The organism is Acrocarpospora sp. B8E8 (assembly GCF_039871605.1).
GTDB lineage: Bacteria > Actinomycetota > Actinomycetes > Streptosporangiales > Streptosporangiaceae > Acrocarpospora > Acrocarpospora macrocephala.
In genome coordinates, this window is the sequence record NZ_JBDPLV010000001.1 from 340,552 (window position 1) to 452,272 (window position 111,721).

114 protein-coding genes and 1 tRNA gene (2 of these 115 running past the window's edge) are annotated in these 111,721 nt (G+C 67.3%); 53 read left to right on the forward strand and 62 right to left on the reverse strand.

The genetic code is table 11. From position 1 onward, the window contains the following. Window positions 1-258, reverse strand: partial view of a helix-turn-helix domain-containing protein gene (locus tag ABGB08_RS01585; protein WP_347585348.1) — the beginning only. 321 nt of this gene lie to the left of the window's left edge; 258 of the gene's 579 nt are visible here — the first part of the coding sequence; its start codon is at window positions 256-258; the stop codon falls past the left edge of the window. Window positions 259-301: 43 nt separating this feature from the next. Between ABGB08_RS01585 and ABGB08_RS01590 the strand changes: the two genes are divergently transcribed. Continuing rightward, a complete protein-coding gene (locus ABGB08_RS01590; protein WP_347585351.1) occupies window positions 302-1,258 on the forward strand; it encodes a DUF1152 domain-containing protein in 957 nt (318 codons plus the stop codon). Between the two features lie 2 nt (window positions 1,259-1,260). Here ABGB08_RS01590 and ABGB08_RS01595 read toward each other — a convergent pair whose 3' ends face one another. Continuing rightward, window positions 1,261-2,205: a YafY family protein gene (locus ABGB08_RS01595; protein WP_347585354.1), complete on the reverse strand. Its 945-nt coding sequence runs from the start codon at window positions 2,203-2,205 to the stop codon at window positions 1,261-1,263. A gap of 87 nt (window positions 2,206-2,292) precedes the next feature. Here ABGB08_RS01595 and ABGB08_RS01600 point away from each other — a divergent pair, with 87 nt between their 5' ends. Continuing rightward, a complete protein-coding gene (locus ABGB08_RS01600) occupies window positions 2,293-3,396 on the forward strand; it encodes an epoxide hydrolase family protein (RefSeq protein ID WP_347585356.1) in 1,104 nt (367 codons plus the stop codon). A 62-nt stretch (window positions 3,397-3,458) separates the two neighbouring features. Beyond that, complete coding sequence (locus ABGB08_RS01605) at window positions 3,459-4,568, forward strand: XRE family transcriptional regulator (protein ID WP_347585358.1); 1,110 nt, start codon at window positions 3,459-3,461, stop codon at window positions 4,566-4,568. A gap of 258 nt (window positions 4,569-4,826) precedes the next feature. Here ABGB08_RS01605 and ABGB08_RS01610 read toward each other — a convergent pair whose 3' ends face one another. Then, complete coding sequence (locus ABGB08_RS01610; protein WP_347585360.1) at window positions 4,827-5,033, reverse strand: hypothetical protein; 207 nt, start codon at window positions 5,031-5,033, stop codon at window positions 4,827-4,829. A gap of 346 nt (window positions 5,034-5,379) precedes the next feature. On the opposite strand from ABGB08_RS01610, the gene ABGB08_RS01615 reads away from it, so the two are divergent. Next, on the forward strand, window positions 5,380-6,171 hold the full coding sequence (locus ABGB08_RS01615) for a maleylpyruvate isomerase family mycothiol-dependent enzyme (protein ID WP_347585362.1): 792 nt from the start codon (window positions 5,380-5,382) through the stop codon (window positions 6,169-6,171). A gap of 26 nt (window positions 6,172-6,197) precedes the next feature. Here ABGB08_RS01615 and ABGB08_RS01620 read toward each other — a convergent pair whose 3' ends face one another. Then, entirely contained in the window at window positions 6,198-6,968 is a 771-nt protein-coding gene (locus ABGB08_RS01620) for a hypothetical protein (RefSeq protein ID WP_347585364.1), read from the reverse strand. A 784-nt stretch (window positions 6,969-7,752) separates the two neighbouring features. Here ABGB08_RS01620 and ABGB08_RS01625 point away from each other — a divergent pair. Further along, window positions 7,753-8,661 (forward strand): right-handed parallel beta-helix repeat-containing protein, encoded by a 909-nt coding sequence (locus tag ABGB08_RS01625; RefSeq protein WP_347585366.1) that lies wholly within the window; start codon window positions 7,753-7,755, stop codon window positions 8,659-8,661. A gap of 100 nt (window positions 8,662-8,761) precedes the next feature. On the opposite strand, the gene ABGB08_RS01630 is transcribed toward ABGB08_RS01625, so the two are convergent. Then, window positions 8,762-9,748: an NAD(P)-dependent alcohol dehydrogenase gene (locus tag ABGB08_RS01630; RefSeq protein ID WP_347585368.1), complete on the reverse strand. Its 987-nt coding sequence runs from the start codon at window positions 9,746-9,748 to the stop codon at window positions 8,762-8,764. A 155-nt stretch (window positions 9,749-9,903) separates the two neighbouring features. Here ABGB08_RS01630 and ABGB08_RS01635 point away from each other — a divergent pair, with 155 nt between their 5' ends. Next, window positions 9,904-10,527: a DUF2306 domain-containing protein gene (locus ABGB08_RS01635; RefSeq protein WP_347585370.1), complete on the forward strand. Its 624-nt coding sequence runs from the start codon at window positions 9,904-9,906 to the stop codon at window positions 10,525-10,527. Here the strand turns inward: ABGB08_RS01635 and ABGB08_RS01640 are convergent. From ABGB08_RS01640 to ABGB08_RS01655, 4 genes are all read right to left on the reverse strand, one after another. Continuing rightward, entirely contained in the window at window positions 10,514-11,173 is a 660-nt protein-coding gene (locus ABGB08_RS01640) for a response regulator transcription factor (protein ID WP_347585372.1), read from the reverse strand. The genes ABGB08_RS01635 and ABGB08_RS01640 overlap by 14 nt on opposite strands. After that, window positions 11,170-12,306, reverse strand: a complete 1,137-nt coding sequence (locus tag ABGB08_RS01645; RefSeq protein WP_347585374.1) for a histidine kinase — start codon at window positions 12,304-12,306, stop codon at window positions 11,170-11,172. Before ABGB08_RS01645 ends, ABGB08_RS01640 begins: the two co-directional genes overlap by 4 nt. An 83-nt stretch (window positions 12,307-12,389) precedes the next feature. After that, a complete protein-coding gene (locus ABGB08_RS01650; protein WP_155353777.1) occupies window positions 12,390-12,716 on the reverse strand; it encodes a hypothetical protein in 327 nt (108 codons plus the stop codon). Between the two features lie 28 nt (window positions 12,717-12,744). Further along, on the reverse strand, window positions 12,745-12,921 hold the full coding sequence (locus tag ABGB08_RS01655; RefSeq protein WP_155353776.1) for a hypothetical protein: 177 nt from the start codon (window positions 12,919-12,921) through the stop codon (window positions 12,745-12,747). A gap of 552 nt (window positions 12,922-13,473) precedes the next feature. Between ABGB08_RS01655 and ABGB08_RS01660 the strand changes: the two genes are divergently transcribed. Next, on the forward strand, window positions 13,474-14,235 hold the full coding sequence (locus ABGB08_RS01660) for a hypothetical protein (RefSeq protein WP_347585377.1): 762 nt from the start codon (window positions 13,474-13,476) through the stop codon (window positions 14,233-14,235). A 129-nt stretch (window positions 14,236-14,364) separates the two neighbouring features. Here the strand turns inward: ABGB08_RS01660 and ABGB08_RS01665 are convergent, their stop codons facing one another. Next, the gene (locus ABGB08_RS01665) at window positions 14,365-15,627 is read right to left on the reverse strand and encodes an ATP-binding protein (RefSeq protein WP_347585380.1); all 1,263 of its coding nucleotides are present in this window, start codon (window positions 15,625-15,627) and stop codon (window positions 14,365-14,367) included. A gap of 216 nt (window positions 15,628-15,843) precedes the next feature. Here ABGB08_RS01665 and ABGB08_RS01670 point away from each other — a divergent pair, with 216 nt between their 5' ends. Continuing rightward, window positions 15,844-16,236 carry a VOC family protein gene (locus ABGB08_RS01670; RefSeq protein WP_347585383.1) on the forward strand — a complete coding sequence of 131 codons (393 nt, stop codon included), beginning with the start codon at window positions 15,844-15,846 and terminating at the stop codon, window positions 16,234-16,236. 379 nt (window positions 16,237-16,615) lie between these two features. On the opposite strand, the gene ABGB08_RS01675 is transcribed toward ABGB08_RS01670, so the two are convergent. Next, window positions 16,616-19,180 carry a discoidin domain-containing protein gene (locus tag ABGB08_RS01675; protein ID WP_347585385.1) on the reverse strand — a complete coding sequence of 855 codons (2,565 nt, stop codon included), beginning with the start codon at window positions 19,178-19,180 and terminating at the stop codon, window positions 16,616-16,618. Window positions 19,181-19,622: 442 nt separating this feature from the next. Here ABGB08_RS01675 and ABGB08_RS01680 point away from each other — a divergent pair, with 442 nt between their 5' ends. Then, complete coding sequence (locus ABGB08_RS01680) at window positions 19,623-19,997, forward strand: hypothetical protein (RefSeq protein ID WP_347585387.1); 375 nt, start codon at window positions 19,623-19,625, stop codon at window positions 19,995-19,997. On the opposite strand, the gene ABGB08_RS01685 is transcribed toward ABGB08_RS01680, so the two are convergent. Then, window positions 19,976-20,317 carry a DUF742 domain-containing protein gene (locus tag ABGB08_RS01685; protein ID WP_347585389.1) on the reverse strand — a complete coding sequence of 114 codons (342 nt, stop codon included), beginning with the start codon at window positions 20,315-20,317 and terminating at the stop codon, window positions 19,976-19,978. The two genes, ABGB08_RS01680 and ABGB08_RS01685, sit on opposite strands and share 22 nt — an antisense overlap. Continuing rightward, window positions 20,314-22,338 (reverse strand): ATP-binding protein, encoded by a 2,025-nt coding sequence (locus ABGB08_RS01690; protein WP_347585392.1) that lies wholly within the window; start codon window positions 22,336-22,338, stop codon window positions 20,314-20,316. The genes ABGB08_RS01685 and ABGB08_RS01690 overlap by 4 nt, the downstream gene beginning before the upstream one ends. A gap of 140 nt (window positions 22,339-22,478) precedes the next feature. Between ABGB08_RS01690 and ABGB08_RS01695 the strand changes: the two genes are divergently transcribed. From ABGB08_RS01695 to ABGB08_RS01705, 3 genes are all read left to right on the forward strand, one after another. Continuing rightward, entirely contained in the window at window positions 22,479-23,321 is an 843-nt protein-coding gene (locus tag ABGB08_RS01695) for an EamA family transporter (RefSeq protein WP_347585394.1), read from the forward strand. Then, complete coding sequence (locus ABGB08_RS01700; protein ID WP_347585396.1) at window positions 23,318-23,926, forward strand: GntR family transcriptional regulator; 609 nt, start codon at window positions 23,318-23,320, stop codon at window positions 23,924-23,926. The genes ABGB08_RS01695 and ABGB08_RS01700 overlap by 4 nt, the downstream gene beginning before the upstream one ends. A gap of 124 nt (window positions 23,927-24,050) precedes the next feature. After that, window positions 24,051-24,365: a hypothetical protein gene (locus tag ABGB08_RS01705; RefSeq protein WP_347585398.1), complete on the forward strand. Its 315-nt coding sequence runs from the start codon at window positions 24,051-24,053 to the stop codon at window positions 24,363-24,365. On the opposite strand, the gene ABGB08_RS01710 is transcribed toward ABGB08_RS01705, so the two are convergent. Continuing rightward, window positions 24,362-25,135, reverse strand: a complete 774-nt coding sequence (locus ABGB08_RS01710; protein ID WP_347585400.1) for a crotonase/enoyl-CoA hydratase family protein — start codon at window positions 25,133-25,135, stop codon at window positions 24,362-24,364. The genes ABGB08_RS01705 and ABGB08_RS01710 overlap by 4 nt on opposite strands. Before the next feature lie 201 nt (window positions 25,136-25,336). Between ABGB08_RS01710 and ABGB08_RS01715 the strand changes: the two genes are divergently transcribed. From ABGB08_RS01715 to ABGB08_RS01735, 5 genes are all read left to right on the forward strand, one after another. After that, complete coding sequence (locus tag ABGB08_RS01715) at window positions 25,337-26,788, forward strand: sugar transferase (RefSeq protein WP_347585402.1); 1,452 nt, start codon at window positions 25,337-25,339, stop codon at window positions 26,786-26,788. A 2-nt stretch (window positions 26,789-26,790) separates the two neighbouring features. Then, window positions 26,791-27,858: a glucose-1-phosphate thymidylyltransferase gene (locus ABGB08_RS01720; RefSeq protein WP_347585405.1), complete on the forward strand. Its 1,068-nt coding sequence runs from the start codon at window positions 26,791-26,793 to the stop codon at window positions 27,856-27,858. 76 nt (window positions 27,859-27,934) lie between these two features. Continuing rightward, window positions 27,935-28,894: a dTDP-glucose 4,6-dehydratase gene (gene rfbB, locus ABGB08_RS01725; RefSeq protein WP_347585407.1), complete on the forward strand. Its 960-nt coding sequence runs from the start codon at window positions 27,935-27,937 to the stop codon at window positions 28,892-28,894. After that, the gene (rfbD, locus tag ABGB08_RS01730; RefSeq protein WP_347585411.1) at window positions 28,891-29,739 is read left to right on the forward strand and encodes a dTDP-4-dehydrorhamnose reductase; all 849 of its coding nucleotides are present in this window, start codon (window positions 28,891-28,893) and stop codon (window positions 29,737-29,739) included. Before rfbB ends, rfbD begins: the two co-directional genes overlap by 4 nt. Window positions 29,740-29,769: 30 nt before the next feature. Next, complete coding sequence (locus ABGB08_RS01735) at window positions 29,770-31,731, forward strand: WecB/TagA/CpsF family glycosyltransferase (RefSeq protein WP_347585413.1); 1,962 nt, start codon at window positions 29,770-29,772, stop codon at window positions 31,729-31,731. Here ABGB08_RS01735 and ABGB08_RS01740 read toward each other — a convergent pair. Further along, entirely contained in the window at window positions 31,698-32,546 is an 849-nt protein-coding gene (locus ABGB08_RS01740) for a glycosyltransferase family 2 protein (protein WP_347585415.1), read from the reverse strand. The genes ABGB08_RS01735 and ABGB08_RS01740 overlap by 34 nt on opposite strands. Window positions 32,547-32,548: 2 nt before the next feature. After that, window positions 32,549-33,136, reverse strand: a complete 588-nt coding sequence (gene rfbC / locus ABGB08_RS01745; RefSeq protein ID WP_347585417.1) for a dTDP-4-dehydrorhamnose 3,5-epimerase — start codon at window positions 33,134-33,136, stop codon at window positions 32,549-32,551. A 206-nt stretch (window positions 33,137-33,342) separates the two neighbouring features. On the opposite strand from rfbC (ABGB08_RS01745), the gene ABGB08_RS01750 reads away from it, so the two are divergent. From ABGB08_RS01750 to ABGB08_RS01800, 11 genes are all read left to right on the forward strand, one after another. Continuing rightward, window positions 33,343-34,548 carry a class I SAM-dependent methyltransferase gene (locus ABGB08_RS01750; protein WP_347585419.1) on the forward strand — a complete coding sequence of 402 codons (1,206 nt, stop codon included), beginning with the start codon at window positions 33,343-33,345 and terminating at the stop codon, window positions 34,546-34,548. Further along, complete coding sequence (locus ABGB08_RS01755) at window positions 34,545-35,324, forward strand: sugar phosphate nucleotidyltransferase (RefSeq protein ID WP_347585422.1); 780 nt, start codon at window positions 34,545-34,547, stop codon at window positions 35,322-35,324. Before ABGB08_RS01750 ends, ABGB08_RS01755 begins: the two co-directional genes overlap by 4 nt. Further along, window positions 35,321-35,968 (forward strand): PIG-L deacetylase family protein, encoded by a 648-nt coding sequence (locus ABGB08_RS01760; RefSeq protein ID WP_347585424.1) that lies wholly within the window; start codon window positions 35,321-35,323, stop codon window positions 35,966-35,968. The genes ABGB08_RS01755 and ABGB08_RS01760 overlap by 4 nt, the downstream gene beginning before the upstream one ends. Before the next feature lie 2 nt (window positions 35,969-35,970). Continuing rightward, complete coding sequence (locus ABGB08_RS01765) at window positions 35,971-36,996, forward strand: SDR family oxidoreductase (protein WP_347585426.1); 1,026 nt, start codon at window positions 35,971-35,973, stop codon at window positions 36,994-36,996. Between the two features lie 5 nt (window positions 36,997-37,001). After that, window positions 37,002-38,240 carry a DUF4910 domain-containing protein gene (locus tag ABGB08_RS01770; protein ID WP_347585428.1) on the forward strand — a complete coding sequence of 413 codons (1,239 nt, stop codon included), beginning with the start codon at window positions 37,002-37,004 and terminating at the stop codon, window positions 38,238-38,240. Further along, complete coding sequence (locus tag ABGB08_RS01775; protein WP_347585430.1) at window positions 38,237-39,253, forward strand: hypothetical protein; 1,017 nt, start codon at window positions 38,237-38,239, stop codon at window positions 39,251-39,253. The genes ABGB08_RS01770 and ABGB08_RS01775 overlap by 4 nt, the downstream gene beginning before the upstream one ends. Before the next feature lie 9 nt (window positions 39,254-39,262). Next, window positions 39,263-40,768: an oligosaccharide flippase family protein gene (locus ABGB08_RS01780; RefSeq protein ID WP_347585433.1), complete on the forward strand. Its 1,506-nt coding sequence runs from the start codon at window positions 39,263-39,265 to the stop codon at window positions 40,766-40,768. A gap of 21 nt (window positions 40,769-40,789) precedes the next feature. Continuing rightward, window positions 40,790-41,659 (forward strand): glycosyltransferase family 2 protein, encoded by an 870-nt coding sequence (locus tag ABGB08_RS01785; RefSeq protein WP_347585435.1) that lies wholly within the window; start codon window positions 40,790-40,792, stop codon window positions 41,657-41,659. Between the two features lie 235 nt (window positions 41,660-41,894). Continuing rightward, entirely contained in the window at window positions 41,895-42,758 is an 864-nt protein-coding gene (locus tag ABGB08_RS01790; protein WP_347585437.1) for a hypothetical protein, read from the forward strand. 58 nt (window positions 42,759-42,816) lie between these two features. Further along, the gene (locus tag ABGB08_RS01795) at window positions 42,817-43,551 is read left to right on the forward strand and encodes a hypothetical protein (RefSeq protein WP_347585439.1); all 735 of its coding nucleotides are present in this window, start codon (window positions 42,817-42,819) and stop codon (window positions 43,549-43,551) included. 7 nt (window positions 43,552-43,558) lie between these two features. Further along, window positions 43,559-44,896 (forward strand): O-antigen ligase family protein, encoded by a 1,338-nt coding sequence (locus ABGB08_RS01800; RefSeq protein ID WP_347585441.1) that lies wholly within the window; start codon window positions 43,559-43,561, stop codon window positions 44,894-44,896. Here the strand turns inward: ABGB08_RS01800 and ABGB08_RS01805 are convergent. The 14 genes from ABGB08_RS01805 to ABGB08_RS01870 all read right to left on the reverse strand — a co-directional run bounded on the left by ABGB08_RS01805 (window position 44,859) and on the right by ABGB08_RS01870 (window position 61,352). Then, window positions 44,859-46,499 carry a DUF4082 domain-containing protein gene (locus ABGB08_RS01805; protein ID WP_347585443.1) on the reverse strand — a complete coding sequence of 547 codons (1,641 nt, stop codon included), beginning with the start codon at window positions 46,497-46,499 and terminating at the stop codon, window positions 44,859-44,861. The two genes, ABGB08_RS01800 and ABGB08_RS01805, sit on opposite strands and share 38 nt — an antisense overlap. Window positions 46,500-46,763: 264 nt before the next feature. After that, window positions 46,764-47,666: a hypothetical protein gene (locus ABGB08_RS01810; protein WP_347585445.1), complete on the reverse strand. Its 903-nt coding sequence runs from the start codon at window positions 47,664-47,666 to the stop codon at window positions 46,764-46,766. A 15-nt stretch (window positions 47,667-47,681) separates the two neighbouring features. Then, a complete protein-coding gene (gene rfbC, locus ABGB08_RS01815) occupies window positions 47,682-48,230 on the reverse strand; it encodes a dTDP-4-dehydrorhamnose 3,5-epimerase (RefSeq protein ID WP_347585447.1) in 549 nt (182 codons plus the stop codon). 16 nt (window positions 48,231-48,246) lie between these two features. Further along, entirely contained in the window at window positions 48,247-49,395 is a 1,149-nt protein-coding gene (locus ABGB08_RS01820) for a glycosyltransferase family 4 protein (RefSeq protein WP_347585449.1), read from the reverse strand. Window positions 49,396-49,423: 28 nt separating this feature from the next. After that, window positions 49,424-50,740 (reverse strand): nucleotide sugar dehydrogenase, encoded by a 1,317-nt coding sequence (locus tag ABGB08_RS01825; protein WP_347585452.1) that lies wholly within the window; start codon window positions 50,738-50,740, stop codon window positions 49,424-49,426. A gap of 12 nt (window positions 50,741-50,752) precedes the next feature. Continuing rightward, entirely contained in the window at window positions 50,753-51,847 is a 1,095-nt protein-coding gene (locus ABGB08_RS01830; RefSeq protein ID WP_347585454.1) for a GNAT family N-acetyltransferase, read from the reverse strand. 466 nt (window positions 51,848-52,313) lie between these two features. Continuing rightward, a complete protein-coding gene (locus ABGB08_RS01835) occupies window positions 52,314-53,195 on the reverse strand; it encodes a phytanoyl-CoA dioxygenase family protein (RefSeq protein WP_347585456.1) in 882 nt (293 codons plus the stop codon). Then, window positions 53,192-54,118, reverse strand: coding sequence for an NAD-dependent epimerase/dehydratase family protein (locus ABGB08_RS01840; protein ID WP_347585458.1), 927 nt, complete (start codon window positions 54,116-54,118; stop codon window positions 53,192-53,194). Before ABGB08_RS01840 ends, ABGB08_RS01835 begins: the two co-directional genes overlap by 4 nt. Before the next feature lie 26 nt (window positions 54,119-54,144). Beyond that, window positions 54,145-55,062, reverse strand: coding sequence for a glycosyltransferase family 2 protein (locus tag ABGB08_RS01845; protein ID WP_347585822.1), 918 nt, complete (start codon window positions 55,060-55,062; stop codon window positions 54,145-54,147). 1 nt (window position 55,063) lies between these two features. Next, complete coding sequence (locus ABGB08_RS01850) at window positions 55,064-55,738, reverse strand: polysaccharide deacetylase family protein (RefSeq protein WP_347585460.1); 675 nt, start codon at window positions 55,736-55,738, stop codon at window positions 55,064-55,066. A gap of 30 nt (window positions 55,739-55,768) precedes the next feature. After that, window positions 55,769-56,485: a methyltransferase domain-containing protein gene (locus ABGB08_RS01855; protein ID WP_347585462.1), complete on the reverse strand. Its 717-nt coding sequence runs from the start codon at window positions 56,483-56,485 to the stop codon at window positions 55,769-55,771. 181 nt (window positions 56,486-56,666) lie between these two features. Then, a complete protein-coding gene (locus ABGB08_RS01860) occupies window positions 56,667-57,719 on the reverse strand; it encodes a 2-oxoacid:ferredoxin oxidoreductase subunit beta (protein ID WP_347585464.1) in 1,053 nt (350 codons plus the stop codon). 1 nt (window position 57,720) lies between these two features. Next, window positions 57,721-59,565 (reverse strand): 2-oxoacid:acceptor oxidoreductase subunit alpha, encoded by a 1,845-nt coding sequence (locus tag ABGB08_RS01865; RefSeq protein WP_347585466.1) that lies wholly within the window; start codon window positions 59,563-59,565, stop codon window positions 57,721-57,723. Between the two features lie 284 nt (window positions 59,566-59,849). Next, complete coding sequence (locus ABGB08_RS01870) at window positions 59,850-61,352, reverse strand: polysaccharide deacetylase family protein (protein ID WP_347585468.1); 1,503 nt, start codon at window positions 61,350-61,352, stop codon at window positions 59,850-59,852. A 484-nt stretch (window positions 61,353-61,836) separates the two neighbouring features. On the opposite strand from ABGB08_RS01870, the gene ABGB08_RS01875 reads away from it, so the two are divergent. From ABGB08_RS01875 to nuoH, 5 genes are all read left to right on the forward strand, one after another. Beyond that, window positions 61,837-62,208: an NADH-quinone oxidoreductase subunit A gene (locus tag ABGB08_RS01875; RefSeq protein ID WP_347585470.1), complete on the forward strand. Its 372-nt coding sequence runs from the start codon at window positions 61,837-61,839 to the stop codon at window positions 62,206-62,208. A 79-nt stretch (window positions 62,209-62,287) separates the two neighbouring features. Beyond that, window positions 62,288-62,764 (forward strand): NADH-quinone oxidoreductase subunit B, encoded by a 477-nt coding sequence (locus ABGB08_RS01880; RefSeq protein ID WP_239161385.1) that lies wholly within the window; start codon window positions 62,288-62,290, stop codon window positions 62,762-62,764. Then, complete coding sequence (locus tag ABGB08_RS01885) at window positions 62,761-62,946, forward strand: hypothetical protein (RefSeq protein WP_347585472.1); 186 nt, start codon at window positions 62,761-62,763, stop codon at window positions 62,944-62,946. The genes ABGB08_RS01880 and ABGB08_RS01885 overlap by 4 nt, the downstream gene beginning before the upstream one ends. Beyond that, window positions 62,943-63,461 (forward strand): NADH-quinone oxidoreductase subunit C, encoded by a 519-nt coding sequence (locus ABGB08_RS01890; RefSeq protein ID WP_347585474.1) that lies wholly within the window; start codon window positions 62,943-62,945, stop codon window positions 63,459-63,461. Before ABGB08_RS01885 ends, ABGB08_RS01890 begins: the two co-directional genes overlap by 4 nt. Beyond that, a complete protein-coding gene (gene nuoH / locus ABGB08_RS01895) occupies window positions 63,454-64,392 on the forward strand; it encodes an NADH-quinone oxidoreductase subunit NuoH (RefSeq protein ID WP_347585476.1) in 939 nt (312 codons plus the stop codon). The genes ABGB08_RS01890 and nuoH overlap by 8 nt, the downstream gene beginning before the upstream one ends. On the opposite strand, the gene ABGB08_RS01900 is transcribed toward nuoH, so the two are convergent. The 3 genes from ABGB08_RS01900 to ABGB08_RS01910 all read right to left on the reverse strand — a co-directional run bounded on the left by ABGB08_RS01900 (window position 64,389) and on the right by ABGB08_RS01910 (window position 67,236). Further along, the gene (locus ABGB08_RS01900) at window positions 64,389-65,750 is read right to left on the reverse strand and encodes a serine/threonine-protein kinase (RefSeq protein WP_347585477.1); all 1,362 of its coding nucleotides are present in this window, start codon (window positions 65,748-65,750) and stop codon (window positions 64,389-64,391) included. The genes nuoH and ABGB08_RS01900 overlap by 4 nt on opposite strands. Before the next feature lie 72 nt (window positions 65,751-65,822). After that, entirely contained in the window at window positions 65,823-66,503 is a 681-nt protein-coding gene (locus ABGB08_RS01905; RefSeq protein WP_347585478.1) for a helix-hairpin-helix domain-containing protein, read from the reverse strand. A 76-nt stretch (window positions 66,504-66,579) separates the two neighbouring features. After that, a complete protein-coding gene (locus tag ABGB08_RS01910; RefSeq protein WP_347585479.1) occupies window positions 66,580-67,236 on the reverse strand; it encodes a helix-hairpin-helix domain-containing protein in 657 nt (218 codons plus the stop codon). Window positions 67,237-67,393: 157 nt separating this feature from the next. On the opposite strand from ABGB08_RS01910, the gene ABGB08_RS01915 reads away from it, so the two are divergent. From ABGB08_RS01915 to ABGB08_RS01945, 7 genes are all read left to right on the forward strand, one after another. After that, window positions 67,394-67,906: an NADH-quinone oxidoreductase subunit I gene (locus ABGB08_RS01915; protein ID WP_155353731.1), complete on the forward strand. Its 513-nt coding sequence runs from the start codon at window positions 67,394-67,396 to the stop codon at window positions 67,904-67,906. Continuing rightward, on the forward strand, window positions 67,903-68,433 hold the full coding sequence (locus ABGB08_RS01920) for an NADH-quinone oxidoreductase subunit J (RefSeq protein WP_347585480.1): 531 nt from the start codon (window positions 67,903-67,905) through the stop codon (window positions 68,431-68,433). Before ABGB08_RS01915 ends, ABGB08_RS01920 begins: the two co-directional genes overlap by 4 nt. A gap of 34 nt (window positions 68,434-68,467) precedes the next feature. Further along, entirely contained in the window at window positions 68,468-68,854 is a 387-nt protein-coding gene (nuoK, locus tag ABGB08_RS01925) for an NADH-quinone oxidoreductase subunit NuoK (protein WP_347585481.1), read from the forward strand. A gap of 508 nt (window positions 68,855-69,362) precedes the next feature. Further along, window positions 69,363-71,249, forward strand: a complete 1,887-nt coding sequence (locus ABGB08_RS01930; RefSeq protein ID WP_347585482.1) for an NADH-quinone oxidoreductase subunit L — start codon at window positions 69,363-69,365, stop codon at window positions 71,247-71,249. Between the two features lie 454 nt (window positions 71,250-71,703). Further along, the gene (locus tag ABGB08_RS01935) at window positions 71,704-73,308 is read left to right on the forward strand and encodes an NADH-quinone oxidoreductase subunit M (protein WP_347585483.1); all 1,605 of its coding nucleotides are present in this window, start codon (window positions 71,704-71,706) and stop codon (window positions 73,306-73,308) included. A gap of 148 nt (window positions 73,309-73,456) precedes the next feature. Beyond that, entirely contained in the window at window positions 73,457-75,139 is a 1,683-nt protein-coding gene (locus ABGB08_RS01940; RefSeq protein ID WP_347585484.1) for an NADH-quinone oxidoreductase subunit N, read from the forward strand. A 97-nt stretch (window positions 75,140-75,236) separates the two neighbouring features. After that, window positions 75,237-76,082: a M48 family metalloprotease gene (locus tag ABGB08_RS01945; protein ID WP_347585485.1), complete on the forward strand. Its 846-nt coding sequence runs from the start codon at window positions 75,237-75,239 to the stop codon at window positions 76,080-76,082. 11 nt (window positions 76,083-76,093) lie between these two features. On the opposite strand, the gene ABGB08_RS01950 is transcribed toward ABGB08_RS01945, so the two are convergent. Both ABGB08_RS01950 and ABGB08_RS01955 read right to left on the reverse strand, forming a co-directional pair. Beyond that, on the reverse strand, window positions 76,094-76,669 hold the full coding sequence (locus ABGB08_RS01950; RefSeq protein WP_155353725.1) for a pyridoxamine 5'-phosphate oxidase family protein: 576 nt from the start codon (window positions 76,667-76,669) through the stop codon (window positions 76,094-76,096). Between the two features lie 19 nt (window positions 76,670-76,688). Continuing rightward, window positions 76,689-77,366, reverse strand: a complete 678-nt coding sequence (locus ABGB08_RS01955) for a hypothetical protein (RefSeq protein ID WP_347585486.1) — start codon at window positions 77,364-77,366, stop codon at window positions 76,689-76,691. Window positions 77,367-77,402: 36 nt separating this feature from the next. Between ABGB08_RS01955 and ABGB08_RS01960 the strand changes: the two genes are divergently transcribed. Beyond that, window positions 77,403-78,368 (forward strand): RNA polymerase sigma factor, encoded by a 966-nt coding sequence (locus ABGB08_RS01960; protein WP_347585488.1) that lies wholly within the window; start codon window positions 77,403-77,405, stop codon window positions 78,366-78,368. A 343-nt stretch (window positions 78,369-78,711) separates the two neighbouring features. Here the strand turns inward: ABGB08_RS01960 and ABGB08_RS01965 are convergent, their stop codons facing one another. Beyond that, window positions 78,712-79,203: a YajQ family cyclic di-GMP-binding protein gene (locus ABGB08_RS01965; RefSeq protein WP_347585490.1), complete on the reverse strand. Its 492-nt coding sequence runs from the start codon at window positions 79,201-79,203 to the stop codon at window positions 78,712-78,714. A 50-nt stretch (window positions 79,204-79,253) separates the two neighbouring features. Continuing rightward, entirely contained in the window at window positions 79,254-79,739 is a 486-nt protein-coding gene (locus tag ABGB08_RS01970; protein ID WP_347585492.1) for a GNAT family N-acetyltransferase, read from the reverse strand. Between the two features lie 112 nt (window positions 79,740-79,851). Here ABGB08_RS01970 and ABGB08_RS01975 point away from each other — a divergent pair. Continuing rightward, window positions 79,852-79,936, forward strand: a tRNA-Tyr gene (locus ABGB08_RS01975). A gap of 118 nt (window positions 79,937-80,054) precedes the next feature. On the opposite strand, the gene ABGB08_RS01980 is transcribed toward ABGB08_RS01975, so the two are convergent. The 14 genes from ABGB08_RS01980 to ABGB08_RS02045 all read right to left on the reverse strand — a co-directional run bounded on the left by ABGB08_RS01980 (window position 80,055) and on the right by ABGB08_RS02045 (window position 91,704). Beyond that, window positions 80,055-81,437, reverse strand: a complete 1,383-nt coding sequence (locus ABGB08_RS01980; protein ID WP_347585494.1) for a tyrosine-type recombinase/integrase — start codon at window positions 81,435-81,437, stop codon at window positions 80,055-80,057. Beyond that, window positions 81,437-81,649 (reverse strand): helix-turn-helix domain-containing protein, encoded by a 213-nt coding sequence (locus ABGB08_RS01985; RefSeq protein WP_347585496.1) that lies wholly within the window; start codon window positions 81,647-81,649, stop codon window positions 81,437-81,439. Before ABGB08_RS01985 ends, ABGB08_RS01980 begins: the two co-directional genes overlap by 1 nt. Before the next feature lie 145 nt (window positions 81,650-81,794). Continuing rightward, complete coding sequence (locus ABGB08_RS01990; protein ID WP_347585498.1) at window positions 81,795-82,973, reverse strand: DUF3631 domain-containing protein; 1,179 nt, start codon at window positions 82,971-82,973, stop codon at window positions 81,795-81,797. Window positions 82,974-82,997: 24 nt separating this feature from the next. Beyond that, on the reverse strand, window positions 82,998-83,915 hold the full coding sequence (locus tag ABGB08_RS01995; protein WP_347585500.1) for a bifunctional DNA primase/polymerase: 918 nt from the start codon (window positions 83,913-83,915) through the stop codon (window positions 82,998-83,000). A gap of 241 nt (window positions 83,916-84,156) precedes the next feature. Then, window positions 84,157-84,528 (reverse strand): hypothetical protein, encoded by a 372-nt coding sequence (locus ABGB08_RS02000; protein ID WP_347585502.1) that lies wholly within the window; start codon window positions 84,526-84,528, stop codon window positions 84,157-84,159. Window positions 84,529-84,634: 106 nt separating this feature from the next. Then, the gene (locus ABGB08_RS02005; protein WP_347585504.1) at window positions 84,635-85,081 is read right to left on the reverse strand and encodes a single-stranded DNA-binding protein; all 447 of its coding nucleotides are present in this window, start codon (window positions 85,079-85,081) and stop codon (window positions 84,635-84,637) included. Between the two features lie 151 nt (window positions 85,082-85,232). Continuing rightward, window positions 85,233-85,451, reverse strand: a complete 219-nt coding sequence (locus ABGB08_RS02010) for a hypothetical protein (RefSeq protein ID WP_347585506.1) — start codon at window positions 85,449-85,451, stop codon at window positions 85,233-85,235. 139 nt (window positions 85,452-85,590) lie between these two features. Beyond that, complete coding sequence (locus ABGB08_RS02015) at window positions 85,591-87,897, reverse strand: cell division protein FtsK (protein WP_347585508.1); 2,307 nt, start codon at window positions 87,895-87,897, stop codon at window positions 85,591-85,593. Window positions 87,898-88,003: 106 nt separating this feature from the next. Beyond that, window positions 88,004-88,195 (reverse strand): hypothetical protein, encoded by a 192-nt coding sequence (locus ABGB08_RS02020; RefSeq protein WP_347585510.1) that lies wholly within the window; start codon window positions 88,193-88,195, stop codon window positions 88,004-88,006. A 77-nt stretch (window positions 88,196-88,272) separates the two neighbouring features. Beyond that, window positions 88,273-89,301 (reverse strand): DUF2637 domain-containing protein, encoded by a 1,029-nt coding sequence (locus tag ABGB08_RS02025; protein WP_347585512.1) that lies wholly within the window; start codon window positions 89,299-89,301, stop codon window positions 88,273-88,275. Further along, window positions 89,298-89,696, reverse strand: coding sequence for an RRQRL motif-containing zinc-binding protein (locus ABGB08_RS02030; protein WP_347585514.1), 399 nt, complete (start codon window positions 89,694-89,696; stop codon window positions 89,298-89,300). Before ABGB08_RS02030 ends, ABGB08_RS02025 begins: the two co-directional genes overlap by 4 nt. Then, window positions 89,693-90,268 (reverse strand): hypothetical protein, encoded by a 576-nt coding sequence (locus ABGB08_RS02035; protein ID WP_347585516.1) that lies wholly within the window; start codon window positions 90,266-90,268, stop codon window positions 89,693-89,695. Before ABGB08_RS02035 ends, ABGB08_RS02030 begins: the two co-directional genes overlap by 4 nt. Next, complete coding sequence (locus ABGB08_RS02040) at window positions 90,268-90,588, reverse strand: WhiB family transcriptional regulator (protein WP_347585518.1); 321 nt, start codon at window positions 90,586-90,588, stop codon at window positions 90,268-90,270. Before ABGB08_RS02040 ends, ABGB08_RS02035 begins: the two co-directional genes overlap by 1 nt. Window positions 90,589-90,918: 330 nt before the next feature. After that, entirely contained in the window at window positions 90,919-91,704 is a 786-nt protein-coding gene (locus tag ABGB08_RS02045; protein WP_347585520.1) for a GntR family transcriptional regulator, read from the reverse strand. Window positions 91,705-91,777: 73 nt separating this feature from the next. Between ABGB08_RS02045 and ABGB08_RS02050 the strand changes: the two genes are divergently transcribed. Further along, window positions 91,778-92,224, forward strand: a complete 447-nt coding sequence (locus ABGB08_RS02050) for an NUDIX domain-containing protein (protein WP_347585522.1) — start codon at window positions 91,778-91,780, stop codon at window positions 92,222-92,224. Window positions 92,225-93,796: 1,572 nt separating this feature from the next. Here ABGB08_RS02050 and ABGB08_RS02055 read toward each other — a convergent pair. The 5 genes from ABGB08_RS02055 to ABGB08_RS02075 all read right to left on the reverse strand — a co-directional run bounded on the left by ABGB08_RS02055 (window position 93,797) and on the right by ABGB08_RS02075 (window position 96,369). Next, entirely contained in the window at window positions 93,797-94,018 is a 222-nt protein-coding gene (locus ABGB08_RS02055) for a hypothetical protein (RefSeq protein WP_347585524.1), read from the reverse strand. 63 nt (window positions 94,019-94,081) lie between these two features. Beyond that, complete coding sequence (locus ABGB08_RS02060; protein ID WP_347585526.1) at window positions 94,082-95,029, reverse strand: hypothetical protein; 948 nt, start codon at window positions 95,027-95,029, stop codon at window positions 94,082-94,084. Then, complete coding sequence (locus tag ABGB08_RS02065; RefSeq protein WP_347585528.1) at window positions 95,022-95,576, reverse strand: RNA polymerase sigma factor; 555 nt, start codon at window positions 95,574-95,576, stop codon at window positions 95,022-95,024. Before ABGB08_RS02065 ends, ABGB08_RS02060 begins: the two co-directional genes overlap by 8 nt. A 158-nt stretch (window positions 95,577-95,734) precedes the next feature. Further along, a complete protein-coding gene (locus ABGB08_RS02070) occupies window positions 95,735-95,983 on the reverse strand; it encodes a hypothetical protein (RefSeq protein WP_347585530.1) in 249 nt (82 codons plus the stop codon). 17 nt (window positions 95,984-96,000) lie between these two features. Further along, entirely contained in the window at window positions 96,001-96,369 is a 369-nt protein-coding gene (locus tag ABGB08_RS02075; protein WP_347585532.1) for a DUF6247 family protein, read from the reverse strand. Window positions 96,370-96,641: 272 nt separating this feature from the next. On the opposite strand from ABGB08_RS02075, the gene ABGB08_RS02080 reads away from it, so the two are divergent. Then, complete coding sequence (locus ABGB08_RS02080; protein WP_347585534.1) at window positions 96,642-96,764, forward strand: hypothetical protein; 123 nt, start codon at window positions 96,642-96,644, stop codon at window positions 96,762-96,764. Between the two features lie 60 nt (window positions 96,765-96,824). Further along, on the forward strand, window positions 96,825-97,211 hold the full coding sequence (locus tag ABGB08_RS02085; protein ID WP_347585536.1) for a hypothetical protein: 387 nt from the start codon (window positions 96,825-96,827) through the stop codon (window positions 97,209-97,211). Between the two features lie 154 nt (window positions 97,212-97,365). On the opposite strand, the gene ABGB08_RS02090 is transcribed toward ABGB08_RS02085, so the two are convergent. Further along, window positions 97,366-98,214, reverse strand: a complete 849-nt coding sequence (locus ABGB08_RS02090) for an alpha/beta hydrolase (RefSeq protein ID WP_347585539.1) — start codon at window positions 98,212-98,214, stop codon at window positions 97,366-97,368. Between the two features lie 403 nt (window positions 98,215-98,617). On the opposite strand from ABGB08_RS02090, the gene ABGB08_RS02095 reads away from it, so the two are divergent. The 4 genes from ABGB08_RS02095 to ABGB08_RS02110 all read left to right on the forward strand — a co-directional run bounded on the left by ABGB08_RS02095 (window position 98,618) and on the right by ABGB08_RS02110 (window position 103,841). Continuing rightward, entirely contained in the window at window positions 98,618-101,368 is a 2,751-nt protein-coding gene (locus tag ABGB08_RS02095; RefSeq protein WP_347585541.1) for an AAA family ATPase, read from the forward strand. A gap of 62 nt (window positions 101,369-101,430) precedes the next feature. Beyond that, window positions 101,431-102,186, forward strand: a complete 756-nt coding sequence (locus ABGB08_RS02100; RefSeq protein ID WP_347585543.1) for an alpha/beta hydrolase — start codon at window positions 101,431-101,433, stop codon at window positions 102,184-102,186. A 40-nt stretch (window positions 102,187-102,226) separates the two neighbouring features. Next, complete coding sequence (locus ABGB08_RS02105; RefSeq protein WP_347585546.1) at window positions 102,227-103,027, forward strand: alpha/beta hydrolase; 801 nt, start codon at window positions 102,227-102,229, stop codon at window positions 103,025-103,027. A gap of 28 nt (window positions 103,028-103,055) precedes the next feature. Continuing rightward, a complete protein-coding gene (locus tag ABGB08_RS02110; protein ID WP_347585548.1) occupies window positions 103,056-103,841 on the forward strand; it encodes an SDR family NAD(P)-dependent oxidoreductase in 786 nt (261 codons plus the stop codon). A gap of 36 nt (window positions 103,842-103,877) precedes the next feature. Here ABGB08_RS02110 and ABGB08_RS02115 read toward each other — a convergent pair whose 3' ends face one another. Further along, window positions 103,878-104,309: a hypothetical protein gene (locus ABGB08_RS02115; protein ID WP_347585550.1), complete on the reverse strand. Its 432-nt coding sequence runs from the start codon at window positions 104,307-104,309 to the stop codon at window positions 103,878-103,880. A 73-nt stretch (window positions 104,310-104,382) separates the two neighbouring features. Here ABGB08_RS02115 and ABGB08_RS02120 point away from each other — a divergent pair, with 73 nt between their 5' ends. After that, window positions 104,383-104,826, forward strand: coding sequence for a MarR family transcriptional regulator (locus ABGB08_RS02120; protein WP_347585552.1), 444 nt, complete (start codon window positions 104,383-104,385; stop codon window positions 104,824-104,826). A gap of 26 nt (window positions 104,827-104,852) precedes the next feature. On the opposite strand, the gene ABGB08_RS02125 is transcribed toward ABGB08_RS02120, so the two are convergent. Genes ABGB08_RS02125 through ABGB08_RS02135 form a run of 3 tightly spaced genes read right to left on the reverse strand, consistent with a single transcriptional unit; the run spans window position 104,853 to window position 106,442 of the window. Further along, entirely contained in the window at window positions 104,853-105,635 is a 783-nt protein-coding gene (locus ABGB08_RS02125) for an alpha/beta hydrolase (protein WP_347585555.1), read from the reverse strand. A gap of 13 nt (window positions 105,636-105,648) precedes the next feature. Further along, window positions 105,649-106,092, reverse strand: coding sequence for an SRPBCC domain-containing protein (locus ABGB08_RS02130; RefSeq protein ID WP_347585558.1), 444 nt, complete (start codon window positions 106,090-106,092; stop codon window positions 105,649-105,651). Then, window positions 106,089-106,442, reverse strand: coding sequence for a metalloregulator ArsR/SmtB family transcription factor (locus tag ABGB08_RS02135; RefSeq protein ID WP_347585825.1), 354 nt, complete (start codon window positions 106,440-106,442; stop codon window positions 106,089-106,091). The genes ABGB08_RS02130 and ABGB08_RS02135 overlap by 4 nt, the downstream gene beginning before the upstream one ends. A gap of 322 nt (window positions 106,443-106,764) precedes the next feature. Here ABGB08_RS02135 and ABGB08_RS02140 point away from each other — a divergent pair, with 322 nt between their 5' ends. The 3 genes from ABGB08_RS02140 (at window position 106,765) to ABGB08_RS02150 (ending at window position 111,394) form a co-directional block, all read left to right on the forward strand. Continuing rightward, window positions 106,765-108,039, forward strand: coding sequence for an RNA-guided endonuclease TnpB family protein (locus ABGB08_RS02140; protein ID WP_347585560.1), 1,275 nt, complete (start codon window positions 106,765-106,767; stop codon window positions 108,037-108,039). A 92-nt stretch (window positions 108,040-108,131) separates the two neighbouring features. After that, on the forward strand, window positions 108,132-109,700 hold the full coding sequence (locus ABGB08_RS02145) for a BTAD domain-containing putative transcriptional regulator (protein ID WP_347585562.1): 1,569 nt from the start codon (window positions 108,132-108,134) through the stop codon (window positions 109,698-109,700). Next, window positions 109,631-111,394 carry a hypothetical protein gene (locus ABGB08_RS02150; protein ID WP_347585565.1) on the forward strand — a complete coding sequence of 588 codons (1,764 nt, stop codon included), beginning with the start codon at window positions 109,631-109,633 and terminating at the stop codon, window positions 111,392-111,394. The genes ABGB08_RS02145 and ABGB08_RS02150 overlap by 70 nt, the downstream gene beginning before the upstream one ends. A 254-nt stretch (window positions 111,395-111,648) precedes the next feature. Here ABGB08_RS02150 and ABGB08_RS02155 read toward each other — a convergent pair whose 3' ends face one another. Then, on the reverse strand, window positions 111,649-111,721 hold the 3' end of the coding sequence (locus tag ABGB08_RS02155; protein ID WP_347585567.1) for a hemerythrin domain-containing protein. It continues 569 nt past the right edge of the window; only the last 73 of its 642 coding nucleotides appear in the window; its start codon lies off the right edge, out of view — the gene reads right to left on this strand; it ends in the stop codon at window positions 111,649-111,651.

Consider the following 111,721-nt stretch of genomic DNA (forward strand, 5'->3'; position numbering starts at 1 on the left):
TTCGTCGGCCGCCGCGACTTGTGCCTCGCTGACGAGTTGCTGGAAGCGCTCTGCCGACAGCGCTTCCAGCAGCGCGTGCCGGTTGGGGAAATGCCGGTAGACCGTCCCGACGCCCACTCCCGCGAGCCGGGCGATGGTGTTCAGCTGGAGCGAGTCGTCGCCCGCGGCCAGCTGCTCGCGAGCGACCTGCAACACCCGGGCGCGATTGCGCGCGGCATCCGCGCGCAGCGCTGTCACCCGTACGGCTTTCGGTGTCACAGGCTCAGCCTAACGACGCCCATGTCCCTGGTAGGTTCCCGGGATGTTCTCGTTGCACGAGCCTCCGCTGTTCACTCGGCTCAAGCAGGCTCAGCGCGTCCTGGTGGCCGGAGCTGGGGGAGGCTTCGATGTGTACGCCGGGCTTCCGCTCGCTGTGGCGCTGTGGGAGCTGGGCAAGGACGTGCATCTGGCCAATTTGTCGTTCAGCCGGCTGCACGGGCTGGATCTCGAGGTCTGGGTGGATCAGGATGTGGCCGCGATCGGTCCGGAAACGGCCACCCGGGACTGGTATTTCCCAGAACGATCGCTTGCTCGCTGGCTCGAAGCCCACGACCTGCCTTCCACCGTGTACGCATTCCCCAAGGTCGGCGTAAGTCCGCTTCGCGCCGCTTACGAGGTGTTAGTGGAGAGGCTGGACATCGACGCCGTCGTCCTGGTCGATGGGGGAACCGACATCTTGCTGCGCGGTGACGAGGCGGGGTTGGGCACTCCGGAGGAGGATATGGCCAGCCTGGCCGCCGTACAGGGCCTTGAGGTGAGGGAGAAGATCGTCGCCTGCATTGGGTTCGGCGTGGATGCCTACCATGGGGTTAATCATGTCCAGGTGCTGGAGAATCTGGCGGCTTTAGACCGCGATGGAGCGTATCTGGGTGCGTTTTCCATCCCGCGCGCGAGCCGGGCATCCGAGTTCTATCTTGACGCCGTCGCGTACGCCCAGGCCGAGACACCGGCTCGTCCGAGCATCGTCAACGGGTCGATCGCGGCTGCATTAAACGGCCAGGTCGGCGATGCGCACTTCACTGCTCGTACCAGTGGCAGCGAGCTGTTCATCAATCCCTTGATGACTATTTACTTCGCCGTAGACGCTGACGGGCTGGCTCGCCGCTCGCTCTACCTGGACCGCCTCGAAGGCACCACCCTGATGCGCCAGATCAGGTCGACCATCCAGAGCTTCCGCGCGGAGATCACCCCCCGTTCACCCAGGGCATTTCCCCACTGAACTCATATCGCTCGCAAGAGCCTTTCCGCGAGGGTACGCAGGGCCGCGACCAGTTCGGGCGAACCCTCGACCGTGAAATCCTCGCCGAGCATTGCCAGGTAGCCGGCGAGCATCAGGGGATTGTCCGACCCTGGCTCGAACACGCACCGGTCCTCACCCAGCGGCTGGATCTCGGCCGGTACGGGCAGCTTCTGGGCCACCCGCTCGGCCGGCGCGTGGACGATCACCCGTGCCCGGTAGCGCCAGGGCGCCGTGGCGACGCCGCGGGAGACGCGCGACGCGACATCGCCAGGCAACGCCCGCGGGGTGAACCGCGGCCCCGTTGGCGTTCGGGGCTGGATGCGGTCCACGCGGAAGGTACGCCAGTCGTCACGCTCCACGTCCCAAGCGAACAGATACCAGCGGCGCCTGGTGTGGACCAGACGGTAAGGCTCGGTAGTACGCACCGCGTGATCGCCGTCGTGGCTGCGGTAGTCGAAGCGAAGCCGTTCATGGTCCCGGCACGCGGTCGCGATCGCCGTCAGCACACCCGCGTCGACAGTCGGCCCTGCCCAGGGCGTCGACACCGTGTACGCCTGGAGCGCGTCGACCCGCCGGCGCAGCCGTGACGGCAACACCTGCTGCAGCTTGACCAAGGCCCGGGCGGAGATCTCCTCGATCCCCGCGACGGTGCCGCCGACGGCCGTACGCAGGCTGACCACGACGGCGACGGCCTCCTCGTCGTCGAGCAGGAGCGGCGGCAGGTTGGCGCCCGCGCCGAGCCGGTAGCCGCCGGTCACACCAGATGCGGCCTGCACGGGGTAGCCGAGTTCGCGCAGCCGCTCCACGTCGTTGCGGATGGTGCGCGTGGTGACCTCCAGGCGGTCGGCCAGCTCGGGGCCGGTCCAGTTCTGCCTTGCCTGCAGGAGCGACAGCAGCTTCAGCAATCTGGCCGAGGTATCCAACATGCTCCGAGTCTGCCATCCAATCGCGGAAAGAACCTTTCCGCATTCCCTCGTAACGTGGCGGCATCCCCAAAGAGAAGGAGCGTCCTGATGGACATTCGGCCGTTCACCATCGCCATCCCGCAGGCCGACGTCGACGATCTGGCCGACCGGCTGGTAAGGACCCGCTGGCCCGATGAGCTGCCCGGCGCCGGGTGGAGCCGCGGCGTGCCACTGGAGTTCCTGAAAGAGCTGGCCACCCACTGGGCGGTGCACTACGACTGGCGCGCCGCGGAAGCGCAGCTGAACGAATTTCCGCAGTTCACCACCGAAATAGACGGGCAGCGGATTCACTTCCTGCATGTCCGCTCCGACAATCCCGACGCGCTCCCGCTGCTGATCACGCACGGATATCCCAGCTCGTTCGCCGAATTCACCACGCTGATCGGGCACCTGCGGCAGGACTTCCACGTGGTGGCGCCGTCGCTGCCCGGCTTCGGCTTCTCCACGCCGGTACGCGAGAGTGGCTGGGCGATGAGCCGTACCGCCCGCGCCTGGGTCGAGCTGATGCGCCGCCTTGGCTATCACCGGTACGGCGTGCACGGCGGCGACGTCGGCGCCGGTGTCTCGGGCGCCGTGGCGGGCCTGGACGGCGAGCATGTCGTGGGAGTCCACGTAGTGACCGACCCGCTCACGGCAGCGGCCACGGCCACCTTCCTGCCTGGCATGGCCGACAGGCTGGCCCCGGCGGACCCGGTGGACAAACTGATCCTGGACCGGATGGCAGAGTTCCAACGCCAAGGCAGCGGCTACCTGGCGATCCAGAACAGCCGCCCCCAGACCATCGGATATCTGCTCAACGACTCACCCGCCGGTCAACTCGGCTGGATCGCGGAAAAGTTCGAGGAGTGGACCGACCTGCCCTACGACCGCGACCAACTGCTCACCATCGTGAGCCTCTACTGGCTCACCGGTTCCGGCATCTCCGCCGCCCGCTTCCTGTACGAGCAGGCCCACTCCTCCGACTGGGGGGCGCCACCGGCCGTACCGCAGGGGTTCGCGGTGTTCGGCGCCGACGCCACGGTCCGCAAGCTGGTCAACCCGCCCGCAGGCGCGTACTGGGCGGAGTACGAGCGGGGCAAGCACTTCCCAGCCATGGAAGCACCGGAGGTCCTGGCCGCGGACCTGCGCACCTTCTTCGGCGAGCTGAAGTAACGGCGACCGACCCTGGCGCTCCGTCAAGTGCTGGTGGCCAGGGTATGTGCGATAATGGCACTATGGCGAAGGATCAAGGATGGCTTGAAGTCGGTAGGCGCGTGTCTGAGGCTCGTAGGGCGCGTGGCCTGAGTCAAGACCATCTTGCTGATGCCATGGGATTGGATCGGACTGCGATCACCAAGATCGAAGCGGGCCGAAGGCAGATCAAATCCCTGGAGCTTGTACGTCTTGCGGAGATCCTCGATCGGCCTTTGCAGTGGTTTGTATCAGCGCCGCCCAGTGCCAGCGTGAGTCGGCGCGCGGCTATAGCTGGTCCGCTTGGCGATCAGAAGAGTGACCAGGCCATTGAGGATCTCGCGCGTGACGTAAGGCTTCTGGTCGATATACGTGCGCTTGTTCCTGGCGGCCATGTGGGCGCGATCAAGCCAGGTGACCAGGGCTGGGCTTCCGAGACGGCTGCGGCTCAGGCTCGCGAGGCCATGTGCCTCGATGCCGGTGAACCGATTCATGACTTGGCTGAACATGCGGAGAAGGTTGGTCTGTTCTCCTTCTCATTGAGCTTGGGCGAAGCGGATGCGGACGGCGCTTATGTCGAAGTCGAGAGCGCGGGGGTCGCACTTATAAATGGGGACCTCGACCCAGGTAGAAGGCGTTCAACGCTCGCTCATGAACTTGGGCACCATCTGTTCGGCGACGCCTACTCGCTGGATTGGGGAGCGAACACCAGTGAAACTGAGAGGGCAATCGATAGCTTTGCCATTAGTTTGCTGTTCCCTCGGGTTGGGGTAGTTAAACGGTGGTCGGAGCTACGACAGGACCACAGTCTGCGTCAAGCCGCGATTATTGTCAGCGCTGAGTATAGGATCAGCTGGACTGCCGCCTTGAAGCAACTGAAGAGCTTCGGGTTGCTCTCGAAGGACGACTACAAACTACTTGATTCGAGATCCTCCACCCGGGCTGACTATCTTGAATGCAACCTTCGCATCACGGAGGAGCTGCAGTCACCCTATATCGCTACTGGGTTCTCTGCCGCTGCGATACGCGCATATCGGAGCCATCGACTCTCGGCAGAGAGGGTGACTGAGCTGCTGCGGGGCCAGATCGAAATCGATGAATTGCCGCTGCGTGACGAGATCCCGCTGGAGGCCATGCGGGGTGAATTGCGTTGAATGGTGAGCGATATGTTATCGACAGCTCACCGCTAAACTATTTCGCACGCTCCAATCAATTGCCGGTCCTGGGTAAGTTGCTGGGCGATCGTGCGTGCTCTATTACGGGAGCTGTTGAGCAGGAGATCCTCAAGGGGCGGAACCAAGTACGCGCAGCTGTATCAAGTTTCCATTCAGTCCTGGATCGCGGTCGTGGAAGAGTCGGCGCTAGACTATCTCGTCTTGTTCTCTGCGTATCATGAGCGGCTTGGCAGAGGTTCAAAGAATATCGGTGAGGCCACTACCCTGGCATATGCCGAATTCCACGGCATTACCGCGGTCGTGGATGACCGCGCCGGTCGCCGCCACGGCCTGGAGCGTGGCGTTAAGATTACGGGGAGTCTTGAAATCCTTTGCGAAGGAATTCGGGGCGGAATAATCGACGTGGCGGAAGCGGCGACCGTAGTCGATCTTTTGAGTGATCATGAAGCCTTCTTGCCGTGCGATGGGACTACCTTCTTCGCCTGGGCCCAAGCGGAAGGGCTCCTTGACTGATGGGATAGCCCCCCTCGTGCTGTCCAGCTGCCTGGTGGGGTTGGGTGCCGGTCCCAGGTGATCTATCTGAGCAAGGGTCTTCTCGGATACTGGCGGGACGCTGAGCCGTCACGACCAGAGGGACATCGTGGCCAGCGGTGAAGCGTGACCTGCTGGTCCATCGCCGAATGCTCGGGATCGCGGATCTTGCCCTCATCAGCCCGGTGCAGTTGGGATGATCCACGGCGTTGTTGGTGTTCGGCGTTGATGAGTTGAAATCGCTGGACAGGAGAGCAGGATGACCGACCTGACGGATCAGACGATTAAGGCGCTGCGTTCGGAGTTCGATGAGCTCGCGGCGTTGGTGCGTGGGTTTGACGAGGAGGATCTCGCTCGGCAGTCGGGGGCGGCGGAGTGGGATGTGTCGCAGGTGCTGAGTCATCTGGGGAGTGGGGCGGAGATCAATCTCGCTGCGCTTGAGGGGGCGGTGCGGGGGGCCGGTGCTCCCGGAATGGAGTTCATTCAGGGGGTGTGGGGGCGGTGGGACGCGATGTCGCGTGTGCAGCGGGCCGAGGGTTTCGTCGGGGCGAATGAGGCGCTGGTGCGGCGCTTCGAGGAGCTGGATCCGCAGACGAGGGGGGACGTTCGCGTTCATCTCTGGTTTCCGACTGAGCCGGTGGACGTGGCCTCGTTTGGCGCGATGCGGCTTAGTGAGGTCGCTCACCACACCTGGGATGTCAAGGTCGCGGTGGACCCGGGGGCGACGCTGAATCCGGAGACCGTCGGGCTGCTGGTGGATCGTGTGGGGTCCGTCGTCGGCTTTGCCGGCAAGCCTGCGGGGCTGGGCGGGGGCCAGGCGACCGTAGCGGTGCACATCACCTCGCCAGAACGGTCCTTTGGGCTCGATATTCGTGAGGCGGTGGCCATCGTCGATGTTCCGGATGCGCCGGACGCGGTTCTCACTGCCCCGGCGGAGTGGTGGCTGCGTCTGGTCGTTGGGCGTCACGCTCCGGAGCGCACTCCGGCTGCGGTGGAGGTCACTGGCGCGGTAACCCTGGACGACTTGCGCCGGGTCTTCCCCGGGTACTGAGCGTGTCAGAACGATAATGCCCCCCGTCACTCGAAAGGCGCTTGCGATGCATTGGTCTTTGTGCTCGTGGGCGCCGGGGTTGGCTGTCCTGTGGGAACCACCGCCACAGGAGGCTGACTGGTCTTCGTGACCGCCTTCTGGGGAGGTTCTGTGGCCTGGTCTTCCCCTGAGGGTCGTTCGTCAGCGGTGGGCTGTTCTGTTTCCTTGCTGGTGGGCTCGGGTTTCTTGGAGAACGGGTGTTTGGTCTCCCAGTAGCGCCAGCCTTCCATTCTGGCGGGGACGTTGGCTATTCCGCTGGCGATCTTGACGTGGCGGCATGTGCCGAGTACCGACCAGGCCGACCAGCCGATGCGGTAGCCGAAGACGCGGTACCAGGTGTTGCCGTACATGCCTTTGCTGATCTTTCGCGTGTATTCGTGGCCGGTGAAGATCTTGTGTCGGACTTCGACGCGGGGACGGTCCAGCCTCCGAAAGTGGCGGATCACGTCTTTGGCGGTGATGGACTCTTGGCCTTCATCCTCGAACTCGAGGTAACCGAGCACTTCGTGTTCCCGTAGGACCGACACCTTCATCGAGCCGCCAGGGCCGTCGACGTAGCGGGTGCGGGGTATGAAGAAGTTTCTCGGTGTGAGCCGGCCGAACTTGTAGAAGTGGCGCGGTCCGCACCGTTTGCGCTTGTCATTGAGGCAGAAGTCGGCTGACTTGCAGTGCTCGTGTTGGTCGTTCTCGGCACTGGCTGTCGCCGGGGCCGAGGTGACGACCAGAGTCATCGAAAGAAAGCCACGCATGGTCGCCATCGCCGTTCTCCTCGCCGCGTGACGTGCCTTCGGCCGGGCGGTAGCGGCTGGGGCTTTTGTCCGGGGAATAGGCGTGGGCATATACCGTTCCTTTCGGAATGTGATTCTTGGTCGCGGCTGACGCGTAGGCCCGAATGTGACCTACTTGTCCAGTGAGCAAGCCGACGAGACCGGTATGATGCTTACAGTTGCCGCGAGCCACCTCACAACGCAACGCCGACGTTGAATTCCTGTACCGGAAAAGAGTCGGTGAAAAAGTGTCAATGTGTCAGCGATGCTCGAATCCTGGGCTCAGTCCGGCTTTGGTGATCACATCTGGTGTTGATCGGGACCCCCGCAGGCGACGCCCAGTGTGATGGGGTACAATGCCCAGCCTGCCTCACTACGGACAAATCCTGATGTGCGTTTCCCTCCGGCGGGTGCCGACACTAGGCGATCTTGGGAATTTTGTGGCATTTTCGCAACGGAGTCGCAACAGTCCCGATTCGGGCAACGGGCGGCTGTGAAGATTGAGTCTTGTGAAGGAAGGCGTTGCTCTCGTTGACCGGATGATCGCCCGAAGTCACGACTTCGAATGTTATTCAAGAATTTTCTTGCGCCCTGGTGCAATTTCTTGGTCGAACACCCATAGGGGAGATCAATGATGAAGGTTGATATCAAGATTGGCTCGCTGGCCATGGCCACGGGAGTCTGTTTGGTGGCCGGTGCGGTGACGAGCATTGGGGACGGCGACAGCGAGCTTCGGGGTTTAAGGTTGGCGTCCGCTCCCGCACCGCTCACGCGCGTGCCTACGGGACCTGGCAAGGTGCGCTGCCCGCAGCCCACCAAGATCGTCGGCAACGCCTCCGCGCTCCAGCAGGCGATCAAGTCGGCCCGGCCGGGCGAGGTCATCCAACTGCGTCCGGGCATCTACAAGGGCAAGTTCGTCGCCCAGAAGTCGGGCACGAAGGCGAAGCCGATCTTCCTGTGCGGCACCGCCAAGGCGGTTCTGGACGGCGGCGGCATCAAGAACGGGTACGCCTTCCACCTCAACAAGGTGAGCTTCTGGCGACTGGTGGGCTTCTCCGTCCAGAACAGCCAGAAGGGCATCATGGCCGACCGGACCAGAAGCTCGATCATCCAGGGCCTTACCGTGCATGACATCGGCGACGAGGCGATCCATCTCCGCAATTTCAGCACCGGCAACATCGTGCAGTACAGCAAGATCTACAACACCGGCCTGCGCCGCCCGAAGTTCGGTGAGGGCGTCTATCTCGGGTCGGCGGAATCCAACTGGGGCAAGTACACCGGCGGGCGGATGGACCAGAGCGACAGAAACCTGGTGCGCGGAAATGTCATCCGGGCCACGGCCGAAGCCATCGACATCAAGGAAGGCACCAGCGGGGGCCGCATCGTCGGCAACATCTTCGACGGGTCCGCGCTCGTCGGGGACGACGTCAACGACTCCTGGGTCGACGTCAAGGGCAACAACTACGTGATCGAGGGCAACTCCGGAAAGAAGACGCCGCAGGACGGCTTCCAGACGCACGAGATCATCGATGGCTGGGGCACCGGCAACATCTTCCGCAAGAACAGGATCGATCTTGCCGGTGGCAAGGGCGTCGGCATCAACGACACCGTGGGCGGCAACACCATCGCGTGCGACAACAAGGTCATCGGCGGCCGGCTCACGAAGAAGGGCACCTGTTCCTGACGTTGCACCTAACCCAATGCTCACCGTTACCCGGCGCCGTTAGCGCTGGTGGTGGTTCTCGTCGCGCCGGCGCCACGAACAGCAGCGGTGTTCTGGCCCCTCAGACCGTGATGACGACCTTTCCTGGGGCATGCCCCCTTTCCAGATAGCTGATGGCCGCCGGGATCTCCTCGAACGGGTAACGTCGGTCGATGACCGGGGTGATCTTCCCGCTTTCGATGAACTCGGTCAGCGCTATCAGGTTCTGCTTGTTCTCCGTACATCGGACCACGTCCGCCAGGGCCGCGCGCTGGGAGGTGAACCCCGATAGCGCGACCGCCGAGATCATGCTTCCCATCGGTCGTATCCATCGGCCGGACTGTCCGCCGACGATGACGCGGGCGCCCTTGCGTGTCAGCGCCCGTCGGCACGCCGACATCGACCGGCCTCCCGCGACGTCCAGCAGGATGTCGTACCGGCGCCCATTTCGCGTGAAATCCGCGCGGGTGTAGTCGATGACGTCACTCGCGCCAAGGGAGCGGACCAGGTCCACGTTCCTCGTGCTGCAGACGCCCGTGACCTCCCCGCCCAAGGCTCGGGCGATCTGCACCGCGAACGTTCCCACGCCCCCCGAAGCTCCGTTGATCAGGACCTGCTGACCCGGCTGGAGCCGTCCCACGTCGCGCAGGCCGATCAGGGCGGTGTTGGCCGCCATCGGCACGGCCGCAGCCTGCTCGTACGACAGGTTCTTCGGCTTCGGCGCCAGCTCACTTTCCCGTACGCACACATAATCGGCGAAGCCGCCCTGTAAGAGCATCGCGAACACCTCGTCGCCCGGGTGGAATTCCGTCACGTCCTTGCCGACCGCCTCGACGTTTCCGGCGATGTCCACACCCAGGATGCCGAGCTTCGGGGTTCGCAGCCCGAGCCCGCCAGGCATCAGACGCGCGAGGTACGGCTCGCCGCGCATGTTATGCCAGTCGTACGGATTGACAGAGGTGGCGATCACCCGAACCAGCACCTCGTCGTCGCCGGGCACGGGCTTGTCGATGTCGGTGAGATCCAGAACGCTGGTTGGGCCGTACGAGCGCAGAACGAACGCCTTCATCACATTCTCCTTGTCCGCTGATTTCCCCCGAGCGTAGGAAAATCGCGCGAAAGGCTCATCGGCCGAAAGTACGCCCGATTGGTGGATGATCGGCCAGCTCAGCTCCGGCCGTTCTGTCGATGAACCAGCGTCGCCTCAGCCGTCACGATCGGGTCATGACCCACCAAAGCGGCCAGCGAACGGTGACACTCGTGCCGATTTTGCTGATCATGCTCAGTTTCGTCCCGGTGGTCGCGGGCGCGGTGCGCCTCACCGAGCTGACGGGGGGCGCGGCGATCACGCCGGAGAACGCGCGGTTCTTCGCGGCTCCGCTGCCCGTGATGCTGCACATCGTCGGCGCCAGTACGTACTGCGTTCTGGGGGCTTTCCAGTTCGTCCCCGGGTTCCGCCGTCGCAGGCCAGGCTGGCACCGCGCCGCCGGACGCCTGCTGATCGTGTGCGGACTCCTCGCCGCGCTCACCGGCCTGTGGATGACCTTGTTCTCGCCCCTCCCCGCCGGTGACGATGGTCTCCTCTCCGGTTTCCGGATCTTGTTCGGTACGGCCATGGCGGCGTGCATCCTCCTCGGCCTGGCCGCGATCCGGCGGCGGGACATCACCCGGCACCGCGCCTGGATGATCCGCGGTTACGCGATCGGCCAGGGCGCGGGCACCCAGGCGCTGATCCACCTTCCCGCGGCGCTGGTCATTGGCACGCCTGACGGGCTCACCCGAACGCTGCTCCTGGGCGCCGCCTGGGTGATCAACCTCGCCGTGGCCGAATGGATCATCCGTTCCTGACCCGGTTGGTCTCGTACGCCCAGATGGCGATCTCGACGCGATTGCGGACGCCGAGCTTGGCCATGAGGCTGGTGATGTGGGACTTGACCGTGCTGAGCGAGATGTAGAGCTCGTCGGCGATCTCGCTGTTGGTCCGCCCGCGTGCCACCGTGGCGAGAATCTGTTCCTCCCGCTCCGTGAGCTCCTCGATCGGCCGCATCGCCGGTTCGGCGGGCCCGGAGCGGGCGAAAGCCCCTAACAGGCGAGCGGTGATGCTCGGGGCGATGAGCGCGTCGCCGTTGGCCGCGGCGTGTACGGCCTGGGAGAGCAGCGCGGTTCCGGCGTCCTTGAGCAGGAAACCCCGGGCTCCGGCCCGAAGCGCGGCGTAGACGTACTCATCGAGGTCGAACGTGGTGATGACGACGACCGCGAGCGGATCCTCCACGCCCGGCCCGGCGAGCGCCCGGGTGGCCTGGATACCGTCGATGGCGGGCATGCGAATGTCGAACAGGCACACGTCGGGGCGCAGGCGGCGGGCGAGTTCGACGGCTCGCCGCCCGTCGGCCGCTTCGCCGATGACCTCGATGTCCGGCTGGGCGTTGAGTATCATCACGAGCCCCGTCCTGACGATCTCCTGGTCGTCGGCGACGATCACCCGGACGCTCATGTGGCCGCCCCGGCGCGAGGCAGGACGGCGGTCACGGTCCACCCTCGATCCGGGTTCGGGCCCGCCACGCAGGTGCCGCCGAGCAGGTCAGCGCGTTCCACCATGCCGATGATCCCGTATCCCGGCTGGCGAGTCTGGCTGGTCTCGCCGTCGTCGCTCACCCGCAGGCGTACGGACGTCTCGTCGGCGGCGACGCGGACCTGCACGCGCGTGGCGTGGCGCGCGTGCCGCCGGGCGTTGGTGATCGACTCCTGGGCGAGGCGGTAGATCGCGGCCCCGACCGATGGCGGGACGTCGTCGACGTCGCCGAGGATTTCCACCTCGACGGACGGCCCCGAGCGGCCAGTGCTCGCGAGCTGCTCGACGTCGGCGATCCGCCGCCCCGGCGTCAGGTCAGCCGGTTGGTCGCGGCGGAGCACCCGGACCATGCTGCGCATCTCGGCGAGGGCACGTGACGCCTCCGCCTCGATCACCTGCAGCGCCTCGGTCGCCGCGTTCGGCTGCGCCGCCGCCGTCGCGAGGCCCGCCTGAGCCCGGATCGCCATGGCTGAGACGTGATGCGCGACGGTGTCATGCAGCTCACGCGCCAGCTGCTCCCGTTCGAGCAACTTGACCTGATCGAGCTCGCGCATCCGCGCCCCGGCCCGATACCGGAACGCCGCTCCCAGGGCGATGCCCAGGAACAGGACGGTGCTTCCGCCGATCACGTCGGCGATGCCGGTGGTGGTGTAGGTGGTGGCCAGCGAGAAGGAGGCCTTGGTGAGAATGACTGCCAGCCCGATCACCGCCTCGCGCCCGGACCCCCACCGGACCAACGCGTACACCAGGAGCAGCAGATACACCAGCGTGTTCGTCTCTAAGGAGCCGCTGCCCGCCAACAGGTCGGCTACGCCGGTGATGCCGAAGGCGATCACGACCATCAGCAGCGGTCTGGTCCGGCGCCACAGCAGGGTGGGCACCAGCCCGGCGGAGAGGATCACCGAAATGACCGGCCACGGAAGATCTTTCCGCAGAACCCCTTCGAGCACGGCGATCGGCACCAGCACACCCACGAGCGCCCAATCCCGCCACACCCGCCGCGGCGGATTGGGCGGACGGGGCTCATCCCACACAGAACGAAGAAGGGGAAGCACCCCATCATGGTACGAAAACTCGCCTCACTCCGGACCGGCCCAAAGTATGAAAACGCCATCCGGGCAGGGCTTGCGGTTGGGATTTATGAGACAACCGTCGACTGCGCTACCGGGCGGGTGGTCGTCAATTCGCGGGGGTCGAGCACTTCGATGTCGACAATCGCGGTTCTTGACGGGTTGAGGTTGAGCCAGATGACGGGTTCGTCGCCGCGTTCCAGTTCGATCAGGTCGTATCCGGCCGAGCCTGGGGGTGCGGTGAGAAGGTTGACGCACGTGGGTGTGCAGGTGCATCTGCCCAGGTACGGCAAAGCGTCGACGGTGGCCGCCAGCGGGTCGGGCGCGAGCAGGGCGACGATGTTGGCGGTGAGGTGCGGATATACATCCCTCAGCCGTAGTTCTGTGCTGGTCATGGCAGGCCCTCCCGGAGATGGTCGTGGTTTAGCGGAGGTATTCGAGAATCAGGACGGTGAGGGTGGCCACGGCCAGGAACGCGCCGCCCGCGGTGAGGACCGCCGCGGAGGGGGCCATGCCGGACGCGACGCTCACGATGTAGCAGCACAGCGCGAGGATAATGGAGATCAGGCCCGCAATGGTCAAGGACGTCAGTCGTGACACTTTCGCACGCTCACTTCGCTGGATCAGGTTATAGCGATGCCCGGAACCGCGCGAATGTGATGTGACGATGGTCGTCGCATTGTATTCGATGCGAAAGAGAATTATTCTCAGATCGTCGCGGTGAGCAACTGGGCGATCTTTCTACCATCGTGTGACGGTTGAGTCCACGGATCGGCCGAACTTCGGACAACAATCGCTACCGGCGGACGAGTGCGAACGTCGCCGGACATATCCGGATGGATCCGGACGGCTCCGGATGCATGCGGATTTTTGACACTGATTGCCCCTATGGCGGTGGTAAACCCAGAATCGGGAATTATCGGTGCAGGGCGTGCCAAGCCCCACTAGCCTGACATATGCACCGGAGTTACCGGTGTGACTCCTGGTGGGCAAGGGCTGAACGCGCCTGATGTCCCTTTTGCTTGCCGCCTGACCGTAGTCCTGAAACGGATCTTGCTCATGAGTGAAGCGAGCGCAAGTCGGTGTCATGTAGATCACTTACTTGAGAGGTCCAGGAGCCTCCATCTCGACGCGGGCCACCCGACCCTGCAGATGGTCGAGCAGGTCGCCAACGATCTCATCGAGGAGCAGCAGGGGGCCAGAATCCACATCGCCTGGAAACGCCTTCCCACCTCAACCGTGTCCGAGGTCCTGAGCGGCAAGTTTCGTAAGCTTCCGGACTGGCAGTTCTTTCACACCTTCGTGGCTGTGTGCCATCGTCTCGCGGTCGCGAACGAGCTCGAGGTTCCGCCGGCGAGGGAGTTGATGGCGGAGTTCGGCAGCCTCTGGAAAGCGGCCAAACTCGAAACAGGCGGCTCCTTGGCGTACGTCAGTTCGCCACGCTGGACACCCGGCGACATCCTCGAGCCCACCATCCAGGAAGTACGGGTGGAGCGATTTCCGTCCGTCCAGTTTCGGATGCCCCGAGCCTGGGGCAGGAGCGGCGCCGCGATTCTCCGCCGGGCCGCCATGGGCGACGCGAACGCGGCTTACCAGGCAGCCATTCTCCTCGCCTGCGAAGCGTCCATCATGACCGACCACACCGACAGAAAGAACTGTCTTCTGGACATGGCCGCTTTCTGGCGCGGAAAGGCCACCGGCAAGGTCGAGAAGGCCGCCGCGCTCCGCCTGAAGGGCACCCCACTCCGGCGCGCCGCCGAAGACCTCGCACTCGGCTACAAACGATCAGGAAAGCCGTGCGTCATATTCTTCCGAGCATTTCTCCAGGTTGAAGCAGCATTGCGCGGCAACAAGGTCGAGCCCCGGCCCACCCCCAGCACAACGAACCCCACCCCCGCCGACTCCAGCAAGTAGCCGTCCCCCCTTGACCTGGGAACTTGCGTAGCCTGCAAGCTACGTTGCAGGCTACGCAATGACCGTGCTGATCTTGCTTCCGACGTTGTTGCCTCCCTTCCAAGGAGAGGAGATCAACGACTCACCGGTTCAGGGAGCGACCTCCCACAGGGCAGACATCGGGAGCGCGCGCATCCGGTCGCCGAATGGAAGTTTTTCCTGGCCTGAGTAGAGGACGAAACCAGCGATGAGGCGGTCGCCCACCCTGTCCGCCAGGTGACGGAGGCCCCTGAAGTCGTCTGCTCGGACAGTTTCGGCTGCCTTGACTTCGATGCCGATGATTTCGCCGGATGCCCGTTCGAGGATGGCGTCGACTTCGATATTGTCGCGGGTTCGGTAGTGGTAGAGGTGGACGGGCTCTTCTGCCCAGGTCAGTTGGCGGGCCAGCTCACTTAGAGCGAAGTTCTCCAGGAGCGGGCCGACCGGGGCGGTGATTCCTGCCGCGCGGGCTGGTGTGAGACCGGAGAGGTGAGCACCTAGGCCCGTATCGACCGCGAGAAGTTTCGGGGTTGCCACAGCGCGGGTGGTGGCGTTGGCGGACCAGGCCGGAATCCGTCTCACCACGTAGATCAGGTCGAGTAGATCGATGTAGCGCTTCACTGTCGTGCGGGGGAGCCCGAGGTCATTGCTGAGGTGGTCGATGACCAACAGACCTCCCATGCGGCCGCATAGGACGTTCAGCAAACGCCGCATATCTGATGGCCGCTCGATGTCGGCCACCTGCTTCACATCCCTATTGATCAGATCGGTGATATACGACTCGAAGAATCGGGCTCGCCTCCGGTGTGTCGAGCGGTGGACGGCCTCTGGGTAGCCGCCTGTGAGCGCCCGATTGACGTAGTCGGCCCGACGAAGCCGGGATTTTGGGACTCGGAGCTCCGGACCCTCGTGGAATGCGGCGTCAATGAATCCATCGGGACAACGCTCGATCTCCCCTTGGGAGAGCGGCCAGAGTTCGATGGTCTCCGTGCGACCTGGGAGGGCGTCGGGGAGGTCGCGAAGGCCCAGGAGACGCGCCGAACCTGTCAGCAGGAAACGACCCGGTCGGGGATCGGCGTCGACTTCTCGCTTGATGGAGAGCAGGAGATCGGGCACGCGCTGGATCTCATCGATGAGGGTGAGCCCGTCGTGGTAGACGATCCCGTCCGGATCCCGGCGGGCGGCCGCACGAACCGCCGCTTGGTCCAAGTAGATCTCACGAGAACCAGGTGACCGCTGAACGATGGCCTTCGCGAGCGTGCTCTTGCCTACCTGGCGTGCTCCATTGATGACGACGACGCGGGTGTCGGCGAGGGCTTCCATCGCCATGGCCTCTGCGCGGCGGGGGAAGACGGTCAACTCATCGATGTCCACTGCCTAAATATAGGCCGCTCTAGCGCAACCGTGGTGGATCTGCCGTAGGATTGGTGGTGGTCTAGCCGTAGTGTTGGTGGTGGATCTGCCGTCATGATCGTGGTGGATCTGCCGCAACATGAGTGGTGGGTCTGCCGCTGTTGTGGTGGTGGATCTGCCGGTGGTTTGGGAGGTTGGAGCACGAAGGGGCGGAGGGCCTCTGTCTACTATCCCGGTATGGGTGTGCGTGAGCTTCGGCTGGTTGTGACCGCAGACGACTACGAGAGGGCGTTGCGGTTTTATCGGGATGTGTTGGGGTTGCCTGAGTTGGCTGACTTCTCGTCGGAGGATGGGCGGGTTCGGTTGCTGGACGCGGGACGGGCGACGTTGGAGTTGGTCGACGCGCGGCAGGCGGAGTTCATCGATCGGGTTGAGGTGGGGCGGCGGGTCGCTGGGCATATTCGGGTGGCTTTTGAGGTGGGGGACACCGCGCGGGTGACGGCGGAGTTGGCGGAAGCGGGAGCGCAGGTGGTCGCGGCACCGACGCGGACGCCGTGGGGTTCGCTGAACGCGCGGCTTGAGGGGGAGGCGGGGTTGCAGCTGACGCTCTTCGAGGAGTTGGGGGAGTGAGTGCCTAGTCGTGGGATTGGCGGTGGTTGCCGTCTTAGCCCCACCCGCCCACCCTTTGTTTGATTCCGGGCTCCGCCCGGCCCCGTGTCGCCGTGATCATCCGCACGAATCACAACCGCGTGGCCGTAGAAACCATCCGGTTCCCCCGCCCTTGGGGAGTAGGAAAGGGAACCGGTTTGTGCGGTGGTGGTTGGGAACCGGCCGGGCTCTGCGCCTCAGGGGGAGCAGGAACCAGTTTGTGCGTGGTGGTTGGGAACCGTCCGGTTCCCCGCCCTGGGGAGTAGGGAGGGGAACCGGTTGGTGCGGTGGTGGTTGGGAACCGGCCGGGCTTTGCGGCCCCAGAGGGCCGGAAGGCGGCCGGTTCCTGGTTAGGGATGGGTCACGGGTAGGAGACGACCTTGGAGGGGATGGTGGCGGTGCCGAAGGCGGGGGCGCCGGTGTCGTTGATTACGTGGTTGATTCGGCCGTTGCCGCCTAGGGAGACTGAGAGGAGGCTGTGGAATTTGACGCCGGGTTTGATGGGGGTTTCGAAGACGCGGTCGACCTCGATGGTGGGGTCGACGTTGAAGTAGCAGTAGCTGCCCATGCCCCAGCCCTCGTGGACGTTCACGTTCGGGCCGACCTTGTAGGCGGCCCAGCCCTTGACGGTGCCGTTCATGTAGGCGGCCTGGTTGGGCGGGTCGTAGGCCTTCTCGTTCTGGAAGAAGATGGTGCGGCCACGCTCGCCGTACCACTCGACGTCGTACTTGCGGAAGTGTTCGACGAACAGGCCGGTCGCGAGGACGTCGTCGCCGTTCACGATCATGCCGGTTTCGGCGGTGTTGACGGTCCAGCCGATGCCCTCGCCGTGGTCGCCGCGCCAGAGCCAGGTGTGGTCGATGATGACGTCATCGCTGTTGATCACCAGGCTGGTGGTGGCGTTGCCGGCGAAGGCGCCGCCGATGCGGACGAAGACGTCCTGCAGGGTGGTGGGGTTGGCGGCGTGGTCGGCGCTGGAGCTGGCCGGGCCGACCTCGATCAGCACGTCGGACTTCTGCGGGCCCGCGTCGATGAGGAAGCCGGCCAGCTTGACGCCGTCCACGTCGGCGACCTTGATCGCGGTGGCCGCGTTATCGGGGATGATCGTGGCCAGGCCGAGGCCGAGCACGATGGTGTTCGGCCGGTTGATGTTGATGGGGGCGTTGACGTGGTAGATGCCGGGGGTGAGGAGCAGGTTGAGGCCCTGGGCGAGTGCCGCGTTGATGGTGGCCGCGGTGTCGGTGGGCTTGGCGACGTAGAAGTCGGTCAGCGGGAGCGAGGTGCCGGCGGTGGGGCCGTTGGCCCAGCTGTGGCCGCGCGCGTTGGTGCGCAGGGCGGGGACGAAGACGCGGTAGTTGCCGCCGCCGTCCACGTACAGGTACGGCTTCTCCCGGCTGATCGGGGTGTTCTGCAGCGTGGTGTACACCGGCTCGGGGAAGGAGTTGGCGGGCGCGCCGGCGACGCCGGAGAAGACCATGTTCCAGACGCCGTTGACCCAGCTGCCGATGGTGCTGTCCCGGGTGTACCACTGCTGCTGGGAGTACGGGCCGACCGAGCCGTCGATCTTGCTGTCCGCGATGTAGCCACCGCTGGCCCAGCCGTACCCAGTGGGCGCCAGGTTGAGGTTGCCGCGGATGTGCATGCGGCGGAACGGCGCGGCCTGGGAGACGGCCCAGCGGTTCTCGCCGCCGGTGGGCTGCACTGCCAGGTTCTCGGTGGAGCGCCAGAAGTTCTGGGTGGCGTTGCCGCCGAACCAGCCCGCGTCCACGGTCACGCCGCCGTTGATGACGACGTCGCCGGGGTTCTGGCCGGCGCCGATGATCGAGGTGTAGAAGCCGACCCGGGCGTTGACGTTGTAGGTGCCCGGCTTGAACAGGAAGGCGTGCCGTCCGGTGCCGAACTGGGCGGATTCCTGCTGGGTGAAGACGGTGTCGAGGGCGCTCTGGATGGTGGCGCTGGACATCGACGGGTCGATGACGTGCACGTTCGGGCCGAGCGAACCGCCGCCGGGAATCGGGTCAGGAGGGTTCGTGGTGGTTGTCGTGCGCACCGCGAACTCCCAGAGCGAGTAGCCGTAGCCGGTGGCGCGGGTGGTGCCGAGCATCCGGACGTAGCGTCCTGAGCCGCTGACGGCGTGGGACTGCACCCCGCCGGTCGCCCCGGTGACCGACTTCAGGTCGGTCCAGGGGTCGGCGCCGTTGGCGGAGACCTGGAGCTTGAAGGCGCTGGCGTACGCGGCCTCCCAGCGCAGGTCGATGGCGCAGATGGTCTGGGTGGAGCCGAGGTCCACCTGGATCCACTGCGGGTCGCTGGCCGCGCTGGACCACCGGGTGCCGTTGTTGCCGTCGAACGCGGCCGATGCGGGGAAGCCCGCGTTCTGGATGGAGGAGGCGCTGCTGGGCTTGTTCAGCGCGGCGTTGGCGGCCGGGCAGGGGTCGGTGGTGCCGCCGGGCTCGCCGTACACCTGGAATTCCCAGAGGGAGTAGCCCCAGCCGGTGGCGCGGGTGATGCCGAGCATGCGGACATAGCGGGCGCTGCCGGTGATGTCCCAGGTGTCGATCCCGCCGTCACCTCCGGTGACGGATCGCAGGTCGGTCCACGTGGTTCCGTTCTGGGAGCCCTGCACCTTGTACGCGGTCGCGTACGCGGCCTCCCAGTTCAGGATGACCCGGGTCAGCGGGATCGAGGATCCCAGGTCGACCTGGAGCCACTGGTCGGCGGTGGCCAGGCTGGACCAGCGGGTGCCGGTGTTGCCGTCGACGGCGTTGCCGGCGGCCATGCCGGCGTTCTCGACGGAGGAGGCGGTGGCGGGCTTGCCCTGCGACACCAGAGTGTCGGCGAAGGCAGGCGTGGCGGGAAGGGTGATCAGTGCCGCCACCACCGCGGATGCGGTGAATAAGGCGGCAGTTCGGGACAGACCTCTCATGCGTGTCTCCACAGCGGAAGCGGGGGGTGAAGGTCCAACAGACGCGACTTACGACATGCCGTAAATCAACACCTTATTTCGATCCTTGATTTAACTTGCGCGGCACATTGTCGTCAAGAGTCGGACTCAAATGCTCGGCCGCGCCTGTGTCTGGACTGAGGAACGCAGGTCGCGGAGCGGCCGGAGTGACGAGGGAAGACGCAGGCTGAAGGCGGCCGAGCCGCCGTGCCGGAGGCGCGGCCATAGACACGGCCGCGCCTGTGTCTGGACTGAGGAACGCAGGTCGCGGAGCGGCCGGAGTGACGAGGGAAGACGCAGGCTGAAGGCGGCCGAGCCGCCGTGCCGGAGGCGCGGCCATAAACAAGGCTGGGGCGGCCGGAGGCGCGGTCTAACGCAGTTACCCTGAGTGTTGTTCTCTCCCTGACTGAGAAATGGCCCCCCGATGACCGAGCTGCTGCCCGCGCTGATGGCCGCCGCCGAGCGTTTCAGCATCGCCGGGCGGGAGCTTTACCTCGACTTCCTGCCGAACCTGCGCGCCTGGCACTCCATCACCGACCTGGTCGGCGCGGTACGGCTCGGCATGTGGTTCACCCTCCCCGACGGCCGGGAGATGTCCTTCGAGGTGTCCCTCCGCCCGCACGACAACGGCGCGTGGACGATCGGCGGCGCGATCACCCTCGAAGACCAGGAATTACTCCGCCTGGAGGAGATCGAGACCGGCACGCCCGTCGCCCTGCTCAACCGGTACGCCGAGGACCTGATCATGCCCGCCCGCTGGCACCTCGACCAGGCGATTCAGAGCGCGTGCAACCCCTGAATGACCTCCCGCAGGATGCGCTCCTCCGGCAGCTGCGCGACGGTCGCGGGCGGCCGGGCCGCGATCAGGCGCAGCTCGCGGAGATCCCCCAGCAGCACGCGCACCACGTTCAGCGAAAGCCCGACATCGGAGGCGATGTCCGCCACCGAGGCCGGGGACTGGCAGGCCCGCAGGATCCGCAGCTGCTCGGGCGGCAGGCCGGTCACGTGCGAGGCCGGTAGTGCCCTGACGATCGTCACCAGATCGAAGTCGGGCCCGGTCGGGCGGGTCCGTCCCCGGGTGAGCGTGTAGGGGCGCAGCAGGGGGGGTTCGTCGGTCACGAGTTCTCCCCGCGCAGCTGGGGCGCCAGGCTTGCCTGCCGTACGCGCCGGGGCAGGCCGTCTCCCTCGGAGGGCACGGGGGTGAGCGCGGGCTGCTGCGGGATGAGCCGCTCGACCGTGTACTCCTCCGGCTCGCCCTCCACCACGATGTCCAGCGGGAGCAGCACGATCGCGGTGGTCCCGCCGTACGGGGAGGCCCGGAGCGAGACGCGGACGCCGTGCCGCTGGGCGAGGCGGCCGACCACGAACAGGCCGAGCCGGTCGCTGTCGGCCAGGTCGAACTCGGGCGGCTCCGCCAGCCGCTCGTTGAGGTGGGCCAGCTCCTCGGCGCCGATGCCGAGACCGCGGTCCTCCACCTCCAGCACGAACCCGCGCGCCACCAGCTCGCCCCGGACGAAGACCTGGGTGTTGGGCGGGGAGAAGATGCACGCGTTCTCCACCAGCTCGGCCACCAGGTGGATGACGTCGGTGACGGCGGGTCCGGCCAGCGCGGTCTCGGGAGGCACGGCGATCAGGACCCGCAGGTAGTCCTCGACCTCCTCGACGGCGGCGCGGGTCACGTCGTAGAGCGAGACGGGGTCGCGCCAGCCGCGCCCGGGCGCGGCGCCGGACATGATGATCAGGCCTTCCGCGTGCCGCCGCATGCGGGTGGTGAGGTGGTCGATGCCGAACAGCTGCTCCAGCACGGCCGGGTCGGCGACCTGCCGCTCCAGCGTGTCGAGCAGGTCCAGCTGGCGGTGCAGCAGCGATTGGCTGCGCCGGGCCAGGTTGAGGAAGACCATGCCGACGCCCTTGCGCAGCCGGGCCTGCCCGACGGCGGCCTCGACGGCGGTGCGCTGCACGGAGGCGAACGCCGCGCTGACGTCGTCGACCTCGGTGGTGTCGCGGGCCACGGCCAGCGGCGGCGTCTCGGCGGCCACGTCGACCTCCTCGCCGTTGCGCAGCCGCCGTACCACGTCGGGCAGCCGCCGGTCGGCCAGGTCGAGCGCGGCGTGCCGCAGCCCGGCCAGCTCGGTGGCGAGCTTGCGGGCGAACCGGAAGGAGAAGAACACGGTCACCACGACGGCGACCAGGCCGAGCACGCCGAGCAGCGCGGCCCGCCAGAGCACGCTTTCGGCCAGCGGCGCCGCCCGTTGGGTGATCTTCCTGGCGATCTCGCCGCCCAGCTTGTCCAGCGTGATGGAGACGGCTTCGGCGGTGGCCTGCCAGCGGGCGGCCTCGATCGGCAGCACCTTGCCCGGCCGGACGACCTCGATGACGCCCTTCTCCAGGGTCAGGTAGTCGGCGTAGATGGGGGAGGCGTTCAACGCGTCGTACGGCTGGCGCAGCTCGTCGTCGAGTTGGCTCGTTCCCAGCTGGTACAACAGTCGCCGTTGCCCCACCATCTCGGCGAAGGCGGCGCGCTCGTCCTCGGTCATCTTCCCGGCGCCGAGGGTGCCCGCCAGCAGCGCGGACTGCTGGCTGACGATCTCCCGCCCGCGCCCGACCAGGATGATCGCCTTGGTCTGGGCGACCAGGTCGATGTCGGGGGAGATCATCAGCCGGTCGTAGACCTGGAAGCCGACCTCGGCGATGGAGCTGTACTCCTCCAGCGCGTCCAGCCGGGAGATGTCCCGGTTCTCGACCTGCTCGCGCACCGTGTCCAGGCGGCTGAGCTGGCTCAGTAACTCCTGGACCCGCTCCCACATGGCCGGCGGGGTCGAGCTCTCCGCCTCGGTGGCGTGCGCGGCCAGCGCCGCGGCGGCGGCGTCCGTGGTCTCCTGCTGGGTGTCCAGGTCGGCGTGGTAGGTGCTCGTGCGGCCCAGGTAGGACAGCGACCGGAGGCGCTCGTTCTGCAGCTCGGTCAGCACGACCCTGGCGGGTGACACCACATGCTCGTAAACCGCGCCGATGCGGACGTACTCCATGCCCGTCTGCAGGCTGATCGCGGCGGCGAATCCCCAGATGACGGTCAGCGCGACGACCGGAAGCAGCAGGATGGCGAAGATCTTGACGCGGACGGAACGTTTGCGGCCAGCCATAGGGGACCCCGTACACATGCGTTAATAGTGGCGAAACACTAGCAATGTGTGAGCTGGGCCACTAGGTGACTTTCTTAACGATACGACTCCTAATGCGCATAGGAGGTGCACCCAGTGTCTGATTGTAAGACAATCAGTCTATGCGTATCGTTGCCGCCGCCGTTCTCTGGGGAACCGCGGGAACCGCCGGGGCCTTCGCGAGCGCCGGATCGGTCTCCCTGGCCGCCGCCCGGCTGGTGATCGGCGGCTCCATCCTGGCCCTGCTGTTCCTCCGCTCCCGGGCCTTCAGCCGCGACCTGGTGCTCGGCGCGGTCTGCGTCGCCGCCTACCAGCTGTGCTACTTCGCGGCCGTCGCCAGGACCGGCGTGGCCATCGGCACCGTGGTGGCGATCGGCAGCGGCCCGGTCTTCACCGGCCTGCTCTCCTGGGCGCTCGACCGCACGACCCCCTCGGCCCGCTGGCTCGGCGGCACGCTCGCCGCCGTCGCCGGCTGCGCGGTGCTGGTCCTGGGCGGCGGCAGCGAGGGCGGCGCCGATCCCGGCGGCATCGGGCTCGCCCTGATCGGCGGCCTGCTCTACGCCTCCTACGCGGTGACCGCAGCCCGCGCGATCGACCGCGGCGCTCCCTCCGACACCGTGATGGGCACGATGTTCGGTGGCGCGGCCGTCCTGATGCTCCCCGTGCTCCTGCTCTCCGGCCCCGGCTTCCTGACCACGCCGTCCGGCCTGCTCACCGCCCTCTACCTGGGCGCCGCCACCACCGCCCTCGCCTACGTCCTGTACGGCCGGGGCCTGCGCACCACCCCCGTCGCCACCGCCGCCACCCTCGCCCTGGCCGAACCCGCGGTCGCCGCCCTGCTCGGCGTGGCCGTGCTCGACGAACGCCTGACCCCGCTTTCCTGGGCCGGCCTGGCCCTGCTTGCCACCAGCCTGATCGTGGTCGCTCTACCAGAACGCCGAGTCCCCCTAGGCTCGGCAGCGTGAAGCTGCGCCCTGTCTCCACCGTCGAGGCCCTCGCCGACGCCCTGCGCACGAGGGTCCTGTCCGGCGACCTGGCCCCCGGCACCTCCCTCCCCGAGCAGGAGATCTCCGACACCTACGGCGTGGCCAGGCCAACCGTCCGGGAGGCCCTGGCCGCGCTCGTGCACGAGGGCCTGCTCCGCCGCGAGCGCAACCGCAGCGCGTACGTGCCGGAGATCACCACGTCCGACCTGGTCGACCTCATGTACGTCCGCGGCCCGCTCGAAGAACTCATGGCCGAGGCCCTGTACGGCCACCGCGTCCCCGACGCCGAAGCCGCGCTGACCCGTCTTGAGGCACTCCCGCCGGACGAACCCTGGGCCGAGGTGGTCGCCGAGCACATGGCCTTCCACCAGGCGCTGATCGTCGCCGTCGGCAGCCCGCGCCTGGAACGCCTCTACGCCGCCCTCGCCGCCGAGACCCGCCTCGGCCTGGTACGGCTCCGCGCGGTCTACCGCGAACGTGCCGAACTGGTCGCGGAACACCGTGACCTGCTCGCCGCGATCGAGCGCGGCCCGGCCGAGGCGGCCCGGCGAGCCGTCCGGGAACACCTGGAATGGCGCAGTTGAGGCCGTCTCTTGCCGGGAACACCCGGGAGTCGTCAGAATCGCGGCCATGCACGGCAATTCAGTGCCAGAGCCGGGCACGGATTCGCGCGTGCCGGATTCATACGTATATGTCACCGAAGAGGGTGTGACGCGCCACTATTCCGACGGCAGCGTGGAAGCGCTCGCCTGGGAGGACGTGGTCGAGGTCCGAGTCGGCGGAGCCGACCTTAAGGACGATGACGACGCGGACGTCCTCATCGTCCTCCTTGATCGGGAGGGCGAAGGTTGCGTCGTGCCCAGATCCGCGACGGACGCCACATTCCTGGCGCGCCTCCGCTACTTGCCCGATTTCGACCTGGATCGGCTGAGCTCCGCCGTGGAGACGGCACATTCCGGATATGTCGTCGTATGGCGGAGCCCGGAGCCACCTTCACCGCTGCCGGATCTGGAATACGACTAGGTTCCGTGCCGTCCGGCGCCCGAGCGGAACCGTTCGACGCCGTCCAGCCCGGCCTGGAGTGAGGCCAGGCCGTAGCGGAACTCGGTGGCCATCGACTCCGCCTCCAGCGCCGAGAGGCGATCGTTGCGCAGGCACGCCTGGGGGAACGCGGCCAGCTGGGCCGCCAGGGCCTCGGCGTGCTGGCGGGCGGTGCCGCTGGGGACCACCCGGGACGCCAGGCCGATGTCCAGGGCTTCGCGCGCGGAGACCGCCCGGCCGGTGAGGATCAGGTCGAGGGCGCGGCCGGTGCCGATCAGCTGCGGGAGCCGTACCGTGCCGCCGTCGATGAGGGGCACACCCCAGCGGCGGGAGAAGACCCCGAAGGTGGCGTCGGCGGCGACCACCCGGAGATCGCACCAGAGCGCGAGTTCGAGGCCGCCGGCCACCGCGTGGCCTTCGACGGCCGCGATGACCGGTTTGGAGAGGCGCATCCGGGTCGGGCCCATCGGGCCGTCGCCGTCCTCGGTGACCTGGTTGCCGCGCTCGGTGCCGATCGCGTGCAGGTCGGCTCCGGCGCAGAAAGTGCCCCCGGCTCCCCACAGAATCGCGACCGAGGAGGCGTCATCGGCGTCGAATGCCCGAAAAGCCGCCGCGAGTCCGGCTGCTGTTGGGCCATCGACCGCATTCCGTACATCTGGCCGGTCCAGAATCACGGTCGTCAAAGATCCTTGCCGTTCCACGCGTACCGTCATGCTCCCCGAACCTAGTTCGGGGACAAGTTCTCTGTACATCTTTGGATCGTTCCGTCAAGCGACTGGGTGCCCCGGTTTCGGCCGATTGTGGACAGATGTGATCGTTCCCTTGTAAGGTTTCGATCTTTAACATTTACCTCGGGTACCCCCCTCTCCTGGTGTAACAGAGAAAGCGGTCAACCAACCGGACGGGGTGCGCGTCTTGTTCATTGCGAACAACGAGGCAGCAGGTGGAGTGTCATGAGGGTGGGGCTTCAGACGTCCGCTACGGGCGTTCCCGAGCAGAAGATCCGGACTGCGCCCAGCATCTGGACCCGAACGTACGCGCGCGTCCTGCTGGCCGGAGACCTGGCCTGCGCGATGATCGCGTGCGAGACCGTCATCGGCGTGCGCCTGTGGCTCGGAGCATGGATTCCGAAATACGAGGCGTTCCTGGGCTTATCCCTGGCCCTGGCATGGCCGATCGCCATGGCGATCGCCGGAGCCTACCGAAAACGGGTGCACGGAGAGGGCACCGACGAATTTCGGGCCGTCTTCACGGGGGGTATGGGGCTCACGGCTTCGGTCGCCATCGGCGCCTACGCCACGCAGACCACCATCGCGCGCAGCTTCGTGATGGCGATGTTCCCGCTGGCCCTCTTCCTGACCTTGTATTTCAGGTATCGCATGCGTAAGCACCTGCACCGCCGTCGTGGCGACGGCCACTACGTCCGCAACGTCGTCGCGGTGGGCCATCGCGAGGCCGTGCTCGACCTGGTGATGCAGTTCCGCCGCCAGCCGCACCACGGCATGCGCATCGTCGCGGCCTGCCTGCCCAACGGGAGCAATCTCGACGTGGACGGCGTGCCCGTGCTGGGCGACTTCACCAACGTGGACGAGGTCGTGCTGAAGACCGACGCCGACTCGGTGGCCATCCTGGCCTGCCCGGAGCTGGACGGCTCCGCGCTGCGGCGGATGGCGTGGAGCCTGGAGGCGGCCAAGACCGACCTGTTCGTGGCCCCCGCGCTGATGGACGTGGCCGGTCCCCGGATCAGCATCCGCCCGGTCGCCGGGATGCCGCTGCTGCACGTCGAACACCCCGAGTTCGAGGGCACCAAGCACATCATGAAGAACCTGTTCGACAAGGTTCTCGCCTCCGCCGTGTTGCTGGTGGCCGCCATCCCGATGCTGGCCATCGCCGCGGTGATCCGCAGCACCAGCCCGGGCCCCGCGCTGTTCCGTCAGGCCAGGATCGGGCGCGGCGGCAAGGAGTTCCGGGTGCTCAAGTTCCGCACCATGGTGCAGGACGCCGAACGCCTCAAGCAGCAGCTGCACGAGGACAACGAGTTCGACGGCGTGCTGTTCAAGATGCGGAACGATCCACGTGTGACCAGGGTGGGAGCGGTGCTCCGGCGGTTCTCGCTGGATGAGTTCCCGCAGCTGCTGAACGTGTTGCGGGGCGAGATGTCGCTGGTCGGGCCGCGCCCGCCGCTCCCCGAGGAAGTCGCCCAGTACGGTGAGGACGTGCGGCGCCGCCTGGTCGTCAAGCCCGGCATGACCGGCCTCTGGCAGGTCTCCGGACGCTCCGACCTGACGTGGGAGGAGTCGGTCCGCCTGGACCTGCGGTATGTGGAGAACTGGTCGCTCATCCTGGACCTGCAGATCCTGTGGAAGACGTGGTCGGTCATGAAGAACGGAAACGGAGCCTACTAGCTGTGAAAGCCCTCGTGCTCGCCGGAGGATCTGGCACCAGGCTCCGGCCGATCACCCACACCTCCGCCAAGCAGCTGGTCCCGGTCGCCAACAAGCCGGTCCTGTTCTACGGCCTGGAGGCCATCGCGGCGGCCGGGGTCCGGGAGATCGGCATCGTGGTCGGCGCCACCCACGCCGAGATCGAGGCGGCCGTCGGCGACGGCTCCCGGTTCGGCGTCGAGGTCACCTACCTGCGCCAGGAGGCCCCGCTGGGGCTCGCGCACGCGGTGCTGATCGCGCGCGAGTTCCTCGGCGAGGACGACTTCGTCATGTATCTCGGCGACAACTTCATCGTCGGCGGCATCAACGGCATCACCGAACGCTTCGTCCAGGACCGCCCGGCCGCGCAGATCATGCTCACCCAGGTCGCCGACCCGCGCCAGTTCGGCGTGGCCGAGCTGGACGGGTCCGGCCGCGTGGTCGGCCTGGAGGAGAAGCCGAGCACGCCCAAGAGCGATCTGGCCCTGGTCGGCGTCTACCTGTTCACCCCGGCCATCCACCAGGCGGTGGCCGAACTCAAGCCGTCCTGGCGGGGCGAGCTGGAGATCACCGACGCGATCCAGTGGCTGATCGACGAGAAGCAGCGGGTGGAGTCCTCGGTCATCTCCGGCTACTGGAAGGACACCGGCAACGTGGCCGACATGCTGGAGGTCAACCGGCTCGTGCTGGAGTCGGTGGAGCCCAGGATCGACGGCACGGTGGACGCGGCCAGCGAGCTGATCGGGCGGGTCGTGGTGGAGGAGGGCGCGGTGGTCGAGCGGTCCCGCATCCTCGGCCCGGCGATCATCGGCTCCGGCGCGCGGATCCAGGACAGCTACGTCGGCCCGTTCACCTCGATCGCGGCCGACTGCACCGTGGATCGCAGCGAGATCGAATATTCGATCGTGCTGCCGCGCTCCTCCATCTCCGGCGTGCACCGGATCGAGGCGTCGCTGATCGGCCATGACGTGGAGGTCACGCCCGCGCCCGCGACGCCGAAGGCGCACCGGCTGGTGCTCGGAGATCACAGCAAGGTCCAGATCAGCACCTGATGTCAACCGTTGCGCCCGCTGGGGAGTCGATATATCCGTTGGGGAAGTGCACGAACCAGAGGGTGCGGATATCAACGTGAGGCTTCTCATCACCGGCGGCGCCGGGTTCATTGGATCAAACTATGTCCGGCAGGTGCTGGCCGGGCGGTATCCGGCGTTCGCCGGGGCTTCGGTGACGGTGCTCGACCGGCTGACGTACGCCGGCAACCTGGCCAATCTCACCTCCGTCGAAGGCCGGTACGACTTCGTCCACGGTGACGTGTGCGACGCCAAGCTGCTGGCCGAGGTGGTGCCGGGGCATGACGTGGTGGTGCACTTCGCGGCCGAGTCGCATGTGGATCGCTCGATCGACGGGGCGGCGGACTTCGTCCGTACCAACGTGCTGGGGACGCAGACGCTGATGGAGGCGTGCCTGGCGGCGGAGGTCGGGCGGGTGGTGCAGGTCTCCACCGACGAGGTGTACGGCTCGATCGAGACCGGGTCGTGGGACGAGAGCGCGCCGCTGGCGCCGCGGTCGCCGTATTCGGCGGCGAAGGCGGGCGGGGACATGATCGCCCGGGCGTACGCGGTGACCCACGGGCTGCCGGTGTCGATCACGCGGTGCGGCAACAACTACGGGCCCTACCAGCACCCGGAGAAGGTCATCCCGCTGTTCATCACCAACCTGCTGCGCGGGCTGACCGTGCCGCTCTACGGCGACGGCGGGAACATCCGGGACTGGATCCACGTGGACGACCACTGCGCGGGCATCCAGCTGGTGGCCGAGATCGGCGAGCCCGGCGAGGTCTACCACATCGCCGGCACGGCCGAGCTGACCAACCTGGAGCTGACCCGGCGGCTGCTCGACATCCTGGGCGCCTCCGACGACATGGTCCGGCGGGTGACCGACCGCAAGGGTCACGACCGCCGCTACTCGCTGGACGACGCCAAGCTGCGCGCGCTCGGGTACGCGCCCGAGGTGTCCTTTGACGAAGGGCTGGCCGCCACCGTCAAGTGGTACACCGACAATCGTTCCTGGTGGGAGCCGCTTCCGTGACGACGTGGCTGGTCACGGGCGCGGGCGGCATGCTCGGCACCGACCTGGTCGCCCTGCTCCGGAAACGCGACGAGATCGTCGAGGGCGTCACCCGGGCCGACCTCGACCTGCGCGACAAGGCCCGGGTGCACGCCATGGTCGGCGACCTCGGTCCTGACGTGGTGGTCAACTGCGCCGCCTGGACGGCCGTGGACGCCGCCGAGACCGACGAGCACGAGGCCCTGGCGATCAACGGCCGGGCGGTCGAGATCCTGGCGTCGGCCTGCGGGGCCCGGGGTTCCCGGCTCATCCACCTCTCGACCGACTACGTCTTCGACGGCACGGGCACCAAGCCCTATCCGGAGGATCACCCGGTCGGCCCCCTCAGCGCGTACGGCAGGACCAAGCTGGCCGGAGAGCGGGCCGCGCTCGCCTACGGCGGGACGGTGGTCCGCACCGCCTGGCTGTACGGCGCGCACGGCCCCAACTTCGCCCGCACCATGATCAGGCTGGCGGCCGGGGACGGCCAGGTCTCGGTGGTCGACGACCAGCTCGGCCAGCCCACCTGGACCGGCGACCTGGCCGCCCAGCTCACCCGGCTGGCGGACGCCCCCGCCGGGATCTACCACGGCACCAACGCCGGCCAGGTCACCTGGTACGGCTACGCCCGCGAGATCTTCGCCCTGCTCGGCCAGGACCCCGACCGCGTCCGCCCGGTGACGACCAAGGAATTCCCCCGCCCGGCACCCCGCCCCGCCTACAGTGTTCTCGGCCACGACGCCTGGGCAGTCGCCGGCGTGGAGCCCATGCGCGACTGGCAGGAGGCACTGCGCGCGGCCTGGCCGACCCTGACCGAGACCACCTGACATGACGATGACGGAAGCCGGTGACGCCCCATGATCCCGCTCCCCGGACAGGTACGCCCCGAGCCCCGGCGTCGCTACCTGCTCGGCACCCCGCTGGACGCGCTGACCATGGACGAGGTCCTGGCCCGCTGCGTCGCCGCCATCGACCAGGAGCAGCCGCTGGCCATCGGCGTCGTGAACGCCGCGAAGATCGTTAACATGCGGACCGACCCGGCGCTGGCCAGCTCGGTGATCGAATCCGACCTGGTGCTGGCGGACGGCCAGTCGGTGGTCTGGGCCTCCCGGGTGCTGGGCCAGCCCCTCCCCGAGCGGGTGGCGGGCATCGACCTGTTCACCCGGCTGCTGGCCGAAGGGGAGGAGCGCGGCTTCCGCGCCTACTTCCTGGGAGCCAAGCCCGAAGTCCTGCACGCCATGCTGGCGGAGATCCAGCGGCGTTTCCCCCGCCTGGCCGTCGCGGGCGCGCGGGACGGCTACTTCGCGATCGAGGATTCCGGTGAGGTGGCCGCCGAGATCGCTGAATCCGGCGCGGACATGTTGTTCCTCGGCATCTCCTCGCCCAAGAAGGAGATCTTCATCCGCGAGTTCGGGGCGCTGACCCGGGCCAAGGTCATCCACGGGGTCGGCGGCTCCTTCGACGTGCTGGCGGGCTGGACCCGCCGCGCCCCCGAGTCCTGGCAGCGGCTGGGCCTGGAGTGGCTCTACCGCACGCTCCAGGAACCGGTCCGGCTGGCTCCCCGCTACCTGAAGACCAACGGAAAGTTCATCCTCATGGTCGCCGGCGAGCTCTTCCACCGGAACCGTCCCCCCATCCACGAACGCGCCCCTGTTCTGTTAACGGAGGAATACGACGTGACACCGCATCGCCGCATCGCCCAGCTGGGGTCCGGCGCCGACCTCCTGCCAGGCATGGTGAACCTGGCCATCCGCGGCCTGCCCCCGGGCTACGCCGACGGCGAGTTCGTCTTCACCCGCAGAGGCGCGCGGCAGCCCGACGGAACCTGGACCGCCGTGCCCGAAGGGCGCAGCGTGCGCTACACGGCCATCGTCGCGCTCGGCGTGGCCACCCTCCCCGAGGACAGGCAGCGGGAGGCACTCAACGGCGAGAACGCCCTCGACCTGGTCGGGCACCTGATCGACGGGTTACCCCAGGTCCGCGGGCTCGGCGACGCCGCGCTCAGCTGCTGGGCCGCGGCCGAGACCGGGCATCCCCGGCTGAACGTGGCGCTGGAGGCGCTGACCAAGCTCGATGAGGAGCACAGCGCCGCGCCGCAGGTCTACACGGTGGAGGCGTCCTGGGCGCTGGCGGCCTACGTGGCGGCGGGCGTGCGGGACCATCGGCTGGCCAGGGCGCGGGAACGGCTGCTGGCCGGGCTGTCCGCCGACCGGCTCTACCGGCATGTGCTCGGCGAAGGGTCAGGGCCGCTGGTGCCCTGGTACCGGGCGCACGTCGGCTGCTTCGCCGACCAGGTCTACCCGCTGCAGGCGCTGGCGCGCTTACACGCCGCCGTCGGCGACCCGGAGGCGCTCGCCGCCGCGGAGCGGGTCGCGTCGGGCATCTGCACCGCGCAGGGCGAGCAGGGGCAGTGGTGGTGGCACTACGACGCGCGTACGGGGTCGGTGGTCGAGGGATACCCCGTCTACAGCGTGCACCAGCTCGCGATGGCGCCGATGGCGTTGCTGGATCTGGCCGACGCGGGCGGCACGCCGTACCTGGCGGAGATCTCCAAGGGGCTGGCCTGGATGACCGAGCGGCCCGAGTCCAGCGAGTCCCTCATCGACGAGGAGCTGGCGCTGACCTGGCGGAAGGCGGCCAGGGCCGACCCGAAGAAGATCGTGCGAGGGCTGCGCGCGGTGGCCACCCGGGCCAGCTCCGGGGCCAGGCTCGGCACGCTGGACCGGCTCTACCCGCCGGTCACGATCGATCGGGAATGCCGCCCCTACGAGCTCGGCTGGCTGCTCTACGCCTGGCTCTTCGAGCCCGGCAAGTCCTGAGCGCGGCTGCTCTCGTCGCGCAGCCAGGTGGTGTAGTCGCCTGACCTGATCGCCCGGTTGGCCCGCCGCCTGGCCAGCACGGTCACCGCCAGGAACACGGCGGCGGCGTCGGCGAGCAGCGGCCGGCGCCGCACGATGGCCAGGATGTCGCGCGGGCTGGTCCGCACGGTGACGGTCGAGTTGCGCTCCCACTCGCCGACCCCGGTGGCCGCGCGGACCCGCCGCCTGAGCAGGTCGCCCACCGTGCGAGGTGGCTGGATCCGGACCGAGGCGGTCCGCACCACCACCCGCTCGGCCGGGGTGAACGCGTGCGAGGCGGCCAGGTCGTCGGCCATGACCTGGGGGAGCTCGCGCAGCCGCCGGTTGCCCTCCTCGCTCACCGCGATCACGCCGCGCCCGAACAGCCCGTCCCGCACGTGCGGGAGCCGGCTCCAGAGCGCGTAGTACCGGCGCACCACCCACGGCCGCCCGGCCATCGGCAGCTCCCGCTCCGGAGCCGCCGCCAGCGCGTCCCGCAAGGCCGCCGCCAGCGCGCGCACGTCGGCCGTGCCCAGCTCGACATCGGCGTCCACGTACATCCGCGGAAAGCCGCGCGCGGCCTCGTCGCCCAACCGCAGCGCCTCCCGCTTGGACGGCACCGGCGTGGACACCACCCGCACGCCGTGCGCCGCGGCGACCGCCTCGGTGCCGTCGGAGCAGCCGTTGGCGACGACCACGATGTCGAACTCGTCCGGCTCGGCGTCGGAGAGCAGCGCGGCGAGCAGCCGCCCGAGCACCTGCTCCTCGTTGTGCGCCGGGATCACAATGCTGATCATGCTCAGGCCCCCTTGGTGAACGCCAGGCAGGTGGCGTAGTCCGGCAGCAGACCGGCCGCACGCGCCTGCTGGAGCGTGGGCGCGTCCCGGTCCTTGTCCGACAGCACCGCGCCGGAGTCCAGCGGCCAGTCGATCCCCAGGGCCGGGTCGAGCGGGTGAACCCCGTGCTCCCGCCCCGGCGCATACGGCGTCGAGCACAGGTAGCTCACCGCCGCCTGCTCGGTCAGCGCGAGGAACCCGTGCCCCAACCCCTCCGCGAGGTATACGCCCGTGCGGGTGACATCGTCCAGCCGCAGGGTCTCCCATTTCCCGAACGTGGGCGAACCCACCCGGATGTCCACCACCACATCCAGCACCGCCCCGGCCACGCAGGTCACGTATTTGGCCTGGCCAGGCGGCACGTCGGAGAAGTGGATCCCGCGCAGCACCCCTTTGCGGGACACCGAGAAGTTCACCTGCGCGAGGTCCAGCCGACGTCCGGTGGCCGACTCCAGCTCACCGGCCCGGTAAGACTCCAGGAAGTCGCCCCGGGGGTCGCGGTGAATGCGGGGGCTGTAGGACCAGGCTCCATCGATGCTGAGAGGTTCCATGCCGCGCAGCATGCCACAAAATGGCCGGTAACCAGGCTGACCAGGCTAGATGTAACGATTAGTGGCTATTGCCCGAATCTTAGGTAGCAGGCTCTGATTCATTGGGGGGAGTCCAGATTGTCTGCCAACCACTCCAATCCCAGCCGCGTCATTGATACGTCCGAGAAACATGCGACCCGTGCGGGTGCGCGGCAAGGAGTGTGGAGATGACAGCCTGTCGACTGTGCGGTTCGGCGAGCCTGGTGAGCGTGGTCGATCTTGGGGCCACCCCGCCGTGCGAGCGGTTCCTCACCGCCGATCAGCTCGCGGAGCCGGAAGTCACCTACCCGCTGCATCTGCGGGTCTGCACCGACTGCTGGCTGGCCCAGATCCCGGCTCTGATCACTCCGGAAGAGACCTTCACGGAATACGCCTACTACTCCTCCTACTCCACCTCCTGGGTGGAGCACGCGCGGGAGTTCGTCGACGCGGCTGTGGAACGGTTGAAACCGCAGTTCGTCGTCGAAGTGGCCAGCAACGACGGCTACCTGCTCCAGCACGTCGTCGCCAAGGGCATCCGCTGCCTGGGCGTCGAGCCGTCGGCCAACGTCGGCCAGGCCGCCCGCGACAAGGGCGTGCCCACCGTCACCGAGTTCCTCGGCCCCGAGACGGGCGCCGCCGTCCGGGCCGAGCACGGCCCCGCCGACCTGGTGGTCGCCAACAACGTCTACGCGCACATCCCCGACGTGATCGGCTTCACCAAGGGCCTGCGCGCGCTGGTCGCCGACGACGGCTGGGTCTCCATCGAGGTGCAGCACCTGCTCACGCTGATGGAGCTCAACCAGTACGACACCATCTACCACGAGCACTTCCAGTACTACACCGTCGCCTCCGCGCAGAACGCGCTGGCCAGCGGCGGCCTGACGCTGGTGGACGTGGAGCTGGTGCCCACCCACGGCGGCTCCATCCGGCTGTGGGCCCGCCCGTCCGGCGAGCCCGGCTTGCGTGTGCTAGAGATCCTGGCCCGCGAGAAGGCCGCCGGGCTGCACGAGCTCTCCGGCTACGCCGAATTCGCGGCCCGGGTGGCCCGGGTCCGCCGCGACCTGCTCCGCTTCCTCATCGACGCCGCCGCCGAGGGCAAGACCGTCGTCGGGTACGGCGCGCCCGGCAAGGGCAACACCCTCCTCAACCACTGCGGGGTACGGCCCGACCTGCTCGCCTACACGGTGGACCGCAACCCGTACAAGCACGGCCGGTTCACCCCCGGCACCCGGATTCCGATCCACGCCCCCGAGCAGATCGCTCTGGACAAACCGGACTACGTTCTGGTGCTGCCGTGGAACCTGCGCACGGAGCTGTCCGAGCAGCTGTCCTACGTCCACGAGTGGGGCGGCCGCCTGGTCTTCCCCATCCCGACCCTGGAGATCGTGTGAAGGTCGTCCTGTTCTGCGGTGGGTACGGCACGCGGATGCGTAGCGGCACCCCCGGTGACGTCCCCAAGCCGATGCAGCTCGTCGGCCCGCGCCCGCTGATCTGGCATGTGATGCGGTACTACGCGCACTTCGGCCACACCGAGTTCGTGCTCTGCCTCGGCTACGGCGCGCAGCACATCAAGGACTTCTTCCTGGACTACCGGGAGACCACGTCCAACGACTTCGTGCTCCGCTCCGGCCGGGTGGAGCTGCTGTCCACCGACATCTCGGACTGGTCCATCACGTTCGTGCAGACCGGCATCGACTCCCCGATCGGGGAGCGGCTGCGCCGGGTGCGCGACTACCTGGACGGGGACGAGATGTTCCTGGCCAACTACGCCGACGTGCTCACCGACGCGCCGCTGCCGGACATCATCGACCGGTTCGCCGCCAGCGACGCCGGCGCGTCGATGCTGGTGGTGCCGCCCCCGGCGACCTTCCACGCGATCGAGGTGGGTGACAGCGGCGACGTGGAGGGCATCACCCCCATCTCCGAAATGCCATTATGGGCAAACGGGGGATATTTCGTGCTTCGGCAGGAGGTCTTTGACCACATCCCGGAGAATGGGGACCTTGTCGCGGACGGTTGCGCCGAACTCGCCAAGCGCGGGCGGTTGATGGCCTACCGGCACCGCGGCTACTGGAAGCCCACCGACACGGTCAAGGAGCGGATCGCCCTGGACGAGGCGTACTCACGCGGCGAGCGCCCGTGGGCCCTGTGGGAGCGGAGCGGATGATCAAGCACACCGGCCCGCAGCGGATCGCCGCGCTCGCCGCGCACTGCGACGACATCGCCATCGGCGCGGGCGGCACCCTGCTGGCGATCTGCACCGCCCGGCCGGGCGTCCAGGTGGACGCGCTCATCCTCTCCGGCGGCGGCACGCCCCGCGAGGACGAGGAGCGCGCCGCCCTGGCCGCCTTCTGCCCCGGCGCGGACCTGCGCATCACCATCGGCAAGATCCCCGACGGACGCCTGCCCGCGCACTGGGACGAGGCCAAGGAGGCGGTGGAGGGGCTGCGGTCGGACACCGACCCCGACCTGATCTTCGCCCCACACCCGGGCGACGCCCACCAGGACCACCGCGGCCTGGCCAAACTCGTCCCGACCGCGTTCCGCGCCCACCAGATCTTCGGCTACGAGATCGTCAAATGGGACGGCGACCTGGGCCGCCCGTCGGTCTACCAGCCGCTCACCCCCGAGCTCGCCGAAGCCAAAGTCGACCTGCTGCAACGCCACTACGGCTCGCAGCGGCACCGGCCGTGGTACGACCGGGAGGCCTTCCTCGGCCTGGCCCGGATCCGCGGCATCGAATGCAACGCCCGCTACGCGGAGGCCTTCCACGTGGCCAAAATGACCGTTGATCTGACTGGAGGATGCTAGGCATGCGCGTGCTGCTGACCGGCCACCAGGGCTACCTGGGCACGGTGATGGCGCCGGTGCTCACCGCCGCCGGACACGACGTCGTGGGCCTGGACTCGGGCCTGTTCGCCGATTGTGTCCTGGGCCCCGCCCCCGCTGACCCGCCGGGACTCCCGGTGGACCTGCGGGATGTCGGCGCCGACATGCTGTCCGGCGTGGACGCGGTGATCCACCTGGCCGCCCTGTCCAACGACCCGCTGGGGTCGCTCGCCCCCGAGCTCACCTACGACATCAACCACCACGCGTCGGTCCGGCTGGCCCGCCTGGCCAAGGAAGCCGGGGTCAGGCGGTTCCTCTACGCCTCCACTTGCTCGGTCTACGGCACCTCCGGCGGCGACGGGCTGGTCGGGGAGGACGCCCCGCTGCGGCCGGTCACGCCATACGCGGAGTCGAAAGTGCGAGTCGAGGACGACCTGGTCGCGCTGGCCGACTCCGGCTTCACCCCGGTGTTCCTGCGCAACGCCACCGCGTTCGGCTTCTCGCCCCGGCTGCGCGCCGACATCGTGCTCAACAACCTGGTCGGCTACGCCCTGCTCACCGGCGAGGTCAAGGTGATGTCCGACGGCACGCCGTGGCGCCCGCTGGTGCACGGGCTCGACATCGCCGAGGCGTTCGCGCACGTGCTGTCGGCCCCCATCGAGGCCGTGCACCTGCAGGCGTTCAACGTGGGCACCGAGCAGAACAACCTCACCGTGGCCCAGATCGCCGAGGAGGTCGTGGAGGCCGTGCCCGGCTCCCGGCTGGTGATCACCGGCGAGGCCGGGGCCGACCCGCGCTCCTACCGGGTGGACTTTTCCCGGATCCGCGCGGCGCTGCCTGACTACCAGGCCCGCTGGACGGTCAAGGCGGGGGCGGCCGAGCTGGCCGAGGCGTACGAGAAGTTCGGGCTGACCGACCATGACTTCCACCGCAAGTTCACCCGGCTGGCCCGGCTGGCGGACCGGCAGTCGGCGGGGACCATCGACGGCACACTCCGGCCGGTGTCATGACCGATATGTACGCCTTGGTGGAACGGCTCTACCCGATCTGCCGGAGCATCACCGGCGACGGCGTGCGGCGCACGCTGGAGATCATCGGCGAGTCGATCCCGCTGGAGGTGCACGAGGTGCCGACCGGCACCCAGGTTCTCGACTGGACGATTCCGAAAGAGTGGAACATCCGGGACGCGTACCTAAAAGACGCGAGCGGGAACCGGGTCGTCGACTTCGGCGCGTCGAACCTGCACGTGCTCGGCTACAGCGTGCCGGTGTCGGCGACGATGTCGCTGGAGGAGCTGCGCCCGCACCTGCACACGCTGCCCGACCAGCCGTCGCTGGTGCCCTACCGGACCAGCTACTACGCGGAGACGTGGGGGTTCTGCCTGTCGGAGGAGACCCTCGCCGGCATGGACGAGGGCCCGTACGAGGTGCTGATCGACTCCACGCTCGAAGACGGGCACCTCACCTACGGCGAATACGTGGTGCCCGGACAGGTGCCGGACGAGGTGATCATCTCCTGCCACACCTGCCATCCGTCCCTGGCCAATGACAACCTGGCCGGGATCGCGGTGGCGGTCGAGCTGGCGAAGAGCCTGGTCGACCCCTGGTACACCTACCGGTTCCTGTTCGCGCCCGGCACGATCGGGTCGATCACCTGGCTGGCCCGCAACCAGACCGACCGGATCAAGCACGGCTGGACTCTGGCCTGCGCCGGGGACCGCGGCTCGCTCACCTACAAGCGCAGCCGCCGCGGCTCCGAGATCGATCAAGTGGCCGCGCACGTGCTGAAGGATCGAGAACACACCATTCTCGACTTCACCCCCTACGGCTACGACGAGCGCCAGTTCTGCTCGCCGGGCTTCAACCTCGGCGTCGGCTCGCTCACCAGAACCACCTACGCGGGCTACCCCGAGTACCACACGTCCGCCGACAACCTGGAATTCGTCTCAAGCGAGGCGATGGCCGACACCCTGGCCGTCTGCCGGGAGATCGTCCAGGTCCTGGAACGCAACCGCCGCTACGTCAACCTCAGCCCGTATGGCGAACCCCAGCTCGGCAAGCGCGGCCTCTACGGCTCCCTGGGCGGCCGCAGCGACACCAAGCAACTCCAGATGGCCATGTTGTGGGTGCTCAACCTCTCGGACGGCGACCACACCCTGCTGGACATCGCCGAGCGGGCCGGCCTGCCGTTTGGGGCCATGGCCGAAGCCGCTCAGGCACTGCACGACGCGGGACTACTCAAGGAGATGGCATGACGACGCGGTTCAGGACTGCCGACCCTGAGGTGCTCCACCTCAAGGTCGGCGACCTGGTCGAGGTGCGCAGCGAAGCCGAGATCCTGGCGACGCTGGATGAGAAGGGCGAGCTGGACAGCCTGCCCTTCATGCCGGAGATGCTGCGCTTCGTCGGACAGCGGCTCACCGTGCACAAGGTGGCGCACAAGCTGTGCGACACCATCAGCAGGACCGGTCTGCGGAAAATGGAACGTGCCGTTCACCTGACCGGCACTCGCTGCGGCGGCGAGGCGCACGGCGGCTGCCAGACCGCGTGCACGCTCTACTGGAAGGAAGCCTGGCTCAAGCGCGTCGAACCGGGCACCGAGCCGACCGAGCCGTCCCCGCGCCCGGAGCGCATGCTGCCGCTGCTGGAGGTCAACACGCGCAAGGAGCCGGGGCCGGATGGCGAGGAGCGGTTCTCCTGCCAGTCCACCGAGCTGCTGCGCGCCGCGCCCACCTGCGTGCCGTTCACCGACATGAAGCAGTACGTGATCGACGTGCGCAGCGGCAACGCCGGGATCTTCACCACCCTCCGCGGCATGCTCGTCGGCGCCTTCAACCGCTTCCAGAAACTGAGCCAGCGCTTCCTGCCCCGCTGGCTGTGGATCAAGGGCGGCCTGCGCTGGGGATTCGTGCGCGGCTTCGTCGAAGGCCAGACCCCGACCGCGGTGCTCGACCTCCAGCCGGGCGAGCTGGTCCGGATCAAACCCAAGGCCGAGATCCTGCGCACCCTCAACAAAGACCAGCTCAACCGAGGGATGGGGTTTGAGGAGGAGATGGCCCGGTTCTGCGGGCAGACCGCGCGGGTGGTCGCGCGGGTGGACCAGTGCATCGACGAGCCGACCGGACGAATGTTGCAAATGAAAAACCCCTGCATCGTCCTCGACGGAATCGTGTGTAGTGGTGTCTACAACCTCAACTGCCCCCGGGAATTCGTGCCGTTCTGGCGGGAGATCTGGCTGGAGCGGGTTGAGGATCTCCCTGTGAGTTAGGCGAACGCCATGGAACGAAACCCGGACACAGAGCTGGCGGGGGAGGACGAGGCGGCCGAGCACGTCGGATTAATCGGCCGTCAGGCGAGTAGGGGGCTGCGCTGGAGCCTGCTCGGCAACATGGTGCTGCGGGGCGGGTCCTTCCTGATGGGGCTTGTCCTGGTGCGCCTGATAGATCCCGATGACTTCGGCATCTACGCCATCGCGCTGGCCGCCACCCAGTTCGTGATGACGATCAAGGACATCGGGATCATCGCGGCCACCGTGCAGTGGCGCGGCAAGCTGGAGGACATGGCGCCGACGGCGACCGTGCTCTCCTTCATCTCGGCCGTGCTGCTCTACCTGCTGTTCTACGCGGGCGCGCCGATGTTCGCCGAACTGGCCGGCAGCGCCGACGCGACCCCGGTGGTGCGGATCCTCACCGCCGTCATCCTGGTCGAGGCCGTCACCGCCGTGCGCGCCGCCGCCCTGCTGCGCCGCTTCGAGCAGGACAAGCTGACCAAGGCCATCCTGTCCGGTTTCGTGGTCAACGCCGCGGTGGCGATCACCCTGGCCATGAACGGCGCCGGCGCCTACAGCTTCGCCTGGGGGCAGCTCTCGGCCTCCGTGGTGACCGGGATCATCATCTTCTTCTCCGCCGCCGTGCCGTTCAAGCTCGGCTACGACCGGGCGATCGCCTCCCAGCTGCTCCGGTTCGGCCTGCCGTCCGCGGCCGGGACCGGCCTGGAGGCGGTCCTGCTCAACGTCGGCTTCATCATCGTGGGCGCCGTGCACGGGGTCGAGGCGAACGGCTACTACCTGCTGGCGTTCAACGTGTCCAGCTGGGTGCCCGGCCTGATCGGGACCGCCATCCGCTATGTCTCCATTCCCAGCTTCTCCCGCCTGGCCGAGAACGACTCCGAGTCGCTCTCCCTCGGGGTGCAGCGCTCGGTGCCGCTGCTGGTGGCCGCGATCCTGCCGATCTCGGTGGTGATGGTCGCGCTGGCGCACCCGCTGATCGCGTTCCTCTACGAACCGGAATGGGACCAGGCCGCCGGCGTGCTGCGCTTCCTCGGCGTGCTGATGATCGTGCGAATGGTCACCTCGTTCGCGTTCGACATCCTGACCGGGCAGGGCGCCGCCAAGGCCACCATGTGGATGAACCTGGGCACGGGGATCGCGCTGGTGCCCGCCGTGTATGTCGGCACCCACCTGGACGGCATCCGGGGCGCGGCCATCGGCCACCTGGCCGCCGCCACGCTGGTCGGCCTGCCGCTCGCCGCCTGGGCACTGCACCGGGCTGGCGTCCGGCTCGGGCCGATATTTCCTGCTTTGGTACGGCCACTGCTTGGCGGAGCTGTTTCCTGCGGGGCGACCGTTTTCGTGGCGTACCTGGTGGACCACGGGCCTCTGGTGGAGTTGATCGTGGCGGGCGGAGCAGGGATCCTGACCTATGTCCTGATCGTGGTCCCCGGGGCCGTCCTGAAGGACCTGGGCGGCAAAGTCGGCGACCTCATCCCCGGCCGATCTCGATAAATATCCGTATTAAGGAGTGTCATGTCTCTCGTCTCCATCGGACTTCCGGTGCGGAACGCCGAGGATCGACTGGAGCACGTGGTCCGGTCGGTGCTCGCCCAGGATCACCAGGAGCTGCAGCTGGTGATCTCCGACAACGCGTCCACGGACGGCACCGAGGGTGTCGCCCGGGAGCTGGCCCGCGCCGACTCCCGGGTCGAGTATCACCGGCAGCCCCAGAACATCGGGCTGTTCAACAACTTCATGCACGTCATCCAGGAGTCCCGGGGCACGTTCTTCCGGTGGATCGGCGACGACGACCGGCTGGAGCCCGCGTTCGTCTCCCGTACCCTGCGGGAGTTCGCCGCCGATGAGCGGTTGATCCTGGTGACGACGCAGTTGTCGTACACGACGGCGGACGGGAGCACCGAGGTCGGCGAGTACCACGGCACGGGCCTGCGTTCCGACGACCCGGTCGAGCGGTTCGAAGAGATGCTCCGCCTGCTCAACGAGAGCTACCTCCAGATCGACCCGCTGTACGCGATGATGCGCCGCGAGCCCGTCGCCGCCATCCCGCGCCGCAACATGCTCCGCGAGGACGAGGTCTTCGCCACCAAGCTGGCGCTGGCCGGTCCCTGGGGGCACGTGCCCGAGGTGCTCGCGCACCGGCACTGGAAGGCCGAACAGATGACCGAAATCGCCCGTCGGCTGGACGTCCCGACGTGGCGGGCACGGTTCGCGACCGCCCTGCAGTGCCGGGAAACCTTGCAGTGGGCCACCTCGCACGCCGGGCTCACCCCCGAGCAGCGTCGCCGTGCTCGGGCGGCCGTCTACCGCATGTACCTGCGGCGTCAGCAGCGGGTGGCAGCTCGGCGGGGTCGCAGGCTGGTCCGGATGGCGGTGGGGCGATGATCCCGTTACGGCTTTGGCGCACGCACGGGACTGGTGTCCGACAGAATGCCCCACGTACCATCCGAAGAGGGTGCGTTCTGTAATGACTTGTCCGCTAGGTGCTATTGGTATCTATAAGTTGCCGGGGTTGACACACCCCGGGTCTGCATAGAGGGCGGGGAACATGGATTTCTGGAGGACGCTTCTTCGGCTCGTTCGAAGAAAGTCCATCGGGCCTCCTCTCATCGTGCTGGCCGTGGCCGCTGCGGCCACGGCGTGGTTCATGGTGCCGGCGCGCTATATGTCGACGTCGGCCATGTTCTTGGCCACGCCTGCGGCCGGTGGAACGCTCCCATCGGACCCCACCAAGCCGCAGGGCCTGACCAACCCGCTGCTCCAGTTCAACGACGGGCTGCGCACGACTGCGGGCATCCTGATCCTCACCATGAACGGCGTGGACGTGCGGTCCAGCGTCGGCGTGGTCAAGGGCGGCCCGACCGAGATGATCGTCGACGACGGCCGGTCCAACCCCGACCTGATGGGCATCAGCACCAGCGGCCCCTTCATCTACATCGAGGTCGAGAGCGACACCCCGGCGCGGGTGCTGGACACGACCCGCCGTGCCCAGCAGTTCATCCGCGACGAGCTGACCCGGCGGCAGCAGGCGCTCCGAGCCCCCAAGTCCACCTATATCGACGTCTCGGAAGCCGTGCCGGCCTCCACCCCCGAGATCCTGCTCACGCCCAAGGTCATGGCCGCCGGCGGCGCCCTGGCCGTGACGCTGCTGCTGGGCTTCGGCCTGGCCTACGCGGTGGTCCAGTTGCGGGCGACCCGGCGCAGGTACCCTGAGCCGATCAAACCCACCTACCGGCCCGCGTTCCGGCCGGCGATCGCGCCCGCGATGCCGCTCAAACCGGTCAACGGCAGCGACAGCAAGTGGCGGACCAAAACCGGCGACTCCCTGGACAACGACGATCTGGTCGTGGTCGTCTACAGCAGCACGGACGAGTCGGACGGTTCGCCCGCCGAGGACACCCAGAGCTTCAAGGTGGTCTCGGTCGAGGACGACCCGGTCCTGCGGGTCAACGGCGGCCTGTCCGACCGCGCCAGCAACCAATAGCGGATCATTACGTGGGGTCTGATCCCCGCATGTCCACTCATCGTCCGGAAGGAAGCGCATGGACTTCTGGGGGACGGTCCTCACCGTGTTCCGGCGCTGGTATGTCGTGCTGCCCGTCTTCGGGGCCACCGTCGCCGCCGCGTTCGGCATCTACTCGACGGTGCCGACGTACTACGTCTCCAGCGCGGTGCTCGCGCTGACCCTGCCACCCTCGGGCGGCAGCCTTCCGACCCACGCGGACTCGCCCAACCCGCTCACCAACCCGCTGCTCAACTTCGACCACGGGCTGAGCGTGTCGGCCTCGATCATCATCGCCGCGCTGAACACCTCCGACACCTCCCGCGAGCTGGGCGTGCTGGAAGACTCGGACACCGACTACGAGGTCAGCAACGGCGAGAACAACCTGGAGTCACTGGCCACCGGACCGCTGGTGTTCATCCAGGGCGAGAGCCTGACGCCGGAGGGCGCGCGGGACATCGTGGCGCGGCTCATCGCTAAGGCCAACGAAGAGCTGGTCGACCGGCAGAAGGGCCTGAAAGCACCGGCGGCCACCTACATCACGACCTACGAGGCGGTCCCGCCGACCAAGCCAGAGGCGCAGAAGGGCCGCAAGCTGCGGGCCGTGCTGGTCGCCCTCGCGGTGGGCGCCATCGCGAGCCTGTGCGCCGCGTTCGCGGTCGACAGCATGGCCGCCGCGCGCCGCCGTCGCCGGGCGAGCCGGGCGTCGGCCGAACCCGTCCTCGGGGTTCCCCGAGCCAGACAGCGAGCAGATGAACCGGCGATGAGGCGCTGACACCCCCATGACCGTTACCGCTCTCCCCGACTCCGCGCTGCGGCAGCGGGCCGACGGCGCGACCATCACCGCGTTCTTCGTCGTCGCCCTAATGATCATCCCGGCCCGGATGGTGCTCCGCGGGCTGCCGCTCTCCCTCACCCTCGCCGACGTGATCGCGCTCACGCTCGGTCTGTGCTGGCTGCTGGCGCATTTCAGCGCCGGTCTGAGCATGGCCAAGGGCCGCTCTCCGGTGCGAACCTCGGTGTTCGTCTACCTGACCGCGATGCTCGCCACCTATGGCTACGCGACCTGGGGCTACCTGCCGGCCGACGAGCTCAACCTGACCGACCACGCGCTCGTGCTGATCCTCGCCCACGTCGGTCTGGCCCTGCTCATCTGCGACGGCGTGCGCGGGGTGGACCGGCTGAACCTGCTGCTCAAGGTGCTCGTGGTGATGGGGGCCGTGGTCTCGGTCGTCGGGGCGTGCCAGTTCATCCTGGCCTGGGACCCGACCCGGCTGCTCGAACTGCCGATCCTGCGGTACACCTCCGAGGACTCCTTCGTGCTCGAACGCTCGGAGTTCCGCCGGGTGGCCGCCACCATGGGGCACCCGATCGAGTTCGGCGTGGTCTGCGCGATGCTGCTGCCGCTGGCCGCGCACTTCGGGTTCCGGGCTCGCGAGAACGGCGAGCCGCAGTGGCGCTGGTGGACGTGCGCGGCCCTGATCGGCGCCGGGCTGATGTTCTCGGTCTCCCGCTCGGCCATGCTGGGCATCATCGGCGTCGGCGCGATCCTCTTCTTCGGCTGGTCGGCCAAACAACGCAAGACGGTGATCCTGGTCAGCCTGGGCTTCCTGGTCGCGATGCGGCTGCTGGTCCCCGGCCTGGTCAGCGCCATCTGGGGGCTGTTCGCGAACTTCGGCAGCGACGACAGCATCCGCTACCGGCTGCACGACTACGCCATCGCCGGGCACGAGATCACCAAACACTTCTGGCTCGGCCGCGGCGTCTCCACCTGGTACGCCCCGAAGCATCAGGTCTTCGACAACCAGTACATCCTGTCCACGCTGGAGGCCGGCGTGATCGGGGTAGCCAGCATCGTGGCCATGTTCGTCGTCGCCATGTACTCCGGGCTGCGGGCCCGCTTCCTGAGCGCGGACCCGGCCACCCGTGACCTCGGCCTCACCCTGACGGCCTGCCTGGTGGTCCCGCTGATCGGCGCGGCCACCTTCGACCTGCTGTCCTTCGCCACCGTCACCGGGCTGTCGTTCCTGCTGATCGGGGCGGCCGGATCGCTGCTCAGAAGCGTCAGAGCTGCCACGAACCTTAGAGCTGGCAGTCCAGCGGACCCACCGTCCGTGTGATCTTGTAGTTCTGGTCGATGGTGACCAGGGAGTTGTTCTGCCAGTCGATGACCGCGCAGTCGGCTTCCACCGGGCCGTACACCCAGGACCTGTCGACCAGCTTGTTGTTGCGGACGATCAGGGTGCCCTTGGCGTTCTTGACCTGGATGCTGAACGTGCCACCCATGATCAGGTTGTTGGTCAGGGTGATGTCGACCTGGCGCGGGTCGGTCAGGAAGATCGGGGCGGTGATGTGCCGGGCGTCCCGCTGGTCGACCGTGTTGTGGTCGAAGATCAGGCCCTTGCCCGCCACGTACGACTGGATGCCGTCGGAGTGGTCGCCCGGGCTGGAGCACAGCTTGACGTAGGAGTCCCTGATGGCGATCTTGTCGCCGGAGGCGCGGAAGCCGTCGCCGTGGCCGCGGACGTGCACCCGGGTGGCGGTGTACAGGGCGTCGCCGATGCCGGGGTCGGTGAGGCAGCCGGTGGCCGGGCCGACCGTGGAGTCGGTGATGGTGAAGGAGTAGAACTTGTTGTCCTGCTCGCCGACCACGCCGCCGTCGATCTGGCTGTTCTTGATCACGACGTTGTTGGCGGTGATCAGCAGGTCACCCGTGATGTGCACGCCGTCCAGCACCGTGCCGTCCGTCTTCACCTGGTAGAAGCCGTTGCCGAGCTTGGTCAGCTTGGTGCCCGCGGGCACGCCGGCGCAGGCTGGGGTCGGATGCTCGCTCCCGCAGACGCCCGGTTCCGGGACCGGCTGCTCGGGGGCGACCGTCAGCGTCGGTTTCGGACTGGGGGTCGGCGTCGGCGTCGGGGTGGGCGAGGGGGTCGGGGTGGGCGTCAGCGTCTCCGTGACGGTCGGCGTCGGGGTCGGGGTGATCACGACCGGGTCGGAGTTCTCCGGGCTCGGGCTGGGGCTCGGCGCCACCGGCGGCCCGGCGGAGGGGATGACCGTCGCGGGCGGGTTCGTCGCCGGAGCCTCGGGGACCGGGGTCGGCGTGGGCGTCTTCCAGGTGAACTCGTTCCACTGGAAGATCACGTCCACCCAGTAGTTGAAGTTCCTGGGGTTGGCCTGGTTCGGGAACCCGCTGCGGCCGTACTTGTAGACGCCGGCGCGCCTGGCCGGGGTGGAGAGCGGACCCGAGGTTATCGACGGAGAGCCCGCGTTGCCCACGTAGGTGCCGTTGTCGGAGTGGTAGGAGATCGTGTACGTCTCACCCGCGCGCACCCGTACAGGGGCGCTGAAGCGGGCTTCCTGCCAGCCGAACGGGGTCTCCCCGGTGAACGTCAGCTGGGCCAGCCGCACGCCACGGGAGTTCCACAGGCTGCCGGTGTGCTTGCCCCGCTCGCCGCGCGCCTTGAAGAAGCGCATGCCCGTGACCAGGCCGTTCTGCCCGGCCTTGAAGCGGGTGCCGAGCTCGACGCGCGACCTGTCCTTGCGGGTGGGGGCGCTGACCTCGGTGTCCAGCGACCAGAGGCTGCTCTCCCTGGCCTCGGTGACCAGCACCGGCTTGGTGTCGGCCACGTTGACCGAGCCGGCCGGAGGCGGCTGATCGCGGTTGGAGAACATGGTGACCGGGATGCCCACGACCAGCAGGGTCCCCGCCAGTGCCGACACCATGGTCCAGGGCGCTCGTCCCGTGGGTAGCGTGGACTTGGGTTTTCTCCGTCTGCCGTGACGTGGCGCGTGCATACCTGCCATGTCTGCGGACCTCCACACTGCTCGGCGCCATTCCTCATGCCCCGATGTGATCGACTTCCTGGGGCAATTCTGTCGGCTTCGATAACGACCGCGCATCGTTTTCGCGAAAATTCATCTGGAATATCACGAAGTGACATCTATCCGGCGAGTCACAAATTGCTCTCTGGTACTGCCATATTCCAGTTACCCCACGCACTCCAGTGGCCCCACCGTGCCGGTGATCGTGTAGTCCTTGTCGATGGTCACCAGGGTGTTGTCCCGCCAGTCGATCCGCGGGCACTCGGAGTCGACCGGGCCGTACACCCAGGACTTGTCCACCAGCCGGTTGCCCGTGACGATCATCTTGCCGCCGGCCTTGCGCACCTGGATGCTGAACGTGCCGCCCATGATCAGGTTGTTGGTGAGCGTGATGTCCTGCTGGCCCGCGTCGGTGAGGAAGATCGGTGCGGTGATGTCCTTGGCGAACCGCTGGTCGACCGTGTTGTGGTCGAAGATCAGGCCCTTGCCGCTGTTGTACGCCTGGATCCCGTCGGAGTGGTCGTCCGGATTGGAGCAGAGGAAGACGAAGGAGTCCCGGATCTCGATGTCGTCGCCCGAGGCCCGGAACCCGTCGGAGTTGCCGCGCAGGTGCAGGCGCTCCGCCGTGTAGCGCGCGTAGCCGACCGCGGGCATGGTCAGGCAGCCCTTGGCCGGGCCGACGGTGGAGTCGGAGATGCGGAACGCGAACGACTTCTCGCCGTCCAGGTTGGAGACGTAGCCGTCGATCTGGCTGTTGCGCACCACCACGTTCTCGGCGTGGATCAGCAGCACGCCGGGGATGTGCACGCCGTCGAGCACGGTCCCCTTCTTACGCACCCGGTACGCCTCGCCGTCCTCGTTCAGCTTGAGCTTGCGGAGTTTGGTGCCGGGCGGAACTCCCGTACAGGCCGGGGTGGGGTGGTTCGGGCACGGCCCGGTCGGCGACGGGGACGCGGTCACCGAGGGCACGACCGTCGGCGTCGGCTCGGCCACCGGCGGCGCCGGGGGCGCCTGGGTGCAGGCCGCGAGCAGCACGGAGAAGACCGCCAGCAGGGGGACTCGTCTCATTCGTGCCTCTTCAGTTCAGGTGGTCAGGCGTTCCCGCAGATTAGCCCACGACCCCGCGGTGCGGTCCCGATCGCTGATCATCGACGGTGGGAGCGGCCAACCAATACCCAGCTCCGGGTCGTCGAAACGGACGGCCAAATCCTCGCTCGGGTCGTGCTCCCTGTCGATGCGGTAGCAGACGTCGGTCACCTCGGTGAGCGCCTGGAAGCCGTGCAGGAAGCCCGGCGGGACGTACAGAGTAAGAAAGGACTCGTCGTCCAGCCGGACCGAGGTCTGCTGCCCGAAGGTGGGCGAATCCGGCCTGGCGTCCACCAGCACGTCGAACACGGCGCCGCGCGCGCAGCGCACCAGCTTGGCCTCGCCCCGCCCGGACCGGCCGTGCATGCCGCGCACCACGCCCTGCCGCGAGCGGGACTGGCTGTCCTGGATGAACGCGGCGGGGTCGAGCCCGGCCTTCTGCGCGATCGCCGCATCGAAGGTCCGGGTGAAAAGCCCGCGTTCATCCCGGTACGGCGTCGGCACGAACAGCAGCACTCCGTCCAGCGTGGTGCGTTCCACTCTCACGTGTTGGATCCTTCCCTCAGGCCATCAGCAGCAGCACGGCTTCGTAGGCGGACAGCAGCGCCGCCTTCGAGCGCTCCCAGGACAGCGGGCCGCTGACCCGGGCCCGCCCGATCTCGCCCATGCGCAGCCGCTCCTCCGGGTCGTCCAGCAGGCGGGCGACCAGCTTGGCGAACTCGGCCTCGTCGTTGGCGGGGGCGTACACGGCGGCGTCCCCGGCCGAGACCTTGGCCTCGTGCAGGTCGAAGGAGACCACCGGCCGGCCCATCGCCATGTACTCCATGATCTTGTTCATGGTGGACACGTCATTGAGCGGGTTGAGCGGGTCCGGCGCCAGGCAGACGTCGGCCGTGGACAGGTAGCGCATCAGCTCCTCGTCCGGGATGCGCCCGGTGAACTCCACCCGATCCGAAAGACCCAGCTCGCGGGAGAGCGCGACCATCGCCTCGAAGGTGTCCCCGGCCCCGACGAACACCGCGTGCCAGTCGTCCCGGCCCAGATCGTCGCGGAGGCTGGCCAGCGCGCGCAGCGCGTAGTCGACCCCGTCCTGCGGGCCCATGACCCCCAGGTAGCACAGCAGGTGCGGCTTCCCCCGCTTGATCGACTCGTCCGGCTCGACCTGGTAGAACCGGTCCACCGAGGGCGCGCTGCGCACCACGAAGACCTCGTCCGGCTGCTTGCCGCCCCGGCTCAGCGCGATGTCGCGGTAGCTGCCGTTGGTGGAGATGACCACGTCGGCCGAACGGTAGGTGCGGCGCTCCAGCCAGCGCACCGCCCGGTAGAGGAAGTCCTGCCCGCGCCCGAACCGGGACAGGTAGAGCTCGGGCACCAGGTCATGCTGGTCGTAGACGAACCGCGCGCCCTGCCGCTTCAGCCGGCCGGCCACCAGGAACAGCAGGTCGGGCGGGTTGCAGGCGTGCACCACGTCGACCGGGCCGAGCTTGCGGGCCAGCCGGTAGGTGTGCAGCAGCGCGGAGCTGTACTCCCGCAGGTAGCCGAGGGGCCCGCCGGTCGCGGCCTTCAGCGGGTATCGATGGATCTTGATTCCATCGATCTCCACCTCGGCCTCGGTGTCGATCGTGGCGCCCTTCGGGCAGATGACGTGCACCTCCCACCCGGCGTCGCGCAGGGTGCAGCTCTCCTGCCAGACACGCCGATCGAAAGGCACGGACAGATTTTCGACGAGAATGAGCGCTTTACCAGCCAAGGCCCACGTATCCAGGGAGTTCCCGGCGCTGGGCGGCGTCGGGGAGACGGACGAGATCGATGATCGTGCGGTCGCCGGCCGCGTCGAGCGCGGACAGGACGGTGGGCGTCGTGCATCCCACCACGCACACCTCCGCGTGCGCGAGCACATCGTCGGCGGAGGTGGTGAGCAGATCGCCCAGATGCGGCAGCCTGCTCTGGATGTATTCCCGGTTCGCACCCATCAGGTGCGACAGCGTAACGGTTTCATCGTAGATACGAAGGTCGTATCCCTTGCCGAGGAGAAGTTCCGCTAGTTCGACCAGGGGGCTTTCGCGGAGATCGTCCGTACCGGGTTTGAAGGACAGCCCGAACAGGCCGATCCGCTTGCGGCCGGTGGCGGCGACCAGGTCGAACGCGCGGCGCAGATGGTCCTCGTTGGAGGGCAGCAGGTGGGACAGGAGCGGGATGGACACGTCCGCGCGGCGGGCGGCGTAGACCAGGCCGCGCAGGTCCTTGGGCAGGCAGGAGCCGCCGAAGGCGAAGCCGGGCCGCAGGTAGGCGGGGCTGATGTTGAGCTTGCGGTCGGCCACCAGCATGTCCATGACCTGGTAGGAGTCCAGGTCCATGGCCCGGCAGACGGCGCCGATCTCGTTGGCGAAGGCGATCTTCAGCGCGTGGAAGGAGTTCTCCGCGTATTTCGACATCTCGGCGGCCACGATCGGGACCCGGAAGATGTCGCCGGGCAGCCCGTCGTAGAGGGCCGCGACCAGGTCGCCGCTGGCGGGGTCGTACTCGCCGATGACGGTTTTGGGCGGGTCGAAGAAGTCCTTGACGCTGGTGCCCTCGCGCAGGAATTCCGGGTTGACCGCCACCCCGAAATCGGTGCCCGCGGTCAGCCCAGAGGCACGTTCCAGAATGGGAATGAGCAGGTCGGTGCAGGTGCGCGGGAGCATCGTGCTGCGGAAGACGATCGTGTGCCGCCGCCCCTGGCCGGCCAGCGCGGCGCCGATCTCCTCGGCCACCCGCTCCAGGTAGGTGGTGGAGAGGCTGCCGTTGGGCGCGGACGGGGTGCCCACGCAGACCAGCGAGATCTCGGTGGCCGACACCGCCTCGGCGACGTCGGTGGTGGCCCGGAGGGCGCCGCTGGTGACCATCTCGGCGGTCAGGTCACCGATGCGCTCCTCGACGATGGGAGCCTGGCCGCGGTTGATGAGCTCCACCTTGAGCGGATTCACATCCACGCCGACGACCTGGTGCCCGCGGGCCGCCAGGCAGGCCGCGGTCACGCAGCCGACGTAGCCGAGCCCGAAAACGCTGATTCTCATGGATACGGCCTCTCACCTGTGTCCGCCACGGAGTCTCCTTACGATTTGTCGTAGTCCGGGCCCCAATGCCGATGATTTCGCTACCGTGATCATGGAGTTCCTGGCCCGCCGCACGGCGAGCCGGGCGGAGCTCCTGGTCACGAGTCCTTGGCAGACCACGCTCTCGCCGGTCTTGGCGCGGCGCTTGTACTCGTCGTCGCCGCGGCCGAGGTCGATCCGGGTGACGCCGAGCGCGGGAGCGGCCGATACCAGCTCCCGCAGCAACATCCAGCCGGGGGCGAGCGCGGAGAACTCCGGGTCGTAGACGGGGAACCACCAGTGCAGGACGTTCCCGGAACGGATCCCGAAGTGCGCCGCGACCAGGTGCGGGCCTGCGTGCAGGGTGGACAGGATGCCGCCGAAGTCGGGGTCGCGGGTGTGCATCAGCCGCGTCATCAGGTCGCGGCGGCTCTGGTCGGCGAAGTAGTCGGCGACGCCGGTCGCCGCGTACTGCCCGCGCTTGAGCTCGATCACCCGGTCGAGCGACTCGGCGTCCACCGCGTCGGCGGCGAACCGCACGCTCCCGTGCGTGCGCTCGGCTTTCGCCGTGCGCCGCCGGGCCTGGCCCATGTTGTCCTTGCCGCTCTTGGACGCCCGGCCCAGGTAGCCGTCCAGGCCGCCCGTGGTGTCCAGGTACGGCGAGACGCGGCGCGACTCCACCCAGGGGTCGAAGTCCGAACAACTCTCCACGAGATGGTCGAATTCAAATCCGCGCACGCCCGATTGAAGTAACTGGAGCGGCTGGATCGAGGACCCGGGCGCCAGGATCGGCCCCTGGAAGTCGGCGGCCGGCCAGCCCGCCGGTCGGGTCAGCGTCTTGTCCCTGTGGAACGGCAGGAATGCGGAGACTCGGCCCATCTCGTCGCGGCCCACGGCGACCTCGACCCTCGCCTCCTGATGGACGGCGGCCGCGAACCCCGGATGGAAGTACGGGCTGTCCAGGAGCGGATTAGCGGCCCGGAGCGTGTGCCAGGCGTCGATCTCCTCGGCGGAGAGGGCGTCGAAGCCGACCACGCGCACGTTCGCCGTACGGACGGCGGCGGGGGTCTCGCCGACGGACCAGCTCATGGTGGGCCTCCCAGATGACCGCAGCGCTTCGCGGAATGATGTGCGATTTGTCGAACCTACGGTGATCGGTCATCGATCCGATGAGTGTACCGATACGCCGGAAAGGTCTTCGCTGGCGAAAGCCTCGGCGAAATGCCCGCCCCCCGACGGACATTAGGCACGGCGATTGGACCGTTCCGAAATCACGGGTGAACAAAAAAGCACGGGTTTGTGTGACTCCCGCACGGCCTGGGAGGAGAGGCGGGCGGCCCACCGGCATGCGGCGGTCACGCAGCGCGACCGCGGTAATCCGGCGGGGTGCAGACATCACAACGGACTCATCGTGTGTCGAGCTACAGGCGTTACCTTCACTTTTCAGGTTTACGTAGATTTCATCCGCAGAAGATCGGACAGATCGCGCTATTGGCGAGGACGTGCAGTCCGTTTGCGCCGATAATGCGGCGCAAACGAACTGGCGTCCATATTTTCAGGCCTTGCCCTCGTACGCGAGTGCCACGTCCTCCGGCATGCGCTCCAGATCCGAGACGCGCAGGAAGTCCCGAAGCGAGGTCCCGGTGCAGGCGCAGTCGACGTTCGGCGCCTCCCGCCGCTTGATCACGTCCTCGATGTTGACGGTGCGGAAGTCGATGCTGAACCGGGTCCGCCCCGAGGTGTTCGGCACCGAGGAGTGCAGCTGGTTGCCCGAGAAGATCATGACGCCGCCGGGCTCGGGGACCAGGGTGACCCGTGGCTCCAGCTCGATGGGCTCCTCCGGCTTGGGCTGCTCGCGCGTGTCGACCCCGATGTGCTGGGCCGCGTTGAACCGGCTGGTCCGGTTCCACTCGTAGTAGTCGTATTTCGCCGAACCATTTTTGACGGGGTTGCTCCAGTACCGAGGATGAAATGTCATGACATTCTCGGGTACTACGTCGAAGATGGGGATCCACCAGTTGACCTGGGAAAGTGGTGCGGAGTACCAGGTGTCCCGGTGCGGGTGGAAGGCGTACGCGATACCGGTCGTCAAGTAGTCGTTGGAGGTGGACGAGCGCATCCGCGGCACGTCGAAGTAGGTCGTCTCGGGGTCGCAGCCGAAGGCGACGAGCATCGCCTGGAGCAGCTCCTTCGACCGGGGGTGGTGAATGAACGAGGGCTTCAAGCTGGACAGGATGCCCGCGAACTCCTCCACCGGAAGCTCGTGCTGGGCAAGCTCGGGATCGCGCTCGCCGAAAGCCTCTGTGATCATCCCTTTGGCGAACTCGATCAAGGCCGTCGATTCCGTACGGGCTGGATAGAGGAGCACCTGGCCGTCGAAGAGCCGGGAACGCCGCTCGTCATCGTCGAAGCGAGGGTTCGAGTAGGTAACTGTCACGGGACATTATCGGCACGTGGGAACGTTCCGTTACCAGAGTGGAGTTGTGCCGCATACCACTCAACTGTCCGCCTCAGGCCGTCCTCCAGGCCCACCTTCGGACGCCATCCCAGCTGGTCAGCGGTGCTGAGGTCGGCGATCTGGGGGAGGTCCAGCGGCCGGTCGGGGATGGTGCCGAACTTCGGTTCCCGCAGGCTGCCGACGACTTTGAAGAGCAACTCGACGGTGTGCCGCACCGACGTCGCGGTGCCCGTCCCGATGTCGATCTCCGCACCCGCCTGCTCGGCCCGCAGGGCCGCCACGAACGCCTCCACCACATCGTCGACATAGACCCAGTCGACCAGCTTGGCCCCGCTCGTCAGGCGCGGCTCCTCCTCCCGCAGCAGCGCCAGCGTCAGGTACGGCACCAGCTTCCCGGTATCCCACTGCCCGGGCCCGTAGACCATCGTGGGCCGCAGGATCGTGACCGGCAGCCCCCACAGCCGATTGAACTGGAGGGCGTAGCCGGTCGCCGCCCACTTCGCCATCGCGTACGGCGAGGGCGGCGGCGTGAAGTTGTTCCCCTGCCGGGGTTCCTCACTCGATCCGCACATGATCACCCGAGCGCCTCCGGCCGCGGCGACCAGCACGTTGACCGTGGTCAGCAGGTTGCACTCCAAGGTCGACAGCACCACGCCCCTGTCCCGGGCCCCGTTGACCTCGCTGGCCAGGTGAAAGACCACCTCCGGCCGGGCGATGGTGAACAGCTTCTCCACGGCGTCGCCGGCGCGCAGATCGCAGACGTGCCAGACCTCTCCATGCGCGGATTCCCGGGGGACCCGCGCGACCGCGTGCACATCAAGGCCGAGCGAACTCAACCGTCGAGTGAGATGGGTGCCGATGAATCCGTTTGCTCCGGTGACCAGGACTCTCGTGGGTGCCATCCACGCTCCCTCTGGTGTGACGGGGACTATCCGGGCAATACCGTCCATCGCCGGGAGGGCCGCAGCAGCCACGTCACCGACGTCTTCGAAATCTTGCGGCCGGCCAGCGCTCGTACCGACTCGCCGAGCAGGACCACCAGGTAGTACACGGCGCCGGCCAGCCACCCACGGCGGCGGCGGAACAGTTTCACCTTGTTGACCAGGAGTAGTGCGGCCAGCGCCGGGTTGACGCCGGAGTCGCCGCCGATGTGTTCGATCAGGGCTTCGGGTTCGTACCAGTGCGTCCAGCCTAGGTCGGCGGCCCGGAGCGCGAATTCCGTCTCCTCGCTGTAGAGCAGGAATGACTCGTCCCACGGGCCGATCGCGCGGATGGCCGGCACCGAGATCAGCATCGCCGCCCCGGTGGCCCAGACCACCGGGCCCGCGTTCTCGTACTCGCGCGGGTCGGTGATCAGCTCGCCCAGTCGCCCGATCCGGCCGGCCAGGCTGCCGCCGATGATCGCTTCGATCGCGGCCCGGCCGATGGTCGGCATCCGGCGCAGCGACGGTTGTAACGATCCATCGGGGTTGACCATTTTCGGGACGGTGACACCCACGCCCGGTCGTTCCAGGGCCCGGACCAGGGGTGCGATCGATTTCGGGGGTAGCCGGCAGTCGGGGTTCAGCACGTATACCGCGTCGAGCTCGTCGAGGTCGAGTGCGGCGATGCCCGCGTTGATCGCGGCCGCGTACCCGGCGTTGCGGCCCAGTTGGACCACCGTCACCGGGACCTCGGCCGCCGCCGCCAGGGCCACGCAGTCGTCCTTGGAGGCGTTGTCGGCCACCACGACCTCGGCCAGTTCCACGCCTCTGGCGCCTTCGGGGAGCGAGGCGAGGCAGCCCGCCAGCACGTCCCCGCTGTTGTAGGTGACGATCACGACGGCGACTCGGGGGATCTCGCGCATGTCAGCCACGCACCCGCTTCACGGTCCGCGCGACCAGCCGCCGGGCCCGCAGCGCCGGCGAGGCCGTGTCGTCCAGCACCCGCCTGATCCAGTTCGCGTCCAGGTCGCAGACCAGGCTGGTCCGCGCCTGGAGCCAGGAGCCAGGCGTGGCCTTGCCCCCGTCGCAGGTGTAGGCCAGGGTCACCCCCGCCTGGCGGAGCCGCCGCAGCACGTGCCGGTCGTAGGAGCCGAACGGGATGGCCACCCGAGAGACCGGCTGCCCGGTCAGCTCGCTGAGCGCCTGATGTGCCCCGGTCAGCTCCTCCTCGGCCTGCTTGTCGTCGATCTGCCGCCAGTCCCGGTGCGCCCAGCCGTGCGAGCTGACCCGCATGCCCGCCTTGAGCAGGCTGCGCACGTCGTCCTCGGTCACCCGGCCGGGCTTGCCGAACTCGCCCGCCAGCACGAAGAACTCGGCGGTCAGGCCGCGGTCGAGCAGCCGGGGCAGGGCGATCCGCACGTCGGAGGAGTTGCCGTCGTCGAAGGTGATGCGCACGTCGTCGCGGCCGACGACGGCGTCCAGCACCTGCTCGAACTGCGCGATGTTCACCCAGGTGCGGTCTTCGCCCGGATCGAACTCCCGCTCGGCCGGCCCGATCCCGTGCACCGTCAGGTTGATGACCCTCCCCACGCGTGTCATGCCTCTCTATCCGGGTGAATATGGGTTCTGTTACTGAGATACCGCATAAATGCGAGTGGTCCCGAAGACGTCAATTTCCCGCGCCCGTCCCCGGGTGATCGTGCGGAGATGCCGGAACCGTCCGGTGCTCAGCAGGAAGGGCTCTTCGACCGGATTGAAGTAGATGACCTTGACTGGGCGCGGCCTGCGGTCCACCGAGGCGAGCAGGTTGGTGATCGCGGCGGCGAAGATCTCACCCCGGAACGGGTTGTTCAGGAAGACCACCGTGACGTCGTCGGGGATCTGGTAGTCGAGCACGTCGGACTGCACCAGATCGACCCGGTCTCTGCGGATCGGGAGCCGGGTGGATTTGAGGTTGGCGCGGGCCACCTCGGTCAGCTCGCCCGACAGTTCGACGCCGATCACCTTGCGGAACGGGAAGCGGGCGGCCGCCTCCAGCACCATCCTGGCCTTGCCGGAACCCAGGTCGATGAAGACGTCGTCGGCGCCGACCTCGCGGGCCGGGAGCGTACGGCGGAGGGTGCCCCAATTGGCGGGCGAGTAATAGACACGTTCGTGATGGGCCAGCCCGAACTGGTCGAGCAGGGCGAACTCCGAGGTTTCCACCCCATAGCGGCGGTCGAAGACCAGGTGACTCACCCGCTGCCGGACTCGGCGGACATTACCGGCCAGCAGGCCGCTGAATGCTCCGCCGACCTCTTCGGCCGCGAATTCCAGAAAAGGGACAGTCTCCAGCAGAACGGTCACATCGCCTCCACGGATCGGCTGGAACGATACAACGAACCTACCGCCGTCACACGCCACATGACAGCGGTCGATCCGTATATGTCCCGATATACTAGTTAATCCGGAACCGCGCTTTAAACCCGTTCTAATCCGGTTATTAGCCGATCTGTCGCCTGCAGGTCGTGCAAACGCCAGCCCTTTTTCAGCTGATCCGCCAGGTGTCTCCCCCGTGCAGCAGGTCGGCCAGGCTGCCCCGGCCCTTCTGCGCGGTCGCCGCCGCCAGCTGGTCGCTCATCAGCTCGTCGTAGGACGGCCGGTCCACCGAGCGGAAGATGCCGATCGGCACGTGCGCGAAGGCGGGCTCGTCCAACCGGCTGAGCGCGAACGCCAGCGACGGGTCCGGGTGGTGCGCGTCGTGCACCAGGATCTCGTCCTCGCGCAGCGACGCCCGGGGCACGACCTCCACGCCGCCGGTGGGCGCGAGCCGGACCGCCTGGTCGGCGAAGACGATCGGCTGGCCGTGCTCCAGCCTGACCGTGATCGCGTCCCGGGTCGCCGGGTCCTTCATCATCTCGAAGGCGCCGTCGTTGAAGATGTTGCAGTTCTGGTAGATCTCCACCAGCGAGGTGCCCTGATGCGCGGCGGCCTCGCGCAGCACCGACTGCAGGTGCTTGCGGTCGCTGTCCAGCGTGCGTGCCACGAACCCGGCCTCGGCGCCGATGGCCAGCGAGATCGGGTTGAACGGCCGATCCAGCGACCCCATCGGCGTCGATTTCGTGATTTTCCCGATTTCGGAGGTGGGCGAGTACTGCCCCTTCGTCAACCCGTAGATCCGGTTGTTGAACAGCAGGATGTTCAGGTTGACGTTCCGCCGCAGCGCGTGGATCAGGTGGTTCCCGCCGATGGACAGCGCGTCACCGTCCCCGGTGATCACCCACACCGACAGATCCGGCCGCGAGGCGGCCAGCCCCGTCGCGATCGCCGGAGCCCGCCCGTGGATCGAGTGGAACCCGTAGGTGTTCATGTAGTACGGGAACCTGGACGAGCACCCGATACCGGACACGAACACCGTGTTCTCGCGCTTGATGCCCAGCTCCGGCATGAACGACTGCACCGCGGCCAGGATCGCGTAGTCCCCGCACCCGGGGCACCAGCGCACCTCCTGGTCGGACTTGAAGTCCTTCAGCGTCTGCTTGCCCTCGGCCCGGGGGACGAGCGCGAGCCCGCGCCCGTTCTGATGGCCGTTCACCGTCATCTCACTCACTGTCGATCACGTCCTGGATCACGCCTGCCAGCTCCTCGGCCTTGAACGGAAGCCCTCGAACACGGTTGTAGCTGATGATGTCCACCAGGAACTTGGCCCGCAGCAGCAGCGCCAGCTGGCCGAGGTTGATCTCCGGCAGCAGCACCTTGTCGTAGGACTTCAGCACCTCGCCGATGTTCTTGGGGAACGGGCTGAGGTGGCGCAGGTGGGCCTGGGCCACCTGACCGCCCGCTCTGCGCACCCGGCGGATCGCCGCCGCGATCGGGCCATACGTGGACCCCCAGCCGAGCACGAGCACCCGGGCGGACCCGGACGGGTCGTCCACCTCCAGATCGGGCACGTCGATGCCGTCGATCTTGGCCTGCCGGAGCCGGACCATGAGGTCGTGGTTGTTGGGGTCGTAGGAGATGTTGCCGGTGCCGTCGGCCTTCTCGATGCCGCCGATCCGGTGCTCCAGGCCGGGGGTGCCGGGGATCGCCCAGGGGCGGGCGAGCGTCTCGGTGTCCCGCTTGAACGGCAGGAAGGTGCCGTCGTCGCTGTTGACCTCGGTGGTGAAGTCGACGGAAATATCCGGCAGGTCGTCGACCTCCGGGAGCTTCCACGGTTCCGAGCCGTTGGCCAGGTAACCGTCAGACAGCAATATGACCGGTGTGCGGTACTTTAGGGCGATTCGTGCGGCTTCGACGGCGATGTCGAAGCAGTCCGACGGGGTCGAGGGGGCGACGACCGGGATGGGGGATTCACCGTTCCGGCCGTACAGCGCCATGAGCAGGTCGGTCTGTTCGGTTTTGGTGGGCATGCCGGTGGACGGTCCGGCGCGCTGCACGTCCACGACGATGAGCGGCAGCTCGGTGGTCACCGCCAGGCCCACGGTCTCGGCCTTGAGCGCCACGCCGGGCCCGGAGGTCGTGGTCACCCCGAGCGCCCCGCCGAACGCCGCGCCGAGCGCCGCGCCGACGCCCGCGATCTCGTCCTCGGCCTGGAAGGTCCGGATCCCGAACCGCTTGTGCTTGGACAGCTCGTGCAGGATGTCAGAGGCCGGAGTAATCGGATAAGACCCCAGGAACAGCGGCAAACCCGACTGCACAGATGCGGCGATCAATCCGTACGCCAAGGCCTGGTTGCCGGAGATGTTGCGATAGATCCCGGGCGCCAGCTTGGCCGGCTTGATCTCGTACGACACCGAGAACGCCTCGGTCGTCTCGCCGTAGTTCCAGCCCGCGTTGAAGGCCGCCACGTTCGACCTGGCGATGTCCGGCTTTTTCGCGAACTTCGACTCGATGAACTTGATGGTGGCCTCGACCGGCCGGTGGTAGAGCCACGACAGCAGGCCCAGCGCGAACATGTTCTTCGCGCGTTCCGCGTCCTTCTTGGAGATCTGGAACTCTTCCAGCGCCTTGACCGTCAGCGAGGTCAGCGGCACCGAGTGCACCCGCCACTCGCTCAGCGACTCATCCTCCAGCGGGCTCTCCGCGTAGCCGACCTTGGCCAGGTTGCGCTTGGTGAACTCGTCGGAGTTGGCGATGATGTCGGCCCCGCGCGGGAGGTCGGACAGGTTCGCCTTGAGCGCCGCCGGGTTCATCGCGACCAGGACGTTGGGCGCGTCCCCGGGGGTCAGGATGTCGTGGTCGGCGAAGTGGAGCTGGAAGCTCGATACGCCCGGCAGGGTGCCCGCGGGAGCGCGGATCTCGGCCGGGAAGTTGGGGAGAGTGGAGAGGTCGTTGCCGAACTCGGCGGTCTCCGCTGTGAAGCGGTCTCCGGTCAGTTGCATACCGTCGCCGGAGTCACCCGCGAACCGGATGATCACGCGGTCGAGTTGCTGAACCTGTTTGGTCACAGCTGCTCAATCCTCCTTGACGCGACCGAGCGCAGGAGCTCGTCGCGTTCTTGTCTTCATGCTAGATCCCCGGAACTACGAAAAATTGTCGTAGTTTGCTCTTCGCCGAGGGTGTGACTTACGCGGAGCGGTCGGACAGTGATCCTGGGGCCATCAGGGGGGAACGTCACTGTTGTCAGGTCGCCCGGCGACACAGCCCCGACGCGAGCCGGCACAGGTCTACGTGTCGACGCGTGAAGAGGATGTTTCGGGTCACGCTGTCTAACTATATGTCCCCGCCGCTCTCACGGCAGCGGTTGCCCACGACGCGAGACGGCAGCCGTCCCACCTGCGTCGTAGGTGTGGCCGGGGGCGAGTTGCCCAGGGCCGTACAACTCGGGCACGGTGACGAGCGTGAACCCGCGCGCGGCGAGACCCGCCACGATCGCCGGGATGGCGTCGGCGGTGGCCGGGTTGGTGTCGTGCAGCAGGACGATCGAATTGCGCCGCACCCCGCCCAGCGTGCGCGCCGCGATCGCGTCGGGATCCTCGTCCCGCCAGTCCTTCGGGTCCACGTTCCACTGCACCACGGACAGGCCCAGCTCCCTGGCGACCTCGGTCACATCCGGATCGGTCGCGCCGTAGGGCGCCCGGACCAGCGTCGGCGTGTTCCCGGTGATCCCCTTGATGAAGCTCTGGGTACGGCTCAGCTGCTCGTACACCCGGTTCTCCGGCAGCGTGGTGAGATCTCGGTGGGACCAGGTGTGGTTGGCCACCTCGTGCCCGCGCTCCCGCATCCTGGCCAGCAACTCCGGCCGGACCGCCGCGTTCGACCCGACCGTGAAGAAAGTGGCCCGGTTGTCGCCGAGCGCGTCCAGCACCCGCGCGGTGTTCGGCCCGGGGCCGTCGTCGAAGGTCAGCGCCACGCAGGTGAGGAGCGCGCAGTTCACCCGGCCCTTCCGATCGCCAGCCGTGCCCAGGTCCGGCGTGCCCGCGTTCGGTCCGGACCGCCCGCCGCCCCCGCTCATCGTGACGATCTCCGGTACGGTCGCCGGCTTGGCCTTCTCCACCGCGTGCCTGGCCCGCCGCCCGAACGGCGTGAGCAGGGCGTCGGCGTCCTTGCGCGGGATGGCGGCCGCGATCCGGCCCATCGAGCCCGGGGCGACCTGGTAGTCGTCGAACTCCGCCACCAGATCGCCGCGGGAGTTGAAGTCCAGCGAGTCGAACAGGAGGGGGTCGGGGCGCACGGCTTCGGAGTCCACCGCGGGGTCGCGAGCCAGGTGCTGCTTGACCAGGGCCGCCAGCAGATCCAGGTCGTTGACCAGCTGGGCGGAGCGGAGCACGCGGCCGGCCGGTCGGTCGTACCAGAGGGTTCTGGTGGAGTTGGCCCAGCGGGTGCCGGCGAACTCGCCGGTGCGCAGCCGGACCCCGACCACGTCGGGGGAGGCGGCGGTGAGCTGCCAGTCCACGTTGTATTCGGGGGCGGGGAAACGGTCGGCCGTCTTGGTGTGGGCCGTGTAGTAGTTGGCCGCCTTGGTCATGTCGGTTTGCAGCCGCTTGTTGAGCGCGGGGGTGTCGGCTAGGGAGGGGTAGCTGAGGTGCAGGTGGGGTTGCCGTGATTCGCCGGAGATGGTCTCCGGGTTAAGGCCTTGGACCGAGGCCGGGTCGACGTAGGTGAGCATGGTCGGCTCTGATGCCAGCGTGACGTGATCTTCGGGGTTGCCATCACCTGAGGAGGTGACTACGGCGCATCCCGCGCTCAGCGCGACACACAGCGTAATTCCTCCGGCGAATCGAAGTGAGGGCATGTATGCCACGTTAGGACGATTTGTCCCCCCGCCATACCGCTTTGTCATTGTTTGGGCGTTTCTTTGACTGGAGTGTGGCAGGTCTGTGGCAGTGACATGGCCGATCCTTCGGATCGCGGGCTTGGCAGGGATGTTGGCCGCGACTCCGGATCGACGGGCTTGGCAGGGACGTTGGCCGCGCCTCCGGCACGGCGGCTTGGCCGCCCTCGGCCTGTGTTCTCCCTCGTCACTCCGGCCGCCTCGCGACCCGCATTCCTCAGTCCAGGCGCAGTCGCGGCCGTGTCTATGGCCGCGCCTCCGGCACGGCGGCTTGGCCGCCTTCAACCTGTGTCTTCCCTCGTCACTCCGGCCGCTCCGCGATCTGCGTTCCTCAGTCCAGGCGCAGTCGCGGCCAAGCTGGGACATACGACTCAGAGGGCAGGAATTGCCCAGGGGCTGTTGGGTTAACCTCGTTTGGGGGGTTGCGCAGGAGCGAGGAGGGCTGATGACCGGATATTTCGAGTCATACGTGGTTGTGGCCGTTTTGCTCGGGGTTGGTGTGGCGATCTTCGCGGGTGGGCTGCTGGTCAATCGGTTGCTTCGGCCCGATCGGCCTACGGCTGAGAAGCTGACCACTTACGAGTGCGGGGTCGACCCCGTTGGTGAGGGGTGGGCGCAGTCGCAGATCAGGTACTACGTGTTCACCTATCTTTACGTGGTCTTCGCGGTGGACGCGGTGTTCCTGTTCCCCTGGGCAACCGTTTTCGCCGATGTCGGCTTCGGTCTCACCACGCTGGTGGAGATGTTCGTCTTCCTGGCGTTCATCGCGCTGGGCATCCTGTACGCCTGGCGTAAACGCGTGCTCGCCTGGACGTGATTCGAGGAGGAGAATGCCACGCATGGCCGATCTTCCGATGCCGACCGTGGGGCCGGTATCCCGGCTCGCCCCCAAACCAATGAAGTTCGTCCTCAACTGGGGCCGCAAGTACTCCCTCTGGGTGTTCAACTTCGGCCTGGCCTGCTGCGCGATCGAGTTCATCGCGACCTCGATGAGCCGCCACGATTTCATCAGGTTCGGCGTCATCCCGTTCGCCAACGGCCCCCGCCAAGCCGATTTGATGATCGTCTCCGGCACGGTGACCGACAAGATGGCCCCCGCCGTGAAACGCCTCTACGAGCAGATGCCCGACCCCAAGTACGTGATCTCGTTCGGTGCGTGCTCCAACTCGGGCGGGCCCTACTGGGATTCGTACTGCGTGACCAAGGGCGTCGACCAGATCATCCCTGTCGATGTGTACGTCCCCGGCTGCCCGCCCCGGCCGGAGGCCCTGCTCCACGGCATCGTGAAACTTCAGGAAATGATCGCCACCGAGAACCTCAGTGACCGCTACGTCTGGGCCAAGGACCAGCCGGGCAACCCGGTGATCACATGAGCGGCGACGGGCGGGAATCGGCCACGGCTGATCGAGTCATGGACACGGCGGGTGTGCTCCCCGTCGGCCTGCTGCTGATGGCCGCCGCGCTGCCGCCCAGCGACAAGGGCCTGCCTGTCCGGGCTGTCCGGGCTGTCCGGGCTGTCCGGGCTGTCCGGGCGAAGGGTCGCGTGATCGCGTGATCGACTTTCCGGGAGCCGTGCTCTCCGAGAGCTTCGGTGAGACCACCGCCGACGTCGAACCATCCGGCTGGGCGGACGCGTTGCGGCACGCTCGCGATCAGGGTTTCACCTTCTTCGACTGGCTGACCGGGGTCGACGACCCGCCGGACGGCTTCTCCGTCGTGGCGCACGTCTTCGATCCGGAGTCCTTCGCGCACCTGCTGATCCGGACGCGGGTGCCGCGCGCAGATCCCCGCCTGCCCTCCGCGACGGGCGTCTATCGCGGGGCGAACTGGCACGAGCGCGAGACGTACGAGATGTTCGGGGTGATTTTCGAAGGTCATCCGGATTTGAAGCCGCTGCTGCTGCCCGACGGCTTCGAGGGTCATCCGCTGCGTAAGGATTTTGTGCTCGCCGCCCGGGTGGCGAAGGTCTGGCCGGGGGCCAAGGAGCCGGGCGAATCCGGTCATGGCGCGCCGAGCCGCCGCAAGATGGCTCCGCCCGGGGTTCCGGCCGATTGGGGCAAGGATGCTTGAGATCGCGCTCCGGCTCATCGTGATCATCGGTGCGTTCCTGCTGCTGCCGCTGATCGTCGGGCAGATGGAGCACAAGGCGATGGCGCATATGCAGTCGCGCCTGGGGCCGATGTACGCCGGGGGGTTTCACGGCTGGGCGCAGCTGATCGCGGATGGGGTGAAGTTCGTCCAGAAGGAGGACGTCATCCCGGCCGCCGCCGATCGGGCCATCTTCAAGATCGCCCCCGCGGTCGCGCTGGTGCCGTACCTGGTCGTGATGATCGTTATCCCGGTCGGGCCGGGTCTGTACGGCGTGGATCTGGACGCCGGGCTGTTCTTCGTGCTGGCCGTCATGGGCGTCGGCGTGCTTGGGTCGATCATGGCCGGGTGGTCGTCGGCCAACAAGTATTCGGTGCTGGGCGGGATGCGGTCGGCCGCGCAGCTGATGTCGTACGAGCTGCCGCTGGTGCTGGCCGCCTCCAGCGTGGCGATGGCGGCGGGCACCCTCTCGCTGACCGGCATCGTGGAGGCCTGGCAGTGGTGGTGGCTGCCCTGGCAGGCCATCGGCGCGGTGGTGTTCTTCGTGGCGGGGCTGGCCGAGTTGCGCCGCCCGCCGTTCGACATGCCGATCGCCGAGTCCGAGATCATCATGGGGCCGATGACGGAGTACACGGGCATCAGATTTGCCCTGTTCATGCTCACCGAATATGTCGGCATTGTGGTGCTTTCCGCGCTGACCACCGTGCTGTTCCTGGGCGGCTGGCACGGCCCGTTCCTGCCCGGTCCGGTGTGGACGCTCATCAAGATCTTCGTGCTGGCTTTCGTGGTGATCTGGGTCCGGGTCAGCTACCCGCGGATGCGCGAGGACCAGCTCCAGAAGCTCGCCTGGGTGGGGCTGGTGCCGCTCGCGCTGTTCCAGCTGGCGTTGACCGGTGTGGTGAAGGTGCTCTAGTGCACGATGCCCAGCATGACGTCTGAGGCTGAGGGGCGGTTCTCGGCGCGCTTGTCCAGGCAGGCGCGGGCGAGTTCGCGGAGGCTGGCGGGGAGGGCGCTCAGGTCCGGTTGATGGTTGATCACCCGGTTCAGGATGGCGGGGATGGTGTCGTCGCCGAACGCGGTCCTGCCGGTGGCGGCGAAGATCATCGTGGCGGCCCAGCTGAACACGTCCGTCTTCGGGCCGACCACCTCCCCGGCGAGTTGCTCGGGTGACATGTACGCGGGTGTGCCCATGATCTGGCTGGCGGTGGCGGTCACCTGGTCGAGCGCTTTGGCGATGCCGAAGTCGATCACGCGTGGGCCGTCGGCGCCGATCAGGACGTTGCTCGGCTTGAAGTCGCGATGCACGATTCCGGCCTTGTGGATGGCGGCCAGGGCGCCGGACGTGGCCAGGGCCAGGCGGATCAGGCCGTCCTCCGGGCGCGGGCCCTTCTCTCTGACCAGCTGGTCCAGGGACTGGCCGTCCACGAACTCGCTCACCACGTACGCGAGTTCGGCGGTGACGCTCACGTCCAGCACGCGCGCGGTAGAGAAGGGGGCCACCCTGCGGGCCGCTTCCACCTCGCGCAGGAATCTTGCCTGGGCCGCCTCGTCGCCGGCGATGTGCGCGTGCAGCACCTTGATGGCGACTTTCCGGCCCTGCGGGTCCACCCCGAGGTAGACCGAGCCCTGCCCGCCCTTGCCTAAGTTCCCGATCACCCGGTAGTGGCCGAGTTGCTGCGGGCGGTTCGATCCGTCGGCGGGTCCGTTGGCACCTGGACGGGTGGCGGCGTCCCGCCAAGGTGAGCGCGGACCGGTCGAATGCGGCTGCGGCGGCCCCATCGGCGGACCCATCTGCGGGCCCCTCGGCATCGGCTGGCCCATGGGCGGCCCCATCGGCGGGCGTGGACCGGTCATATGCCCGGCCGGGCGCGGTGGCGGCGGAGGGAAGCCCGGCCCCGGGGGCGGCATCGGCGGACGAACCGGCATCGGCGGGTACGGCTGGTTCATCTGGCTCATCTGGTGTGGCTGGTTCATCTGGTGGGGCGCCGGCTGGCCGTAGAAGACCTTGGTGCGGATGATCAGAGCCTGGATCAGGCCGCCGATCCAGTTGATGAGCAGCCCGACCGTCATGGTCGCGTCGAGCCACGGGGGCAGCAGCTCCAGGTCGTCGTACGAGGCGACGGCGATGACGAAGATGACGACACTCAGGACGTATCCGCCGGTCGAGATGATCAGCCACGGGCTGCGACGCCGGTATGCCGCATACCCAATGATGAACGGCGTACCGAACCCACAGGTAAACAGCGGGACCAGGGCCCACAATACGGTCAAGCCATCAGGGGTCCTGGGCTGTTGCTGCTGCCAATACGGGTTCACAGCGCGAGAATACGGATTTCTCGGCAATCAGGGGAGATACACGGTGTATTCCGCCAGTTCGTCATTGAGGTCTATGGGCAGTTCGAGCAGGACAGAAAGCTCGTTCGCCGAGGTGAACGGGCCTGTGGAGGCTCGAGCGGTAACAATTCGGTCAGCCAGCTCCGGGGTGATACCAGGAATGCTGCCGATCGCCTTCGCGGAGGCGTGGTTGATGTCGACCAGGCCGCCGTCGTCGTACTCGCCGGGAAGGTCCGGGTGGCCGATGCCGAGTTCCCTGGCCAGTGCCGGGTCGCGCGCGGCCAGCTCGCGGGACTCCCGGCGGAGGCGGCGGCGCGTGTTGGCGAGTTCCAGCGCACGCTCGTTGGCGGTCTTCTCGACCGGGCGGGTGTTGAAGACGGAGGCGCGCACGTAGAGCGTCTGGGCCAGGCCGCCGAACATGTTCAGGAAGAAGCCCAGCGTGGTGGTCGTGTCCAGCCATTGGGGCGCGGCGTCCATGGTCTCGTAGTTGGCCGCCTGGATGAGGAAGAGGGCCAAACTCGTCGCGTACACGCCGGCGGAGAGGAACAGCAGCGGGCTGCGGCGGCGGACGGCGGCGTGTGCGATCACGAACGGGGTGGCAGAACCGAGTGTGATCAGCGGGGCCAGAGCCCAGATGACGCTCAACGCGACCCGGGTGCCCGATTTCAGATGCCGGCGAGTGGGATGCACATGGCGAGGATACGGTTATGCCAGGTAGACGCTGTAGAGCGCCAGAAATATTCGGTTATTCCAGTATCTCGGGGACTTACGGCAGGTAGACGCTGTACTCGTCGAGTTCGTCGTTGAGGTAGACCGGGAGGTCGAGGGTGACCGACAGCTCCTCGGCTGAGGTGAAAAGTCCGGATTCGTGGCGGGCGTTGAGTACTCGATCGACGAGATCCGGGGTCATTCCGGGAACGGTCCCGATTACGCGCGCGGGTGCGTGATTGAAGTCGATCAGGCCGCCGTCGTCGTACTGGCGGGGGAGATCGGGCCGTCCGACGTGGAGTTCCTTGGCCAGTTTCGGATCGCGTTTGACCAGCTCACGTGCCTCCTGGCGGAGCTGGCGCCGGTATCGTGCATGCTCAAGCGCTTGCTCGTTCGGGGTCCGCTGGACCGGGCGCGTCTCGAAGACCGTGGCGCGGATCAGGAGCGAGTGGAGCGTTCCCCCGATCCAGCTTCCGAACAATCCGATCACCATGATCGCCGCTGGGATCCCCGGCACCCGATTCTCGTGGGAGTTCGCGATGGCCAACCACGCCGCCATCCCCGCCGCGTACACCACCGCGGCCACCCCAAGCCACCAGCTCCGCCGCTTCGCAGCCGCGTACCCCAGCGTGAACGGAGTCGCGAACCCGAAGGTCACCAGGGGCGCGAACGCCCACAGAAAGCTGCCCGCGGTCGACCGCGGCGGGTGGTCCATATGTGAACAATACGCGGGAAACCCCTCCGAGCATCCTGGTCGGCGAAGCACGCGCCCCCTAACTTCCCGGGGCGGCAATAGTGCGTCATGATGTTGAATCGTGGCGCGCATACCAGGTAAAGGGCTGGCGAAGGGGCTGGCTGTCACCCTGCGACACATGCTGCGCAGATCGGTGACGCAGCAGTATCCAGAGGTGCAGCCGGAGTTGCCGCCGCGCAGCCGCGGGGTGATCGCTCTGGTCGAGGAGAACTGCACCTCGTGCATGCTGTGCGCGCGGGAGTGCCCCGACTGGTGCATCTACATCGACTCCCACAAGGAAACCATCCCCGCTCCCGAAGGCGGCCGCCCCCGCCAGCGGAACGTGCTCGACCGTTTCGCGATCGACTTCTCGCTCTGCATGTACTGCGGCATCTGCATCGAAGCGTGCCCCTTCGACGCCCTCTTCTGGGCGCCCGACTTCGAATACGCCGAACACGACATCAGGGACCTCCTTCACGAGAAGGACCGGCTGGCCACCTGGGCGACCCGCGTTCCACCCCCACCCGCCCACGAACTCGGCGCGGAACCCCCCAAGGAACTGGCCGCGGAGTCCGCTCCCCGCCCGTCCGCCAGATCCATCCGCCCCCCGGGCGCCCTCCCGAAACGCCCCTCGTCCGAGGGGGATGCGTGACCCCCGCCTTCTGGCCACCGACGGCACAGGAAATCGTCTTCCTGCTGCTCAGCGTGGTCGCGGTCGGCTCGGCCCTGCTCGTCGTCACCACTCGCCAACTTGTGCACGCCGCCCTCTGGCTGGTCGCCTGCTTCGGCGCCCTCGCGGGCACCTACCTGGTCCTGACCGCGGAGTTCGTCGCGTGGGTCCAGGTCCTCATCTACGTGGGCGCGGTCGTCGTGCTCATGCTGTTCGGCATCATGCTCACCCGCGCCCCCATCGGCCGCACCGCCGACCTCAACTCAGGTAACCGCGTCATCGCGGCCATCGTCGCCATCGCGACCGCCGCTGTCCTGGTTACGGTCGTCATTGACGGTTTCCGCACGGCGTATACGCCGTTGGAGCCCGGCACCGGCTCGGCCGAATCCCTCGGCGGCAGCATCTTCCGCATCTGGGTGCTCCCGTTCGAGGCCCTGTCGGTCCTGCTCCTCGCCGCTCTGATCGGTGCCATCGTGATCTCCCGAACCGACATCAAGGGCCGCGAATGACCCGCGAACCCGACCCCCAGGCGGTGGGCTGACCATGCACGTCGTCTATCCCGCCGTCGTGGCCGCCCTCCTTTTTTCGATCGGCGTGTACGGCGTGCTCGCCCGGCGCAACACCATCCTTGTTCTGATGTCGGTGGAGTTGATGCTGAACGCGGTCAACCTCAACTTGGTCGCGTTCGATGTCTGGTTGCGGGATCAGTTGCACGGCGGTCAGGTGCTCACCCTGTTTGTGATCGTGATCGCCGCAGCCGAGGTGGGCATCGGCCTGGCGATCGTCCTGGCCGTCTATCGGAACCGCCAGAGCATCGACCTGGACCGCCTACGCGAACTGTCCGAGCCCACCGAACTATCCGACCCACCCAGCCCTAATGGAGCGCAACCGGTGGCGACGAAGGTCACGACCGGAGGTGGTCCGGAGTGATCACGAAGGCTGTTGTATCTGGTGATCGGTGCCTTCGCGTTTGCGGGGTGGCGTGGCGGCTTGGTCGTGCGCGCCCAGACGCGGTGGCTGCTGTGTCGGGCGGTCGGGATTCGCACCCTCATGTTTGCCAGGTGGCGCGGCGGCATAGTCGTTTGCACCCAGACGGAGGCGTGGGGGTGATCGCGGAGGCTGTTGTGTCTCGCGGTCGGAATTGGTGTCCTAGCGCTGGCCGGGGATGGCGTAGACGTTTGCGCTCAGATGTGGACGTGGGGGTGATCGCAGAGGCTGTTGTATCTGGTCTGGATCGGTGTCGTCGCGTTTGCCAGCTGGTGGGACGACATGGTCGTTTGCGCTCAGACGGAGGCGTGGGGGTGATCGCGGAGGCTGTTGTGTCTCGCGGTCGGGATCGGTGCCCTGCCGCTGGTCGGGTGGTGGGGCGGCCTGGTCGTTTGCGCTCGGATGGAGGCGTCGGAGTGATCTCGGAGGCTGCTTCCGGAGGTGTCGGGGGATGATCGTTGCCGCCGCGCTCATTGTGCTGTTGCCCTTTGTCGGGGCGGTGGCGGGGTTGTTGGGGTCGCGGTGGCCGCGGGGCGGGAGCCGTACTGAGGAGAACAACGCTCGGGCCAATCGGCGGGCTGGCTGGTTCGCGGTGGGTCCGGCGGCTGGGGCGCTGGTTTTGACGGTGTGGCTGGCCTGGCAGGTGTCCGGTGCGGGTGGGTCCGCTGATGTGTTCTGGGCCGAGTTTCTGCCGGGGTCGGCCGAGGGCACGTTGAGCGTGATCGATACCGGAGCGATCCCGATCTCGGTGGGGCTCCAGGTCGATGGATTGTCGGTGCTGACTGCCATCCTCGTGACCGTGGTGGCGACGGCGGTGCAGGTCTACTCGGTGGGGTATCTCCGGGGCGATTCGCGCTTTCCTTCGTACAGTGCGTTTATCAGCTTGTTCACCAGTGCGATGCTGCTCGTGGTGTTCGCCGCCGATCTTCTGGTGCTGTATGTCGGCTGGGAGATCATGGGGTTGTGCTCGTACCTGTTAATCGGGCACTGGTGGGAAGATCGCGCGAACTCCCGCGCGGCGGTGAAGGCGTTCCTCGTCACCCGGCTGGGTGATGTGGCCTTCCTTTTCGGGATATTTACCCTAGGTTTCGCGGCAGGCAGCTTCCGGATCGATGACGTGATCGCCGCCGACATCCCGACGGGAACGCTGGTCCTGGCGACGATGTTGCTGCTCGGCGGTGTCGCCGGGAAGAGCGCGCAGGTGCCGTTGCACACCTGGCTGCCCGACGCGATGGCCGGTCCGACCCCGATCAGCGCGCTCATCCACGCGGCCACCATGGTCGCCGCCGGGATCTTCATCGTCGCCCGGCTGTTCCCCGTCTTCCCGCAACCCACCCTGGACGTTCTCGGCGTGCTGGCCGCCATCGGCATGCTCGGCGCCGCTCTCGCCGCGCTCGCTCAGGACGATCTCAAACGTGTCCTGGCCTATTCGACGATCAGCCAACTGGCATACATGGCCGCCGCGCTCTCCGCAGGCTCACCCGACGCCGCCATTTTCCATCTGATCAGCCACGGCGCCTTCAAAGCCCTGCTGTTCCTCTGCGCCGGCGCCGTCATCCACCATGTCGGCTCCAACCTGCTGAGCCACATGGGCGGCCTCCGCCACGCCATGCCAATCACCTTCTGGACGATGACCATCGGTTTCGCCGCGTTGATGGGCCTCCCTCCCACCAGCGGTTTCTTCAGCAAAGACGCCGTCATCCTCGCCATCGAACATTCCACCAGCCCGATCCGCCTCTTCCTGTACGGCTCCGCGTTGATCACCGTCGGCGTCACCGGGGCGTACGCGATCCGGGCCTGGCTGCGCACCTTCTTCGGCGAAGAACACGTCCATGCCCTCGCGGAACCCACCCCCGGCACCGCCCACGTCTTCGACGGCCGCGAAGCGCCCCGCACGATGGTGTGGCCACTCGTGCTACTCGCGATCCCCGCCCTCCTGCTGGGCTTCATCGGCGTCGCCGACATCGACTGGCCGTCGGCCGCGATCAGCCTGCTCGTCGCCCTCCTCGGCGCGGGAATCGTCTATACGACCTGGCGTGGAGCTCCCCACTCAGATCCCGCCCGCCTGCTCGGGCCGTTCCGTGGCCCTTGTGAACAGGCCTTTTACGTGGATCGCGTCTATGCGGCGCTGATCGCCCGCCCAACGCTGGCGCTGGCTCGTGGCGTTGTCCGGACCGATACACATGTGGTGGATGGGGCGGTTCGTGGCTCTGGTCGGCTCACAATTGGCCTGTCTTCCCTCGCCAGGCTCAGCCAGAACGGTAACGCCCAGTTGTATGTGACGGGCTTGCTGGCGGGAGTCCTATTGATCGCCGTGGGGGCGGTGGTGCTGGGATGAGGGCTGACGAATTTCGTCCGGTTCAACGTCTGGTTGTAGATCGAGTTTTCGTTGAGGCGGCTGAGCACGAGCGTCCCAAAGGGCCGAACGCGTGCCGTTCTGCGGCGTATCCGATGGCTGAGCGCCCCGAAGGGCCGGTGGATCGGAGAATCCGGCAAGCGTTGGGGCGGCTCGTGGGCGATCGACGCGGGTGGGTGGGGGAGCCATCGTGTGGTGGTTTTGGCGTTTTCGCGGGAGACCACGGTGATGGCGGGGCCGGGCGGAGCCCGGGGAGAAACAAAGGGTGGGTGGGTGGGAGAACCACGATCCCGCGACTGCCAATTTGTCCGGCAACCACGGCGATGACGGGGCCGGGCGGAGCCCGAGGGAAAACAAAGGGCTGGGTGGGTGGGAGAACCCCCGCAAACATTTGCTATGTCCGGCCTCGGGGGCTTCTCGGGGCGGTGATATCTGAATGAGCAGTTCTGGATGGCTTTTGGTCGTGCTGGTGGCGTTGCCGCTGGTCGGGGCCGCCGGGCTGATGGCTCCGGCTTTTGCCGGGCGTGTTCCTCGGGGATATGGCTTGGCCGTGTCCGGAGCCACGCTGGCGGTGGCGGTCGTCTTGCTGGCAGGGTTCGACTACTCCGCACCGGAGCGCATGCAGTTCGAGACCGATGTGCCATGGATCCCAGGCCTGGATCTCCGCTTCCATCTGGGACTCGACGGCATTTCCCTACCTTTGATCGCTCTGACCGCCTTGCTGAGTTTCCTATGTTTCGGTTACCTCGCAGGGCGATCCTCACAAGGCGGGATCCGGCTTGAGGCACTCCGGCCAAGAGCGCTCGTCTTCACCTTGCTGGTCCTCGAATTCGGCATGATCGGCACATTCGTCGCGCTCGATCTCCTGCTGTTCTTCGTGTTCTTCGAGGTCGTACTGATCCCGATGTACTTCGTGATCGCGATCTGGGGCGGCACACAGCGACGCGCCGCAGCGATCAAGTTCATCCTCTACACCTTGCTCGGCTCCGCCGTACTCCTCCTGGGACTGCTCCTGATCTGGTCCCAAACCGGCACCCTGGACATGGTCGCTCTCGCGCAATCCCATCCGATGTCACGAGCGACGCAAATCATCGCATTCATCGCCATCGGTCTCGGCCTCGCGGTGAAGACCCCCATGTGGCCACTGCACACCTGGCTCCCCGACGCCCACACCGAAGCCCCCACCGTGGGTTCAGTCCTCCTAGCAGGCGTCCTGCTCAAAATGGGCACCTACGGCTTCGCCCGAATCGCGATCCCTATTCTCCCCGAGGGCGCCGCAACCATCGCCCCCTGGCTCGGCGCCTTCGCCGTCGTCGGCATCGTGTACGGCGCACTCGCCTGCCTGGCCCAGCAAGACCTGAAACGAATGATCGCCTACTCCTCCGTCGGCCACATGGGCTTCATCCTGCTCGGCTTCGCCACCCTCACCCCCGTAGGCATCAACGCCGCCCTTTTCGGAAATGTCGCCCACGGCCTCATCACCGGCCTCCTCTTCTTCATCGCCGGAGCCATCAAGGAACGCTACGGAACCGCCGACATGACCCGCCTGGGCGGCGGAATGCTCGGCCGCCTCCCCTACGTCGGCTCCCTACTCACCTTCGCCTGCATCGCCTCCCTCGGCCTCCCCGGCCTAGCCGGCTTCTGGGGAGAAATGCTCGCCCTACAAGGCGCATTCCAACCCGCAGCCATCCTGTCCCGCCCCCTCTTCCTCGTCTTCATGACCATCGGCGGCCTAGGCGCAGTCCTCACCGCCGCCTACTTCCTCCTCATGCTGTCCCGCATAACCCACGGCCACCCCGGCGACCCCCTCACCACACCCCCCGGCGAAACAACAGAAGGAATCCCCGGCCTAGCCGAGCCCGCAGCCACCGAAACAGCAACAGCCGAAGACCCCCTCCTCCTCAGAACAGCCGACGTCATGCCGTCCGAATTGGCTGCGTGGGTTCCGCTGGTTGTGTTGACCGTGCTTTTCGGGCTCTGGCCGTCGGCATTGCTCGGGCTCACCAACCCTGTCGTCCAATCCCTGCTGGGGGCGCCATGATCCGCGCAGGGCTCACTGGGCTCCCCGGGACGGCTAAGGACGGAGGGATCGTCGGCATTGCTTATCGACCCCGTCTCCCTGCTAGGAGCCCCATGATCCGCGCAGGCTCACTGGGCTTCCCGGACCGGCGAGGAACGGAGGGGGCGGGATGATTCAGTCCATCGACTACTGGGCGATCGCCGCGCCGTTGATTCTCGCGTTGACCTCGGGGTTGGTGCTCGTTCTCGATGTCTTCCTGCCCAACCGGGCCGGAGTGTCGCGTACCGTCCTCGGGCTGGTTTCGCTGGTGGGGGTGCTGGCGGCGCTCGGGGTGGTGGTGGCGCAAGCCGTACACGGGGATGAGTTGCGGACGTTCTGCGTGCCAGGGGACGCCGCGTCGTGTTCGTTCGTGATGGATTCGTTCACGGAGATCTTCGCCGGGCTGACCCTGGTGGCGGGCGCCGTCGTCGTGCTGCTGTCGATGGCGGAGCTGGCCGGTGGGCGGATTCCGGTGGGGGAGTGGTACTTTCTGCTGCTGGCGACGCTGACTGGCGCGGTGCTGCTGCCCGCCGCGCGGGACCTGGTCATGCTGGTCGTCGCCCTGGAACTGGTGTCGCTCCCGGTGTTCGCGTTGACGGCGCTGCGACGATACGACGGCCGGGCCTCCGAAGCGTCGTTGAAGCTTTTCGTGGTCTCCGTGGTGTCGACCGCGGTCATGCTGTTCGGGGTTTCGCTGCTCTACGGCATGACCGGTGCGGTGCATCTGGACCGCCTGGCCGCAGCCCTGCGACCGACATACTCGTATAGTTCCACCTTCTACGGCGGCTCGGCCATGCTGGTCCAGCAGGCGGAATCCACCGGTGCCGTGCTCCACAACGGCTCCGCCGTCGTGACCGTAGGCGTCGTGCTCGTCGTCGCCGGGTTCGCGTTCAAAGTCGCGGCGGTGCCGTTCCACTTCTGGGCGGGCGACGTCTACGAAGGCGCGCCGGTGCCGGTGGCCGCACTGCTGTCGGTGATCTCGAAGGCGGCGGGCTTCGCCGGATTGATCCTGGTCCTCAGCCGTGCCCTGTTCAGCGAGGCCGCCACCTGGACACCCCTCGTCGCGATCATCGCCGCGCTCACCATGACGGTCGGCAACGTCCTCGCGCTCCGGCAACGCCACGCGGTGCGCATGCTCGCCTGGTCGTCGGTCGCGCAATCGGGCTACATCCTGGCACCGCTCGCGGTCCACATGGACGTCGTCGCCCTGATGAACGCCATGACCGGACCCGCCGCCGTCATCAGCAACCCGGAGGCCGCACCCGCCGCGACCGGATCCGGTGCGTCCGTCATCTCGAAATCGCAGGCCATCGAGCTATCCGGCGATGTCGGCATGCCCTGGGCCGTGAACGCCTCGATCGCCTACCTGGTGTTCTACGCGGCCATGAACCTGCTGGCGTTCGCCGTGGTCATGCTGATCTCCCGCAGGCACGCGCGAAACCAGCTCGACGACTACCGAGGGCTCGCCTATCGCAGCCCCGGGGCCGCGATCTCCCTCGCTTTCGCCCTGATCTGCCTGGCCGGGCTCCCTCCAGGCCTCGCGGGCCTGTTCGCCAAGGTCGTCGTGTTCCGCGAGATCGTCGCGGGCGGCCTCGGCTGGCTGGCGATCGTCATGGCGGTCAACACCGTGATCGGGCTCTACTACTACCTGGCGTGGACAGCCCGGCTGTTCACTCCGGCTCCGGCAGGCGAGAGCCGTACCGTGACAGAAGAGCGCGGGCGGACTCCCGTGATCATCGCCATCGGCGCGGCGTTGCTGCTCACGGTCGCCTTCTCGGTGGTGCCCCAGCTGGTGCTCGGCACCCTCGCCTGACCCCCGTTTCCGGGAACGTTCGACCGGACCGCGCGCGTTGGACGGTAGGCGGGCGCGGGTCGCTCCGCTTCTTCGGGCTGACCGGGAGGAGGAGGGCGTGCGTCACAACGGTGTGCGTACGGCGGTGCTTCTGGGGGTTCTGTCCGGTTTGATGCTGGCGGTGGGGGCCTGGATCGGCGGCGGCACCGGGGTGCGGATCGCGCTGCTGATCGCGCTCGGAGCCGGTGGCGTGGCGTTCTTCTGCTCGGACCGCATCGCCCTCGCCGCCCTGCGCGCCCGCCCCGTCGGCGAGGTAGAACAGCCAGAGTTGTACGGCATTGTCCGCGAACTCTCGTATGACGCCCGCCGCCCGATGCCCCGCCTGTACCTCTCCCCGACCAACCAGCCGAACGCCTTCGCGACCGGTCGCAACCCTCGCAATGCCGCCATCTGCGTCACCCGCGGCCTGATCACCCTCCTGGACGAACGGGAACTGCGCGGCGTGATCGCGCACGAACTCTCGCACGTCTACAACCGCGACATCCTGCTCAGCTCGATCGCGGGCGCGCTGGCCACGATGATCACCTATTTCGGCTACATCGGCGTGCTCTTCGGCTTCACCGACGACGGCGACGAACCCCCCGGCCTGCTCGGCACCCTGATCCTGCTGACCCTCGGCCCGGTCGCCGCCACCATGATCCGACTGGCCGTCGCCCGCTCCCGCGAGTTCGCCGCCGACGAGGCCGCGGCCCGCCTGACCGGCGACCCCGCATCCCTGGCGAGCGCCCTTCGCAAGATCGACGCAGGCACTCGGCATCTCCCGCTCCCGCGAAACGCCCAGATCATCTCGGCCGGTCACATGATGATCGCCAGCCCATTCGGCGCTGGCTCGTGCTTCGCCACACACCCGCCGACCACAGAACGCGTCGCCCGCCTGGAACGTATGGCGGGCCGCCCGGCCTGAGCGAGTTCCCGTCAGGAGTGCTGATGGGCCGGGTCCGTCTCGTCGGGGCGCAGGGCGGGCAGCCCGTCGATGCTCTCGCGGTTGTTCTTGGCCCGATAGGCGCGGCGTTCTTGCACGTCCTTGCGGCCTGCCCACTCATCGAGGAGCGTACGATCCTTCTCGAACGTCATGAAGGGGACGGAGAAACCGCACGAATCGGTGATGCGATCGCAGGCGACCACGATGATCGAGCGAACTCCCGGGTGCGGCCCGAACTTGCCGATCAGCTGGGCGAATCGCGGATCTTCCGGGGTGACGACCGTGCCGGTGCCGTACAGGCGGACGATGTTGGGTTTGCCGGAGAACGCGCAGAACATGACGGTGATGCGGCTGTTGTCGCGGATGTGGGCGATCGTCTCTACGCCGCTGCCGTCGAGATCGAGATAGGCGACTGTGGTCTGGTCGAGGACGGCGAACGTGTCCGCGTATCCCTTGGGGGAGACGTTGACGTGCCCGCCGGATTCTGGGGCGGTCGCGACGAAGTAGACCGGCTGTGAGGCGATGAACTCCCGCAACCGGTCTGTCAGTTCCTCATAGATCTTGCCCATATGGTGACGATAACCCGGCTCATCCTCCTGGCAGCCGGTAGTCCCAAACCTTGGACTTGATCTTGAACGAGTCGGTCTTCTTCGTCTCGCCGGTGCCGGCGTCCAGGTGCCACGATGTCGTCAGGGTGGCGGTGTAGCTCTCCGTGTCATGGAACGTCCAGACCGAAAGCCGATCACTGGTGTCCCACAGCACCCGCTGCACCGACTCCGTCTTCGGAATCGCCACCTCGATCCGCTCGCCGACCGTGTCGAGAGCTAGGTCGTAGGTGCGCAGATACTTCTTGCCGGTGGCGCTGTTCACGATCACGGCCACCGTGGCGCCGTCGTCGGCCAGCGTGACCGGTGAATTGTTCGAGACCACCTGCGGGACGACCTGGCTGTTCGCCACGTTGCCCGTCGTGTCGTACGCGATGTACTTGAGGGTGTTCTCGTTCGTGTACTCGGAGGCGAGGACGTATTTCCCGCCCGGGCTGATGGACTCGACCGAGGCGTTGCCCTTGACCGTGCTGACCGTGCCGGTTTCCACTTCGACGATCCAGGACGGCCGCCTGGCGGTGTCACCGAGGTAGTCGACGGCCAGGAGCGTCCCATCCTTGGATAAGAACGTTCCAATATCGCCCATGGTGAGCCCTTTGGGTACCTGGGCGACCTTGCTGGGGAGCGTGAACACCTTGTCCGTGGTCAGGTCGCGGACCACGAGTCGCCGGTCGGACTTGCGGAAGTACGCGACCCGTTGCCCGTCACCGCTCAGGGTGATCGGCAGCGATACCTCCGTGGAGGTTTTGCCGTTCGCTTCGACCTGGAAAACCTGCGCGTCCGCCAGCACGAACTGCTTGCCATCGCGTCGCGTTATCGTCCACGGGCCGCACGGCACCCGGTAATCCTTTTTCGGGCAGCTTTTCAGCACCGCATATCGAGCGGTAGCGTCCGTATCCTGCGCCTGCGCTGGATACGCCACAACGACGGATGCCGCCGCGACCGCCAGAATCGCCAGTCTTTTCATCGTCATTTCCTTTCGTTACTTGAAGTAGATGCGACCGCGCGCCCAAAGGTTGCACAACGAATTGATAACGGATGTTGGGTACGCGTGACGAACTCGATCCGACAGGCCGGTGAAACCGGGATCGACCAGGCTCGTCCTGTGAACACGTCAACCGAATCCCGACATGGCCTGCCAGGTCGTCCCTCGTACTGCCGGCGCGGCATGCTGGAGCGTTTCCGCGCAGGTGACGAAGCCGCGTTCGCTGAGATCGGGGCCCGTTACCGGCCCGCCCTGTTCCGTACCGCTCTGACCCTGCTCGGGGACGCGCATCTGGCCGAAGAGGCGGTCCAGGACGCGCTGCTCCGCGCGTGGCGGAACGCGTCAAGCTTCGACAGCGATCGCGAAATCGCTCCCTGGCTGTACCAGATCGTCCGGCGCTGCGCGTTCAGCGTGCACCGGCGGGTCAGCCGCCATCCGGCCACCGTCGAACTTCTGGACACCATCCCTGAACCGGCTACCGATAGCGATGTTTTGGATTCTGTGCGGCATGCCGTACAAAATCTTGAACCGGATCACCGGCGGGTGGTCGAGCTCATGTACTTCGAAGGTCTGACCCAGCAGGAAGTCGCCGACCAGCTCCGCGTACCGATCGGAACAGTGAAGTCACGCGCTTCCCGGGCTCATGACCGTCTCGGTGAACTTCTCGCACAACGATGAATTCGTCAGAAACGAAAACCGGGCCCGGGATTGAATCCCGGCCCAGTTTTCGGATGTTTCTCAGCTGACGGTCTCGCAGTTGACCGTCGCTCGGTCCATCAGCGCATGGTCGTTGTCGCTGGCGCCGCCGATGAAGGCGATGGTGCTGACGCCCGGTGCGGTGCTCGTGAAGAAGGTGTCATTCCCGCCCTCGCCGGCCTAGTACGCGGCCACCCGCGCCTGCCTTCCTCAACATGCCGAACCGCGAACAGCGCCCAGACATGGGCCGAGGCACAGGGAAGACGCGTGGTCGACCGTGTGCCTCGGAAATCGCCCGTGGAACGAGAACAGAAACGCCGTCTCGTCAGCGGTAGTTCTTGAACTGGAGCGCGATGTCGAGATCCTTGCCCTTGAGCAGGGCGATGACCTCCTGCAACTCGTCCTTCTTCTTCGAACTGACCCGGAGCTCCTCGCCCTGGATCTGCGCCTTCACGCCCTTCGGCCCCTCATCCCGGATGAGCTTGGAGATCTTCTTGGCGTTCTCCTGGTCGATGCCCTCCTTGAGCGCCACGGCCATCCGATACTCCTTACCGGACAGCTTCGGCTCCTCGGCGTCGAGCACCTTGAGCGAAAGCCCGCGCTTCACGAGCTTCTCCTTGAACACATCGAGAACCGCGTTGGCGCGCTCCTCGCTGTTCGCCTTGATCTCGATCCCCTTCTGCCCCGACCAGGAAATGGTCGCCCCGGTCCCCTTGAAGTCAAACCGATGCCCGACCTCCTTGACCGTCTGGTTCAAGGCGTTATCGACCTCCTGCCGGTCGATCTCCGACACCACGTCAAAACTGCTATCGGCCATCGCTGTCCGTATCCTCTCCTCGTTCGATTCCGACCTTAGTAGCCGCGAGCTCACACGTCCCTGCGCATGACCACACGCGGCTCAACCGCAATCCCCGACTCCCGCTCATACGCCACCAGCCTCGCCATCTCGGGCCCCCACCGCTCCGCCTCCAGTACGGCAAAGCCCCGCCGCGCGTACCACGGCGCATTCCACGGCACATCCCGAAACGTCGTCAAGGTCACCGCATCCGACACCGCCGCCGCATGCTCGCACACCGCCTGCAGCAGCGCGCCCCCAATCCCGCGCCCCCCATCCTCAGGACGCACCGCCAGCTGATCGAGATGCACCACCCCATCAACCCACCCCACCAGCGCGAACCCCACCGCCGGCCGCCCCGCCACAATCACCCGCCCCGGCTCCGTACACCCTTCGATCATGGTCGTCCCCGCCGGAAACGTAATCCCCACCTCCGCGAACATCCCATCCGCGGCCAACTCCACCCCCACCAGCCCCGCAAGATCCCCCACCTTGGCCCACCTGATCACAACCCCCATCCTCCCTCATTTCCCCCCACCACCCACCCCGCCCACCGCCTGCAAACCGGGTGTCACGAGCACCCGCGAAGTCCGCTATTCTTCTACCTGTCACCGCGCAAGCGGAAGACAAGGCAGGTTGCCCGAGCGGCCAAAGGGAGCGGACTGTAAATCCGTCGGCTCAGCCTACCCAGGTTCGAATCCTGGACCTGCCACCAACAGCAGAAAAGGCCCTTGACCAGCACGTACGCCGGTCAAGGGCCGTTCTCGTCTGTCCGGCTGTGTCCGGCTAGCGTCGGCCTTCTACGGGTAGCCGTTCCCAATGCGTTCCCACGATCAAGGGCGGGTAGCGTCCCAGATCCGGCGCATGGCGTCCGCCTCCTGGCCGTAGATGCACTTGGCGTAGACACGCAGCAGGACGTCTACGCTGTGCCCTGCCCACGCAGCGACCTGAGGCGCGGGAACCCCGGCATTGAGCCACGTGGACACGGCGGCATGCCGCAGCGCGTAGGGGACGTCCATGAGTGGTGATGAGGCTTCCTCGGGGGTGAATGCTTCGGCTCTGGCCTCGTGGAACACCTTGAGGTAGGCGCGGTCGGTCATCTGTCCGCCTCGGGGGCCGACGAACACGCGACCTTCCGGGCCGGTGCCGAACTCCTTTAGGTGTCCGCGAAGCAGAGACACCAGATCCGGATGAATCGGAACAGGGCGTGTCTCGCCATCCGCGCGATGTTTAAGGGCGCGCCTCTCGCGAGGCTTACCGCTATTGGTCCAGCGACTTCCGGCACGCGGTTCAGCGTTGGTAAGCCGCATTTCTCCCCATCCATCGTCAGGCAGGCTCACCAGGTGTTCCTTTCGAAGGTCTATGACCTCTTCGGGACGTAGAGCAGCGAAGTACATACATGCGAAGAACGCTTCCATTCGCTCACCGCGCTTACCGTTCTTGCGAACCGTTGTGAAGAACCGTCTCGCCTGCTCGATGTTGATGACCGTACGAGGGTCAACGCTTGCTAGCTTCCGGGGCTTGGTCCACTTCACACTCTTGAGAGGATTCGCCGGAAGGGCGCTGATCTCGCGTGCATACTCCATTGCGTTGTTGAGGATCGCGCGCTTGCGATTCGCTGTGTTCGCCGCAGCCAGCTCACCGGTTTTGATGCGGCTCACCCGATCGAGTAGCGCACGGGTCAGCGTGGCACCCTTCCCGGGCTCGCAGAGCGCGAGAAGCGGCGTGGTGTGCTGCTCCAACCAGCGAATCGTTTCCCGTAGCTCAGGAGGCGGCTCTTTCTGGTCTCGGATCCGCGTGCTGTAGGACCAGCGGAGGGCGGCGCGTCGTACCTCCCTCGGTGGGGCATCCTTCTCGGACGTCATGAGCGCTTCTGTGGCGTCAGTCAGAGTTTCGGCGATTCCTCGCCGATGGTTTGGAGAGGCGTACGGCCATTTGACGTCTGCATAAGAGAGCGTAAAGGCGTACCAGCTCACCGAGGATTCTTCCCGATGCCAAGAGACGGGGCGGCCAGAGCTAACGCTGAACGCCTCGCCCTCACTGGCGGCAGTGACCAGCTTGGAACGGAATGCGTCGGCCAGAGCTGCCTTACTGAAACTCTCTTTCCAGATTTCGTCACCTACCTTCCAGAGAACGCGGTACGACGTGATTACGCCTTTGACGTTCTTGCGCTTCTCTGTCTTGTAGATCCGGACACGGAACGTGGTATCGCTCATCAGGCGGCCATGTCCTCTCGGGATTCCAGCCACCGGTCAAGGTCGCTACGGCGGACGAGAAGATTGCCATTGGGAAGTTTGATGCAAGGTGGCGCGCACCGCTTGGCGCGCCATTCATAGAAGGTGGAACGGGAGATTCGTAGTTCTGCGCAGACCTCAGCGAGCGTGAGCTTTGCATTGGAGGCGTGCATGGCCTTCCAGGTTCCTTCCATGATCGGGAGGGGGGAAGCCTCGGCGGTTGTGCTTGGCGGCTTGCCGCCGAGGCGTCTTGGCGCGTTTTGAGGGGGGTAGCCGTAACAGCCGTAACAGCTTCATTTCCGCAGCTCAGCGCCGTACGGCTTGGTTGGGTGTTACGGCTTAAGCCGTAACAGGGTCGGAAGCCGTCGCGGGCTGACCTGCGGTGTTACGGCTATTACGGCTGTTACGGGTTCCCCCGCCCATGGTCAGGATTGCGGCCTCGGGGACGGGTTCGACGGTCGGGCAGTAGCGCCCCCATGCGTCGGTGAAGTCGCCACGGTGGTACCCCCGGGCGGGACCGTTGGCGAAGCGGATCATGACGGGGCGGATGCCGTATTCGCGGAGCATCGCGCCGAGTCTCATGGCGGTGAGTCCGGCCGGTCCGTGCTCGTTCCATTCGCCTTCGGGGTCGGCCTTGAGGCGTTCCAGGAGTAGGGCGGTGGGCAGGGCGGTGTCGGTGGCGAACGCGGTGCGGCAGGAGGCCAGCAGGCGGACACGTGCCGAGGTGTGGTCGTTGTCGTCGGCCTCGGCGGTCAGGGCCAGGGCGGCGGCGCGGGCGCGGTCGGGCCAGCTGTGGCCTGCGTAGTCGGCGACGATGACCAGGGGTTCCCAGGTGTCGGCGGCGCGGTCTTCCACGGGCATGGCGGGTTCTGCCTGCTCCAGGGTGGGCAGGTCGGCGCGTAGCCACTGCTCTAAGCGCGTGGCCAGTGTCTGGCGGAGGGGTTGCCGGTCGCGGCGGTGTCGGTAGGGTGCGGCATTCTCGCCGGGGGCGCGGCGGCGCATGTGGATGACGACGGCGCGGTCTTCGATGGTGTCGGGCATCGCGCCGATACCGGCTAGCGCCGCCATGGCGAAGGTCGGGATGCTCTCCACGCGGTTGGTAGCAGCGTCGTAGCGTTTGGCGGGCCGGTTGCGCTGGTGCCCGGCATTCAGGAGGCCGCGAAGGTCTTCGTTGCCGTCCGCTTTCGGGCCGAAGATGGTGTCAGCTTCGTCCACGAGCATGGTGGGCGGGTCCTCGGTGATGGATCGGTAGACGGCGGCGCTTGAGGAGTTGACGGTGATGAACGGCTCGTGGCAGGTGGCTTCCACGATGTCCAGCAGCCGGGACTTGCCGCACCGCTTTTCCGGTCCTCGGATGACCAGGCGCGGCGCGTGTGCCCATGCGGGTTGAGCGTGGGTGGCGGCGATCCACAGCGTGACAGCGTCGGCGCTTTCGGCGGTGGGCAGGATGACGTAGCGGGTGAGGGCGGCGCGGAGCTGGTCAAGCAGGTCAGCGCCGTTGTCCGGGCGGTGGGTCATGGTGGGCTCCCTGGTTGATGCTGCTCATACGGCCTTGCGGCGCGGTGGAGCGGTCATGCCTGCTTTGAGGCCGCAGGCGATGACGGCGGCGATCTCGCGGGGCGGGTTGGGGTCTCCATCGGTGTTGGCTGCCTCGGCGGCGTTCTGGAGTGCGGCGCTCACCAGGTCGGCGGGCAGCGCGCCACGCGCGACCAGCTGGCCGAGGTTGAACGCGGCGGTGTTGAGGGTGCGGTTCCGGGCGCCGCGCCGGGCGGTGGCCACGCGGTCGGCCTCGGCGCGTAGGGCGGCCTCGCCGTACCTGCTCAGCCGGTGGCCGGGCAGGGCGGCCAGGAGATCGGCGGTGCTGGCCGAGGGCGGCGGCTTGGGGGTGAGCGCTTCGGCCAACCAGCCGGGCAGTAGCGCGGGTGGCGCGTCGCGGGTGATCTCATACGGACCGGTGCCGTCGCGCTGGTTGACGTAGCTGCCGGGACCGACCACATAGCCGCCGCTGGCGCGGGTGTCGATCAGCCAGCCGAGGCCGCCCGTTTTGCCGGCCGAATTGCGCAGGCGTCGGCCGGGCGGGGCGGCGTAGTACAGATGCAGGCCACCACGCCGGGTGCGCACTGTCAGGGTGTCGCCAGGGTAGGGCTGACCGTGCTGGGCACACAGATGGCGGAAGACCTGCTCACCGCAGGTCGCGCCGTGCTTGATGGCCTCGGCGGGCGGCTGCTCTCCGGGCTTGGGCATGTCGAGGTCGATCACGACCAGCCGGGACGGGCCGCAGGCTACGCCGATGTTGTACGGCGCGTGCGGCCAGAACGCGGCGATACGGCCAGGGTCGGCGGTGGCGTGCTGCTCCCAGTCGGTGAAGCCGCGCAGGGGCATCTTGCCGTGCGGCGTGAGCGGGAAGACGTGCCAGCCACGGGCGGCGGCGGCCAGAGCGTAGCGGGTCAGGGTGGTCATGCGGCATCCCTTCATGTCCACACGTTGAAGACGGCGCCGCAGTCGTCACAGCGGTAGTAGGTGATCAGGGCGTCTAGATCGCGGTCGGCGCGGTGGCCTTCAATGGCGCAGTGCGGCGAACCGCAGGACTCGCACACCTGGCCAGCCAGCCCCCCATTGGACGCCTTCCCTTCGCGGGGTGCCGGTGAAGGCGTCCAATGGGGGGATGGGCTGACCGGAGGGAGCCGTTCCGTTCGGCGGGTCATGCCGCGTCCCTCCAGCCATCGAGGGTGAGCGCGGGAAGACTCGCGTCATGTAGGGCTTGGGCGGTGATGACCTGCTCTAGGCATGCCTTGTGGACGGGACGGCCGTCGTCATCATGCAGATGGGCGGTCTTGCCGCAGTAATCGCAGGGGTCGGGCCGGGATCCGGTGTAGCGGGGTCCGCAGTTTCCGCAGTCGCCGGGATGGCGGCGCAGCGCTCCGACCCGCACGGCGCAGCACAGCGGACAACCCTTGCGGTGATGCAGGACAGGGCGGCGTTCGAGCCAGTCCAAGACGATCCGCCCGTCGTGCAGCAGGTAGTGGGCGCCCTGGTAGGTGACGGCCTGGTCGGGGGTGTGGGTGGCTGGCATGCTGGTGATGCCTTCCTCTTGTGATCGGGAGCGGGGCGGGCGGCCTCGGCGGTTGTGCTTGGCGGCTTGCTGCCGAGGCCGCGTTCCGCTTCGTGCGCTGGGTGGCCTAGAACGGCGGCTCGTCGCCCCCGGGGGCGGTGCTGGCCCAGGGGTCGGCGGGTCCGCTCGCGTGGCCGTTGTGCGCGGTGCGGGTGGCCTTCTGGGGTTTGGCGGTGGCGAAGCGCAGGGACGGGCCGATCTCGTCCACGGTCAGCTCGTAGACGGTCCGCTTGTCGCCTTCGCTGGTGTCGTAGGTGCGCATGCGCAGCCGTCCGGAGACGATGACGCGAGCGCCCCGGGTCAGGGACTCGCACACGTTCTCTCCCAGTTCGCGCCATGCGCTGCACCGCAGGAACAGGGCGTCGCCGTCCTCCCACTTCTCGACTCGCTTGTTGTAGGTGCGGGCGGTGCTGGCGACGGTGAAGGAGGCGACGGCGTTGCCGCCGCTGGTGAAGCGGAGTTCGGGGTCGGCGGTCAGGTTGCCGATGACGGTGATCGTGGTCTCGCCGGACATGGCGGCCTTCCTTCTTTTCAGAACGGGATGACACGGCGGAAGCGGCCTAGGACGGCCTGAGAGCGCCGGAGAGCGCTTTTGATCTATGTCCTGATGTCTTGACAAATCCTCAGACCGAGACGGCTTCTGGAGGGCTGTCGGGGCCGAGTGGTTAGCGGGTGCCGTCGCGGTGCAGGCGGCGTAGGTAGACGTAGAGCTGCCAGCCGATGCGCGGGCGCATACCGGTGCCGTCGCAGGCGCGGCAGGTGCGGCGCTTACGGGCGGTGGAGCAGCGGCGGCAGGTGCCCCACGGGGAGGCGTAACAGAAGCCGATGTAACCGAGGGTGACGACGGGTAGGCAGAGGACTAGCAGGGCGATGACGGTAGCCATACGGGCCTCCATGCCGGTTTCCGGGGTTTGCGCAGGTCAGGGTCTAGGCGCTAGATCCCTGGTAGATCGCTGTTTCGGGGTCTAGGGGAGCCTCTAGACCTAGAGGGGTAGGGCTCTAGGTCTAGAGGCGATCCGGGGGTTAGGAGGCCGCGCCGGAAACCCGGCTCTTGTCACGCTGGGTGACGGCGGCGAGGATGTCGTCACGGGCGATGCCGATGCGGTTCGCGCCCTTGCCGCCGCCCTCGGGGGTGCCCCACACCTGCATGGTCCGCACGCCGTACGGCTTGAGCGCGGTGGTGAGCTGACCGGTCTTCGCGCCGCCCTCCAAGGCCACCCATGCGCCGTAGGCGTCCGGGCGGAGTTCGCCGAGGCGATCCACCACGACCTCGTTCCACACCTTGGCCTCGGCGGGCGGGACCACGGCCAGGATGTCGGCCAGCAGATCGAAGCTCGGCGTGACCTGCTCAGGTCGCTCGCCGAGGGCGTGACCGGTCAGCACGCCCGCACCGGAGCGCAGCGCGCGGGCGCGGTCGGCAATCTTCTGGGTGGCCGGGGTGTCGAGGTAGGCCGACTTGACCACCTTGGGCATCTGGGTCGCGCCAACCAGGTACCCGGTACCGGCGTCACCGCCTTTGGCGGGAGGACCGGGCACGAACATCGTGGCGCGGATGCCGTTCTTGTAGGCCGACGTGCCAAGGATCATGTCGTTTTCGAGCTGTCCGGCGACCCGCAGGCAGAACCGGATGGACACGTTCGCCGAAATGCCGGTGGGCAGGCTGTCCTTGTCGGGCCGCTGGGTGGCCAGGATCAGCACCACACCGAGAGCGCGCCCCAGCTTGATGATGAACTCGGCGTCCTCACCTGCCTGCTTGCCGTACTCAGGGTGCGCGAACAGGTTCTGACACTCGTCGAAGATGGCAATGAGCGGGTGCAGGCCCAGCGAGCGCTTGTCGGCGATCTGCCGGGTGACCTTCTTGTCCGGGCACAGGTCGGGCGGCAGGGCCTTGAGCGCGGCGGCGCGGCGCATGACCTCCTTGCGCAGCAAGACCAGCGAATCGGCGGCGTAGGCGATGGCCTCATCTTCGATGCCGGAGACGTAGCGGTGGCAGTTCTGCTCATGCGCCTCAACGTCGCCGGTGCCCTTGAGCTCGTGAATCCACATCTCGGTGGACGGGTCCAGCGCCGCGCCGGAGGCCAGCACGCGGACCGAGGCGGTCTTCCCCTGGCCGGGCTGGGAGCCGATCAGGATGTTGTGCTCGATGATCGGCACGGTGACGGCGCGTCCGCGCGGGTCCGACCCGAACGGGATGCCCTTGAACACATCGTGCATGCCAGCCTTGACCAGCGGGGACTTGACGACGGTCTTGGACAGGTCCTTGTCGCCCACCCACAGGATCAGCCGTCCCTCATGGATGGAGGAATCGCCCTCGGGCCAGATGCAGCCCAGCGGGCGGCGCAACGCCGAGGCCATCCGGTCGCGCTTGTCCAACACATCGGCCACGGTCACGCCGTACGGAAGATCGATGTCGGCACGCCAGCCGGGACCATCACGGGTGATCGGCGCGACGAACCGGATGGCATCCTTGGCGTTCTTGGCCATGGCCTGGTTGATGCCCGCGATGCCGAGCACGGTCAGGGATCGGATGACGATGTCGCCGGTCAGCTTCTCCACAGCGCTCGCCACGACGGCGCGGTTGATGAGCGGGCGGTCGGCGGGCTTGCCGAGGATGCCCAGCAGCGCGAGCGCGGCGGCCAGCGCCGTCCACTGCACGGCGGTCGGCTGGTTGGCCACCACGATTGCGGCGATCAGCAGCACCACCAGCGCCGCGCCGGTGACCCACACGCGCAGCCGGACGCGGGAGTCACGCTGCCGGGACAGCTTCAGGTACGCCTCGGGGTCGGCCTTGAGCACGGTGGCGACCCGTACCGGCTCGCCTTCCAGGTCGAAGGTCCAGCGGACCATCCCGCCCACCAGGCGGACGAACCCGCGCGGCGCGCGGATGGCCAGCCGTCCGCCATACAGCGGCGCGCGGGCGAGCTGGTAGCCGGTTACGTGCGCGTAGTGGAGGCCGACCCAGCGAAGGGTCTGGGCGGCCTCGGCGCGGGAGCGCAGCCACAAAGGGACGATCGGCTGACGGGTGCGCGCCTTGGCCTCCAGGTCGGTCCGCCAGTCGTGCCGGTCCGGTCCGCTCTGATCGACGCGGACGATGTCGCCTTCCAGGACCGGACGGTCCGCCACGGTCGGCGTGCTGTCGTCCGGCGGTCCGTCCGGCCGGTCGGACAGCTTGCTGTAGGGGTGCCGTCCGGCGCGGGCCGACTCGATGGGGACGATGTCAGCCCCCTTGCCGTCCGGGCGGTCGTCCGGGTGGTCGGTCCGCGCGCCGTCCGGAGTCTCCTCGGGAGTCAGGTCCGGGCGGTCGGCGGGCGTGAACGTGTCGTGCGTCATGATGAGGTCACCTCGTGCTCGAAGCGGGTTGCGGGGAGCAGGGCGCGGCCGTTGTCTTGGCGGATTGGGGCCGCGCCCTGCCTGCTGAACCTGCGGTCGGGGCTGCTCACCGGGTGCTCTCCCGGTCGCTGGGGCGCTTGTTGGGGTTGCAGCAGGTCTTGCTGTGCAGGGCCATGTGCGTGTGCAGTTCGCCGGACACGCGCCGGTGGGTGATCCAGTAGCGGAGCAGGGTGTAGACCACCAGCGCGGCGCAGGCCAGCGTGATGAGCGAAGCGGCGGCGGTGAGAAGCATGGACATGGCGGGGTCTCATTCCGAGGCGGGGGTGGGCGGGCAGGACCGGGCGGACCATGCGGACGGTCCGCCCGGGTGATGCATCAGGCCGCGAGTTCGCCGTCCGGCTGACGGTGCGCCGGGTCGGCGGGGGCTTCGGCCTTGAGGCGGGATAGCAGCGCTGAGGCGCGGTCGGAGGAGATGGACTGCCCGGTTTCGCGGACGGCGGCCAGCAGCCGGTCACGGGTGAGCGGCAGGCCGCGCGCGTCGAGGTCGGCAGCGATCTGCCAGCCGAGCGGCATCAAGCTGTCCACGTCCGGCGCAGGTGGCTTCGCCGCACGGGCGCGCTTGCTGGCGGCCGAAGCGCGCGGCTTGCGGGGAGCGGGCGGCAGCGCGGCGCGCGACGGCAGACCAGAGCTCGCAGGCGCGGCGGTGAGCCGCACAGCGTCGGCGCGGATCGGCGATTCGGCCGGCAAAAGCTCGCCGAGGCGATACAGGGCGCGTTCACGGCGGCTGGCCTTGAACCGCCACAGCTTGCCGTAGCGGTCTTGCAGGTCGGTCTTGGCCATGATGCGGTCACGCTCACGCCCGAGCGCCTCGGGGTAGCTGCGGACCTCCCACAGAACCATGCGCCGCCATAAGGCGAAGGTCGGCAGCGGGGCCAGCAGCCAGCGCGAGCCACGGATGCCGTCCATCCGGTCGGGCTTGACCAGGTCGGCGCGTTTGCGGATGACGTGCGCGCCGACTTCCACGGCCACGACCCACAGCAGCGGCAGCAGCGCGTGCGCCACGACCGCGAACCAGTCGATTACCGCGGCTTCCAGATAGGCGGCCACGTTGAGGTACACGGTGGCGGCGGTCAGCGCCCACGGGATGAACCGCAGCCAGCGCAGCCGCATACCGAGACGCGCGAGCACGATGTCCAGCGCGGAGAACACCGCGATGCCCAAGTCGATACCGAGCGGGACACTCCAGGCGAACCAACCGAAGGACGGCGCGGCGGCGCTGGCCACGCGCTCGAAGCTGTTGACGAAGCCGAGCACGCCCAGCACGCCGGTCACGGCGGCGGTCACGGTGACGGCGGTGCGTTCGCCCTTGCTCAGCTCACGCGGGCGGGTGTCGGTGCTGTTCATGCGGCGGCCTCCTGTCCGCACTCGGCGCCGTTGGCGCAGTCCAGGCAGGTGCCGAGGTGGCGCGGCAGCACGTAGCCGACATCCCGCAGGCACAGCGGGCAGGTACGGCGGGCGGCATTCGCCTTGGCCAGCGCGGCACGCTGGCGCGCGGTCGGGGTGCGCTTGGGCAGCGCGAACCGCACGTCATACAGGTAGGCGGCACGCACACCGGGCGCGCCGTGGCGGCGGGAGCGCCACAGCACCTGTGCCTGCACGCCCTGCCCTGCGGGGCGCAGGCCATCGGCGGCCAGCTGGCGCAGGGTGCGCAGGTGCGGCGGCGACATCTTCCACGGGTAGGTGGGGATGCCGTACCGGGCGCCGGTCGGATCCCAGAAACGGGCGCGGATGCGGCTCATGAGCGGGCACCGCCCTTCCGGAGCTGGGGAAGCTCGGCGTACAGGGTCATCTGGGCGGCCAGCAGGCCGACGATCAGCAGTTCCACCAGCGAGGCGGCGATCAGCAGGGGCGAAAGCCGTCCGGCGATCCACACCAAGGCGAGGCCCGTCAATGGGGCCAGGCAGAACGCCAGCAGGTTCACGGCGAGCTGGAACCACTTGCGGGAGCGGCGGCGCGTGTCGCGGTGGTGGTCGTGCTCCCAGCCGAACACGGCGCTGGTGTCGGCGCTGTCCAGGTCGGCGGCGGCGATCAGACGCGGAGCGAGGTCTTCCCGGATGTAGCGGCCGATCATGGTCACCATGTGGTCGGCACACAGATGCGTCCAGCCGAGCACCACACCCGTAACCGGGAGCGCCAGCAGCAGGTACAGCCGACCGGAGGAAGCGGTCACAGCGGCGAGCGCCGCGACCGAGGTCAGCTGCGCGTACAGCAGGTTGTCGCGGAAGCCGATACGGGACACCTGTTCGGCCTTGAGCCGCTCGTATTCGGCCATGTGCAGCGTGATCGCGTGTTCGGCGCGGGCGGTATCCATCACGCCACCTCACGCACGCCGCGAGGCGAAGAGAGCGGGGTGAACTCGGTAGCAGTGCGGCCAGCCCAGATACCGGAGGCCGGGCGGACTTTGCGCGCGTACTGCTCACACAGGGCGCGGGCCGGGCAGGCGGCGCAGACCTCGCGTGCCACGTCCTCGCGGGCGGTGCGTTCGGCGGGCGTCTCGATGGTGAAGCGCGGACCGGTGTGCAACTCCGGGTCGTACGTGCACTCAGGAAGCGGCGTGTCGCCGTCCACGCGCCACGTCGCTTCGACCTCGGTCAGCGACATGCGCGAAGGGTGGGCAGGTCTGTGAGTCATGATGGGTGGGCTCCTTGATGGTTGAGGAGACCCGGAGCGGTGCGGGTCTTGGCGGAAACACACCGCTCCGGACTTGGTCAGGGGCACGTCTAGATGCGTGCAGAAGGTCAGTGCGCAGGGTCGTTGTCCTTGCGCGGGCCGCCTTTTCGCGGGAGGCGGTGGCCCTGTTCATCGCTATTGAGTTGATCAAGCGGCATGTGCGACAGCCCGTCGGCGCGCGGCTTGTGGCCGCCTTCCCAGGTCTTCCGGCTGTGCCAACTCATCTAGGCATCTACTCGTCTAGAGGAGTTGCAATACATGTATCTCAGACTCGTCTAGAGGAGTCAAGTCCTATCGTGCAGGAAGTTGGTACGCGAGGACGTAGGCATCACTCGACATCACTGTGTCGCAGACCTCAACGGCCTGCCCGTCGTCGGCGTAGGCCGTGCGGATGAGGTGGAAGACCGGAATGCCCGGCGCAAGCTTGAGCGCTTTGACCTCGTCCCGAAGGGGCATCCTGGAACGGATCTCCTCGTCAAAGTGATCGAGTCGATACCCCAACTCTTCCAGGCGTGCATAGATACCGCCTGGGCCGCTGTTCGGTTGGGTGATCTGAGTCCCTTGCGCGATGTGAGCGGGAATGTATGAGACGGCAGTCTCAACGGGGTGATCGTTGATCAGGTAGCGCCGTGATCGCACAATCACGCTCTGCCCTGATGTCAAACCAAGACGCTTCGCCACATCGGTGGAGGCTTCCTCTTCGCTGATTCGGATGGAGTCAACGGACGGTTTGCCTCCTGACTCTTCTGTTTCAGCGATGAACGCGGCTTTCCCTTGTTCGCGGTGGCGTCGTGCGAAGCGGTCAGAAGCCAGACGCCGAACCTGCGGTCGGGATCGGACGAATACCCCCTTCCCATGCTCAGCGACCGTCAGACCCTCGCTCTGTAGAAGCTGTAGCGCGTTGCGGACTGTCATGCGAGCAACGCCGTAATGCGTCATGAGCTGGCTCTCTGAGGGCACCTTGGACCCTGGTGGAAGGACATTCCGGTCCATGGCTTCACGAAGGTGATCAGCGATCTGCTTGAAGACCGGGCGATCAGATGCGGGGTCGAGACCAGGCAGGGCGATGTCAGCCACAGTCCACTCCTCCACTTGTACGTACGTGTACTACCGTGAGTGTAGCTGTGTAGATGAAGCGCCGGAGGGCAGCATGAATCAGGACAATCGTCACTCAGTCAGCGTTTCCGGCGTCGTGCTCGATGCAGAAGGCCGCGCACTCTTGATCCAGCGGCGTGACAACAGCCACTGGGAAGCGCCGGGCGGCATCCTAGAACGCGACGAAGACATCACGACTGGCCTTCGTCGCGAAGTCCATGAGGAGACGGGACTTGAAGTCGAAGTGGAGGCTCTGACAGGGGTATACAAGAACATGGCTCGGGGGATTGTCGCCCTTGTCTTTCGATGCCGCGCCGTGGCTGGGTCCCTGACCGAGAACGACGAATCACGAGCGTTTCAGTGGGTTACCGCCGATGAAGTCGCATCGTTCGCTACCGAGGCGTTCGCAATCCGCGTTCTTGATGCAATGCGCGGCGAATATCGACCGGCTATCCGGCAACATGACGGCATTCACTTGATCGGGTCCAGCTCTACTGCCTAAGAGGGCATCCTGTACTGCCGAGTTGGTCCGACTGCCTCTCCTGACCTCTCTACCGGTGCTCAGGCTTAAGGGCGCTTGAGTCGGCCAAAGGTCGAAGGCCAGCAGAGGGTCACACCTAACCGTTCGCAAAGCTCGGACCATGTCAGATCGCGTGGCGCGCGCTCTATGGAAAGTACGGGGTGGACCGGAATGGAGCCTCTGAGTAAATCCGCATAACGTAGAACTTGGCCGAGGCCATACCGAAGTTGCCTTTCTTCGTTCTCGTCGCTCAAACTCTTGACCTCGGCTACGAATAGTATATCGTCGGCCATCCATGCAATGTCATATAGGGGTTCATTGGAGGATGGGCTCCTGGCAATCCAACCTTGGCTTGTCACATAGGATGCTAAGGCGTTCTGAGTGTGGGCGTGGCTTCGCTGACTTCTCTCCATCAGCGCGGGATCCACAGTGAAGGGTTCGGGTTCAGTGACCGAGCGTTGCTCATTGGCTGGCACGTAGGCTTGGCCTAATGCAAGTGCGTGATTATCGGCTAAGAGGGCTTCTATTCTGCTCTCGGACAAAGCATCAGCTAAGGCAGGAAACGCCTCTGCCAGAGTTCGGGGCATCTTGGTCAAATAGAACTGGGTCGCTCTGATCGGTCTTTTATCTGAGAGAGCAAACGGTGGATAGATACTTCCAGAGACTCTCACCCGGGTCTGCTCTAGGGCAGATCTAACGAGGGGTTCGGAACGTCTTATTTCCTCTAATGTCAGAACTGGGCTTACCGGGAACGGCCCTTCTAAAAGAACCCGCCAACACGGGCGCTTGAAAGGTTGGATACCCGCCTTACGTGCTACTTCCCCGTGTGACCCCCAGATCCGTTCCTCCGTAAAGGCATGACCTGACGCTCGGCTCCACCACGCAATCTGACCGGCATTAGTATCATAGTGAAAGATTACGTCACCGGGGCGTACGTGAAAAGTTAGCGAATAAGCAGCATGCTCACGTCCGGACCCGTCGAGTTTTGGTGCCCATAGGTCGATCCCGATATCAGTGCGGTTAGTTGTTTCGACCCAGAAGATTTCCGCTGGGTCGTTAAGCCACCATTCGTTTACTGGCACGCCACACCTCAGGGATGTCGTGGATCGTTTCACGCATACTCTGTCAGAGGATGTTCAGGGTTGACAGTGGTCGCAGGCAGGCAGGCAGGCAGGCGGTGTCAAGTCCTTCGTGTGCTGCTCCCTGAGACGTGCTCGGGCCATCCTTGCGCTTGCCAGCAAAGGCGGCAGGGAGTCTCTCAGGATTGATCGTTTCCCAATGCATTCCCCAAAGGGCCTTTGCTACTGAGAAATTACAGGTCAGAGCGCAGTAGGCGCCGGTCTGTAAATCCGTCGGCTCACTACCCAGGTTCGAATCCTGGACCTGCCACCAACTGCAGAAACGGCCCTTGACCAGCGTGTATGCCAGTCAAGGGCCGTTTTCGTCTGTCCGGCTGTCTACGGCCGTAGGTGGCCATCTACGGCTGTTCGCGGTGAATACGCGGGGAAGTTTCCGTACCCCTAGGCGATGGCTTCCGAGATCCGGCGCATCGCCTCACCCCGTCTGACCGTCGATGCACTTCGCGTAGACGCGCAGTAGCACGTTCACGCTGTGACCTGCCCACTGAGCGACCTGGCGAGCGAGCACGCCGGCGTTCAGCCACATCGAAACCGCCGCATGGCGCAGCGCGTACGGCACGCCCACCAACGGAGGCCGGGCTTCATCCTCCGTGAACGTCGCGGAGCTGGTCGAGCAGAGCCGCGCCGTCGTTCTCAAGTCGTGGGGAGCCGGGCTAGGATGCGCCCTCCGGATCTTCCGGAGGGCGCCCTGTCGTGTCTGTCAGATCTTGCGGCAGCGCTCCTTCGGGGCCTCGCGCCGCTTTATCCCGTCCTCGCGAGCCGGGAGCGCCTGGGCGACGCCGACTGACAGGAGCGCCCACCCGCCCAGCACGTCGCCCTTTTCGGTGACCACCTCGCCGGGATTCATGGGGTGGTCCTGCACGCTCTCATAGGGGTACACGAAGCGCACCCCCAGGAATCGGTAGGTGCGCGGATCGAAGACCAGTTCCTCGCCGCTGTTGTCACCGACGGTGTCGATCAGGACCGACACCCCTTGCCGCCCGGCGGCGTCCGCGACCCCTCGTTTGACGACCAGGCCGGGAAACTCCGCGGTCACCCGCAGCAAGCGTGCCGTCTGGAGCGGGTAGGGCGCCGCCCTCTGAATCTTGCCCACGACGTCTATGAACTTGCCGGCGTACGTGGGAACTTTCCCTTTGGGGATGGGATAGCTCAGGTCCGCCGGCCAGGAAGGCGGATGCTGGGAGCCGCAGAGGACGGGGTTCAGCGTCTCCACACGTTCGGTCGTCAAGCGGTCGAGCCAGGGCCCCTTGCCGTCCGCGGGTGTCCACACCTCGACCTCGGTCGTCGTGTAGAGGGCGCTCCAGGGGACGCCCAGTCCCGCCGCAAAGGCGCGGACGTACCTGTACTCTCCCGGCTTTGCCTTCAAAAGCGGTTGCGCCTCGGCCACGTCGGCGGCCCGCCGCAGGATCTCCGCGCCGCTCAGCAGCGGCGGCTCGGGTTGCGGCGGAGGGCCGACCGGGACCGGGCGAAGGAACACGGCGACCATCATGCCCACCAGCGCCGTCGCCAGCGCCGCCAGGAACGGGCCCAGCCTCTTCCAGCCCCGGGGGCGGCTCTTCGCGGCCCCATCCACGAAACGGGCCCGGGCGGCGGCCAGGTTGGCCTCGGTGGTCGGAGGGCGTTCGAACAGGGTCTCCAGCTCACGCATCGGTGGCCTCCAGCGCGGTCTTCATCTTCGTGCGGGCGCGGTTCAACCGGGAGCGGACCGTGCCCACGGGAATCGACAGGGCCAGCGCCACCTCCCCGTAGGTGAACTGCGCCCAGGCGACCAGCAGCAGCGCGTCGCGGTCCCCTTGTTTCAGCGCGGCCAGGGCGCGCAGCAGGGGCCGGTTCACGGCCAGGGTGGTGACACCCTCCTCGACGAGGGCGGCGATCGTCTCGTCGGGGCCGTTGCGGGCGTAGGCACGGTAGCGGGCCTGTTCCCGGCGGCGGTGTTTGCCGATCAGGTTGGAGGCGATGCCGTAGAGCCACGGCCGGGCGTCGGTGTGGTCGGGGTTGTAGACGTGGCGGCGGCGGAAGGCGTCCAGGAATGTGTCGGAGACGACGTCGTCGGCCACGTCGGGGCCTAATCGGCGGGCGACGTAGGCGTGTAGATGGGGTGCGTGCCGATCGAAAAGGGCGGCGAAGCACTCGGGGTCGGTCAGGGACCCGCGGACGAGGTCGTTGTCCCGGGCCGTCGCGGTGGCTTCCCTCATGGGATCCTCTCGGGCGGTGCGGTCTGCTGCTCTGCTTTCACCGCGAGCCGCCCGAAGGGTTCACGTCAGCCCACTCGGCAACTTGGGGCGCCAGAGCCCCGGCGTCGAGCCACGTGGACACGGAGTTCGGGAGATATCCGATCGATTGGGACTCTCCGTCAGCCGAGCCACTCGATCCGGACGATATACACCAGACGCGAATGTTCTACGACGAGGTAAGTTGCCATGCCCGCGCTGCCGAAGATCTGGGTCAGCATGTTGGCCTTGGGGTTCTCAGGGTTGAACGGCAGTCCGTCCCACGGCTGCAGCTCCAGGAGTGCCCGTAGTTCGAGGAACGGGTTGATCGCCTCGATCGGCAGTGCGTCGGCTTGTGCCTGGGCGATTGGGTCGAATTCGATGCTGTACACGTTGCGGGCCGTCGGCCCTATGCCCGGGTGACGCGGGCGCGCAGCCGCTCGGCAAAGGCGTCGTCGAAGGCGATACCGCCGCTCGGCTCCCCGCGCTCAGCCAGCTGCTGGACGCGATCGGCAGTCTGCATCATTCGCGCGTAGTCGGCGGGATCGGCCTTGAGGATGGCCAGCCGCCGCCAGGATTCCACACACTCGTGCACAGGCGTCAGGTCCAACTCGTCCGCGGCCCGGCGAAGGGCCTCGCGGTACCCGGCGTCGAACGCCGCGTGGTCGTCCTCGGGGAGGCAGGCGCGGATGTTGCGCGGGCTTCGGTCGGCATGCAGTGAGGCACGAATCTTCTGCGGAGCCGACCTGGGGCCGGGCCCGGGAGGTTGAGCGGTCATGCCAGCTTCCCCTTCCCTGTACGGCCTGCACGTCAGTCTACCGAGCCGACTTGCGGGAGTCAGCTCAGCGGCTACCTGGGCTGGCTCCCGCTCCACTTTCCTACCAACAGCCGCAAGCTGGCGGTCACAGAATGGATCTTGAACCGGTTTCTCGGCTGGCTGGTGCGGGATGACGTACCCGATGGGACGAACACCCTCTACCTCGGCGCCGTGGAGATCGAGGCAGCGGCGGCACCATCACGGGCAAGCGCTACTACACCGGCCCCGACGGCGTGACCGTGGCCGTCCGCACCGCCGGCCAGGGCCTGTCCTGGATGCTGTCGGGCCTGCACGGTACCGCCCAGCTGGCGATCAAATGGGCGGTCGCTCTGGACCCGGAGCGACACGTCATCTAGCCCCTGTTCCCGCTGGCGTGGGATGCCGTCCGCGGGAGGCAGATCCTCGATGCTCCCGGCGTGTTCATCAGCGATGCCGAAGGCGATGCGGTGATCCACGCGGGCTGGCTTCACCATGGGCATGGCCTGCTGCCCGGCAACGTCCGCGTGGTACGCAGGTCCTACCCCGACGGTCGCGCCCGATGGACGCACTCCGCCGACCACCAGGTCACTGCGGTGGACGCCCTCGGTGGCATCGTCTATGTCACCCTCAACTCGGGCGAACTACTCGCGCTTCGCGCCACTGACGGGCACGCACCCGCCCGACACTGTCGTCATCGGCACCCTGGACGGGCGCATCCTCCTCTGCCGCACCACCGTGACCGGCTCACACGACGGTGGGGCCTGTGGCGTGGCCTGGAAAATGTTGGTGAGACGGGGTTCGAAGTCGAGGGAGGCGGTGGGTGAGCTGCCAGAGGTTGGCCGCCCCGCCGAGCGCCGTGGTGATGAGGGTCAAGCGGTTCGACCCCTCGAGGATGAGGACGGAGCGACAAGCATGGAGATCGCGCCGTCCCTGGGACAGCGCGATCTCATAGCTTCGGGACGGACCGGGGTGGCGGGATCAGGAGGTGGCGCGGGCCGCCGCCGCGATGAGAGCGGCGGTGGTGTCAGAGTGGGAGATCATGACCAAGTGCGAGGCTCCCTTGACCTCGCTGGTGCGCGCGCCGGCGCGCTTGGCCATGAACCACTGGGCCGCGGCCGGGATGGCCTGATCGGCTCCGGCGACCAGGTACCAGGAGGGGATGTTCTTCCAGGCGGGCGCACCACTCGGGGTGCCGAGCGCGGCCAGGGAGGCGGGCCGCTGGGTGGCGGCCATCAGAGCGGTGTCTCGGGCGGGCAGGTCGGCGGCGAAGGCGGCGCGGAACTTGGCCGGGTTGATGTAGGCGTCCGTGCCGGTCCCGCCGCCGGGCAGGGGGAACTCGCGGGTGATCAGGCTGGTGGGCAGCAGGCTGCCAGGGTATTTGCCGGAGAGGTCGAGTCCCGACTCGCCTTGGTCGGGGGCGAATGCGGCGATGAAGACCAGCGCTTTGACGTTGGAATGGCCGGTGGCGGCGTTGGAGATGACCGCCCCGCCGTAGGAGTGGCCGACCAGGACGACGGGCCCGGGGATGGTGGAGACGATGCTGGACAGGTAGGCCGAATCGCCGCTCAGATCACGCAGCGGGTTGGCGGTGGCGATCACCGGGTAGCCGGCGATCTGGAGCCGGGCGATGACCTCGTTCCAGCTCGAAGCGTCGGCGAACGCGCCGTGGACCAGCACCACGGTCGGTTTGACCCGCTGCCGGTCCGCCGATGTGGAGGCGGCGGCCGATGGGGAGACGGCCGCGACCAGGATGGCCAGGAAGGCCAGGATCACGGGCAGCGTGATCCGAACTCTCGGCCGGGAAATCGGGGATGCGTGGGTGGGCATGGGCGGATCTCCTTGGTGTGGGCTGAGGTTCTCAACGCGAGGCGCTGAGGCAGTGCGGGATTTCGCCGTGCCCTTTATTGATCGCGACCTCTGCTCACCGAAACCCCAGGAATGCGCGGCTATTGACAGCTGCGTTTGAGGCGGTGGCTGATGTGAGCAGGCGCCGGACGATCCCTTCACGGGGGCCACACAGTTGTCGACCGTCTGGTGGGGTTGCTGCTCCATGAGCACTGTGCGTTCATGGGCATACCGTAGGAATCGGTTCACGTGCCCCGCGAGCGTCACGTGACTGTGTCACCGAGCGTTATGTTGCGCATTGTCCAGGACAAACACGGGGTGGCACCCTGCGGCGGGCGGTCCGCTCGCTTGGCAGGGTACTGGCTCAAGCGATCATGGATTTCATATGTCAGCAGGCCAGCCGGTGACGGCGCTCTTCGGGCGGGGACCCGAGCAACGGCGTCTCGGCGATTTCGTGGAAAGCGTCCGCAATGGCGGCGGGGCGATGCTGGTGCGGGGCGAGGCGGGGATCGGAAAGTCGGCCCTCCTGCGGGATACGGCGGGGATCGCGGCGGCTCGGGGGATGCGGATCCTTCGGACCGCCGGTGTGGAATCAGAGACCCACATGCCTTTCGCTGGTTTGCATCAGCTGCTGCTTCCGGTTCGCGCCGAGATCGGGGAACTGCCCGCCCCACAGCGTGACGCGTTGGGGGCGGCGTTCGGATTGACCGATGCGCGCGTACCGGACCGATTCCTCATTGCCCTGGCGGCGCTCAATCTCCTGGGCGAGGCCGCTGCCCGCTCGCCCGTCCTGCTCCTTGTCGAGGACGCCCACTGGCTGGATCGCGCTAGCGCCGACGTACTCGCGTTCGTCGCGCGACGGCTGGACTTCGAACCGATTGTGCTGCTGGCCGCGATACGCGACGGTTTCCACAGCCCTCTTGATGAGGCCGGGCTGCAGGAGTTGTTCCTCGATCGGCTCGATGACACCGCTGCCACCGCATTACTGGACGCGTACAGCCCTGCACTGGCCCCGGCGGTGCGTACACGGTTGTTGTCAGAGGCGGCGGGGAACCCCCTGGCTCTCGTCGAACTGCCGATCGCCGCGGACAAGCAGAGCGGGAGAGGAGCCCTGCCGCCGGGCTGGCTTCCGCTGACCACCCGCCTGGAACAGACCTTCACCGCCCGCATGTCGGGGTTGCCGTCGATCACCCGGACCATGCTGCTGGTGGCCGCGCTCAACGATGGCGCGGCCCTTTCGGAAACCCTGGATGCCACCGCGGTGATCACCGGCGGGCCGGTCACGTTGGCGGATCTGGCGCCCGCGGCCAGCGCGCGGCTGGTTGATGTGCATGAAGCCGGACTGCGGTTCCGGCACCCGCTCATGCGCTCGGCGATCTACCAGGGGGCGAGCATCTCCCAGCGGCACGTGGGGCACAGCGCATTGGCGCAGGTCCTCGCGGGCCAGCCGGACCGTCGCGTCTGGCACCGCGCGACGTCCACCCCCAGGCCGGATGAGGTCATCGCTTCCGAGTTGGAGGCCGCGGCCGAACGCGCCCGGCGCCGGGGCGACCGGTTGTCCGGTCTGGCGGCGCTGGAGCACGCCGCCAGGCTCAGTGAGGTTCCCGCTCATCGATGTGAACGGCTGGTTCGGGCCGCTGAGCACGCCGCCGAGCTGGGACGGCGCGACATCGCCGTACGGCTGCTGGGCGAAGCCGAGCCGATGAAGCCGTCGGCGCAGCAGCGGGCCCGGATGGTGTGGACGAGGGAGAGTTTCGAGGACGGCATCCGCGACGGCAGTGCGGCAGCGCGCTCCCTGGCCGACCTCGCCGAGACCATGGCGGCGGAAGGGAACACCGACCTCGCGCTGAAGCTGTTGTCGAGTGCGTCGCTGCGGTGCTTCTGGGCGCATACCGACGACCAGTCGCGGCAACGCGTGGTCACGGTGGCCGAGAGCCTGCCCATCGACGACCTGGACGGGCGGCTCCTGACGATCTTGGCGTTCGCGGCTCCGATCGAGCGCGGAAAGGTCGTGATCGACCGTTTGCGCTACCTGGCCGCGCACCCGACCGGTGGCTGGCAGGCAGCCCGCCTGCTCGGCAGTTCGGCGTTGATGGTGGGAGCCTTGGACCTGTCGGAGGAGTTCCGCGCCGTGTCGGTGCCGGCCCTGCGGGCGCAGGGCCGGCTCAGCGGCCTGGCACGAGACCTCGGTGCTCAGGCATGGAGCGCGGTACGGCTTGCCGACCTGAGCGTGGCCATCCCCGCGGCCGAGGAGGCCGTCCGGCTGGCACAGGAGACCTCCCAGCCGCTGATGCACGCCCTCGCTCAGGCCTCGGGAGCGATGCTCGCCGCACTGCGGGGCGAGCAGGATCGCGTGGAGAGCCTCGCGGCGAGTGCCGAGCAGATGGCCCTGCCCATCGGCGCCGTCCCGGTGCTGGCCACGGTGCAGCTCGCGCGCGGGCTCGCCGCGCTGGGGCAAGGACGCTACGCCGACGCCTACGATCACCTGCGACGGATGCACGACCCCGCCGATCCGGCCTTCCACCTGGCCTTGCGCTGCTTTTCCGTGGCAGAGCTCGCAGACGCCGCGGTGCACAGCGGTCAGGGCCGGGCGATCGACGGCATCGTGGCGGAGCTGGAGACAGTGGCGCTCACGACGCCGTCGCCCGCCCTGCACGCCGACCTGCGCTATGCCCGGGCGGTTCTGGCTGACGACGCTATGGCAGAGCCGTACTTCGAAGCCGCGCTCGGGGCGGACCTGAGGCGGTGGCCCTTCGTACGGGCCCGGGTGCAGTTGGCTTACGGCGAATGGCTTCGGCGTCGGCGGCGTACGGCCGAGTCACGAGCGCCTCTGCGCGCGGCCCGCGAGACGTTCGACGCCCTCGGGGTCATCCCCTGGGGCGATCGAGCGCGCAAGGAGTTGCGTGCCTCCGGCGAGAGCAGCCGCAGCCGCAGCAGCGAAGCACGAGACGTGCTCACCGCGCAGGAACTGCAGATCGCCCAGATGGCGGCCGACGGCCTGACGAACCGGGAAATCGGCGAGATCCTCTACCTGTCGCATCGCACCGTCAGCTCCCACCTCTACAGGATCTTCCCCAAGCTGGAGGTCACCTCGCGATCGGCGTTGAGTACAGCGCTGCGCGCATCAGCCGGATGACGCTCGGTGACGCAGTCATGTGACGCTCGCGAGGCCCATGCGAGGCTTCCTACATTGGCGGCATGACCACGCGGGAATTCAAGAACGGCAGCACGCCGACCGTCTTGCTGGTGCACGGCGCATTCACGGACGCCTCGAGCTGGGCGGGCGTGATCGCCGAGCTGCAGGCAGCCGGGATCCCGGTGATCGCGGTGGCCAACCCGCTCCGTGGGCTGGCCACCGACGCCCCCTACCTCGCCGGCGTCGCCGCCGCGATCGACGGTCCGGTCCTGCTGGCGGGGCACTCCTACGGTGGTGTGGTCATCACCCAGGCCGGAGCTCAGGCGGGCAACGTGGTCGGATTGATCTACGTGACCGCGTTCGCCCTGGAGGAGGGGGAGAGCGTGCTGGATCTCGCCGGCCGCTTCCCCGACAGCCTGCTGGGCCAGGCGTTGCGCCCGGCCGCCTTCCGTACCGGCGACGGCCAGGAGGCCATGGAGTTGTACCTCAGAACCGACAGGTTCGCCTCGGTGTTCGCCGCCGACCTGCCCGAACGCCTCACCTCGGTGGTGGCCGCGGCCCAGCGTCCCATCGCCGCCGTGGCGTTCGAGGAGAGCTCTCCTGGCGCGAGCTGGAAGACCCTGCCGTCCTGGTACGTCGTCGCGACCGCCGACCAGGCCATCCATCCCGCCGCCCAGCGTTTCATGGCCGAGCGCGCCGGCGCCGACACCATCGAGGTCGACGGGTCGCACGCGATCACGCTGTCGCAACCGGCAGCCGTCGCCGGCCACATCCGTACCGCCGCGGCCCAGGCGGTCAAGAACGTCACCCGCTCATGAGCACCCACGTGCCGTCCACAGACGGCTAGAGGAGCAACCGATGACCGCAACGACCACTCCCGTCATCTTCATCCACGGCCTATGGCTGCACGCCACCTCCTGGTCTTCCTGGGCCGAGCTGTTCACGACCGCCGGCTACGCACCGGCCGCTCCGGGCTGGCCGGGCGACGGCGAGACCGTCAAAATCTCCCGCAATGAACCCGGCAGCATCGCCAACCATGGGATCGACGACGTCGTCGCGCACTACACGAAGATCATCAATGCCCTGGACGTCAAGCCGATCTTGATCGGCCACTCCTTCGGGGGCATGATCGCTCAGAAGCTGCTCGGGCAGGATCTGGCCGCGGCCGCGATCGCGATCGACGCCGCCCAGATCAAGGGCGTGCTGCCGCTGCCGTTGTCGGCGCTGCGCGCGACCCTGCCGGTGTTCAAGAACCCGGCCAACAAGCGCCGGGCCGTCTCCCTCACCCTCGAGCAGTTCACCTATGCGTTCGGCAACGCCATCCCGGCTCAGGAAGCCGCTGAATTGTACGACCGCTGGACCATCCCGGCACCCGGCAAGCCGTTGTTCGAGGCCGCCGTCGCCAACTTCTCCCCCCGTTCGCCCGCGAAGGTCAACACCGGCAACAGCACCCGGGGGCCGCTGCTGCTGATCGCCGGCGGCAAGGACCACACCGTCCCCGTGACCGTCACCAAGGTGACGCTCAAGCAGTACCGGAACTCCACCGCGATCACCGAACTGCACACATTCCCCGACCGTGGCCACTCGCTGACCATCGACCACGGCTGGCGTGAAGTCGCCGACGCCTGCCTGACCTGGCTCACCAGGAACGACCTATAGACCCGCAATCGTCAGGAAAGGGGATCTCATGGACTTGGGCCTGAACGGCAAGATCGCGGTGGTGACCGGTGCCAGCAAGGGAATCGGACTGGCCGTCACCCGGGCGTTGGCAGCGGAGGGAGTACACGTCGTCGCCGGGTCACGCGGGAGCACGCCTGAACTGACGGAATTGCGCGGAACCGGAAAAGTGCAGGCGATCGAGGTCGATCTGGCCACCGCGGCCGGCCCGGCTCACCTCGTCGCCGCCGCGCTGGAACACGGGCGCATCGACATCCTGGTCAACAACGTCGGCGCGGTCTCGCCGCGCCTGACCGGGTTCCTGGACATCACCGATGAACAGTGGTTCCAGTCCCTGACGCTCAACCTCATGGCGGCGGTACGCACGACCCGCGCCGCGCTGCCGACCATGCTCGCAGCCGGTCGCGGCAACATCGTGACCACCAGTTCGGTCAACGCCTTCCTGCCCGACCCGGGGGTGATCGACTACAGCGCCGCCAAAGCGGCCCTGACGAACTTCTCCAAAGCCCTGTCGAAGGAGGTCGGGGCCCACGGCATCCGGGTCAACACCATCAGCCCCGGCCCGGTCACCACCGACCTGTGGCTCGGCGAGGAAGGCGTCGCCGCGACGGTTGCCCGAGCCGGCGGCGGTGATCCTGAAGCCGTGGCCAAGCAGGCTGCCGCCCAAGCCGAGACCGGCAGGTTCACTCACCCGCAGGAGATCGCCGACCTGGTGCTGCTCCTGTCCAGCGGCCGAGCCGGGAACGTCACCGGCGCCGACTTCGTCATCGACGGCGGCCTCATCAAAACCCTCTGAGCCCTTGCCGTCAGGCCTGACCCCGTCTTGTACGGCCTAGCTGGCGGCGAGTTCCTCCGACACCTGCTTGGTGATCGCCTGCAGGGTGCGCATGGTCGTGTTGATGTCGTCGGCGTTGAACTGGCTTAGGAGCTGGGTCGTTGAGCCGGTGACGTACTCGCGGAGGCTGCGATACAGGGTTTCGCCCTCGGTGGTCAGGTCGAGTTCGGTGTCGCCGTGAATCAGGCCCTCGGTTTCGAGGCGAGCGAGCAGTTCGCGTGTGGAGTCGGCGTTCAGGGTTCGTGAGCCTTCGAGGTCCTGGCTCAGTGTTTGGCGGGCAATTCTCGGTCCGCGTGTGGCGATCAGCTGCAGCGCGTACCAGGTTTCGGGGGTGGTTTGGCGTTTGGCGAGGTGGAGGCGGAGTGCGGTCGTCAGTGTGCGTTCGGCGAAGGCCAGGGTCTGGCCGAAGGAGACCTGTGGTGTGGTCATCTTGGGTTCCGTCCCATTAGGATCGACAGGTTCCTGACCACTTTACGCAAGTAGACAGGTGCCTGTCTATCCTATGGAAGCGAACTTTCCCGACCGGCCGCTGATCGGGCTCCTGTTGCGGCTGCTGTACCAGCACTACGCTCAGGACATCGATGCTGCGCTGGATGAAGCGGGGTTCGGTGACCTGCGCCCCGCGCACGCAAACGTGTTTCCGTTCCTGTCGGCGGAGGGCATCAGCGTTTCGGAGCTTGCCGGGCTCGCCCGGGTGCGCAAGCAGACGATGGCCGAGGCGGTTGAGCAGCTCGAGCGCATGGGCTACGTCGAGCGCCGTCCGAACCCGCGCGATCGCCGATCCCGGCTGGTGTTTCCCACCGAGCGCGGCGCGTCCGTCAAACCGGTCACGCACGGGACGGCCGCGCGTGTCGAAGAGCGCTGGGCGCAGCTGACCAGCCCGGAGGAGTTGGAGGCGTTGCGCGTTTCGCTACTGCGCTTGCTGACGGAACTCAAAGGCCAATAGCGTGAGCACCGACCTGATGACGGAGGTCAGGTGCCGAAGAACTCGGTCAGGGTGGGTGCGAGTGCTTCGGGGGACACGTCGTGTGTCTGGCCGTCGAGTGTGCGGTGGGTCGCTGTGGGCAGGGCGTCCGCGGTGGCCTTCGCCGCCTGTTGAAGCGCCTGTGGGCTGGCCCCGCCTGCGAGGATCAGCGCCGGAACACCGATCGTCGAAGCCAGGTCACGCGGCACCCGGCCACCGGCGAGTAGTTGGTCGTCGTAGGCGAGCGTGGGGGCGATCGCCTCCAGCAGGGCCCAGCCGGGCTGTGCCCGGATACCGTCGACAACCGGCGCGGGCATCCCGACGTGCCTCATGAACAGGGCGACGGCGTCACCTTTTTGCCCGGCGTCGAGCAGTTCGTTCAGCCGTTCGGTGTACTCCTTGGTGCGAGTGTCGTCTCCGGCTTCGGCTATGAACGGCGGCTCGTAGAGTGCCAGTTTGGTGATCCGCGAATCTACCGCCGCGGTGGCCAAGGTGAGAGCCGCGCCGGAGGAGATGGCGTAGACGTATGCCTGGCCACCGGCCGCCGCGATGAGGGCTTGGAGGTCCTCGACCTCGCGGGCGGTCGCGTACGGCCTGGTGTCCGAGCTGTCACCCCGGCCGCGACGGTCGTAGGTGTAGACGGTGAAACTGTCCCGCAGGAGCGCGGCGAGTGGCCGCATCGGCCCTGCGGCGCGGTAGCACATGGCTCCGTCGACGAGGATGAGGGCAGGTCCGGCGCCGGTGTGCTCGTAGGCGATCGTGGTGCCGTCGGCTGAGATGACTGTGGGCATTTCGTGGATCCTTCTACTCGTTCAGATCGGCCAGGTAGACCTCGAACCGGTCGAGGCTGGTGATGAATCCGGCCTGGGCCTCGGCGCTGAGGTACGCCGCTGGAACGTTGGTCTGGTGGGTGACCACCTCGGTCCGCCCGTCATGCAGATCGACAAAGGTGATCGTGGTACGCATGCCGCCCTCGACGTCGGCCTCGATCCACACCAGCCGCTCGGGACGCCGTACCTCGACGTAGACGGCTCGCATGGTGTAGGTGCTGCCGTCGGCGTCGTTGACCATCGTGGTTTCGAAGACGCCGCCGGGCCGCAGGTCGATGGTGATGTTGCCGATCGGCGTCGTCGTCCCGGTCGGGCCCCAGAAATGGGTGAGGTGTTCGGGCGTCGTCATGCAGTCGAACAGCAACTCGGGCGAGGCCCGGTGCACGCGCCGGAAGGTCAGTTCGCCGGTTTCGGTCATCGTGGCGTTTCCCCGTCCTGGGTTTGCTTGGCTCGCAGGGCGGTCAGGTGCGCGTCGAGCCGGTCATGCCGGTCGGCCCAGATCTGCCGGTGGCGCGCGATCCAGCCGGCGGCCACGTCTAGGTGCTCGGTATCCAGGATGCAGGGGCGTGACTGCGCGGTCCGGGTCCGTGAGATCAGGCGGGCGCGCTCCAGCACCTTTAGATGCTTGGAGACCGCCTGCTGCGTCATGGCAAACGGCTCAGCGAGCTCGTTCACCGTCGCCTCGCCGTGAGCCAACCGCTCTAGGATCGCGCGCCTGGTGGGGTCGGCCAGCGCCGAGAAAACCAGACTCAACTCGTCTTCAACAATTGCCACGCCCTTACCATATCCACAACCAATAGGTTGGGCAACCAAAGGGTTGTGGATCTCGCAAGCCTGACTGCCGCGGGCGCTTCGGGTCCAACCCAGCCTGAAGCCCACCAGGCCATCCATGAAGACATTCCGTGATATCGCACCGTTATGTGGTCGCAGCGACCGGATGAACGTGCGCGCGGAGGTTGGCAGGGGTGCGGTGTCTGCTGCGTGTCTGCTGCGCTGGTATTCGGCTTCCGCTGTCATCGACCACGCGCTAGTGTGTTCGAGTCGTGACAGTGAGTGGCTGGCGTACGGCTGGTGTGGAGAGGAGGCCCGGGTGAGGCTGCGCTACAACTACCGGCTCTACCCCGACGCCTCCCAGCGTCAGGCGCTGGCCAGGTTGTTCGGTTGTGTCCGGGTGGTGTGGAATGACGCGCTGGCGATGCGTAAGGCCGCGCGCAAAGCCGGGCATCCCTGGATCGGCGGCGGGGACCTGCAGAAGATCTGTATCACCGCGGCCAAACGAACCCCGGAGCGGGAGTGGCTGGGCGAGGTGTCCCCGGTCCCGCTCCAGCAGTCGCTGCGCGACCTGGACCAGGCCTACCAGAATTTCTTCGACTCGGTCACCGGGAAACGTAAGGGCCAGCGGATGGGGCTGCCGGTGTTCAAGTCTCGCCGGGACCGGCGCCAGTCGGCCCGGTTCACCCGCACCGCCTTCCGCCTGCCCGGTGACGGGACGCTGTACCTAGCCAAGATCGGGAAGGTCGAGGTGCGCTGGTCGCGTGAGTTGCCGACGGTGCCGTCGTCGGTCACGGTCATTCAGGATGCGGCGGGCCGTTACTTCGCCTCGTTCGTGATCGAGGTCGAGGACGCCGGGCAGGTGCTGCCCGACGCGGAGGCCGAGATCGGCATCGATCTGGGGTTGACCCATTACGCGGTCTTGTCGGACGGCACGAAGATCGCCAATCCGCGGTGGCTGCGCCGCCGGGCCAGACGGCTGGCCCGGCTACAGCGGGCGCTGTCGCGCAAACAGAAGGGATCAAAGAATCGGGAGAGGGCGCGGATCGCGGTGGCCCGTCAGCACGCCAAGGTGGCCGACGCGCGCCGGGATTTCCTGCACCAGACCAGTACGGCGATCATCCGTGAGAACCAAACGGTCGTGATCGAGGATCTGGCGGTGCGGGGTCTGGTGCGCGGCCGGTTGGCCAAATCGGTCAGCGATGCGTCCTGGGGCGGGTTCCGTACGCTGCTGGGTGGGAAGGCGGCCCGCTATGGGCGCAGGCTCATCACGGTGGGCCGCTGGTTCCCTTCCTCGCAGTTGTGCCCGTGCTGCGGCTGGCGGAACGGAAAGGTTCCATTGGAGGTGCGGGAGTGGGATTGCCCGTCCTGCGGGGAGCGCCACGACCGCGACCTCGCCGCCGCCTTGAACATCCTGGCCGAGGGCATCCGCCTGCGTGAGCAGGCGGCGGAGGCGTCCTCGGCCGGGGAAAGGCAGGACATGGTGGCCGCCGGGCTGGCGGACACCCGAAACGACTGTGGAGGGCGGGTAAGACCAGGCGAGGCAATTCCGACCCTGGCACCGCCCGCGACCTACGACGCTCACGCGGCGTAGTAGAAGCAGTAAGAACTCCACGGCGACGTGGGGAGTCCCGGCGCCGGGACGGATGTCAATACCGATACTGACCCGCTTATGCTGCTCCCACGATGGTGCGTATACGTGTTTTGGGGCAGTTGGCGGCCGAGGTGGCGGGGCATCCCGTCGACCTGGGGACGTCGCTTCAGCGTGCTGTTGTGGCACGGCTGGTCTCCGCTGCCGGACATATCGTCTCAACCGATCGATTCATCGACGATCTCTGGCAGGGCCAGGCGCCTCCGAAGGCGCTCGGCGCCCTGCAGGTCTACGTGTCCAACCTGCGCCGGGTCCTCGAACCCGGACGATTGCCGCGCACACCGGCGACGGTCCTGGTCAGCGCGCCCCCGGGATACCGGCTCCAGCTGGACCCCGACGCGGTCGACGCCTGGCGGTTCCCGCGCCTGATCGACGAGGCCGTACGGGTGCTCAACGTGGGCGAACCGGCGACCGCGATCAAACGCATCGACGAGGCGCTCAGCCTGTGGACCGGGTCGCCTTACGCGGAATTCGCCGGCGAGGAGTGGGCGGTCGCGGAGGCCGCCCAGCTGGAAGAGCTGAAACTGGTCGCCGTCGAGTACCGCGCGGAGGCGGGGCTGGCGCTGGGCGGGCACGCGGCAGCCGTACCGGATTTGGAGCGGCATGTCGCCGCGCATCCGTTGCGGGAGAACGCGGTGCGGTTGCTGGCGCTTTCGTACTATCGCGCCGGGCGGCAAGGGGAGGCGCTCGCGGTCATCCGGCGGACCCGGGAGACGCTGGCCGACGAGCTGGGCGTGGATCCGGGGCCCGCGTTGCGTACCCTCGAAGGCGACATTCTCGCGCAGACCGAAACACTTCAGCTCACCCCTCCGCCCGTACGGCCAAAGCGTGCCGCGGCTCCCGCCGCCCCCGGAATCGTCGGGCGTACGGCCGAGCTCGCCCGCCTGACGACGGCGGCGAACCTGGCCAGGGGCGGTTTCCGGGTCGCCTGGCTGGGCGGGGACGCGGGCGCGGGCAAGAGCACGCTGGCCGAGGCGCTGGCGCGGCAGCTGGCGACGGCGGGCTGGGCGACGGCGGTCGGGCGCTGCCCGGAGACGCTGGGAGGCGTGCCGCCCGCGTGGGCGTGGAGCGAGGTATTGCGGCAGTTGTCCGGGGTTCGTCCTCTGACTCCGGAACTCGCCTCCCGGCTGGCGCCGCTGCTTACCGACGATGCGCCGCAAGTCGGGCAGTTCTGGCTGGCCAGGGCGGTGGGGGATTTCCTCGACGAGGTGCCGGGGCCGCTGCTGATCGTGCTGGAGGACGTGCATCGGGCCGACGACGAGACCCTGCACCTGCTGCGCCACCTCGCGGTTCGGCTGGCCGAAACCCCGGTGCTGGTGCTGCTCACGCATCGGCCGACGGAGACCAATGACGATCTCATGGCGACGCGGGCGGCGCTGGCCGTACAGGCGGCGGAGAATCTGACGCTGAACGGGCTGGGCGTGGCGGATGTGGCCACGCTTGTCCGGGAACGTTCCGGGGGGTCGAGGTGGGGACGGCGACGATCGTCACGATCGCGGAGCGTACCGGGGGGAATCCGCTCTTTGTTAGCGAGATGGCGCGGCTGCTGGGGGCGGAAGGGGTTTCCGCGGCTTATCGGCTGCCGCCTGGGGTGCGGGATGTGATCAGGCGACGGCTGGCGCGGTTGCCGGCGACGGCGCAGACGACGCTGCGGAACGCGGCCGTGCTGGGGCGGGACGCCGACGCGGATGTGCTGATCGCGCTGCCGGAGGCGGACGAGGAGACTGTGCTCGACGGACTGGAAGCGGGGGTTTTGTCCGGATTGCTCACCGAGCCCGCGCCGGGAAAGGTGAGGTTCGCGCATGTGCTGGTGCGCGAAACCCTTTATGAGGACATTCCCCGGTTGAGGCGCACCCGGCTGCACGAGAAAGTGCTCACCACCCTCGAATCGGTACGGCCAGGCGATGTGGGCGCTCTCGGTCATCATGCCCTCGCGGCAGCGACCCCGGCGACCGCGATTCGGGCAGCCGGATATGGATTGCGAGCCGCGGCGAGGGCTTCCGGTCTGTACGCGCACCGCGAAGCGGTCACCCTGTTGAAGGGCGCGCTGGAGGCCCTCGACCAGGCCGCGGAGCCCGACGACGCGCTCACTTTGGGCGTGATGTGCAGGTTGGTGTCGGCGCAGGCGCTGGCCGGGGACATCTCGGCGGCGGTGCGGGTGCGCGCCGAGGCGGTGGCTCTGGCCCGGCGGATGGGCGATCCGCAGGGACTCGCGCGGGCGGCGTGCCTCGACGCTCCCCTGATCTGGACGATTCGGGCGAGCGCCACCATGGAAACGGAGATGGTCGCCGCCATCCGGGAGTCGATTCCGTCGGCGGACCCGCCGCTCCGAGCCCGGCTGCTTGTCGCGCTATGTCACCAGCTGGAAGGAATTGACCACCCGGCTATCGAAGCCGCGAGCGCCGAGGCGATGCGAATCGCCCGCGACCTTGATGATCCTGTCCTGCTCTGTATGGCACTCAATGGACTGTATTGGGTGCTTGTCGTTCCGCTGCGCCGTACCGAGCTGGCATCCGCGGGGCGCCAACTGCTGGAGGTGTCGGAGGCGCGTGGCCTGCCCGGCTACCAAGCGCTCGGGCACTATTGCATGGTCATGGTGTCGCTGGGGAACTGCGACCGGGCGCAGGCGCGCTGGCACGCCGAACAAGCCACCAAATACAGCACGAGCGGGCAACTCGGCCACATGCTGGCGATCGTTGCCATCCTCGATGCGCTCGATCTGGTCATCGCGGGCGAGTTCGACGCGGCCGAGGCGGCATACGGGACGCTCACCGACCGAATCGCCGAGACCGGCGGAATCAACGCAGCCGTTTTCGGAGCCGTGGCCCGGTTCGCGGTACGGCATCTGGCGGGGCGTGGCGGGGAATCGCTGCAGGAAGTCATCGATGTTCTCCACATTTATGGCGACGAGCTCCACGAGGTGTACATTCGCGCCCTGATCGCGGCGGGGCACGTGGACGAGGCCCGCGCCGCCTGGCGGCCCGACTACCCCACCAAGCCCGAGGTTTACTGGGCGTGCTTCACCGTCCTGCGCGCCGAAACGGCCATGATTCTCGGCAATCGCGAGGTCGCCGCGTGGTGCTATCGCGAACTCGGACAGCTGTCCGGGGAGATCGCGGGCCTGCACAGCGGCTCGGTCACCCTGGGCCCGATCGACCAGACCCTCGGCGAACTGGCCGAATATCTCAACGACCCAGCCGCCGCCCGGGCGCACTACACCTCGGCCGTCGAAACCGCCAATCGGGTCGGTTCCACCCACTTCGCCCAGCAGGCCCGCGAGGCACTGCATCGTTTGTGATCTTTCTCACTCGGGCAAGCCCAGCCCATCCCCGCCATTCCGGGAGGGATCGCACGAGTCTCGGGGGCAGGGATGAGCTGTTCGGGCTGGGGCGGGTTGCTCCCGCTACTGCATGGGCTCGGTCGTCGGGCCGGATCCGTACCCATGGATGGTCAGGGAGTTCCAGCGGATCATCGGCGACGAGACCCGCGCGCCCGAGCACCGGTCGCTGCCGACGAGTTTACCGAACGCTGGCAGAGCTCGGCGGAGCAGGATCAACTGATTGAGCCGAAGATGAGTTGTTGGCGGCGGCGGTGGCCGGGGCGGATCATCGCGATCATCAGGGTG

Coding starts and splice junctions, on each gene's coding strand:
- ABGB08_RS01590 (WP_347585351.1), top strand. CDS start 302: ATGTTCTCGTTGCACGAGCCTCCGCTGTTCACTCGGCTCAAGCAGGCT.
- ABGB08_RS01595 (WP_347585354.1), bottom strand. CDS start 2,205: ATGTTGGATACCTCGGCCAGATTGCTGAAGCTGCTGTCGCTCCTGCAG.
- ABGB08_RS01600 (WP_347585356.1), top strand. CDS start 2,293: ATGGACATTCGGCCGTTCACCATCGCCATCCCGCAGGCCGACGTCGAC.
- ABGB08_RS01605 (WP_347585358.1), top strand. CDS start 3,459: ATGGCGAAGGATCAAGGATGGCTTGAAGTCGGTAGGCGCGTGTCTGAG.
- ABGB08_RS01610 (WP_347585360.1), bottom strand. CDS start 5,033: ATGATCACTCAAAAGATCGACTACGGTCGCCGCTTCCGCCACGTCGAT.
- ABGB08_RS01615 (WP_347585362.1), top strand. CDS start 5,380: ATGACCGACCTGACGGATCAGACGATTAAGGCGCTGCGTTCGGAGTTC.
- ABGB08_RS01620 (WP_347585364.1), bottom strand. CDS start 6,968: ATGGCGACCATGCGTGGCTTTCTTTCGATGACTCTGGTCGTCACCTCG.
- ABGB08_RS01630 (WP_347585368.1), bottom strand. CDS start 9,748: ATGAAGGCGTTCGTTCTGCGCTCGTACGGCCCAACCAGCGTTCTGGAT.
- ABGB08_RS01635 (WP_347585370.1), top strand. CDS start 9,904: ATGACCCACCAAAGCGGCCAGCGAACGGTGACACTCGTGCCGATTTTG.
- ABGB08_RS01640 (WP_347585372.1), bottom strand. CDS start 11,173: ATGAGCGTCCGGGTGATCGTCGCCGACGACCAGGAGATCGTCAGGACG.
- ABGB08_RS01650 (WP_155353777.1), bottom strand. CDS start 12,716: ATGACCAGCACAGAACTACGGCTGAGGGATGTATATCCGCACCTCACC.
- ABGB08_RS01660 (WP_347585377.1), top strand. CDS start 13,474: ATGGTCGAGCAGGTCGCCAACGATCTCATCGAGGAGCAGCAGGGGGCC.
- ABGB08_RS01670 (WP_347585383.1), top strand. CDS start 15,844: ATGGGTGTGCGTGAGCTTCGGCTGGTTGTGACCGCAGACGACTACGAG.
- ABGB08_RS01675 (WP_347585385.1), bottom strand. CDS start 19,180: ATGAGAGGTCTGTCCCGAACTGCCGCCTTATTCACCGCATCCGCGGTG.
- ABGB08_RS01680 (WP_347585387.1), top strand. CDS start 19,623: ATGACCGAGCTGCTGCCCGCGCTGATGGCCGCCGCCGAGCGTTTCAGC.
- ABGB08_RS01690 (WP_347585392.1), bottom strand. CDS start 22,338: ATGGCTGGCCGCAAACGTTCCGTCCGCGTCAAGATCTTCGCCATCCTG.
- ABGB08_RS01695 (WP_347585394.1), top strand. CDS start 22,479: ATGCGTATCGTTGCCGCCGCCGTTCTCTGGGGAACCGCGGGAACCGCC.
- ABGB08_RS01710 (WP_347585400.1), bottom strand. CDS start 25,135: ATGTACAGAGAACTTGTCCCCGAACTAGGTTCGGGGAGCATGACGGTA.
- ABGB08_RS01715 (WP_347585402.1), top strand. CDS start 25,337: ATGAGGGTGGGGCTTCAGACGTCCGCTACGGGCGTTCCCGAGCAGAAG.
- ABGB08_RS01735 (WP_347585413.1), top strand. CDS start 29,770: ATGATCCCGCTCCCCGGACAGGTACGCCCCGAGCCCCGGCGTCGCTAC.
- ABGB08_RS01740 (WP_347585415.1), bottom strand. CDS start 32,546: ATGATCAGCATTGTGATCCCGGCGCACAACGAGGAGCAGGTGCTCGGG.
- rfbC (WP_347585417.1), bottom strand. CDS start 33,136: ATGGAACCTCTCAGCATCGATGGAGCCTGGTCCTACAGCCCCCGCATT.
- ABGB08_RS01750 (WP_347585419.1), top strand. CDS start 33,343: ATGACAGCCTGTCGACTGTGCGGTTCGGCGAGCCTGGTGAGCGTGGTC.
- ABGB08_RS01760 (WP_347585424.1), top strand. CDS start 35,321: ATGATCAAGCACACCGGCCCGCAGCGGATCGCCGCGCTCGCCGCGCAC.
- ABGB08_RS01765 (WP_347585426.1), top strand. CDS start 35,971: ATGCGCGTGCTGCTGACCGGCCACCAGGGCTACCTGGGCACGGTGATG.
- ABGB08_RS01770 (WP_347585428.1), top strand. CDS start 37,002: ATGTACGCCTTGGTGGAACGGCTCTACCCGATCTGCCGGAGCATCACC.
- ABGB08_RS01775 (WP_347585430.1), top strand. CDS start 38,237: ATGACGACGCGGTTCAGGACTGCCGACCCTGAGGTGCTCCACCTCAAG.
- ABGB08_RS01780 (WP_347585433.1), top strand. CDS start 39,263: ATGGAACGAAACCCGGACACAGAGCTGGCGGGGGAGGACGAGGCGGCC.
- ABGB08_RS01785 (WP_347585435.1), top strand. CDS start 40,790: ATGTCTCTCGTCTCCATCGGACTTCCGGTGCGGAACGCCGAGGATCGA.
- ABGB08_RS01795 (WP_347585439.1), top strand. CDS start 42,817: ATGGACTTCTGGGGGACGGTCCTCACCGTGTTCCGGCGCTGGTATGTC.
- ABGB08_RS01800 (WP_347585441.1), top strand. CDS start 43,559: ATGACCGTTACCGCTCTCCCCGACTCCGCGCTGCGGCAGCGGGCCGAC.
- ABGB08_RS01805 (WP_347585443.1), bottom strand. CDS start 46,499: ATGGTGTCGGCACTGGCGGGGACCCTGCTGGTCGTGGGCATCCCGGTC.
- ABGB08_RS01810 (WP_347585445.1), bottom strand. CDS start 47,666: ATGAGACGAGTCCCCCTGCTGGCGGTCTTCTCCGTGCTGCTCGCGGCC.
- ABGB08_RS01825 (WP_347585452.1), bottom strand. CDS start 50,740: ATGAGAATCAGCGTTTTCGGGCTCGGCTACGTCGGCTGCGTGACCGCG.
- ABGB08_RS01830 (WP_347585454.1), bottom strand. CDS start 51,847: ATGAGCTGGTCCGTCGGCGAGACCCCCGCCGCCGTCCGTACGGCGAAC.
- ABGB08_RS01840 (WP_347585458.1), bottom strand. CDS start 54,118: ATGGCACCCACGAGAGTCCTGGTCACCGGAGCAAACGGATTCATCGGC.
- ABGB08_RS01845 (WP_347585822.1), bottom strand. CDS start 55,062: ATGCGCGAGATCCCCCGAGTCGCCGTCGTGATCGTCACCTACAACAGC.
- ABGB08_RS01850 (WP_347585460.1), bottom strand. CDS start 55,738: ATGACACGCGTGGGGAGGGTCATCAACCTGACGGTGCACGGGATCGGG.
- ABGB08_RS01860 (WP_347585464.1), bottom strand. CDS start 57,719: ATGACGGTGAACGGCCATCAGAACGGGCGCGGGCTCGCGCTCGTCCCC.
- ABGB08_RS01870 (WP_347585468.1), bottom strand. CDS start 61,352: ATGCCCTCACTTCGATTCGCCGGAGGAATTACGCTGTGTGTCGCGCTG.
- ABGB08_RS01875 (WP_347585470.1), top strand. CDS start 61,837: ATGACCGGATATTTCGAGTCATACGTGGTTGTGGCCGTTTTGCTCGGG.
- ABGB08_RS01880 (WP_239161385.1), top strand. CDS start 62,288: ATGAAGTTCGTCCTCAACTGGGGCCGCAAGTACTCCCTCTGGGTGTTC.
- ABGB08_RS01885 (WP_347585472.1), top strand. CDS start 62,761: ATGAGCGGCGACGGGCGGGAATCGGCCACGGCTGATCGAGTCATGGAC.
- nuoH (WP_347585476.1), top strand. CDS start 63,454: ATGCTTGAGATCGCGCTCCGGCTCATCGTGATCATCGGTGCGTTCCTG.
- ABGB08_RS01910 (WP_347585479.1), bottom strand. CDS start 67,236: ATGGACCACCCGCCGCGGTCGACCGCGGGCAGCTTTCTGTGGGCGTTC.
- ABGB08_RS01915 (WP_155353731.1), top strand. CDS start 67,394: ATGCTGCGCAGATCGGTGACGCAGCAGTATCCAGAGGTGCAGCCGGAG.
- nuoK (WP_347585481.1), top strand. CDS start 68,468: ATGCACGTCGTCTATCCCGCCGTCGTGGCCGCCCTCCTTTTTTCGATC.
- ABGB08_RS01930 (WP_347585482.1), top strand. CDS start 69,363: ATGATCGTTGCCGCCGCGCTCATTGTGCTGTTGCCCTTTGTCGGGGCG.
- ABGB08_RS01935 (WP_347585483.1), top strand. CDS start 71,704: ATGAGCAGTTCTGGATGGCTTTTGGTCGTGCTGGTGGCGTTGCCGCTG.
- ABGB08_RS01940 (WP_347585484.1), top strand. CDS start 73,457: ATGATTCAGTCCATCGACTACTGGGCGATCGCCGCGCCGTTGATTCTC.
- ABGB08_RS01950 (WP_155353725.1), bottom strand. CDS start 76,669: ATGGGCAAGATCTATGAGGAACTGACAGACCGGTTGCGGGAGTTCATC.
- ABGB08_RS01965 (WP_347585490.1), bottom strand. CDS start 79,203: ATGGCCGATAGCAGTTTTGACGTGGTGTCGGAGATCGACCGGCAGGAG.
- ABGB08_RS01970 (WP_347585492.1), bottom strand. CDS start 79,739: ATGGGGGTTGTGATCAGGTGGGCCAAGGTGGGGGATCTTGCGGGGCTG.
- ABGB08_RS01980 (WP_347585494.1), bottom strand. CDS start 81,437: ATGAGCGATACCACGTTCCGTGTCCGGATCTACAAGACAGAGAAGCGC.
- ABGB08_RS01985 (WP_347585496.1), bottom strand. CDS start 81,649: ATGGAAGGAACCTGGAAGGCCATGCACGCCTCCAATGCAAAGCTCACG.
- ABGB08_RS01990 (WP_347585498.1), bottom strand. CDS start 82,973: ATGACCCACCGCCCGGACAACGGCGCTGACCTGCTTGACCAGCTCCGC.
- ABGB08_RS01995 (WP_347585500.1), bottom strand. CDS start 83,915: ATGACCACCCTGACCCGCTACGCTCTGGCCGCCGCCGCCCGTGGCTGG.
- ABGB08_RS02000 (WP_347585502.1), bottom strand. CDS start 84,528: ATGCCAGCCACCCACACCCCCGACCAGGCCGTCACCTACCAGGGCGCC.
- ABGB08_RS02005 (WP_347585504.1), bottom strand. CDS start 85,081: ATGTCCGGCGAGACCACGATCACCGTCATCGGCAACCTGACCGCCGAC.
- ABGB08_RS02010 (WP_347585506.1), bottom strand. CDS start 85,451: ATGGCTACCGTCATCGCCCTGCTAGTCCTCTGCCTACCCGTCGTCACC.
- ABGB08_RS02015 (WP_347585508.1), bottom strand. CDS start 87,897: ATGACGCACGACACGTTCACGCCCGCCGACCGCCCGGACCTGACTCCC.
- ABGB08_RS02020 (WP_347585510.1), bottom strand. CDS start 88,195: ATGTCCATGCTTCTCACCGCCGCCGCTTCGCTCATCACGCTGGCCTGC.
- ABGB08_RS02025 (WP_347585512.1), bottom strand. CDS start 89,301: ATGAACAGCACCGACACCCGCCCGCGTGAGCTGAGCAAGGGCGAACGC.
- ABGB08_RS02030 (WP_347585514.1), bottom strand. CDS start 89,696: ATGAGCCGCATCCGCGCCCGTTTCTGGGATCCGACCGGCGCCCGGTAC.
- ABGB08_RS02035 (WP_347585516.1), bottom strand. CDS start 90,268: ATGGATACCGCCCGCGCCGAACACGCGATCACGCTGCACATGGCCGAA.
- ABGB08_RS02040 (WP_347585518.1), bottom strand. CDS start 90,588: ATGACTCACAGACCTGCCCACCCTTCGCGCATGTCGCTGACCGAGGTC.
- ABGB08_RS02050 (WP_347585522.1), top strand. CDS start 91,778: ATGAATCAGGACAATCGTCACTCAGTCAGCGTTTCCGGCGTCGTGCTC.
- ABGB08_RS02060 (WP_347585526.1), bottom strand. CDS start 95,029: ATGCGTGAGCTGGAGACCCTGTTCGAACGCCCTCCGACCACCGAGGCC.
- ABGB08_RS02065 (WP_347585528.1), bottom strand. CDS start 95,576: ATGAGGGAAGCCACCGCGACGGCCCGGGACAACGACCTCGTCCGCGGG.
- ABGB08_RS02075 (WP_347585532.1), bottom strand. CDS start 96,369: ATGACCGCTCAACCTCCCGGGCCCGGCCCCAGGTCGGCTCCGCAGAAG.
- ABGB08_RS02090 (WP_347585539.1), bottom strand. CDS start 98,214: ATGCCCACCCACGCATCCCCGATTTCCCGGCCGAGAGTTCGGATCACG.
- ABGB08_RS02095 (WP_347585541.1), top strand. CDS start 98,618: ATGTCAGCAGGCCAGCCGGTGACGGCGCTCTTCGGGCGGGGACCCGAG.
- ABGB08_RS02100 (WP_347585543.1), top strand. CDS start 101,431: ATGACCACGCGGGAATTCAAGAACGGCAGCACGCCGACCGTCTTGCTG.
- ABGB08_RS02105 (WP_347585546.1), top strand. CDS start 102,227: ATGACCGCAACGACCACTCCCGTCATCTTCATCCACGGCCTATGGCTG.
- ABGB08_RS02110 (WP_347585548.1), top strand. CDS start 103,056: ATGGACTTGGGCCTGAACGGCAAGATCGCGGTGGTGACCGGTGCCAGC.
- ABGB08_RS02115 (WP_347585550.1), bottom strand. CDS start 104,309: ATGACCACACCACAGGTCTCCTTCGGCCAGACCCTGGCCTTCGCCGAA.
- ABGB08_RS02120 (WP_347585552.1), top strand. CDS start 104,383: ATGGAAGCGAACTTTCCCGACCGGCCGCTGATCGGGCTCCTGTTGCGG.
- ABGB08_RS02125 (WP_347585555.1), bottom strand. CDS start 105,635: ATGCCCACAGTCATCTCAGCCGACGGCACCACGATCGCCTACGAGCAC.
- ABGB08_RS02130 (WP_347585558.1), bottom strand. CDS start 106,092: ATGACCGAAACCGGCGAACTGACCTTCCGGCGCGTGCACCGGGCCTCG.
- ABGB08_RS02145 (WP_347585562.1), top strand. CDS start 108,132: ATGGTGCGTATACGTGTTTTGGGGCAGTTGGCGGCCGAGGTGGCGGGG.
- ABGB08_RS02150 (WP_347585565.1), top strand. CDS start 109,631: ATGGCGCGGCTGCTGGGGGCGGAAGGGGTTTCCGCGGCTTATCGGCTG.